Below are 110,986 nucleotides of genomic sequence, written 5' to 3'. Positions count from 1 at the left end.
AGCCGCAGGGCAGCTGGAACCAGATCCTGATGGCCAGCTACGCGGAGTCGGGCCAGAGCGACCAGGCGGCTCAGTTGGCCGAACAGCAGCTTGCAGCCAATCCGAACGACGCCACCGCGCTGAACAACGCCGTCGCGGTCATGATGCAGGCCCAGAAGTATCCCGAAGCCATCGCGCTGATGGAGAAGGCCAAAGCCCAAGGCGCGCTGAAGTCTGACAAGGACTACATCAATCTTGCCAAGTTGTATCTGGTCACCGGTCAGACCGAGACCGACCCGAAGCCGAACGCCGTCAAGGCGGCGCAGACGATCGACGACGGCTTGGCCAAGGGCATCATTCCGGCCACGTACGACAACTACAAATTGCTCGGCGACGCCAATTACATGGCCGGCTCCGAAAGCAAGGCCATTGACGCCTACAAGAAGGCGATCCCGATGGCCACGGATGGTGAAGCGTCGATCCGCGCTGGCCAGCTGCTGTTGAGCCAGAGCAAGTACAGTGAGGCCCGCCCCCTGATCAAGCAGGGCATCGACAAGGGCGTCAAGCACAAAGGCTCGGCCTATATGCTCCTCGCCGAGACCGAGCGTGGCCTCAAGAACAAGGCGGGAGCCATTGCCGCCATGAAGCAGGCAGCGCAGGATCCGGAAACTGCTGCCAAGGCCAAGGACTGGTTGAAGAAGGCTGGAGCCAAGTAACGCCAAGGTCTTGTTCCCGGGCGCAAATGGACGTCCAAACCCGGTGTCCGGGAGCTATACAAAAGCCTTGTGCTGATGTACCGTTGAAATCTTTCCGCGCGCGAAAAACAAGCTGTCATTCGTCGCTTCGATGCACGAATTTCGGCTAACGCGCTGCGGCAAACGCCCACCGATCGACTAGCTTCAAGATAGTGACAGATGGCCTCACGCAACGAAGAATTCGACAACAAGTCGTTCAATTGGAGGCGCACCTGGGCGTTGGCAGCTGCCATCGCGCTGCATTCCTTCGCGTTCCTCATGCTGGTGGCGCCGATGGCTCCGCCCAAGCAGGCGCAGAAAGAGAAGGATCGCGTCGTCCAGGTGAACTTCATCGAGCCGCCGCCGCCGCCGCCGCCGCCGCCGCCGCCGCCGCCGGAGCCGCCCAAGCAGCCGCCGCCGAAAATCATCCAGATGAAGACACCGCCGCCCACCCCGCCGCCGCCGGCTCCGCCGCCGGCCGTGGATGAGGCGACGAACAATCCTGCGCCGCCGGTTCCTCCTGCGCCTCCTGCTCCGCCGGCTCCGCCGTCGGACATCACGGCCAGCCAGGATCTGAGCTACAACAGCCGCATGCAGCCGCGCTACCCGCCACAGGCGATCCGCCAGCGGCATGAGGGTACGGTCACGCTGCTGATCCTCGTGGCTGTCGACGGCTCGGTGAAGGACATCAAGGTGGATGTCTCCAGCGGCTACCGCGAACTCGATCGTGCTGCGATGGACGCAGCCCGTCGTTGGCGCTTCAACCCGACGATCCGCAATGGTCAGAAGGTGGAGGGCTATGCCCGCGTCCCGGTCAATTTCAACCTCAATCAGCTGTAATCCCCATTACAGTTACAGTTCACGCTTGACTTCCCAAGGGTAGCGTTATGTTCCAACAGACCTCTGCACCACTGACCAACTCCGAAGCCATGAAGCAGATGGGCTTCGGCGACCTCATCCACAACCTCGACCCGATCGGCTGGATCGTGCTGGTCACGCTCGTGATCATGTCGGTGTCGTCGTGGTACTTCATCGTGGCCAACGCCATCCGCAATGCGATGGTTCGCTCGCGCGCCGACAAGGTGATCGACGGCTTCTGGAACACCACCTCGACGCAGGAAGCGATCCGCGAGCTCGAAGCGCAGCCCAAGGGCGAACCGTTCTCGAAAATCGCGCTCGATGCCGCTTCGGCAGTGGCCCACCACCAGCAGGCGGGCGCCGCCGGCAACGGTCTGGCCCAGACTCTCAGCCGCTCGGAGTTCATCGACCGCGCACTTCGCCAGGCCGTGGCTCGCGAGAGCCTGCGCCTCGAAGGCGGCCTGACCCTGCTCGCCACGGTCGGCTCGTCCGCACCGTTCGTGGGTCTGCTCGGTACGGTGTGGGGCATCTACAACGCCCTGATCGGCATCGCCGCGGCGGGCAACGCCTCGATGACGGCCGTGGCCGGTCCGGTGGGTGAGGCGCTGATCATGACCGCGATCGGTCTGTTCACCGCGATCCCGGCCGTGCTTGCGTACAACTTCTTCAACCGCGCCAACCGCCTCACCTACGCGCAGTTCGACGAGTTCGCGCACGACCTGCACGACTTCTTCGCCACCGGCGCCCGCGTCGAAGGCAAGTGAGGGCCTGACCCATGGCAATGAGCACCGGTGGAAGTTCCGGCGGTCCGATGTCGGAAATCAACGTCACGCCCCTCGTGGACGTGATGCTGGTGCTGCTGATTATCTTCATGATCACGGCACCGCTGGCCAGCCATAGGATTGACGTGAAGCTACCCACGGCCAATCCGAAGGCGACCGACGACAAGCACATCGAGCCGATGGACCTGGCCGTGACGCCCGACGGCGCAATGTATCTGGACGACCGGGAAGTCGACGAGAACCAGCTGAAGGCGGCCCTGGCCGTGGCGGCTTCCAAGTCGCCGCAGCCTGAGTTGCAGATCCGCGCCGACAAGACGACCGAGTACAGGGTCGTGAAGAAGATCCTCTCCGATGCAAAGGGCCAGGGCATGGTCCACGTCGGCTTCATCACGACGGGCAAGGAGTAACGACCATGGCTTTCAGTACTGGAAGCGGCAAGGGTCCGATGGCCGACATCAACGTCACGCCGCTGGTGGACGTGATGCTGGTGCTGCTGATCATCTTCATGCTGACGGCGCCCATCGTGACGCATGACGTGAAGATCGATCTGCCGCAGCCGACCAACAACCCGCCGCCGGATACCGATCATCTGGATCCGATCAGCTTGAAGATTGACGCGTCCGGTTCGCTCTACTGGAACAACGTGCCGGTCGACGAGAATGGCATGCGGGCCCAGATGGCGGTGATCGCGCAGCAGACCAATCAGCCGGAGATCCAGATCAACGCCGACGATGCAGTGGCCTACGAGTATGTAGCCCGTGCGCTGGCGGATGCGAAGAGCTACGGCCTGACCAAGATCGGATTTACCGAGCAGTAAACCGCTACGGCAGAAGTTCGCAAGCAGCAACGAAAACCCCCGCCTGCGCGGGGGTTTTCTTTTGGGGTCTCGCGGAAGTCGGCCCGCATCGCGATGCGAGGGCCGTCAGTCCAGAGCCGTCAGTCCAGGATCTGCCGGTAGCGCCTGACCGTGGTCGCAAGCCCGTCGTATAGCGCCTCGCCGATCAATGCGTGACCGATGGACACCTCGGCCAGGCCGGGGATCGCTGCCTTGAAGGTGCCCAGATTCGCCTGGCTCAGATCGTGTCCGGCATTCACGGCCAGTCCCGCCTGCTGTGCCCGCCGGGCGGTCTCCACGCAACGGGCCAGCTCGCTGTCCACGTGCCCGCTGGCGAACGCATGCGCGTAAGGGCCGGTATATATCTCGATGCGCTGGGCGCCGATGCGCACCGCCGGCTCGAACTGCACGGTGCCGGCATCGACGAACAGGCTCACGCGACAACCCAGTTCCCGGAATGCGGCCACCAGCGGCGCCAACCGTTCTGCATCACGAACCAGATCGAAGCCGTGATCGGATGTGAGCTGACCGTCACCATCGGGCACCAGGGTGATCTGGGTGGGCCGCACCTCCTGCGCCAGTGCGAGCAGTCCCGGATAGTCGCCGCGTGGCGGCGCAAATGGATTGCCCTCGAGGTTGTATTCGACCCGGCCGCGCAGCAGCTGCGCCAGCACGCGCACGTCGTCGGGCCGGATGTGGCGCTGGTCGGGCCGCGGATGCACGGTGATGCCGCCGCACCCGGCCTCGATGCAGGTATGGGCCGCGCGGGCGAGCGAGGGTTCGTCGCCGCCGCGCGAATTGCGCAGCACGGCGATCTTGTTGAGATTGACGCTGAGCAGAGTCATGGGACGCGAACCATCAGTCACGGAGAAGCCCGCGCGTCGGCAGCGTGGCCGCGGCGGATGCCAAGAGTACGCCAACGCGAGGGCGGTGGATCAGTGCGGCTCGCCGCACCAGCGCACGTGCATGGACGGTCCGCACCAGGCCACGGCCGCCACCCAAGCAGGATCGAGCGACAGCGCTTGCACGTGCCACGGAGTCGTTGGCTCATCGTCGAAACGCACCAGCACCGGTCCGGACTCCCACAAGTCGACCACCACCCGATGCAGGCCGTACGCGAGTCCGCGCCCCTGGGCTTTCAGCACCGCTTCCTTGACGGTCCACAGCTGCAGAAACGCAGACGAACGCTCTTCCGCCGGCAGTGCAGCCAGCGCCTGCACCTCTTGCGGGGCAAAGAATCGCTGCGCCAGTGCCAGGACATCGCGTGCGCCGCGTCGCGCGCGATGTTCGAGGTCGATGCCGGGTTGGACCGAACGCGCGATCGCCACCAGCGCGCGATCGCCGCTGTGCGACCAGTTGAAGCGTAGTCGGCCGCCATGCGTGCCACCGAGTTCGGGGCGACCGTGCGGCGCATCCGTGAGCACGACGTCGTCCACCACGCTATCGAGATAGCCGGCAAGCAGCCGGCGCACCGGGAGGCGTCCTGCGGCGCGGTCGTAGGGCAGCGCCCAGATGTGAATCTCGTCATCGCACAGGCCCTCTGCTAGTTTGAGGACGGTTGGCGGCAGGCAATCGGACATCCCGGCATGGTGCCGTCGCGATGGCTGTCCGCACAAGAACCTGGGTTTCGCGCGATGGAAGCGCACGCATCGGGCGAGGGCTGAACGTGATCTCTGGATGGCTGCTGCTGCTGGTTGCAGCGCTGTATGTGGGCGTGCTGTTCGCGGTCGCCTGGAAGGGTGATCGCCAGCCGCTGTATCCGAGCAAGACGCGCCTGCGCCCGGTGGTCTACAGCCTGGCACTGGCGGTGTATTGCTCGTCGTGGACTTTCTATGGGGCGGTCGGTACCGCCGCGCGCGACGGCCTCGCCTACCTGCCGATCTACCTCGGCCCCGCGCTGCTCTTCATCCTCGGCTTCGGGCTGATGACACGCCTGGTGACGGTGGCCGGCCAGCGCAACATCACCACCATCGCCGACTTCATTGGCGCACGTTTCGGCAAGTCGCACGGTCTGGCCGCACTGGTCGCCTTGATCGCGGTAACCGCGGTGGTTCCGTACCTGGCGTTGCAGTTCAAGGCGATGGCGATGTCGCTGGACGTGCTGTCGGACACCGGCCCCAACGCGATCGTGCCGTCCACGGACAGCGCGCTGTGGTGCGCGCTGCTGCTGGCGGCGTTTGCGATCCTGTTCGGCACGCGCAGCATCGATGCGAGCGAGCATCACCACGGCATGATGCTGGCGATCGCGCTGGAATCGGTCATCAAGCTGCTGGCCTTTCTCGGCCTGGGCGTCTACGCGCTGTGGCGCGGCCCGGGCCTGGAGGAACTGCTCAGGCTTCCGCAGACCCCGCTCACCCACGGCCAGTCGCCGGGCTTCCTGGCGCAGACCCTGCTCGCGTTCTGCGCGATGTTCTGCCTGCCGCGGCAGTTCCAGATCGGCGTGGTGGAATGCGAGGACCCGCGCGACCTGCGCCGTGCCCGCTGGATGTTTCCGCTATACATGCTGCTGATCAGCGTGGGCGTGCTGCCGATCGTGGCGGCCGGCATGAACCTGCCGGCGGTGCGTGGCGGGCTGGCCGATGCCTGGGTGCTCAACCTGCCGCTGGCCCATGGCGATCGCGGCGTTGCGCTGATCGCCTTCCTCGGCGGCTTCTCAGCGGCGACCGGCATGGTGATCGTGTCCACCGTCGCGCTGTCCACCATGATCAGCAACGACCTGGTGATGCCGGCGCTGCTGCGCATCCGGCGCCTGCATCTGGAACAGCGGCAGGATCTGTCGCTGCTGCTGTTGCGCATCCGTCGTGTGGCGATCGTAGTGCTGGTGCTGCTCGCCTACGGCTACTACCGGATCGTCGCCGACAACGCCAACCTCGCGGCGACCGGCCTGCTCGCCTTTGCCGCCGTGGCGCAGTTCGCGCCGGCGATCATCGCCGCGCTGTACTGGCGCGGCGCCAGCCAGGCTGGCGTGGCGATCGGCCTGCTCGCCGGCTTCGCGGTGTGGATCTACACCCTGCTGCTGCCGGCGATCGACCGCAGCGCTGCATGGTTGAAAGACGGGCCGTTCGACATCGAGTGGCTGCGCCCGCAGGCGCTGTTCCACCTCAGCGGCTGGGACCCGGTGATGCACAGCACGTTCTGGTCGCTGCTGGTCAACGTGGCGTGCCTGATCTTCATCTCGTTGCGTTTCCGCCCCACGCTGGCCGAGCGCATCCATGCGGCGATGTTCGTCGACCCGTACATCGCCAGCAGCAGCAACGCGGGCGACTGGCGCGGCCGCGTTGCCGTGGGCGACCTGCTCACCATTGCCGGGCGCATCGTGGGTGAGCGCAGCTCGCAGCGTGCGTTCGCCGAATACGGCCTGCGCCTGGGCAAGGCGCTCGATCCGAGCGAAGCGGCCGACCGCGCCCTGATCCAGTACACCGAGCGCCTGCTCGCCGGCGCGGTGGGCGCGGCCAGTGCGCGGCGCATCCTGATGGGCGCGCTGTCCGGTTCCGGGTTGGACATCGCCGAGGCGATGGCGCTGATGGACGAGGCTTCGCAGGAACTGCGCTTCAACCGCGAACTGCTGTCCACCACGCTGGAGAACGTCTCGCAGGGCATCAGCGTGGTCGACGCGCGCATGCGCCTGGTCACCTGGAACCGGCGCTACCTCGAACTGTTCGACTACCCCGACGGCATGGTCTACATCGGCGTGCCGGTGGCCGACCTGATCCGCTGGAACGCCGAGCACGGCGAATGCGGTCCGGGCGAAGTCGAGGCGCACGTCGCCAAGCGCATCGGCCACCTGCGCGCCGGCACGCCGCACCTGTTCCAGCGCGTGCGCCCCGACGGCACGGTGATCGAGATGCGCGGCCGCCCGCTGCCGGGCGGCGGCTACGTCACCACCTATACCGACGTCACCGCGTACAAGCACGCCGAGCTGGCGCTGCGTGAGGCGAACGAATACCTCGAACAGCGCGTGGAGCAGCGCACCGCCGAACTGAGCGAAGCGCTCGACGCCACCGCCCGTGCGCAGCGCGAGGCCGAGTCGGCGATGGTGTCCAAGACCCGCTTCCTCGCCGCCGCCAGCCACGACCTGCTGCAGCCGCTCAACGCCGCGCGCCTGTTCACCTCGGCGCTGCGCCAGCAGCCGGCGCTCGATGAGGAATCCAGCCGCCTGGCCGAGCGCATCGATGCCTCGTTCCGCGCGGCCGAAGACCTGCTCGACGCGCTGCTCGATGTCTCCCGCCTCGATGCCGGCCGCTACCAGCCCGAGTACAGCGATTTCGCGCTGGCCGATCTGTTCGATTCGTTGAAGGCGCAGTTCGCGGTGGTCGCCGAGCAGCGCGGACTGCGCCTGAGCGTGGTGCCCACCAACCTGTCGATCCGCAGCGATCCGCAGCTGTTGCGGCGCATCCTGCAGAACTTCCTTTCCAACGCGCTGCGCTACACCCGCGCCGGCGGCGTGCTGCTCGGCGCGCGCCGTCACGGCGGCGAAGTGCGCATCCAGGTGTGGGATACCGGCCCCGGCATCGCGCCAGAGCAGCGCGCCAACATCTTCGACGAGTTCCAGCGGCTGCAGCGCCCCTCGCCGTGGGGCGAGAAGGGCCTGGGCCTGGGCCTGTCGATCTGCGACCGCATCTCGGCGATCATGGGCCACCGGCTGGAACTCGCCTCGCGCGTGGCCAAGGGCAGCTGCTTTGCCTGCGTGGTGCCGCGCGTGGCGGCGGTGCCGCGACGTCCGGCAGTGGCGCCGCGGCTGCCGACCGGTGAGCAGCTCGCGCTCACCGTGCTGTGCCTGGACAACGATCCGACCATCCTTGACGGCATGCAGGCCCTGCTCAAGCGCTGGGGCGTGGATTGCCGGCTGGCCGAGGACGTGGCGCAGGCCGAGGCGCAACTGCGCGGCGGCGGCATCGACCTGCTGCTGGCCGACTACCACCTCGCCGACAGCATCGACGGCCTGCAGGCGTTGCAGCACCTGCGCATGCGGCTGGGCACGCTGCCGCCGGTGGCGATGATCACCGCCGACGGCAGCAGCGAGCTGAAGCAGCGCGCGCGCGAGCTGGGCTATCCGCTGCTGCACAAGCCGGTGCGACCCGCCGCCCTGCGCGCGTTGCTGGGCGCGCTGCTGCGCAAGCAGGCGAGCAACGGTTGAAGCGGGCTATTCGGACTCGTCGTCCGGCAGCGGCTGCATCGCACCGGGGTCCACCGCCAGCTGGCTGGCGGCCAGCGCCACCTGGGTGCGATTGTTGACGCCGAGCTTGCGCATGATCGCGGTCATGTGCGCCTTCACCGTCGCCTCGGAGACGCCGAGGTCCCACGCGATCTGCTTGTTGAGCTGGCCCTCGGCAATCATCGTCAGCACGCGGAACTGCTGCGGCGTGAGCGAGGCGACGCGCGCGGCAATGTCCGCTTCGTCGTTCTTCAGCGCGATCTCGCCGCCCACCAACTGGTGCGGCAGCCAGGTGTCGCCTTCGAGCACCGCATGGATCGCCTTGACGATCTCGTCGCCCGGCGTGGACTTGGGGATGTAGCCGGACGCGCCGTGCGCCAGCGCGCGCCGCGCCACCTGCGCCTCCTCGTGGCCGGACACCACGATGGTCGGCAGGCCGGGGTACTGGCCGCGGATGTGCGCCAATGCCGAGTAGCCGCGGGCACCGGGCATGTGCAGGTCCAGCAGCAGCAGATCGGCTTCCGGGTATTGCTCGATCAGGCCGAGCAGGGCGTGCACGCTGTCGGCGCAGTGCGTCTGCGCGTCGGGCAGTGCGGTGATCACCGCGCGGCGCAGGGCATCGCGGAACAGTGGATGATCGTCGGCGATCAGGACGTCGGGCATAAATAATCGGTATAGGAGCGCACCCTGTGCGCGAAGGCTCTTTGCCCAGCTTGCCACGGCAGATCGCGCACGGGGTGCGCTCCCACAGGGGTCATTTGATCAGCCGCTCGTCGACGAGGTTCTTCACCACGCCCGGATCGGCCAGCGTGGAAATGTCGCCGAGCTGGTCGGGTGCGTTCTCGCCGATCTTGCGCAGGATGCGGCGCATGATCTTTCCCGAGCGCGTCTTCGGCAGGCCCGGTGCCCACTGCAGATAGTCCGGCGTGGCGATCGGTCCGATCTCCTTGCGCACCCACGCCACCAGTTCCTTGCGCAACTCGTCCGAGCCGGTCTCGCCGGCCACCAGGGTGACGTAGGCATAAATGCCTTGGCCCTTGATCTCGTGCGGGCAACCGACCACGGCCGCCTCGGCGACCTTCGGGTGCGCCACCAGCGCGCTCTCCACCTCGGCGGTGCCGATGCGGTGGCCGGAGACGTTGATCACGTCGTCGACGCGGCCGGTGATCCAGTAGTAGCCGTCCTCGTCGCGGCGCACGCCGTCGCCGGTGAAATAGTTGCCCGGATACGCACTGAAGTAGGTCTCGATGAAGCGCTGGTGGTCGCCGTACACGGTGCGCATCTGGCCGGGCCACGAGTCGGTGATCAGCAGGTTGCCCTCGCACGCGCCCTGCTGCACCTCGCCGTTGGCATCGACGATGGCCGGCTTCACGCCGAAGAAGGGCAGGGTGGCCGAGCCGGGCTTGGCGTCGATGGCGCCGGGCAGCGGCGTGATCAGGATGCCGCCGGTCTCGGTCTGCCACCAGGTGTCGACGATCGGGCAGCGCTCGTCGCCGACGACGCGGTAGTACCACTCCCACGCCTCCGGATTGATTGGCTCGCCGACCGAACCGAGCACGCGCAGGCTGGCGCGCGAACACGCCTTCACCGGGCCCTCGCCCTCGCGCATCAGGGCGCGGATCGCGGTGGGCGCGGTGTAGAACAGGCTGACCTTGTGCTTGTCGATCACCTGCCAGAAACGGCGGTAGTCGGGGTAGTTCGGCACGCCGTCGAACATCACCGTGGTGGCGCCGTTGGCCAGCGGGCCGTACACCACGTAACTGTGGCCGGTGACCCAGCCCACGTCGGCGGTGCACCAGTACACGTCGTCCTCGCGCAGGTCGAACACCAGCTCGTGGGTGTAGCTGGCGTACACCAGATAGCCGCCGGAGGTGTGCAGCACGCCCTTGGGCTTGCCGGTGGAGCCGGAGGTGTAGAGGATGAACAGCGGATGCTCGGCGTCGACGGGCTCGGGCGCGCAGTCCGTGCTCTGGCCTTCCATCAGGTTGTGCCAGTAGCGGTCGCGGGGCGACTGCATCGGCACCGCGGCGCCGGTGCGACGCACCACCACCACGGTCTCCACGCTGTTGGTGCCGGGACGCTCCAGCGCGGCGTCCACGTTGGCCTTCAGCGCGATTTTCTTGCCGCCGCGCACGCCTTCGTCGGCGGTCACCACCACCTTGCACTCGGAGTCGGCGATGCGCCCGGCCAGCGAGTCGGGCGAGAAACCGCCGAACACCACCGAGTGCACCGCGCCGATGCGCGCGCAGGCGAGCATCGCCATCGCCGCCTCGGGGATCATCGGCAGATAGATCGCCACGCGGTCGCCCTTCTGCACCCCGAGATGCTTGAGCGTGTTGGCGAACTTGCACACTTCGGCATGCAGCTCGCGGTAGCTGATGTGGCGCGAGTCGGCGGGGTCGTCGCCCTCGAAGATGATCGCGGTCTTGTCGCCGCGCTCGGCGAGATGGCGGTCCAGGCAGTTGGCCGAGACGTTCAGCTGGCCGTCCTCGTACCAGCGGATGTGCAGGTCGGCCGGATCGAACGAGGTGTTCTTGATCTGCGTCGGCGCCTTCACCCAGTCCACGCGCCGGCCGATGCGTCCCCAGAACGCCGCCGGATCGCTCACCGACTCGGCGTACAGCCGGTGGTAATCCTCGCGACTCACGCGGGCGCGGGCGGCGAATTCGGGCTTGACCGGATACAGCTTGGACATGGCGGGCTCCTCGGTAACGGATCGCAGCGGCGCGTCCAGCGCAACCGCCTTGTTATGTGCCGTTCGAGTGTAGCCGCGCCGGTGTAAGCGCATCGTGCGCGGCGCGCTTCGACTTTGGTCGATTCTCGACCAAAGCCGTATAGATGCGCGCAACGCAATATCACCATGCTCGGGACGCCATCGTTGCGTCTTGGCGCATGCAGTGGGGTCTGTTGTGCGGCGCGACGGCGATGGCCCGAGTCGTGATCTGTGACGGGCGCGGCGCGCGAGCGTATCGGGCCTGATCGACACCGCGGGATGCCAGGCCGGGGGCGGCCTGCCCGAGGAATCCTGCCGCGGCGACGCGGCACCACCTCCGCTCAGCGCGGAGCGTTCCAACCTTGAGGGGAGTAGAGCATGGCCACCACCGGCATCGATGCGACAAGCGCACTCGACGTCAGCCACAAGCGGGTGATTTTTGCATCCAGCCTGGGCACCGTCTTCGAGTGGTACGACTTTTACCTTTACGGCTCGCTCGCCGTCATCATTGGCAAGCAGTTCTTCTCCGGCCTCAACGAGGCCAGCCAGCTGGTGTTCGCCCTGCTGGCGTTTGCCGCCGGCTTCGCGGTGCGTCCGTTCGGCGCCATCGTGTTCGGCCGCATCGGCGACCTGGTGGGACGCAAGTACACATTCCTCGTCACCATCCTGATCATGGGTCTGTCGACCTTCCTGGTCGGCGTGCTGCCGGGCTACGAGCAGATCGGCGTCGCCGCACCGGTGATCCTGATCGCGTTGCGCCTGCTGCAGGGTCTGGCCCTCGGCGGCGAGTACGGCGGTGCGGCCACCTACGTGGCCGAGCACGCGCCCCACGGCAAGCGCGGCCTGTACACCAGCTTCATCCAGATCACCGCGACCTTCGGCCTGTTCCTGTCGCTGCTGATCATCCTGGGCTGCAAGGTGATGCTGGGTCCCAAGTTCGACACCTGGGGCTGGCGTATTCCGTTCCTGCTGTCCTCGGTGCTGCTGGCCGTGTCGGTGTACATCCGCCTCCAGCTGGCCGAGTCGCCGGTGTTCAAGCAGATGAAGGAAGAGGGCAAGCATTCCACCGCGCCGCTGACCGAATCGTTTGCGCGCTGGGGCAACCTCAAGATCGTGATCCTGGCCCTGCTCGGCGCCACCGCCGGCCAGGCCGTGGTGTGGTACTGCGGCCAGTTCTACGCGATGTACTTCCTCGGCTCGACGCTGAAGATCGACGCCATGACAACGCAGTTGCTGATTGCCGGCGCACTGCTGCTGGGCACGCCGTTCTTCGTGGTGTTCGGTGCGCTGTCGGACAAGGTCGGCCGCAAGCCGATCGTGCTGGCCGGCTGCCTGCTGGCGGCGCTCACCTACTTCCCGATCTTCAAGGCGCTCACCCACTACGGCAATCCGGCGATCGAGGCGGCCAGCGTGTCCGCGCCGATCCGCGTCACCGCTGATCCGAAGGACTGCCACGTGCAGGTCGACCTGATCGGCAAGAAGGTGTTCACCAGTTCCTGCGACGTGGCCAAGAGCTTCCTGACCAAGCGCGGCGTGCCGTACGAGAACATCTCGGCGGCGCCGGGCACGGTGGCGGTGGTGTCGGTCGGAGGCAAGGACTTCAGCTCGTTCGACGGCACCACGCTGGCCAAGGCCGACTTCGCGGCGCAGAACAAGGCGTTCGGCGAGGCTGTAGGTGCGGCAGTAAACGCCGCTGGCTACCCGGTCAAGGCTGATCCGGCGATGATCAACAAGCCGATGGTGTTGCTGTTGCTGTGGCTGCTGGTGATCTACGTGACCATGGTCTATGGCCCGATCGCCGCCTGGCTGGTGGAGATGTTCCCCACCCGCATCCGCTACACCTCGATGAGCCTGCCGTACCACATCGGCAACGGCTGGTTCGGCGGCTTCCTGCCCTCGGTGTCGTTCGGCATCGTGGCGGCCACCGGCGATTTCTATGCTGGCCTGTGGTACCCCATCGTGATCGCCGCGATGACGGTGGTGATCGGCGCGCTGTTCGTGCGCGAAACCAAGGATGTCGACATCCACGCCTGACGCTTGATCGATGCTCCCTTCGCCCCCTGCCGCATTGCGCTGCAGGGGGCGATTCGCCCTGTGCATGGGCGACCAAAGTCTTAGTGCGAAAGCGGAAAAACCGCTATCAACGTGCTTTAACGTTCTTGTAATCTTTTTGCCATATCCGAACGATGGTTTCGGGGTTGTTGCAGACGCTGCGCGGCCTCGCTGTCGACGGTCTTTTCAAACGGGGAAAAAGCCATGAAACGAAACCCTATGTTCTTCGCCGTTGCGGCAGCGCTGGGTCTGGCCATCGCCGGCCCGTCGTTTGCAGCCACCAAGCAGACCGACGTCAAGGCGCTGCAGGCGCTGATCCAGAAGCAGCAGGACCAGCTCGACCAGCAGCAGAAGGAACTGCAGGCCCTGCGCGACAGCCTCCAGCAGATCGCCGGCAACCAGCAGGCGCAGCAGCAGCAGATCGAGAAGGTCGCCGCCGCGCCGGCTCCGGCGCCGGCCGCCGCGCCCGTGTTCAGCAGCGCGCCGGGCGTGACGGTGGCCCTGCACGGCTTCGTCAACGCCACCGCCTTCTCGCAGGACAAGGCCTTCACCTTCGGCAACGGCCAGAACGCCGAATTCCCGAACGTGGGCACGCACGGCCGCAATACGGGCGTCGACATCCGCAACACCCGCTTCTGGCTCGACTTCGCCGGCGCCAAGTTCAACGACAACTGGTCCGGCGGCGGCCGCATCGAGATGGACTTCTTCGGTGGCTTCAACGGCACCGGGGCGTATTCGGTGTCGCAGCCGACCCCGCGCCTGCGTCAGGCCTACATGGACCTGAAGAACGTCTCCTCCGGCAGCACGGTGCGCATCGGTCAGCAGTGGGATCTGTTGTTCCCGCTCGACAACGTGCCGGCCTCGGTCACGCATATCGCATTCCCGCTCGGCTACGGCACCGGCATGATCGGCTGGCGCTTTCCCGGCGTGGTGTGGATGCAGGACCTCAATCACGGTGCCGATGGCCCGAAGTGGCGGCTTGACCTCGGCGGCTTCAACGGCAACTGGAGCGGCCCGGGCGACAACATCAACTACCTGACCGCCGGCAACGCCGGGTTCCGCCCGCAGCTGCAGGCCCGCCTGCACGTGCAGGACAAGGACTGGCTGGCCTACTTCGTGGCGCACTACGCGCAGATCGACCTGCGCGGCGTGGACGGCACCGGTGCCGTGCCGATCGCCACCACCATCAATAGCCAGGGCTTCGAGGTCGGCGGCAACTGGCATCCGGGCAACTGGATGTTCAAGGGCAACATCTACAGCGGCAAGGGCCTGGGCCAGGTGTTCGGCGGCCTGATCCAGTTCGGCGACATCCAGGAAACCGGCGGCTACCTGCAGGCCGGCTACAAGTTCACCCCGAACTGGAGCGCCAACGTGTTCTACGCCTCCAGCAAGCCCAAGCGCAGGGACGTGGTGGAGTGGCTGGGCCGCGGGTCGGTGGGTCGCCTGAAGAACAACCAGGCGGCGGTCAACCTGATCTATACCTCCGGTGCCTACGAGCTCGGTGCGGAATACCTGTATTCCAAGCTCGACACGACTTCGGCGGCGAACACCAGTGCCACCACCAGCACCAAGGGCAGCCAGGTGTCACTCAGCGCGAAGTACAACTTCTGATCGCGATCCGTCGACGGCGGCGGCTGCCGCTGGCGACACCGCATCGGGAGCGTCGCAAACGAAAAAACCACGCCGCGAGGCGTGGTTTTTTCATGCGCGGAACGTGGCGGCCCGGCTCAACGCTCCAGCGGCGGCTTGCCCTCGCGCAGTCGCTTCAGCTCGTAATCGGAGAGTGATTCGTCGCGCGCACCGGAGGCGATCCGCGCCTGCGCAAACGCCAGCCCGGTGGCCAGCAGGCCGAACAACCCGATCAGCAGCCATATCGCCATCGCGCCGCCGCTGTGCCGCGTGAAGCACAGCACGAAAGCCAGCACGGTTCCGGTCAGCATCAGCCAGCGCATGCGTATCTCGCCATGGGATCACCGCTCCGAGCAGCGGCGCGTCCGATCATAAACCGCCGCCGCAACGCGCGGGATGGGCATGCGCGTGATGCGCGTCATGTCCCGTGCCTCCGTGTTTTCCTCTGCCGGCATGTCGCGTCCACTGAGATGGCGGCCCGGTACGCTGATCGGCATGTCCGTACCGTCCGACCCTTTCGCCCCCCGCGCCTTCAAGGGCCGCGGTGCGGCTTCCAACCCCGAGGGGCGCTTCGAGTCGATCCGCCACCACGCCGAGGACGACGGCTGGCAGAGCGCCCTGCTCGACGAAGACGCACCCCGCCCGCGCACCGAAGTCACCGACGAGCGCGCGCGCAGCGTGATCACCCGCAACGATTCGCCGGACATCCATTTCAACCAGGCGATGAACCCCTACCGCGGCTGCGAGCACGGCTGCATCTACTGCTTTGCACGGCCTTCGCACAGTTACCTCAACCTGTCGCCGGGTCTGGATTTCGAGACGAAGCTGCGCGCCAAGGGCAATCTCGTCGAGGTGCTGCGCCACGAGCTCTCGCGCCCCGGCTATCGCGTCGAGCCGATCAACATCGGCAGCAACACCGATCCCTACCAGCCGATCGAGAAGCGCTGGCGCCTGACCCGCGCCGCGCTGGAGCTGCTGGCCGAATGCGGCCACCCGTGCACCCTGGTCACCAAGAACGCGCTGGTGGAGCGCGATCTCGACCTGCTTGCGCCGATGGCCAAGGCCAACCTCGTGCAGGTATTCGTCTCGGTCAACTCGCTGGACAACCGCCTCGCCGCAAAACTCGAGCCGCGAGCCAGCGCGCCGCACCGGCGCATCGAAGCGATCCGCGCGCTGGCCGATGCCGGCGTGCCGGTCGGCGTGCTGGTGGCGCCGATCATCCCCGCACTCAACGACCGCGACATGGAAGCGGTGCTCGAACGCGCTGCCGATGCCGGCGCGCGCTGCGCAGGCTACACCGTGGTGCGCCTGCCGCACGAGCTGAAAGCCCTGTTCCGCGAATGGCTCGCCCTGCACGTACCCGATCGCGCCGCCCACGTGATGAGCCTGATCCAGCAGATGAACGGCGGGCGCGACTACGACAGCGACTTCCGCACCCGCATGCGCGGCCAGGGCGTGTTCGCCGATCTGCTCAAGCGTCGCTTCGAGATCGCCTGCCGCAAACACGGTTTCGGTCGCGCGCGCGATCTGCAGCTGGACACCTCGCGTTTCGTAGCCCCACGCAAGCCGTCGCCGCAGGGTCAGTTGTTCTGAGGCACGGTGTCGCCGAAACGCCGCGTTGCTGAATGCATGCGGAGGGGCTTCACGCGGCGCCGACCGGCACGAAGGTCTGCTTGCGCGCTGGGTGACGGCCTGAGTGCCGCGCGCGGTCCCTTAGGTTCAAGCGGAGGTGCCCGATGTCCTCGTTCGCGATTTATCTGATTGGCATGCTGCTGGTGATCGGCGGTCTGGCTTATGTGGCCTGGATGCTGCACACGCCGCCGCACTGGCTGGCGGCCGGAGTGGTGGTGTTGCTGGGTCTGGGCATCCTGGGCGCGGTGAAGGCCACGCGCCGGCGTGATCCGCCGGAGTCCTGAGCCGCGCCGGCGGGCAGCAAAAAGGGCGAGTCTCACGACTCGCCCTTTTTGTCTGGTCCGGCTTGTTTGTTCCGGCGGCTGGCGTGTATCAGCCGCCCGCGGGGAGGTACTTGCCGAACCACAGCAGCGCACGCTGCAGCACGTCGCGCTGGTGCGCGGGATCGACGAAGTGATGGCCCTCGTTGGGGTAGACCACCAGCGAGGTCGGCACGCCCTGGGCGCGCAGCGCGTGCCACATCTCGAACGACTGCGGCGCCGGACATTCGGCATCGCGGTCGCCGACCACGATCAGCATCGGCGTCTTCACCTGCTTGATGAAGTTGATCGCCGAGCTCTTGGCGTACACCGCCGGGTCGTCGTACACCGAGGCGCCGAAGAACGGCGTCATCCACTGGTCGATCAGGTTCTGGCCGTAGTAGCTCTGCCAGTTGGCGATGCCGGCGCCGGCCACCACGGCGCGGAAGCGCTGGGTCTGCGTGGGCGCGAACATGCTCATGAAGCCGCCATAGCTCCATCCGGTGAGGCCCAGGCGCTGGTCGTCCACCGGCAGGTTCTTCTCGATGGTGTCGACGCCGGCGAGGATGTCGCGCAGGTCGCCATGGCCGAAGTCCTTGCGGTTGGCCTGCACGTAATCCTCGCCCTGGCCGTAGCTGCCGCGCGGGTTGGGCATGAACACGAAATAGCCCAGCGGCGAGAACGGCACGCCGCCGAAGCCCACCGACGGCCAGCGCGGCAGCACGGCACTGGCCGGTCCGCCGTGCACCATCACGATCATCGGGTAGGTGCGGGACTTGTCGTAGTTCGCCGGGTACAGCAGCCAGCCCTGCACGTGGCGGCCTTCGTTGTCCCACTCGACCGATTCGGCCGCACCCCACGAGGGCTTCAGCGCCGCGTTGATCGCGGTGACCGCCGGCGGCGCGGTGGTGCCCAGCGCACCGGCATGCACCTCTGGCGCCTGCGCGTAGGAGCTCTGCGCAAAGGCGACCGTCGAGTGATCGGCCGACAGCGACAGCCCCATCGCCGCACTGCCGTCGCCGAGACTGGCGGCGGCGGTGAACAGCGGCGCTTGCGCGGTGGCGTGCGCGGCATCGATCGCGTAGGGCGCCACCTCGCTGCGGCCGTTGCGGATCTGCGCCACCAGCAGGCGATTGGCGCCGGTCCAGGCGAACCACACCGGGGTGACCTTGATGCCCGGGGTCAGCGCGGTGACTGCGCCGCCTCTGGAGGGCACGGCATAGAGATCGCCGCCGGTGGCGCCCTGGTCGCTCATCAGGCCGCCGATGAAGACGATGCGCGTGCCGTCCGGCGACCAGCGCGGCAGTGCCATCTGCAGGCCGTGCAGCGGGCTGTCGACGGTGCGCGTGTCGACCAGCTCGTGCGGCGTGGCGTCGGCGTTCGCGTCCTGTGCGTAGAGCTTGGCGATCCACCAGTTGTTGTCGCCTGGCGCGGGGGCGGCGACATAGGCGATCTGCCGGCTGTCCGGCGACCAGCTGAACTCGTATACGTAGCTCGGTGCCGGCGTGAGCATCTGCACGGTGCCGCCCGCGGCCGGCACCGTGGCGACGCGCTGCACTTCCAGTCCATCCACGCCGATCTCGCCGGCGGCCGGCTTGGCCGCAGCGACCGCGCTGGCCGCCCGGGTGGCGCCTTCGACATAGAGGAAGGCGAGACGCCGGCCGTCGGCGGACCACGCCAGATCGTGCGCGTAGCCGTGCAGCGCGGCCAGCCGCTTGGGCACCGCCTTGCCGGCGGGATCGGCCAGCACCAGATCCTTCTGGCCCGGCTTGGCGCCGACGCTGGGGCAATCGGTGAGGAAGGCCAGGTGGTGCGAGTCCGGCGCCCAGGCGATATCGGTCTCGCTGCAGCGGCCGGGCTTATCGCGCGTGTTGAGGCGGTGCGCGCCGCGGCCGTCGGCCCCGGCCAGCATGATCGCCGGCTTGCCGGCGGTGTCGACCACCCACGCCAGCTGCACGCCGTCGGGCGAGAGCTGCACGGCGTGGATGTCGCGCACCTTGCCCAGCTCGGTGAGCAGGTGGTCGATGCGCGGATCGACCGGGGCGGTGCCCGCCAGCACGGCCGGGGCAAGCGCGCCAGCGAGCAATGCCAGCGGCAGGCGAAGGAAGGATCGAATCATGGTCACTCTCGGGGTGCGGATCAGCCCGCTGACGCTAGCAGCGTGCGGGCGCACGCTCCAAGTGCTGCAAGCCACCGCGCCGCTCAGCGGGCAGGTGTCGCGATCGTCCGTGCCTGTCGGGCGGCGGCCAGTCGCGCACGGATCGCCGGCAAGGCGGCCAGCGCCGCCTTTTCGCCTTCCAGGATCGCCTGCTGCTTCTGCGCGAAGTCGGTCGCGCCGATGCCGGCGACCTGCGGGCGGATCACCACGTCGGCGCGCGCCAGCTCCTGCGCGCCCAGCGTCTGGCCCATGATGCTGATCGACTGGTTGACGATGTCGACCAGGCCTTCGGGATTGCGCCCGTCGGCCTTGCTGGAGATGTCTACCGCGATCACCACGTCGGCGCCGAGCTGGCGCGCCGCGTCCACCGGCACCGGGCTGGTGACGCCGCCGTCGACGTAGTGCCGCAGGCCGATCGCGGTGGGCTCGAACACGCCGGGAATGCTGCACGAGGCGCGCACCGCCTCTCCGGTATTGCCGCGGGTGAACACGGTGCGCTGACCGTTTTCCAGCTCGGTGGCCACCGCGGCGAAGGGCTTCTTCAGTCGCTCGATCGGCGTGTGGTCCAGCTGGGTGTTGATGTAATCCTGCAGCGCCTGGCCGCGCACCAGACCACCGGAAAACAGCCGCACGTCACGCAGGCTGGACTCGTCCAGTGCGAGCGCGTCCTGCTGCAGCGCAAAGCCGTCCATGCCGCCGGCGTACAGCGCGCCTACCACGCTGCCGGCGCTGGTGCCGGCCACCACGTCGACCCGGATGCCGTTGGCTTCGAGCATCTTGATCACGCCGATGTGCGCGAAGCCCTTCGCCGCACCACCGCCCAGCGCCAGGCCGATGCGCGGCGGCGGCAGCGGAACGTGTGCGGGAGTGGGCGGAGGCCGCACCGCCGGTGCGCACGCGGCGAGCAGCAGCGTGGCAAGCAGCGGGGGCAGCAGTCGGCGAAGGCTCATCGGGGCCGCATCGGTGGCAAAGCGCGCGAGTCTACGGTGCACGCATGGCGCCGTGCGGTGCCGTGCGTGGCGGCCTTCAGTCGCCGTTGGGCGGCGCGCTCAGGCGCGCGCGCCGTCCGCTTCCACGTGGTAATGCGTGGCCGTCTCCACTTCCTTGCGTGAGCCGAGGAACACGGGCACGCGCTGGTGCAGGGCGGTGGGCTGGAGTTCGAGGATGCGCGCGCGCCCGGTAGTGGCCGCGCCGCCGGCCTGCTCCACGATGAAGGCCATCGGGTTGGCCTCGTACATCAGCCGCAGCTTGCCGCCCTTGGCCTGGATCTTGGCGTCCAGCGGATAGAAGAACACCCCGCCGCGGGTGATGATGCGATGCACGTCGGCCACCATCGAGGCGACCCAGCGCATGTTGAAATCCTTGCCGCGCGGGCCTTCGGTGCCGGCCAGCAGCTCGCCCACGTAGCGCTGCATCGGCGCTTCCCAGTGGCGCTGGTTGGACATGTTGATGGCAAACTCGGCGGTTTCCTCGGGGATGCGGATGCCGCGCCGGCTCAGCACGAAGCTGCCGACCTCGCGGTCCAGCGTGAACTCGTGGGTGCCGTGGCCGAAAGTCAGCACCAGCACCGTGGCGGGGCCATACACCACATAACCTGCCGCCACCTGCTCGGTACCCGGCTGGAGGAAGTGCTCCACCTTCGGCTCGGTCACGTGGTCCGGGCAGCGCAGCACCGAGAAGATGGTGCCGACAGAGATGTTGACGTCGATGTTGGAGCTGCCGTCCAGCGGATCGAACAGCAGCAGATGGTTGCCCTTCGGATACATGTCCGGGATCTGCTGCGGGTCTTCCATCTCCTCCGATGCGCACGCTGCCAGGTGGCCGCCCCAGGCGTTGGCTTCGAGCAGGATCTCGTTGGAGATCACGTCCAGCTTCTTCTGCGCCTCGCCCTGGATGTTGATGCTGGCCGCATCGCCTTCGCCCGCGGCCATGCCCAGCACGCCGCCGAGCGCGCCCTTGTTGGTCGCCACGCTGATGCGCTTGCAGGCCCGCGCCACCACTTCGATCAGCAGCGACAGCTCGGCGTTGATGTGGCCGGCGCGACGTTCCTCGATCAGGAACTGGATCAGCGAGACGGGCTTCATGGCATCTCCGTGGCACAAAAGGAGCGGTATTGTCCCGTGCGCGTCCGGGACGCGCCAGCCGCGCGGCCGATCGGGCACGCCGGGGTGCAGGGGGTAACCGGGTCTTTCGGGACATTTGTGGGGAGCGCCCGTCGCGCGCACACTGCCATCAGCGTCCTCAACCCCGGTCGATGCAATGTCCACCAGATACCTTCGCGCCTTATTCTGCAGTGCGATGCTGCTGGCTGCCGCGTCCGCCAGCGCGCAGTCGTACGACCAAGCGGCGGTCCGCATGTTTCACGCGCTCAGCGAGCGCCCGGATCCGCTGGATCGTTACCTGTACCTGCAGAAGCTCAACCCGCAGCTCTCCCCCGCGAACCAGGGCCTCGCCGCGCAGATGAGCGCCTTTGCGCTCGCCGAGCTAGGCCAGTACAGCCGCGCGGTGCTGGTGTTCCCGCTGAAGATGGACCCGGTGCCGGGGCTGGAACTTCCCGATCCGCGCGACTGGCGGGCCGAGTCCGCGCTGGACGTGATCGCCCGGCAGGCCGTGGGCCGGCGCATCGTCATGGTGAACGAGGTGCACCACAACGCGCAGTCCCGTGCGCTCACCCTGCAGCTGCTGCCGCGCCTGCGGGCGCTGGGCTTCACCCACCTGGCGATCGAGGCGCTGGGCGACGATCCGGACCTCACCAAGCGCGGCTATCCGGTGCGCAGCAGCGGCACCGAGTACCTGCAGGAGCCGCTGTACGGCGAGATCGTGCGCGCGGGCCTGCGGCTCGGCTTCGTGCTGGTGTCCTACGACGCCGATGCGGCAGGCGGCAACACAGAGGCGCGCGAAACGGGGCAGGCACGGAACCTCTACGACCGCGTGTTCGCCAAGAACCCCGAGGCCCGCCTCGTGGTGGCGGCAGGCTATGCCCACGTCGACAAGGCGGTCGGCCGGCTCGGTCGAGCGCGGCCGATGGCCATGACCCTGGCGCGGCTGACCGGACTCGACCCGCTGTCGATCGACCAGGCGCAGTTCCTCGAGGCGGAATGGAACGCTGATGACGACTACCACCAGCTGACGGCCCGCTTTCCATCCGACGACCCCGAGGTCCTGGTCGACAAGGCCAGCGGGCGCCCCTGGTCGGCGGCGCCGAAGCTCTACGACATCAGCGTGATCTCGCCGCGCTCGCTCACGCTCAAGGCACTGGGAGCGGAGGAAGTGGACGACCCCGTGCACGGCCGATACCGCGTCCTGAGCAACGGCGTGCAGATGGCCACTCAGGCCTTCGTCGCCTTCAACGACATGCAGCGTCCGGCCTGGCTCAGCCTGGACGGCCAGCGCCGGCCGTACTCGATCGACACCCGGCTGTGCCGCGAGCAGATCCCGTGTGTGGTCGATGCGCACTACATCGGCGAGTCGGACCAGGCCACGCCGGCCGACATCTTCGCCTTCCTGAAGCCGACCAGCAGCACCAAGCTGTATCTGCGGCCGGGCCGCTATCGCCTGCGGGCCCGCACCGACCAGGGGCGGACGCTGTCGCAATCGGTCGTGGAAATACCCGGCGCCTGATCCGGGTTGACGCGGCCCCCGCCGTGCCACCCTGCTGACATCACGTTGGCAGCAGGGCCGAGCGATGCTTGCACTCCATCCACGGAGGGCATCCCCATGCGCGATACGGTTTACGTTCTGGTGTTTGACGGATTCGCCGACTGGCAGGCGGCGCTGGCGCTGTGCGAGGTGCGCCGTCCCGGCGACTGGCAGGTGCGCACGCTCGGCTTCAGCCGCGCGCCGGTGGTCTCGATGGGCGGGCTCACGGTGCAGCCGGACGGCGCGCTGACCGAGCTGGCGCCGGACCGCGCGGTGTTGCTCATCGTGCCCGGCGGCCACCTGTGGTTGCGCGGCGAAGGCGCGATGGCGGTGGAGCGGCTGCGCGAGGCGCATGCCGCCGGCGCCACCGTGGCGGGCATCGACACCGGCGTGGTGCCGCTGGCGCGCGCCGGCCTGCTCGACGGCGTGCGCCATACCGGCAACTGGGCCGGCCAGCTGGACGCCGTGCCCGGCTATGCCGGCGAAGACCAGTACGACGCCGAGGTGCTGGCGGCCAACGACGGCGGCGTGATCACCGCCAGCCACCTGGGCAGCGTGGAGTTCGCCCGCGAGGTGATCCGCACGCTCGACCTTTACAGCCCCGCCGATCGCGAAGACTGGTTCCGCCTGTTCAAGCACGCCCAGTTGCCGTCGTGGTGCGTGGGCGCGCCGCTGGCTGAGGTGGCCGCTTGAGCGCCCGTTTCGATCGTCTCGTGCGCGCCTACCGGCCGCTGTACCTGCGTGGCACCCTGGTCGAGGGCGTCGGTCGGCCGGCCTCCCCGCCGGTTGACAAGGCACGGAAGCCGGCACGGCTGAGCCTGCTGGCCTGGGTGGCGCTGGTGCTGCCGCGGCGCGGCCGGGGCAAACCGTGAGCGCTCCTGCGGCCCAGGTCATCGGTGTGCTCGAACTGCGCCAGTACACATTGCGGCCCGGGCAGCGCGAGCGGCTGGTGAGCCTGTTCGAACGTGCCTTCATCGAGTCGCAAGAAGCGCTGGGCATCGTGCTGCCCGGGCAGTTTGCCGACGCCGACGATGCCGACCGCTTCGTCTGGCTGCGCGGCTTTGCCGACATGGCCGCACGCACCCGCGCGCTGGCCGCGTTCTACGACGGCCCCGTGTGGCGTGCACATCGGGACGAGGCCAACGCCACCATGATCGATTCGGACGACGTACTGCTGCTGCGGCCGCTGCAGCCGTTCGACCTGCGTGGCCTGGTGCGACCGGCATCGGGCGCAGCGGCAGCGCCCGGCCGGGTGGTGGCGATGGTGTGCCCGTTGCGTTCGGGCAGCGCCCGCGCGGTGGCGCAGTCGTTCGAGAGCCGGTTGCGCCCGCGACTGGAGGCCCACGGTGCCCGGTTGCTGGGCAGCTGGGTGACCGAGCCGGCACGCAACGACTTCCCGCGCCTGCCGGTGCGCGAAGGCGAGCCGGTGTTCGTGTGGTTCGCCAGCTTCGAGGATGCGGCGCAGCATCTGCGCTGGCAGCGCGCGATCGAGGCCGATCCGGCCACCGCCGCGGCGATCGCCCGCTGGCAGGACAGCCTGGACGGTCCACCGCAGTATCTGCAGCTCACCCCCACGCCACGCTCGCTGCTGCGCGGTGTCGCGTCCACGGCGGCGCTGAGGGACGTATCGGGCGGCTTCGCCGCCGCGTGAAACCATCTTTTTTCCGCACCATCCAACGAGGGAACGACCGATGATCGCTGCGCCCCGCGTCACCTTCTTCTACGCTCCGCAGACCCGCGCCGGCGGCACGCTCGCCCTGTTCGAGGAGCTGGGCGTCGACTACGACCTGCAGCTGCTCAGCCTGAAGGCCGGCACCCAGCGTGCGCCGGAATACCTGGCGATCAACCCGATGGGCAAGGTGCCGGCGATCGTCCACGACGGCGCGCTGGTCGCCGAGCAGCCGGCGGTGTTCATCTACCTGGCGGACCTGTACGCCGACAAGGGGCTCGCCCCGGCGATCGGCGATCCGCTGCGCGGGCCGTACCTGCGCTGGCTGGTGTTCTACGGCTCGTGCTTCGAGCCGGCCATCGTCGATCGCGCGATGAAGCGCGAGCCGGCGCCGGCCTCGACCTGCCCGTACGGCACCTGGGAGCAGATGCTCGATGCGCTCACCGCGCAGCTCGCGCAAGGCCCGTATTTGTTCGGCGAGCGCTTCACCGCCGCGGACGTGCTGTGGGGTACAGCGCTGAACTGGACCACGAAGTTCCAGCTGGTGCCGGAGCTGCCAGTGATCCGCGGCTACATCGACCGCGTGCTGGCGCGCCCGGCGATGCAGCGCGCGATGGCGAAGGACGCGGCGTTCGCTGCGCAGCAGTCGGCCTGAGCCGATGGGCATCCGGCCGCCGCTGCGCCCGCGGCCGGATGCCCTTCCGAAGGCGCCGGCGCACCGGCATGACCTGTGTCGCAGGCGCCGCGACGGGTCTGCCGGCATCATGCGCGGATGCGCCGAGCCGATCGCCTGTTCCTCATCATCCACGCCCTGCGTGGTCGCCGCACCGCGCTGCAGGCGCGCTCGCTCGCGGCCACGCTGGGCGTCTCGCTACGCACCGTCTACCGCGACGTGGCCGACCTGCAGCTGTCCGGCGTGCCGATCGAGGGCGAGGCTGGCGTCGGCTACGTGCTGCGCAAGGGTGCGGACATCCCGCCGCTGATGTTCACCGCCGACGAGCTCGAATCGCTGGTGGTCGGCACGCGTTTCGTGCGCGCGTTTGCCGGCGACCGGCTAGCCGCCGGGGCGCAGGCCGCGCTGATGAAGATCGAGGCGGTGCTGCCGCCGGAGTTGCGCGAGCGGTCCTCGCGCACGCGCATCTACGCGCCGGTGTGGCGCGACGCGCACCAGGCCGCGTTCGCCGCCCGCATCGACCAGTTGCACGCGGCGATCGAGGACAAGCGCGTGCTGCGCCTCACCTATCGCGACGAGGCCGGCCGCGCCAGCGAGCGGGAAATCGAGCCGCTGTGCCTGGCGTTCTGGGGCGGCGCCTGGACCCTCGGCACCTGGTGCCGGCTGCGCACGGACTTCCGCAATTTCCGCCCGGACCGCATCGACGCCGTCGCCGACACCGGCGAGCATTTCATCGAGCGGCCGGCGAACAACCTCGACGCCTACCTCGCGGCCATGCGCTCTTACTACGCGGGCATGGATTGACGCTGGCATTGCGCGCAATCTCTGCGAAGATCCCCGACTGATCTTGCGGAGGAACCGTGTCGATGAAGCACCTGCTGGGCGGCCTGCTGGCCGTCGTCCTGGGCCTGACCTCCAGCGCTTCCACTGCTGCATCTGCCGCTGACGCCGATGCGCGCTTCCGTGCCATTTACTCGCAGGAGTGGGCCTGGCGCACCGGGCAGAGCGGCATCAGCAGCTCAGGCGAGACGCAGCCGGGCGAGGGCCGTCTCGACACGGTAGACGCCGCCTCGCAGCAGGCGCGGCTGGACAAGTGGAAGCAGGTGCTGCGCCAGCTCGACGATGTCGACGTGTCCGCGCTCTCGCCGGGGGCGCGGGTGAACTACGCGGTGTACCGCGCGCAGATCGCCAACCTGCTAGCTGCCCAGCAGTTCAAGACCTGGCAGATGCCGTTCAACAGCGACTCCTCGTTCTGGGGCGACATCGGCTACGAGTTGCACGGCGACCAGCTGCGCAACGCCGCCGACTACCAGCGCTATCTCGACCGCCTCGGCCAGATCCCCGCGTATTTCGACCAGCAGATCGCCAACATGCGCGAGGGCCTTGAGCGCGGCTTCAGCGTGCCGCGGGCAGTGCTGGACGGGCGCGACGTGTCGATCGCTGCGGTGGCGCAGCTCGTCGATCCCACCGAAAGCAGCTTCTACGCGCCGTTCAAGCACCTGCCCGACAGCTTCAGCCAGGACCAGGTGCAGTCACTGCAGGGCGAGGCGCTGCGGCGCGTGCGCGACGACGTGATTCCGGCCTACCAGCGCCTGCTCGACTTCTTCCGCAACGAATACGTGCCACGGGCGCGCACCACGCTGGCCGCCGAGGCGCTGCCGGACGGCAAGGCGTTCTACCGCCAGCAGATCCGTGAATACACCACGCTCGACCTCGATCCGCAGGCGGTGCACCAGGTGGGCCTGGAGCAGGTGGCGAAGATCCACGCGCAGATGCTGCAGACGATGCAGGAAACCGGCTTCAAGGGCAGCTTCCCCGCGTTCCTGCACTTCCTGCGCACCGACCCGCAGTTCTACGCCAAGACGCCGGACGAACTGCTGATGCGCACGGCGTGGGTGGCCAAGCGGGTGGATGGCCAGCTCGGCAAATTCTTCGGCCGGCTGCCGCGCCAGCGCTTCGCCATCGTGCCGGTGCCGGCGGACATCGCGCCGTACTACACCTCCGGCCGCGGCGGCGCCGACGCCTACCTCGTCAACACCTACGACCTGGCCTCGCGCCCGCTGTACAACATGCCGGCGCTGACCCTGCACGAATCGGCGCCCGGCCACGCGCTGCAGCTGGCGCTGGCCGCCGAGCAGCGCGGACAGCCGGCGTTCCGCCGCGACAGCTACATCTCCGCCTACGGCGAGGGCTGGGGCCTGTATTCCGAATACCTCGGCAACGAGATGGGCATCTACAGCACGCCCTACGAGCGCTTCGGCTACCTCACCTACCAGATGTGGCGCGCGGCACGGCTGGTGGTGGATACCGGCATCCACCACGACGGCTGGACCCGCCAGCAGGCGATCGACTACCTGACGCAGAACACCGCGCTGTCTGATCGCGAGATCGCCAACGAGGTCGACCGCTACATCAGCTGGCCGGGGCAGGCGCTGTCCTACGAGATCGGCTACCTGAAAATCCTCGAATTGCGCCGCAAGGCCGAGCAGGCGCTGGGTGACAAGTTCGACCTGCGCGCCTTCCACGACACCGTGCTGCAGCTCGGCTCGGTGCCGTTGCCGGTGCTGGAGCAGCGCATCGACCGCTTCATCGCCGACGGCGGGCCGGAGCCGGATTTTGGCGACTGCCCGCCATCCAAGGCGCCGAACTGATTGTCCTTTTCGGTGAGGATCGTTTGACGGCGACAGCGCGGCGTGGGACGCGCTTGCCACGCGAGGGTGGGCGCAGTCTCACCCCGGGGCAACTTACTGCGCCTCAGCGCGGCGCCACCGGCACGTACTGGCCGCGCTCGCCATAGCGGCGGCCGGCCGTGTCGACATTGGCGCACAGCCGGCTGTGGTCGCACAGCGTGACGTCCGCGCCGTTGTAGGCACGCAGCAGTTCGGCAGAGAGCTGGTTGTCGCGGATCACGCTGGCGTAGTGCATCGAGAGCCAGGCGCCGCCGGCCAGCAGCAGCGCGAGGGAGGCCGCCACCGCGCCAACCGTTTTCCACAGCAGCAGGCGGTGCAGCCGCTCCAGCCGGCCGATCTGACCGGACAGCCGCAGTGCTGCGCCTTCGATTTCGGTGCCGGCCGTGCGCACGCGCTGCTGGTAATCGTGCACCGGGCGCTCCAGCCCGCTGCCCATCTTGTCCATCACCAGTGCGGGCAGGCTAGCCAGCGAGCCGTCGGCCGACTGCCGCACGATCGCCGGCACCTGCCGGGTGACCCGCTCCAGCTCCGCCGCCAGCGCCTGCAGGCGACCATCTATGTCCCCGCAGCGCCGGTCGAACTGTTCCATCAGCGCGGCGCTCTTGCCGATCAGGGCGGTGAGTTGCTGCTCATCCATGTCGTGTTGCTCCTGGGTCAGTCCGTTCGTCTCAACGCACCGGCCCGCGTGGTTCCATGACGGGCGCAGACGCCTGCTGCATGGACTGACGCATCGCCGACTGCTCCAGCGCATCGACCGTCGCGCCGGCCTGTGTGCGCAGATCGCGTCCCGCGTCCATGGCGGCCAGTGCCTGGGTATCGCGGGTGAAGCTGTCCCAGTCGCCGTTTCGCGCCGCCGCGAGCATGCGGTCGACCTGCATGGATAAGGCGTGCTCGTGGGCATTCCGGCTGGACCTGCCCTCGGCAGGCACCGCGCTTCCGTACAAAGGCTGAAGCTCATAACGTGCTCGCACGGCCTCATCCACCGGCTCGGCGCTGTAGGGGTCGGGGACCCTACCTATGTCGCGCCGAGGCACCAGGAGCTCGTTGTAACCCTCCGGCTCCAGGCGGTTTACCTTGCCGGTGATTCGATAGATGAACATGCCCTCTTCGGAGCGATGCACCACGTTCAGCCTTGGGTCCTCCGGTTCGATGCTCTTCTGCAGAAACGGCTTGTCACTGAGGCGGTTGAGGTAATCGATCACCATGTTGCCCGCGCGCGTCGACAGCCCGTCGCGGTGATAACTTCCACCCACGTCCGAGTGCGCGCCGGGAACGTAGATCCCAGCGAACCGGCCATCGGCACTGATGCCCGGATCGATGATGTGGTCGGATTTGAACAGGCTGCGTTTTTCATCCATCGCCAACAGTTGGATTCCCGAGATCACCGAGGGCGGAAGCCTTCGATCATCGTTCCGGACTTCATTGCCGGTACCCACTGGATCGAACAGCGCCACTGCCTGAGCCACCTGGCCTGGCGCCACCAACGGCGGCCTGGAGTACTCGGCGTGCCTCACTAATCCGTCGGCGGTGTAGGTATAACTCGCTCCGCGTGGGTCTTGAATACCACGCTCATGGACGAGTCGCGCGAAGATCGCGGCTTCGTCGCCGCCTCGGCTGAACCCGATGTCCGCGAGGGAAATCTGAGTCTGCGGATCAGCCTTTCGCCATGCGTAAGCCTGTTCAATGAATTGCTTGTACATCGTTTCAGCGCGCTCCTCCGCGGTATAGCCATCCATACCGTCCAGAGTTCGCTTGATCGGATTGGCTTGAGTGCCGGCCCCGGCGATGTACCCGGCCGCAATACGATGGTCTCCGGCGTCGTTCGCCGCTTCGATCCGATGAGCGATTTTCGCCACGTTGGTCTGGTGTTGCGGATCACTGATCGCGTCGTTACCAGTACCATCAAAACCTGCCACAAAGAGATGTTCGTGGGGATTGTCTGCGTGGTTGAGCACCGGCATCTGGAAAGAAGCCAGAAGCTCACGATCCTGCGAGTAAATGCCTAGGCGATCCTTGTCCGCCGGATAGTGCGTCACGCCATCTGAGAGGATGCCATCTGGCTCCAGATTGTGGTTCTCGGCCATTCCATAGCCCTCCAATCAGTAAGTGTGTGTCCAAGCGAGGATCACATCATCACGAGCGTCGCTGTATTCGTTGTCCGGCACTTGTCGATGCTGAGTGGGTATGAGGGCTCTCATGTAGACACTGATCGTGCGGTCATTGACCTCGAGATAAATACTGGGGTCGAGGAAGAGTCCTTGCGGGTACATGTTCGGAACGAACTCGTCGTCGGGAACTTTGGTGAGTACCCGCTCGTCCTTGAAGATCTGGGCGAGATCGATGGTGGCGGTGTGACTAGTTCCGTCTAGCGAAGTCCAGCTCACCGTTGCTGGTCCGGGAAAGTTGCGTACCCCGAGATAGAACGCATAGTTCCAATCGTCTCGATAGTCGGGGGATGGCGGTCGGTCGGTAGGCGCGTCGGTCGCGAACGGCGTGAATTCATGGTTGTCATACAGCACGCTGCATTTGACCGTGTTGTATGCCTTGGCCTCGAAGCTATGACGAAGGAAGCGCAACGGCAGCAGATTGCCGTTGACCGTGTGCTGTGCGACGGGCGTGCTGGACATGGCGTGGGTGCAACCGGTGAGAGGAAGCATAGAGAGGCACACCGCCAGGGCGCGGTGCAGGCTGGGCGAGGGCCGTTGGCCGTTCATGCCAAGTGCCAGCGGCAGGTCGGCAAGGGAGATGATCCCGCCTTCGCTGTCCCGTGTTGCTGTGGTCGCGGGCGTTTGCGATGGCAGGACGATATGAGTGTGCACCGGCTGGCTCCTTGCATGGCGTGCTCCTTGGCGTTGCGCCAGTTCACTGGCTCCGCGAGAGCCCGATGCTAGACAGGCGCAGCGGCTCAGCACAATCCGAAAATGTCCCGACACGCTGTCAGTCCGTGCATTTCTGTGACGGGATCGGTGGTGCGCGCATTTGCTCTATAAATGAAGTAAGGTTAGCAAAAGCTTCATCTATGGAGTAATGCATGCAGGCTCAGGCGCGAACTGAAACGACGCCCGCCCCCGACCTCGGTGGCCCGGCGCTGCGCAGCTTTTTCCGGCTGGCCGAGGCGTGGCAGCTGCGCGTGGCGGAGCAGCGCAAGCTGCTGGGCGATCCGCCGGAGTCCACGTTCTACAAGTGGAAGCGCGAGCAGGACGGGGCGCCCGGTCGCGACGTGATCGAGCGCATCAGCTACCTGCTGGGCATCTTCAAGGCGTTGCAGATCCTGTTTCCCGATCCGGCGCAGGCCGATGCGTGGTTGCGCAAGCCGAACCAGGCCGCGCTGTTCGGCGGACACTCGGCGTTGGAGCGCATGCTGTCGGGCAACGTGGCGGACCTGTTCGTGGTGCGCCAGTACCTCGACGCGCAGCGCGGCTGAGCCGCGACGTGTCGCCGGTCGCGTTCGACGAGACGCCGCGCACGGACACTGCGATGGCTGATACGCCCTCATTCCATCGGCGCGCGCACCGGGGAGCACGCCGGTTCCGCGGCTGCGCCGCCAAACGCTGACTGTCGACGCCACCGTGTCCAATGCCCCGCCCCCGATCAAGCGCATCCGCTGGAGCCACGCCTACCGCATCGTGCCGAGCCGGTTTCCACCAGTGGGCGTATTCGACCGCATCGCCGATCCGGCGGACCTGGACGCGGTGTTCGCGATCGAGGCGCTGACCAATCCGCGCCTGCGCGAGGAAGCGGATGCGCTGAAGCTGGTGCCGAAGGCGCGTCGCATCAGTGGTCCCGGCACCACGCCGGTGATGGCCGCGTTCACTCATCTCAACCCCGAGGGCAGCCGCTTCTCCGATGGCAGCTGGGGCGTGTTCTACGCGGCGCACAGCGTGACCACAGCGGTGGAGGAAACCGTTTACCACCGCGAGCGCTTTCTTGCCGCCACCGCCGAGCCGCCGTGCGACATCGCCATGCGCTGCTATCGCACCAGCATCAGCGGCCGACTGCACGACCTGCGCGGCGGCTGGCCGACGGCGCACGATCCGCACAGCTATGCGGCCAGCGCGCCGCTGGCGCGACAGCTGCGCGCGGCCGACTCCAACGGCATCGTCTACGACAGCGTGCGGCATGCCGGCGGCGAGTGCGCGGCGGTGTTCTATCCCGATCTGCTGGCGCCGTGCGTGCAGACCGAGCACCTGATCTACCGCTGGGACGGCGCGCGCATCGCGATGGTGTTACGGGTGTCGGAGCTGCCGCGTCCGCGCTAGGGTTCGAGGCTTGTGAACACGGAGACGAGAACGCGATGAATCGCTGGATGCTGCTGACCATGCTCTGGCTTCTGCCCGTGCTGGGCGTGGCCCGTAACCACAATGCCGAGAACGACCATGCGCAGTGGCGCGGCGAGATCGCCGCGTTCGAGGCGGCCGATCGCGCGCAACCGCCGCCGCCGGGCGCGGTGCTGTTCATCGGCAGCTCGTCGATCCGCTTGTGGACCACCCTGGCCGGCGATTTCCCCGAGCTGCGCACGATCAACCGCGGCTTCGGCGGCTCGGAGATCGATGACGCCACGCATTTCGCCGACCGCATCGTGGTGCCCTACCGGCCGCGCGCCATCGTGATGTATGCGGGCGACAACGACATCGCCGACGGCGACAGTCCGCAGCACGTTCTGGAAGATTTCCAGGCCTTCGTGCGCACCGCCCGCGCGGTCGATCCGGACGTGCCGATCGCCTTTCTCGCGATCAAGCCGAGCGTGGCACGGCAGTCGCTGCTGCCGCAGATCCGCGCGGCGAACAGCGAGATCCGGGCGTGGGCCGCGAGGCAGAAAGGCGTGAGCTATCTGGACGTGTTCACGCCGATGCTCGGCCGCGATGGCCAGCCGGACCCGAAGTGGTTCCGCGAGGACGGCCTGCACATGAACCGCCGCGGCTACGCCCTGTGGGTCGGCATCGCGAAGCCGTGGCTGGACGCTCTGAAGAAGTAGATCCCGCGCCGCCGCGGCCACTCACCCTGTGAGCGACAGGCGGCATTGGTGGGAAAAGGCAGGTCGCTCACAGGGTGAGCTCCTGCTTTGCTGCGTGTCAGGTATCGGCGTTGGTCGCCCAGCCCTCGCGGGTGCCGTAGTTGAACACGCGGTCGCTGGCCTCCAGCACGTCGCCCGCGGCGTGCGGCGTCCGCGTCGCGAGGCGCGCGTAGATCGGGGTGAAGTCCGGCGTGGTCGCCTCGAACAGCTGCTTGAAGCTGTCGATCACGAAGTAGGTCTGCTGGTAGGTGTCGATGCGGTAGCGCGTGCTCATCACGCGCTCCAGGTCGAAGCCGATGCGGTTGGGCGCTTCCGAATCCAGGCAATAGATCGACTCGCCCTTGGAGCTGACGATGCCGGCGCCGTAGATGCGCAGGCCGTCCGGCGTATCGATCAGGCCGAACTCCACCGTGTACCAGTACAGCCGCGTGAGGTTCATCAGCGCCTCGGGGCCGATCGCGAACGCCTTCATGCCACCGCGGCCGTAGGCCTGCATGTAGTCGGCGAACACCGGGTTGAGCAGCAGCGGCACGTGGCCGAACAGGTCGTGGAACAGGTCCGGCTCGCTCAGGTAGTCGAGTTGGTCGGGCTTGCGGATCCACCAGCTCACCGGAAAGCGGCGATTGGCCAGATGGTCGAAGAACACCTCGTCCGGCAGCAGCCCTTCCACCGCCACGATCTGCCAACCGGTGGCGGCGGTCAGCACTTCATTGAGTTCGGAAAACTTCGGAATGCCATTTTCGCCCATGCCGAAGCGCGCCAGGCCATCGAGGAATTCCTGGCAGGCGCGGCCGGGCAGCAGCTCGCACTGGCGTGCATACAGCGTGTTCCACACCTCGTGGTCGGTGGCGCTGTAGCTGTCCCACGGCTGCTCGACCACACCGGTGGCATACACCGGCACGTAGCCGCGATCGGTCTGCTGGTGCTCGACTTTGCGGGGTGCGGCATGGTCCATGGCGTAGTCTCCGAAAGCGGCGAGCGTGGCCCATGAGCATACGGCCAAGCGTGCGCACGAAGCTTGTTTTGTTGCTGAATACCGGACTTTCAGTGCAATATTCGGTACATAATCGCAAAAAATACCGAAGGATCGTGCATGCCTTCCCTTGACCGCACCGACCTGCGCTTGCTCGCCGAACTGCAGGCGCACGGCCGCATCACCAACGCCGAGCTGGCCGAGCGGGTCAGCCTGTCGCCGTCGGCCTGCCTGCGCCGGGTGCAGCGACTGGAGGCCGAGGGGGTGATCAGCGGTTACGCCGCGCAGGTCGATCCGCAGGCGGTGGGGCTGGGGCTGCAGGCCTTCGTGCGCGTGCAGCTGGCCAAGCACGAAGCCTCGGCGATCGAGCGCTTCGTGGCGCACGTGGGCGAGTGGGAAGAAGTCGTGGCCTGTCATGCGCTCACCGGCGACATGGATTACCTGATGCACGTCTACGTAGCCGACCTTGAGCACTTCTCCCGCTTCCTGCTCGACCGCCTGCTCAACGCCTCGGGCGTGGCCGACGTCAATTCCAGCTTCGTGCTGCGCACGGTGAAGCGCTCGCCCTCGCTGCCGCTGGGCCAGCTGTCCGGCTGAACCGGTGCGGCCGTCCCTGGCATGCGCCGCATGTCGTTGCGGGAAACTAACGCTAAACTAACCGGCTGATGAGCATGGACACCGTCACCGCCCCCGAACGCGCGCCCTGGCAGCCGATCCGCTACCTGTGGCGCGTGCCGCTGCTGCTGGGGCACATCGTGCTGGGCGTGCTGCTGTGCTCGCTGATCCTCAGCTGGAACCAGCACCGCGTGATGAAGAACGGCCGCGCGCCGTTCGCCCACCGCATGATCAACTGGTGGTCGCGCATGCTGATGCGCATCTTCGGCCTGCGCTCGGTGCTGATCGGCCGGCCGCTGCCCGACCCGGTGCTGTTCGTCGCCAACCACACCTCGTGGATCGACATCGAACTGCTGCACAGCCAGCGCGCGGCCTGCTTCGTGGCCAAGGCCGAGATCGCGCGATGGCCGCTGGTGGGCTGGATGGCCGCCACCGGCGGCACCATCTTCCATCGTCGCGGTTCCAACCACTCGCTGGCCTCGGTGATGGCGGTGATGGTGGAGCGCCTGCGCGGCGGCCGTTCGGTGGCGGTGTTTCCCGAGGGCGGCAGCGGCTACAACGGCGTGCTCAAGGTGTTCCACGCGCGCATTTTCCAGGCTGCGCTCGACGCGAACGTGCCGGTGCAGCCGGTGGCGCTGCGCTTCGCCCGCCACGGGCGTCGCGTGATCGACGCCGGCTTCCGCGAGCACGAGAGCTTCATGGGCAACTTCCTGCGCCTGCTCGGCAGCGCGCCGCTGGATGCCGAGGTGCACTTCCTCGACCCGGTGCCGTCCACGCCCGACGCGCGCCGGCGCATGGCGGAACTGTCGCGCGAGCGCATCGCCGCCGCGCTGGAAGACGCCGTACCGGACCAGGCCACCGCATGACCCTGCCGCAAGGACGCGACTTCCAGCCGCCGTGGCCCCTGCGCAGCGGCCACATCCAGACCATGCTCTCCTCCAGCGGTGTGCGTCGCCTGCTGTTGCCGAAAGCCGCGCGCACCGTGCTCGAGGGCGCCGAACCCGTGATGGTGAGTGGCGGGGCGGACGTGCGGCTCAGCGGCGCGTATACCGCCCAGCGCACCGGTGCCCCCTCGCGCGGGCTGGCGGTGCTGTTCCACGGCTGGGAGGGCAGCCTCGACTCCACCTATGTGCTGCAGACCGGCAGCCGGCTGCTGGCCGAGGGCTGGGACGTGTTCCGGCTCAATTTCCGCGACCACGGCGACAGCCATCACCTCAACGAAGCGCTGTTCCACTCCTGCCGCATCGACGAAGTGGTGCATGCGCTGGCCGAGATCGCCGAGCGCTGGCCGACCCGACCGATGGCGCTCGCCGGATTTTCGCTGGGCGGCAACTTCGCCCTGCGCGCCGGGCTGATGGCGCCGCAGCACGGTATTCCGCTGGCCTACACGCTGGCGATCTGCCCGATCATCGATCCGGCCGAAGGCCTGTTCTCGCTGGAGAAGCAGGCGCCGTGGTTCTACCAGGCCTACTTCATGCAGAAGTGGCGCCACTCGCTGCGGACCAAGCAGGCGGCGTTTCCGCAGCACACCTATTTCGAGCTGGCCGAGCTGAAGCAGAACCTGCGCGGCCTCACCGAGGCGCTGGTGCTGCGGCATACCGATTTCGATTCGCTCGAAGCGTATCTGGACGGCTATTCGGTGGCCGGCGACGCGCTGCGGGCGATGCAGATTCCCGCCACCATCATGACCTCGCGCGACGATCCGGTGATCCCGGTGAACGCGTTCGAGCAGCTGCGCCTGCCGCCCAACATCGAGCTGGACATCGCCCGCTACGGCGGCCACTGCGGCTTCATCCGCGGCTTGGACATGACCAGCTTCACCGACGACTACATCGCCGCGCGTTTCAACGCGATCGCCGACGCGCGCTGATCCTCAGGGAAGCACGCCGAGCTCGCGCCGGCGCATCCAGCAGGCGATGCTCATGCGCTCGCGCGTGGCCGGCAGCACCTCGTGCTCGAAGCGGTCGGACAGGAACAGCACCAGCGTGCCGGCCTGTGGCATCACGTCGTGGGTGCGGCCCTCGTCCAGGAACAGGCGCAGCGCGCCGCCGTCGTCTGGATCCCACGCCTCGTTGAGGTAGTACACCGCAGATACCACCCGCGCATCGCTGTGGCGCAGGCGATCGAGATGGCGCGCATAGCGCGTGCCGGGTGCATACACGGCGTAGTGCGCCTCGCTTTCCACCAGGCCGAGCATGAGGCTGCGGTTGAGCGTGTGCCGCAGCGCCTCGAGCGCCTCGACGAACGGCCGCTGCGCTTCGCTCAGTGCGTTCATCTCGAACCAGCGCGTGTGGTCGCCACGCAGCGGCGTGGCGGTGCGGTCGCCGCCCACGCGAGCCGGTGTCATGCGATGCGCCGCGTGCATCGCGGCGCACTCCTCGGCCAGCGCGGCGGTGGTCTCCTCCGGCAGCAGCCGCGGTAGCACGCACCAGCCGGCCGTGGCGAGCGCATCGGCAGCCGCATCGAATCGCGACGACAGGGAGTCCATGGAATCGTGCACCAGCGGAAGGGATCGGACCGGCCCGCGCGCGGCGGGTCGAGAAGCATACGCGCTGCGCCCTGGCACCGCGCGTGCCGCGTCAGCGCAGCGGATCGAGCAGGCCGCGCAGGCCGTTGTGGTCCAGCTCCAGCGACAGCGCCAGCAGCCGGCCGAGCTGCCCCGGCGGAAAGCCCTTGCGCGCGAACCATGCCAGGTAGGCGCCGGGCAGGTCGCCGATCAGCCGCCCCTCGTACTTGCCGTAGGGCATGCGCACGGTGACCAGCCGCTTGAGATCTTCCGGCTCCATCGCTGCCTACTTCGCGAACAGTCGCGAGGGGTCGGCGAAGGCCTTGAACTCCAGCGCGTTGCCGCACGGGTCGCGCAGGAACATCGTGGCCTGCTCGCCCGGCTGGCCGACGAAGCGTACGTGCGGCTCGATGACGAAACGGACCCCGGCCAAGCGCAGGCGATCGGCCAGCACCTGCCAAGCGTCCATCGGCAGCACCAGGCCGAAGTGGCGCACCGGCACCGCGTCGCCGTCCACGTCGTGCGCGACTGCGGCACGCACTTCCTCCGGCGCGAGGTGGGCGACGATCTGATGGCCGTGGAAATCGAAGTCCACCCAGTCCGCGCTGCTGCGCCCTTCCGGACAGCCCAGCAGTTCGCCGTAGAAGGCGCGCGCGCTGGCCAGCGAGGTGACCGGGAAGGCGAGGTGGAACGGGGGCATCGAGGACACGGGGCAACTCCGGTAGGTAGTGCATTGTGCGTGCGCGGCGCCATCGTTGCATCCGTCGCCGACATGGAGAGAGACGCCGTCCAGACCCGCCGAGGGCGCAGTCGGATCGGCGCCGTGGATCGCTGCGCGTGCCGCCGCACGCGTGTTCGCGCTCGGGTAGTGCGCGGGCCGATGCTGGGTGTCGCCAGACAAAACATGTCTAATCGACGTCCATGCATATCGTCATCGCTACCGTGGGATCGCTCGGCGACCTGTTTCCGTTTCTGGCGGTTGGCCGGGTGCTGGCGCGGCGGGGGCATCGGGTTACCGTGGCTACGCATGAAGTGCACAGCGGCGCGGTGGAGCAGGCGGGGATGCACTTCGCCGACGCCAGTGGCATGCCCGAACCGGACGACCGCGCCGCGTTCACCGCCAAGGCGTTCCACCCGTGGCGTGGACCGGCGTTCGTGGTGCGCGACTTCGCTGCGGCGGACGTGCGCGCCAGCTACCAGAAACTCGCGCCCGTCTGCGCCGGCGCCGACCTGCTGATCACCAGCACGCTGGCTTTCGCCGGGCAGATTCTGGGCGAGACGGGTGAGGCGGCCGGGCGCTTGCGCTGGCTGTCGGCGGTGCTGGCGCCGGCCAGCTTCCTGTCGGCGTACGACATGCCGGTGACCGGCATCGGTATGGTCGATGCGCTGGTGCGCCATTCGCCCACCCGCGGCCGCGTGCTGCAGTGGCTGGCTCGCCGGGTCACGCACGGCTGGACGGCGCCGGTGCGGGCGTTTCGGCGCGAGCTGGGGTTGCCCGCGCAGTCGCCGCTGGGCGATCCGTTCCATCGCGGCCAGCACGCGCCGCGCGGCGTGCTGGCGCTGTTTCCGGCGCTGTTCGGCGCGCCGCAGCCGGACTGGCCGCAGAACGTCCACCTGTGCGGCTTCGCCCGCTATGCGCAGCCGGTGAATCTGCCGCCGGCGCTGGCGGAATTCCTCGACGCCGGAGCGCCGCCGCTGGTGTTCTCGCTCGGCTCCACCGCGGTGCATGCGAACGCGGCGTTCCTGCGCGAAAGCCTGCAGGCCGCGCGCTCGCTGGGCCGGCGAGCGGTGCTGTGCACGGGGTCGGCAGCGATGCGCGCCACCCTGCCGGGTGAGCTGCCGGCCAGCGTCCATTGCGTCGATTACGCGCCGCACGCGCAGCTGTTTCCTCGTGCCTCGGTGGTGGTGCACCACGGCGGCATCGGCACCAGCGCCGAAGCGCTGTGCGCCGGGGTGCCCATGCTGGTGGTGCCGCACGGCTTCGATCAGCCGGACAACGCGGCGCGGCTGGCACGCCTCGGCGTGGCGCAAAGCCTGCCGGCAACGCGTTATCGCGCCGATCGCGCCGCGGGTTTGCTGACGCAGCTGCACGATCCGGCCTGCCGCGCCCGCGCCCGTGCGCTGGCCGCATCGTTGGCAGGCGATGGCGCCGTGGCCGCGGCCGATCGGGTGGAAGCGGCGCTCACCTGATCACCGCGGCATCACCGCCCGTGGGTCATAGCTGGCGACCCGCTCCCGGAGTTCCGCCATGTCCCGTCCGACACGTTTTCCGTCCCTGTTCTGGGGCATGCCGCTTGCACCGTGGATGGGGTTGGCCGGCCGTTCGGCGGATACCTGGCTGGCTTCCGGCGCGGTAATTGCCGAGCGCACGCGTCGCATGGCCGCCATGGGCGCCAGCCCGAGCCGCGCCGACCAGCGCGAGATGCGCCGCATGGTCGACGAGAAAGTCAGCGCCACCGGCGAGTCGGCCCAGGCCGTGACGGCGCAGGCGGTCGCGCTGGCGCAGACGTCGGCGATGCGGTGGATGGCGTTCGTCAACGCGCAGACGATGGCCGTGCTGGGGTTCGGACGCATGCCGTCCTCCGCTCCCACCGCCAGCGCGGCGATGCGCGCGTCGGTGGCCATGGGCGAAGCGGCGCTGGCGCCGTTCCACCGCCGCGCCACCGCCAACGCCCGGCGGCTGCGCAAGCGCTGACTGCGCGCCGGTGCTCGCCTGATCGGCGCCGAGCGACGCAGCCCTAGAGCTGCGATGCGGTCTGCAGCGCGAGCCAGTCCAGCACGCGCTGGCGCCACGGTCGGCGCTGCCACTGCGCGTGGGTCAGCGGCGTGGCCTTGGCGATGTCCGCGTTGATCACGTCGGTCATGTGCGCGGCGAAGGCGCGGTCGTAGACGTTGATGTTGGCTTCGTCGTTGAGCTGGAACGAGCGATTGTCGAAGTTGGCCGAGCCGGCCATCGTGAGATAGCCGTCCACCACCATCAGCTTGTTGTGCAGCAGCGAGGGCTGCCAGCGGTACATGCGCGCGCCGGCCTGCAGCATCGCGCCCCAGCGCGCCTGCGAGGCACCGCTCACCACGTGGCTGTCGACGTGCGGCCCTGGCACCAGCAGCCGGATCGCCACGCCCCGCTCGAGGGCGCCGCGCAGCGCGCGCAGGGTCAGTTCGTCCGGAACGAAGTACGCGGCTTCCAGATCGATGCTCTGCCGCGCGCCGTTGATCGCCAGCAGGTACATCAGCTGCATGTTCTCGCTGCCGCCGTTCGGCGAGCTGGCGAAGGCCTGCACCGCCAGCGTGCCGGCGGCGGCGACCTGCGGGTAGTAGTCCGGTCCCAGCAACACCTCGCCGGTGGCGGTGAGCCAGTTGTCCTCGAAGATCGCCTGCATCTGCTGCGCAGCCGGGCCCTCGACGCGGAACTGCATGTCGCGCCAATGCTCCGGGTCGTCGGCGTGGCCATTCCACGCATCGGCGATGCCCACACCGCCGGTGAACGCCACGCGGCCGTCGACGATCAGCAGTTTGCGGTGCGTGCGGTTGTTGACCCGGTCCAGCGTGTACCAGGCGAGCGGATGGAAATACTCGAACTGCACGCCGCCGGCGCGCAGCGCATCGATCGCCGACTGTTTCATGCGGGTGGAGCCGGCCCAGTCGGCCAGCACCCGCACCTTCACGCCCGCGCGGGCGCGCTCGGTGAGTGCGGCGATGAAGTCCCGCGAAATATCGCCCGACCAGTAGATGTAGGTTTCCAGGTTGACGCTGTGCTGCGCGGCGCGGATTGCCGCCAGCATCGCGGGAAAGATCTCCGCGCCGTTCTGGTAGTCGGCCACCGCGTTGCCGTCCACGATGGCCGGTCCCAGCATGGTTCCCGCCTCGCGGCGGAACTGCGCGCTCTGCACCGGGCTGACCGGGCCGATGCGCCGCTCCAGCTGCTTCTCCTGCGGCCACAGGTTGAGCAGCACCACGCCGAGCGCGGCCGCGCCCACGGCGCCTGCCGCGATCCACCCCGTGCGACGTTTCCAGGTTCGTGCTGCGGCCATGTCGGTGGGTGTCCTAAAGATGGTGCGGGTAGCTGGCGCGGGGCGGATGGCCCCTGCGCACGCAGAGCGTGCAGGGTGTCAGTCGCCAGGTGACGCCCGCGTGCGGACCTCCTCGTGCCGCCACTGGCCGAGTTACCGGGGAGACTCGCACTCGTCCCCGACCGCAGGCATCGGCGGCTGCACGATTGGGCGTTGGCGCGTTATGTTGGGCATCTGTTCCCCTGCCGAGGAGTGCCACGATGCGCATGATCGCCGCCGTTCTGATGTTCGTGGCGCTGCCCTTGGCGGCCGCGCCGCAGCTGGACAAGCTGACCCTGCCCAAAGGCTTCCACATCGCCGTGTATTCGGACCAGGTGCCCAATGCGCGCGAGCTGGCGGTGGGCGCCAAGGGCACCGTGTTCGTCGGCTCCAACGACGCCGACAAGGTCTATGCGCTCACCGACGCCAACGGCGACGGCGTGGCCGAGCGGGTGCGGGTGATCGCCAGCGGCCTGCAGCTGCCGGTCGGCGTGGCCTTCAGAAACGGCGACCTGTACGTGTCGGCGGTGAGCAGGATCCTCGTGCTGCGCGACATCGAGAACCACCTCGACGATCCGCCCGCGCCCGAGGTGGTGAACGGCTCGTTCCCCACCGAGACGCACCACGGCTGGAAGTTCATCGCCTTCGGCCCGGACGGCAAGCTCTACGTGCCGATCGGCGCGCCGTGCAACGTCTGCGACCGCGGCAAGGCGTACGCCAAGATCACCCGCATGAACGCGGACGGCAGCGGCCTGGAAGACGTCGCCTACGGCATCCGCAACTCGGTCGGCTTCGACTGGCAGCCCGGCACCGACCGCTTGTGGTTCACCTCCAACGGCCGTGACCTGATGGGCGACGACATGCCCAGCGACACGCTCAACGAAGTCACCCGCAGCGGCCAGCATTTCGGCTTTCCGTACTGCCACCAGGGCGACACGCTCGATCCGCAGTTCGGCCAGGGCAAGCGCTGTGCCGACTACACGCCACCGGCGCTCAAGCTCGGTCCGCATGTCGCCTCCCTGGGCATGCGCTTCTACACCGGCAAGCAGTTTCCGGCGCCGTACCATGGCGCGGCGATCATCGCCGAACACGGCTCGTGGAACCGCACCAAGAAATCGGGCTACCGCGTGATGACGGTGCGCCTCAAGGGCAGCAAGGTGCTGTCCTACGAGCCGCTGATCACCGGCTTCATGCAGGACGAAAAGGTGTGGGGCCGACCGGCCGACGTGCAGATGCTGCCCGACGGCAGCCTGCTGGTCAGCGACGATCTGGCCGGCGCGGTCTACCGCGTGACCTACAGCGCGCCTTGAAGGCGGTCCGCGTGGCGGCCTGCGGCGGATCATCGCCGGAATCGGCGGCCGCGCGGGCCTTCACGCGGGCAAGGCGCCGGGTGTGGGTGAATGAAAAAGTGTCGGCAAGCCCGCTTGCCGGTTGCACCGTTCCCCACGAGGACACCGCCATGCTGCATTACGCTCTGGTTTTCCTGGTCATCGCCATCATTGCCGCCGTGTTCGGTTTTGGCGGCATCGCCGGTACCGCGGCAGGTATCGCGAAGATCCTGTTCGTGGTTTTCCTGGTGCTCGCGGTCATCGCGTTCTTCCGTCGCGCCGCCAAGTAGCGTCCCGCCGGCCGCTGCGGCCGGTTTCCGTCCCGCCCCGTCTATCAGTGGAGTATCGAGATGAACAACCCCGTCGACATTTCCGGCAACTCGCCGGTTGATCGCACCACCGCCGAGCGCGCCACGGCCGAGCGCGCCGCCGCGGAGCGCAGCGCCGCCGAGCGCATCGAGCAAAGCGCCGAGCGCGTCAAGCAGGCCACCTCGCATGCCGTCGCCGGCACCAAGGAGGTGGTCGATCGCGCCGCCGATCGCGTCGAGGAAGGCCTGCACCGCGCCACCGACAAGGTCGCCGGCGCGGCCACGCGCACCACCGAGAAGGCCAGCGAGTACAGCGAACGCGGCCGCGAGGTCTACGACCAGGCGATCGATCGCGCCGAGAACTGGATGGACCAGGCCCGCGACTACGTGCGCGAGAAGCCGCTGCAGTCGGTGGCCATCGCGCTGGGTGCCGGCTGGCTGCTCGGTCGGCTGCTGCGTCGTTGAGGTCCGCCAGTCTGAGCCTGGACATGCACCATGGATGACACGCCGCGCGAGCAGCCGGCAGACGACGCGGCGGCTCCGGGCGCCGCGTCGTCGCGTCTGCTGGACGAACTGCGCCAGCTCGGTGGGGCGCTCAAGCATTTGTTCGGTGCCCAGTGGCGGCTGTTCCGCGCCGAGCTGTCGCTGGCGCGCGGCGCCGTATCGCTGCTGTTCGCCGTGGCGCTGGCCGCCACCGTGGTCGGCGTGGGCTTCGGGCTCACCGTGCTGGCGCTGATCGGCGTGGCGCTGGCCAAGTGGTTGGGTTCGTGGCTGTGGGCGCTGGCTGTGCTGGCGCTGCTGCAGGGCGTGTTGCTGGTGGTGGCGATCGTGCTGTTCCGGCGCGGATTGCACTGGCTCAGCCTGCCGGCGACGCGCGGCGAGTTCGGTGCGATGATGCGCGATGCCGCCGACACCGCCCGCCTTGCCGACGGCGCGGCCCCCGCCGCGGCGGTCGACCCGACCCGGAACGCCTCGCCATGAAGATCAGCCGCCAGCTTGCCCAGGTTCGTCTCGCCCAGGCCGACGTGCGCGCGGCGCGCGCCGGCGTCGGCGTGCCGGCCGCGGCCTTGATCGAGCGCGTGCGCACCTATCCGCTCACCAGCGTCGGCGTGGCTGCCGGCGCGGGCGTGGCGATGGCGCAGATGGATTTCCATCCGCTGCGCGTGCCGGGGGTCAGCGGCCTGCTCAGCGGCGGTGTGTTGGAGCTGGTCGGCTACGGCGTGCGCCTGTTCGCCGACAGCGGCTTCGGCCCGTTCGGCGGCGAGGCGTCGGCGGAGTCCGCGGACGCTGCATGAGTACGCTCGACCCGCTGCCGGAACAAGCCGTCAAAACTGACGAGACGCCATCGCCATCGGCGCCCGAGTCGGACGTGCTGCCGATCGGTTCCGATGTCTTGCCGCCGCCCGCGCGCAGCGGCTTGCCCACCGCGCGCGGCATGCGGCGAAACATCAAGACGATCCGCTTCGTGCTGAGCACGCTGCTGCTGCTGGCGGTGCTGTACACCATCACCCTGATCAAGGTGATGCTGATCCCGCTGGTGCTGGCGGCGTTCCTGGGCGTGGCACTCAACCCGATCGTGGCGCTGGGCACGCGCCTGCGGCTGCCGCGCTGGTTCAGCGCCAGCGTGCTGATGCTGGGCTTGATGGCTGGCATCGGCGCGGGCGCCGCCGCACTGGCGCAGCCGGCGCTGGGCTGGTTCCACGATGCGCCGGCCGCGCTGCGCAATTTCGTGCCCAAGCTCAAGGGCATCACCCAGCCGCTGGAAGCGGCCAGTCGCGCCACCCAGAGCCTGGTCGCTGGCCAGGCCGCCGTGCGGGTGCAGCCTCCGCGCCAGGCGGCGGTGGCGATCACCGCCTGGGACGTGCTGGCCGCCGCGCCCAAGGTGCTCGCCGCCGTGCTCACCGTGGTGCTGCTGGTGTTCTTCTTCCTGATCTACGGCGACGACCTGTTGCGGCGGCTGGTGGAGATCGTGCCGAACTTCCGCCACAAGAAGCACGCCGTGGCGATCGTGCGCAGCATCCAGACCGAGGTGTCGCACTACATCCTCACCACTGCGCTGATCAACATGACGCTGGGCACGCTGACCGCCGGCATGCTGTGGCTGCTGCACGTGCCCGATCCGCTGCTGTGGGGCAGCATCGCGATGATCGCCAACTTCATTCCCTACGTCGGCGCCATCACCACCACCACCATCCTGCTGCTGGTGGGCCTGATCAACTTCCGCGAGCTCGGCCAGGCAGTGCTGCCGGCGGTGCTGTTCGCCTGCATCACGGTGGTGGAAGGCAACATGATCACGCCGATGATCCTGGGCCGGCGCATGCGGGTGAGCCCGGTGGCGATCCTGATCTGGCTGCTGCTGTGGGGCTTCCTGTGGGGCATCCCCGGCGCATTGCTCGCCGTGCCGATGCTGACCAGCGCCAAGCTGATCGCCGAGCGCGTGCGCGGCTGGCAGTGGTTCGCGCTGATGGTGCAGCGCTAGCCGGGTTGCTTGCTCAAGGCGCCGCAGCGGCCACGCGACGCCGCATCGGTGTCGCATCGAGCAGGATGTATTGGCGCTCCGTACCGTCGATCTGCCTGCCATCGGGCAGAGACACGGTTACCGGTCGCTCGCTCATCAACTCGTCGCTGAGCACGATGCCGTCGCGGAAGGTCGTCACGCCGTACCAGCGCGTGCGGCCAGGGCGATAGTTCACCGTCTCCACCTTGCCGTCGCGGCTCAGTGCGAGCGTCGCCGGCTGGCCGAGCCAGCTGCCGTCGCCGCTGCCTTCACGCTGCAGGGTCACCGTGCGACTGAGCGGGTCGTAAGCGGTGACGGTGACTGTCTGCCGGCCGGCCGGGCCCAGCTCCCACGGGTCGGCGATGTCCACTGTCCAGCGCTGGCCCACCCGCAACGCGGGGGGCGGCTTGCCCCACAGGCGCGGGTTGTAGGTAAGGCCGCTGGCGTCGGTGTTCGGCGTGCAGGCGCCGTTGAAGCAGTTGGTGGCGCCGGCATCGCGCAATTCCACGATGCCGCTGCCTTCGGGCCGGCCGTCGTAGCGGAAGTCGATGCGCAGGCGCGGGCGCGCTGTGGCCACGTCGGTCACGGCATACACGGCCGTGCCGCTGACCCGGCGCACGGCTTCGTCGAAGCCCGGCACGCGCACGTCGGTGGCGCGCGAGAACATCGTGCCGAAGGTGGCGCCGCGGGCGAATGCCGGCGTCAGTGCGGTTGTCGGAGCCGCTGAAGCTGCCGCCGGCAGCGTCAGCGCGAGCAGGGACAGGATGCTCTTCAGGTGCATGGCAGGGTTTCCGTCAGCAGGTGGGAATCAGCGCTCGATGCCGTGCGCGTGCAGCACGCCGGCGATGTCGAAGCGCCACAGGTTGCGCGAGCCGTTGAGCGGACCTTCCAGGCGGCGTTGCAGCGAGGCCATGTCGTCGGCCGGCTTGGGGAAGCTCACCGGATCGCGCCGGTTGCTGGCGACATACAGCTCGCCGAGGTGCGGGCCGAGCGATGGCGCGTTCTCCAGTGCCTCGCTGTTGATCTCGCCCGGCAGTCGCTCGGGCTTGCTCCAGCGACCGTCCGGCTGGCGGAACGCGATGTAAAGATCGGCGCGGCCCAGTGCGTCGCCCTCGTTGCCGGCGTAGACGAGGAAGCGTCCGCGCGGATCGATCGCCGGGTCCATCCGGTTGCGCGCGACGTCGCCGAGCTCGACGCGCTCGGGCACCGAATAACCTTCGCCGCGCGGGTGCACCACGTAGATCTGGTAGGCGGCGCCGGAATCCGGGCGGTGTGCGGAAAAGTAGATATCGCCGCTGGCGGCGACCGAGGGGTTGTAGATCATCGCGCCGTCATTGAGCGCGCCGTCCACGTGCGCCGGCTCGCTCCAGCGGCCATCGGCCCGGCGGGCCACATACCAGAGATTGGTGCCGGCGAAGCTGTGGCCGCCCATCGATGCGGTGACCGGGGCCGCGCCCCCGCGCGGCGGGCGGTTGGAGACGAAGTACAGCCGTTGCCCGTCCGGCGACAGGGTCGGCTCGGAGTCGTGCCAGCGGCCGGAGAACGACGCCACTTCCGGTGCGCTCCAGCGGCCGTCGCGGCGATGCGACACCAAAATGGTGTCGTCAGACTCGCTGAAATCCGAACGCATGAAGTACAGCGTATTGCCGTCCGGCGTCAGCGCGACCGAGGTCTCCTGCAGGCTGGTGGAGATCGTGCCGGGCCCGACCAGTTTGCCGGCATGCACGGTGGCGGTCAGCAGCAGGGGAGCGAGAAAGGTGGCAAGGCGCGAAGGCGTGGCGGACATGGCTGCTCGTGATCGACGGGCGGGATCGCCCGACGCAGAGCCTGTGACGCGCGTGTATCCGCCGCATCGCTTGCGGGACGGACGGCAGTCTTCGTGTGACGAACGGTCGTCGTGGCCGGGCGGGCGCCTCAGCCCAGTCCCAGCGCGGCGGCCGCCGCGGTTCGGAAGCGCCGGCTGAGGCCGAGCCGCGTGCCGTCGCGCAGCACCACTTCGGCGTTGCCCTGGAACAGCGGATGCACTTCGGCGATTCGCTCGACGTTCACTGCCACGCCGCGGTGGATACGCAGGAAGCGTGCCGGATCGAGCCTGCCGAGCAGGTGCTGCAACGGCTCGCGATGTAGATAGCGCGTGCCGCCGGCATGGATCTGCACGTAGTTGCCGTCCGCGCCGATCCAGTCGATGTCCGCGGTGGCGATCACGCACAAGTGCTCGCCACGCCGCACGCTGATGCGCTGCGCGTGCTCTGCGTCGCTTTCGGCGACGGACGCGACGCCCGCCTGCAGGCCCTGCCAGTGATGCCGCACGCGCGCCATGGCCTGGCCGAAGCGGACCTGGTCGAACGGCTTGAGCAGGTAGTCCAGCGCCGCGGCATCGAAAGCCTGCAGCGCGTGCTCGGCGAAGGCGGTGGTGAACACCACCATCGGTGCGTGCTGGCCCGCCAGGTGCTCGAGCAGGCCGAAGCCGTCCAGGCCCGGCATCTGGATGTCCAGGAACAACAGATCCGGCCGCAACGCCTGCACTGCCTGCATCGCTTCAGCGGCGTTGCCGCATTCGCCCACGACCTCCACGTCCTCGTGCGCGGCCAGCGCCTGGCGCACGGCGAGCCGGGCGAGGATCTCGTCGTCGACCAGCAGGGCGCGCAGGCGCACGGCGCTCATGCGGCACCCGCCACGAACGGCAGGCGGACCTCGGCACGGGTGCCGCCATCCGGCCGGGAGCGCAGCTCGAGTCGGGCGCTATCGCCGAACAGCATGCGCAGGCGCGCCCGCGTGTTGCCCAGGCCGATGCCCTCGGTCGCGCCGCCGGGCGGCAGGCCAAGGCCGTCGTCATCCACCGCAAGATGCAGCTCGCCGCCCACGCGCTGCGCGGCGATGCGCAGGCGGCCGAACTCGGCCTTGGCCAGCAGGCCGTGGCGCAGCGCGTTCTCCACCAGCGGTTGCAGGATCAGGTGCGGCACCGCGGCCTCGCGGGTGTCCTCGTGCACGTCCCACTCCACCCCGAGGCGATCCTGGAAGCGCACCTGCTGGATCGCCAGGTAGTACTCCAGGAACTGCAGCTCGCGCGCCAGCGGCACCTGCTGCGCATGCCGCTCCTCCAGGGTCAGGCGCAGGAAGTCGGCCAGCCGCGCGATCATCAGTCGCGCCTGCGCCGGATCGGACAGCGCCAGCGCGGATATCGCGTTGAGCGTGTTGAACAGGAAATGCGGCTGCAGCTGCATGCGCAGCGCCTGCAGCTGCGACTGCACCAGCTGGGTTTCCAGCGCCGCGCTGCGCAGGCGTTCGTCGCGCAGCCGTCGTCGCGACTCCATGCCGCGCAGCACCGCCAGGATCACCCAGTAGCACACCAGTCCCTGCTGGAACTTGTAGGCGAACTCCATCGTGACGAAGCCACCGAGCGTCTGCACCGGCATGTGGCCCGGGCCGAAGACCAACCAGAAAACGGCCAGCTGCAGCAGCGTCTGCCCCAGCGTGACGGCGAGGCTGGCCGGAGCGTGCACGGCGAGCAGGCGCTTCCATCCGCCCGTCGCCGTGGCACGGCCGAGCCGGCCGATCAGCGGCGTGAGCAGCATCCACAGGTAGAAGTCCGTCGCGTTCCAGCCGAAGGCGCGCGACCACGCCGGTGCGTGACCCTCGCTTAGCGAGGACAGCCCGCCGGCCAGCCCGTAGGACAGCGCCAGCAGTGTCCAGAACGCCCACGCCAGCGCCCACGCGCGGGCGGTGCGGGGCGGCGCGACATCGGCGCGCGCAGTGGCAGTCTCGATGGCGGTATTCATCGCGACAGTGTGCCGCCGCTCGCGACCGGATGGATGTGCCGGACGGTCAACGCGCGTGCGCGAGCCGGGCATGGGCATCCAGCCAGGGCGTGAGCGACACCTGCCAGATGTGGTCGTCGCCGTTGTTCCACGTCGCGGCGGCGCGCGGGTCGGACGGCGCGAGCCGGCGGTCGCTGTAGTAGTACAGCGTGCGATGGTCCGGCCCCAGCTGCGCGCCCATGCTGTGCTTGCCGCCGTTGACGGCGTCGCCGAGATCCTGCGGCATGCTCCAGCCGGCCGCGGAGTGGAAGCTGATCGCGAGCCGGAGGGGCTGGTGGCTGCCGACGGGTTTCACGCTGACCACCAGGAAGCTCCGGTCCGGCGCAATGGCGGGATCGCGCACGATCAGCTTGCCGTCGCCAAGCGGGACAGCGAACGGCACCCCGTAATGTCCGTTGCGGTACGGCGCGTGGAGCAGTCGCACTGCGTCCCCGGATGGATCGCAGCCGATGAAGTAGATGCTGCCGTCGGCGGCGATGCTGGGTGCGAAAGTCCGCGCGCAGGTGTTGATCGTGTCGGATAGCCGGATTGGCGTTCCCCACGAGTCGCCGTGGCGGTCGACCCGCCAGAGGTTCATGCCGAGGCCGCGATAGCGCTTGCCGCCGCTTACCGCGTCGATCGGTGGGCCATCGGCTTTGGCGGGGCGGTTGGAGGCAAACACGAGAAAGGACCCGTCCGGCGCCATCGTCGGGTCGAGGTCGCGCCAGCGGCCGGAGAACGCCGCGGGCGTCGGCGTGGTCCAGCGCTCCTGCACGCGATGCGATTCCATCAACGTGAAGCTGTCGGTGCCGCGCATGAAGATCACGGTGTTGCCGTCTGGCGTGAACGCTGCGGCACCGTCGTCGGCGTTTCCGGTGATCACACCGGGGGCGAAGACGGTGGGGGTGCTGTCTGTCGCGGCGGCGACTGCCGCCGCCCACACCACGCCGCTCGACAGGCCAGCGGTCACGAACAGGGCACGCAGGGCGGCATGGCGCATCGGATCGATCCTCGGCATCGCCGGCACGGGGTGCGGCAGGGTGATGGGTCCGATGAAGCTGACGCTGTCCCCAGAGTCTGTCGCCGATTACGTGACGAGCGGTGTGCTGCGGGGGACGAGCGGTGTCCTACTCGATCCCGATGGATGCGGGCGGCCGTGGTCGGCCGCTCATCACGCAGTGGCGGACGTTGGTCACGTCGTTCGTCGTGCTCGTCAGGTCCGCGTAGCGTCCATCGACGACACAGCCGCAGCCTGTTGCGGCGGCGATGGGCCGCGGAACGGGAGTCGGACATGCGGAAATCGCAACGTGTGGTCTGGTGCGCGGCGTGCTTCGTCGCACTTTCGATGTTCGGCAGCGGCACGATGGCGGCCCCGTCGACCATGGACGAAACGACGCACGACGCGGCGGCAGTGATCGCCACCGACGATCACTGGCTGCAGGCGGAGGTGAGCGGCGACACGGCGTATCTGGCACAGCTGCTGCTGCCGAGTTACCGCTCGGTGAGCCCGGACGGCTCGGTGCATCCGCGTGCTGCAATCCTGGCGCACGCGGCGAAGAACCGTGGGTCGGACCAGGCCCGGCGTCAGGTGGAGGCGTGGCGCAAGACGCATCCCTCGCATCCGTCGGTGGTGATCCAGGGCGATACGGCGGTGCTGTCGTTCCAGGCCGGCGATGCCGCCACGCCGGGCGTGGTGCGCTCCTCGGACATTTTCGTCTACGTCGACGGCCACTGGCGCGCGCTGTACTCCCAGCACAGCGCGGTTCCCACGAAGTGACAGACCCGGCGGAGATTTCCGCCCGGTCGCCTCGCGCTCAGCGTGCGGCCACCGCGCTGCACTGCGCGTCGCCGCAGGCCTGCCAGCCGCCGCCGAGCGCCTTGTACAACGCGATCGCCTGCAGGTTGATGCCGGCTTCGGCCTCGGCCAGCTGGTCCTCGGCGGCGAGCTGGGTGCGTTGCGCATCCAGCAGTTCCAGGTAGTCGGTGGCACCGGCGTCGTAACGGATCTTCGCCAGCGTGGCCGCCCGTTCGCTCTGCTGCGCCTGTTCGACCAGCCGTTGCACGCGCTCGCGCTGCTGGTTGAAACCGACCAGCGCGTTGTCGACGTCTTCCAGCGCGCGCAGCACGGTGCGCTGGTAGTTCGCCCGGGCCTCGTCGGCGCGTGCCTCGCTGGCCTTCACGCCCGAGCGCACGCGCTGCACGTTGAGGCCGGACCAGCTGATGCTGGGAGCGATCGACCACGCACGCGTGGCCGGACTGCCGAAGTCGTTGCTGCGTCCGGCGAGGAAGCCGACAAAGCCGCCCAGCGACACGTGCGGAAACCAGTCCGCCTTGGCCACACCGATGCGCGCGTTCGCGGCGGCGAGTTCGCGCTCGGCCACGCGGATGTCCGGCCGGCGTGCCAGCACGTCGTCGGCGTGACCGATCGGCAGCGTCACGTCGATCGGGGTGAAGCCCTGCGCCGAGAGATCGACGTCCAGCGCGCCGGGGCGTTCGCCCAGCAGCACGGCGAGGTGGAACTGGTCCGCGCTGGCCCGGGTGGCCAGCAGCGGCAGCTGCGCCTGCACCGCGGCGAGCCGGGCGCGGGCGCTGGCCACGTCCTGATCCGAACCGGTGCCGATCTCGGCGCGGCTGGCGATCAGCTTCAGCGCGGCCTGCTGGTTGGCGATGTCGCGCGTGGCGATGTCCTGCCGCAGCTGGGTGCCGCGCAGGTCGAAGTAGTAACGGGCGACCTCGGCGAACAGGCTGATCTGCGCGTCCTGCAGCGCCGCCTCGCCGGCCTCGCTGTCGGCGCGCGCGGCCTCCACCGAGCGGCGTACGCCGCCGAACAGGTCCAGCTCCCAGCTGGCATCGAAGCCGGCCTGGTAGCTGGTGACGGTGCTGCGCCGATCGCTGAAGCCGGGCTGCTGCTGCCGGCTGCGGGTGGTGCCGGCCTGCGTCTCGATGTCCGGCCACTGCTGCGACTCGGCGCCGCCGAGCAGGGCGCGTGACTGCTTCAGCCGGGCCAGCGCGATCTGCAGGTCCGGACTGTTCTTCGCCGCCCGGGTGATCAACGTGTCCAGCGTGGGATCGTTGAACTGCTTCCACCACGCGGCCTGGAACGCGGCGTTCGACTGCTGCGTGGCGTCGACGCCCTGCAGCGTCACGGGTTTCTCGGCGGGGCGGTGGTAGTCCGGCCCCACGCTGATGCAGCCGGCCAGCAGCAGGGCGCCGGCGAGCGCGCTCCAATGGATCAGGTGATTCATCTCAATGCTCCTCGAAAGCCGGCGCCGGCAGCTGCGCGGCACGGGTGGCCTTGCGAGCGGCGCGACGCTCGGCGCTGCGCTCGCTCCAGCCGCGGATCAACACGTAGAACAGCGGCGTGAACGCCAGGCCGAAGAAGGTGACGCCGAGCATGCCGGAGAACACCGCCACGCCCATCGCGTGACGCATCTCCGCGCCGGCGCCGTGCGACAGCACCAGCGGCACCACGCCCATGATGAAAGCGAACGAGGTCATCAGGATCGGACGCAGTCGCAGCCGCGCCGCCTCCAGCACCGCCTGCACACGGTCCAGCCCTTCCAGGATCTGCGCTTCGCGGGCGAACTCGACGATCAGGATCGCGTTCTTGCACGCCAGGCCCACCAGCACGATCAGGCCGATCTGGGTGAAGATGTTGTTGTCGCCACCCGACAGCCACACGCCGGCGATCGCGGACAGCAGCACCATCGGCACGATCAGGATCACTGCCAGCGGCAGCGTCACGCTTTCGTACAGCGAGGCCAGCACCAGGAACACCAGCAGCACGCACAGCGGGAACACCAGCCCGGCGGTATTGCCGGCGAGGATCTGCTGGTAGGTCAGCTCGGTCCACTCGAACGTCATGCCGTTGGGCAGGGTCTTGTGGGCCAGCTGCTCGATCGCCGCCTGCGCCTGGCCCGAGCTGTAGCCCGGCGCCGGGCCGCCGTTGATCTCCGCGGTCGGGTAGCCGTTGTAGTGCATCACCCGCTCGGGGCCGACGGTCTGGCTGACGGTGACGAACGAACCCAGCGGCACCATCTGGCCGGCGGCGTTGCGGGTCTTCAACTGGGTGATGTCCTGCGGTTCGCGGCGGAAGCCCGGCTCGGCCGACAGGTTCACCTGGTAGGTGCGCCCGAAGCGGTTGAAGTCGTTGACGTACAGCGAGCCGAGATACGCCTGCATGGTCTGGTAGACGTCGGCCAGGTCCACGCCTTCGGCCTTGGCCTTCTCGCGGTCCACTTCGGCGTCGATCTGCGGCACGCTCACCTGGTAGCTGGAGAACAGCCCGGCCAGCGCCGGTTCCTTCTGGCTCGCCGCGATCAGGTTCTGCGTCTGCTTGTACAGCTCCTGGTAGCCCTGGTCGCTGCGGTCTTCCACCTGCAGGCGGAAGCCGCCGATCGTGCCCAGCCCCTGCACCGGCGGCGGTGGGAAGATCGCGATGTAGGCGTCCTGGATCGCGGCGAATTTCTGGTTCAGCGCGCCGGCAATCGCACCGGCCGACAACGACGGATCACGCCGCTCCTCGAACGGCTTCAGCGTGACGAACACGATGCCGGAGTTGGTCGAGTTGGTGAAGCCGTTGATCGACAGGCCCGGGAACGCCACCGCGTTCTCCACGCCCGGCTGCTTCAGCGCGATGTCGCTCATGCGGCGGATCACGTCCTCGGAGCGATCCAGCGAGGCGGCATCGGGCAGCTGCGCGAACGACACTAGGTACTGCTTGTCCTGCGGCGGCACGAAGCCAGTCGGCACCTTGGCGAAACCGAACAGCCCCAGCAGCACCAAGCCACCGTAGACCACCAGCGCGATCGAGCCCTTGCCCAGCACCCGCTTCACGCCGCCCACGTAGCCGTTGGCGCTGCGCACGAAGAAGCGATTGAACGGGCGGAACAGCCAGCCGAAGCCGCGGTCGATCGCCAGGCTCATGCGGTCCTTCGGCGCATTGCGATCCTGCAGCAGCAGCGCGGACAGCGCCGGGCTCAGGGTCAGCGAGTTGAACGCCGAGATCACCGTGGAGATCGCGATGGTCAGCGCGAACTGGCGATAGAACTCGCCGGTGAGGCCGCTGATGAACGCTGCCGGCACGAACACCGCGCACAGCACCAGCGCCGTGGCCACGATCGGTCCGGTCACTTCCTTCATCGCCTGACGGGTGGCGTCACGCGGCGTCATGCCGTGCTCGATGTGCCGCTCCACGTTCTCCACCACCACGATCGCGTCGTCCACCACGATGCCGATCGCCAGCACCAGGCCGAACAGGCTCAAGGCGTTGAGCGAGAAGCCGGCGATGTGCATCACCGCGAACGTGCCCACCAGCGACACCGGCACCGCCACCAGCGGGATGACCGATGCGCGCCAGGTCTGCAGGAACAGGATCACCACCAGCACCACCAGCGCGATCGCCTCGAACAGCGTGTGCACCACCGCCTCGATCGAGCCGCGCACGAACACGGTGGGGTCGTAGACGATGCGGTAGTCGACGCCCTGCGGGAAGTCCTGCTTGAGCTGCTTCATCAGCGTGCGGACTTCGTTGGAGATCTGGATCGCGTTGGAGCCGGGGCGGGCGAAGATCGGCAGCGCCACCGCCGGCTTGTTGTCCAGCAGGCTGCGCAGCGCGTAGTTGTTGGAGCCGAGCTCGACCCGCGCCACGTCGCGCAGGTGGGTCACCGCACCGTTCTTGTCGGTGCGCACCACGATGTTGAGGAAGTCGTCCTCGCTGATCAGCCGGCCACGCGTGTTGATGTTGAGCTGGAACGCGGCGTTGCCGCGGCCGGGCGGCGCATTCAGCGCGCCGGCGGCCACCTCCACGTTCTGCTCGCGGATCGCGCGGGCGACGTCGCCGGTGGTCAGGCCGCGCTGCGCCATGCGGTCCGGATTCATCCACACCCGCATGCTGTACTCGCCGGCGCCGAACACCTGCACGTCGCCGACGCCGTCCAGGCGGGCCAGCTGATCCTTGATGTGCAATCGCGCGTAGTTCGACAGGTACAGCATGTCGTAGCGCTGATCCGGCGAGATCAGGTGCACCACCATGGTCAGGTCGGGCGAGCTCTTCTGGGTGGTCACGCCGAGCCGCTGCACTTCCTCGGGCAGGCGCGGCAGGGCTTGCGCCACGCGGTTCTGCACCTGCACCTGGGCGTCATCGAGGTTGGTGCCCAGCGCGAAGGTCACGGTCAGCGTCATGGCGCCGTCGCTGGTGGCCTGCGAGGCGGTGTAGAGCATGCCCTCGACACCGTTGATCTGGGTTTCCAGCGGCGTGGCCACCGTCTCGGCGATCACCTTCGGGTTGGCGCCGGGATAGCTGGCGCGCACCACCACGGTGGGCGGCACCACTTCCGGGTACTCGCCGATCGGCAGCTGGAACAGCGAGATCGCACCGGCGATCAGGATCAGCACCGACAGCACGCCGGCGAGGATCGGTCGATCCACGAAATATTGCGCAAGTTTCATGAGCGTTAGTCCTGGGCGCTGGTCAGCGCCTGGCCCTGGCGGGGATTGCCGCCGCCGCGGGCGAGTTGGGTATCCGGGTCGAGGCTGCGGGTTTCCATCGCCACGCGCGTGGGATTGACCTGCATGCCCGGCCGCACATGCTGCAGGCCGTTCACCACCACCACGTCGCCGGCGTCGAGGCCGTCCTCGATCACCCGCAGGCCGTCCAGCAGCGGACCCGTGGTGACCTTGCGGTAGGCGACCTTCTGGTCCTTGTCGAGTACGTAGACGAACTTGTTGCCGAGGTCGGTGCCGACGGCGCGGTCGTCGATCAATGCGCGCGGCGTGGCACTGTCGGTGCGCAGCTGCAGGCGCACGTACAGGCCCGGCGTGTAGCGGCCGTCGGCGTTGTCGAACACCGCGCGCAGGCGGATCGTGCCGCTGCCGGTGCTGAGCTGGTTGTCGACGAAGTCGATGCTGCCGCGGTGCGGGAAGCCCGACTCGTCGGCCAGCGCCATCGTCACCTGGGGTGCCGCATGGTGCTCGCGGCGCAGGCGATCGAGGTTGAGGTAGCTGTGCTCGTCGACGTCGAAATAGGCGTACACGGGATTCACGCTGACGACGCTGGTCAGCACGTCGGTCGGCGTCACCAGGTTGCCGGCGGTGATCAGCGCGTTGCCGACGCGGCCATCGATCGGGGCGCGCACCTCGGTGAATCCGCGGTTGAGCTGCGCCGATTCCAGTGCGGCCGCGGTGGCGGCGATCTGCGAGCGGGCGCTGGCGGCTGCGGTGTCGAGGCGGTCGGCCTCCTCGCGCGAGATCGCGTGCTGGGCGACCAGCCGCGCACCGCGTTCGGCGTTGGCCGTGGCCAGTTTCGCCTCGGCACGGGCCTGCGCCAGGTTCGCCTGCAGCCGGTCGACCTCGGCCTGGTAGGGGCGCGGATCGATGCGGAAAAGCAGCTGGCCCTTGCGCACCAGCGCGCCTTCCTTGAACTGCACCGAGTCGACGTAGCCGCTGACCCGCGGATGGACCTGCACCGTGTCCACTGCCTGCAGGTGTCCGGTGAACTGGGCGGCGTCGCTGACCGGACGCACCAGCGTCTGTGCCACGGTGACAGCGGGCGGTGGCGGCGCGGCCTGCGCCTGGCTGCCGGCGTGATGGTCCAGGACGACCCAGCTACCGGCGGCGAGCGCCACGGCGAGGGCGATGAAAATCCAGCGTTTCTGCATGACAGGCTCCCTAGAGCAACGTGCGCCGAACCGGGGGGTGTTCGGCGAGGCCCGGGAGAATAGGTATACTGACCGGTATAGAAAACCGCCTTTTCGTGCAATGCCATCATGACTGGCAGTCACCAATCGCCCGAGGAACGCCCCTATGGAAGACTTTTCCGCCATTTCCGTCTTCGTTCGCGTGGTGGAGGCGAACAGCTTCGCCGCCGCCGCCGTGCAGCTGGGCATGACCCCGTCAGGGGTCAGTCGGGCCGTTTCACGACTGGAATCCCGGCTCGGGGCGCGCCTGCTGTTCCGTTCCACCCGTTCGCTGCGGCTGACCGAGGACGGCGCCGCCTTCCACGCCCGCTGCAAGGAAATCCTGGCCGATCTCAACGAGGCGACCGAAGCGCTGGGCGAGGCCAGTCGCGAGCCGGTGGGCAAGTTGCGGGTGGGGTTGTCGCTCGGGGTGGGACGCGCCGCGCTGATTCCGCGCCTGGCCGAATTCGAGAAGCGCTATCCGGGTATCCGGCTGGAGCTGCTGATGAGCGACCAGCCCGGCGACCTCAACGGCGAGGGCATCGACTGCGCGATCCGCGTCGGCCAGCTGGAGGATTCCAGCCACATCGCGCACAAGATCGGCTACCTGCGCAACGTGGTGCTCGCCTCGCCGGAATACCTCGAGCGCCACGGCGCACCCACCGGCATCGACGATCTCAAGCGCCATCGCTGCATCAACTACGTCTACCCCAACGGCAAGCCGCGGCAGTGGCAGTTCGACGTGCCCGGCGGGCAGATCGAGGTGGACGTCGACGCGCACCTGCTGATTAACGACGGCGGGTCGGTGATCCAAGCGGTGAGCGAGGGGCTGGGCATCACCCAGGCGCCGCACCTGCTGGCCTCGTGCCTGTTGAGCAAGGGCCTGCTGCAGCTGGTGATGACCGACGTGCGCTCCACCGGCAAGCCGGTGTGGATCGTCTACCCGCAGAAGCGCCACCTGTCGGCGCGCGTGCGCGCCTTCATCGGCTGGGTGCGCGAGTTGTTCGATGCGTTGAACGAACCGGACGTGCTAAAGCGTCCGTCGATACCGGTGGTGGCGCCGATCGAGCCGTCGCGCCACGGGCTTGACGGGCCGGTTGCCGTGGCTCAGCCGCCCGCCGGCATCAGCACCAGCAAGGCGATGCCCAGCGCGATGCGATAGATCGAGAAGGCGGTGAAGCGATGGCTGCGGATGTAGCCGAGCAGCCACTTCACCGCCGCGAAGGCGACCACCGCCGACACCACGAAGCCGACGCCGAGCGCGGTCCAGTCCTCGTGCGCTGCGCCGCCGTTCTTGAGCACCTTCAACAGCTCGTAGCCGGTGGCCGCATACATGGTGGGGATGCCGACCAGGAAGGCGAACTCGGTCGCCGCGGCGCGATCGCCGGTACCGGCGAGCAGGGCGGTGAAGATGGTGGCCGACGAGCGCGAGGTGCCGGGGAAGATGCCGGCCACCATCTGCGCGATGCCGACCAGGATCGCCACCGGCCAGGTGATCGCGGTGCGCGGCGGGCGCAGTGCGGCCAGCTGCTCGGCGCCGAGCATCCACACGCCGCCGATCACCAGCGCCCACGCCACCGGGGTCACCGTCTCGGGCAGCTTGAAGCCCATCTTCACCGCGATCAGCCCCAGCACCGCGGTGATCAGGAAGGCCACCACCAGCTTGGCCAGGTAGTCGCGGCTGGCCGGATCGCGCCACTGGGTAAGCAGCTGCCAGATGCGCTTCCAGTAGATCAGCGTGACGGCGAGGATCGCGCCGGCCTGGATGCCCACATTGAACAGGTCCGAGCGCACACCGAGGCCGAGCTTTTCGGCAATCAACAGGTGGCCGGTGCTGGAGATCGGAAGGAACTCGGTGATGCCCTCGATGATGCCGAGCAGGATGACGCGGAGCAGATCGATCACGTGATGCAGACCCTGGGGTGAGCGCGACCACCGCGGTCGCCGGAAGGGGCGACAGCATACGGGCTGGCGCTGGGGAAAGGCGGCGGGGTCGGGGCGGTGCTGGGACTTTTTGCCGCCACCCTGCGGTCGGCCCGCTCCCCCGCACAGTCATGTTGCGACGCGGTGCACATGTAACGAAATGTGATAAGCACGTGCGCGTCACCATATTGCAACGCAACAATGCATAAGGCAGGATCGAAGTGCGGCAAGGATTTCGATCCGCGCTTCGCGGCAGCGTCCATCTCGCGCCCGTGGCACCGGCGGATCGACTGATCGGGGGATCAGGCCCAGGCAGGCGCGCGGCACCGCGAGCCACCGTGGTTCCTTCCCTCCGTCGCCCGGCCTTGCCATGCGACCCGCCTTGCGCGCGGTCCGCCTCCTCTGCGTCGGTCGCTCGCGGTCGGCTCCACCGCTTCACACCCGCATGTCCATCGCGCGCTCCGGCGCGGCGATGACGGACCCGGCTGCGCCCATGCCGGCGCGGGTGATCGCTTGATTCACGCGTGTCATGAATGGACGTCCAGACGTCCATACGTGGCACGTTCATTCTGGCGCGGGAGGGTTGTGATGAAACGATGCATGCGGGGAATGGTGTGTGGCATGGCCGTGCTGGTGGGCAGTGCGGCTACTCAGGCAATGGCGGACGATGCGCCGGCCAGCGCGGTGGTCGGCAGCGTGGCGGTGGTCAACGACTACCTGTTTCGGGGCCTGTCGCAGACCAACTGGAAACCGGCGGTGCAGCCGGGCATCGAATACGACCACGCCAGCGGCTGGTACGTCGGCGCATGGGGCAGCAACATCAGCTGGCTGTCCGATGCCTCCACCGATGCGGCGCATATCTCCTCCAGCGTGGAGCTGGATTTCTACACCGGCTACCGCGGCAGCTTCGGCAGCGGTGTCAGCTACGACGTCGGCATCTACGAGTACTACTACCCGGGCAGCTATCCGGCGGGCTTCACCCGGCCGTACACCACCGAGGTCTACGGCTCGCTGGGCTACAAGGGGGTGACGCTGAAGTACTCGCATGCGTTCACCAACCTGTTCGGCTTCTACGACAGCAAGCACTCCGGCTACGTCGATCTCTCCTACAACGTGGAGTTCAGCCCGGGCTGGACGCTCAACACCCACGTCGGCCACCAGCACGTCAAGCACGTCGCGGGGGCCTCCTACAGCGACTGGAAGGTGGGTGTGACCAAGGCCTTCGACCACGGCTACTCGGTGTCGCTGGGCTACTACGACACCAATGCCTCGCGCAGCGTCTACACCAACGCCGACGGCCATTACATCGGGCGCGCCACCGGCATTCTCACGCTCAGCAAGGCGTTCTGATGGACATCGCGCGGGGGTGGCCGTGGTGCCACCGCCCGCGTCGAGACAGGCATGACGGGGAAACCAGCATGAAGGGGAGACAGGCATGAAATTGATCAGTTGCATCATCCGGCCGTACAAGCTCGACGAGGTGCGCGATGCGCTCGCCGCAGCGGGCGTCAGCGGCATCACGGTAAGCGAGGTGCGCGGCTTCGGCCGGCAGAAGGGCCACACCGAGCTGTATCGCGGCGCGGAGTACGTGGTGGACTTCCTGCCCAAGCTGAAAGTGGAAGTGGTCGTCACGGATGACCAGCTCGACGGCGTGCTGGAAGCGATCCAGCAGTCCGCCAAGACCGGCAGCGTGGGCGACGGCAAGATCTTCGTCAGCCCGGTCGACCAGGTCATCCGCATCCGCACCGGCGAACTCGACGCCGACGCCCTCTGACTCCGCCCGCGAGGTTTTTCCATGAAAGAGATCGTGCTTTCCCGCTCCGCGCGCGCGCTGCCCGCGTGGGTGCTGACCCTGATGTTGCTGTGCCTGATGGCGCTGTCGCCGGCCTCCCATGCGGCCGACGCCGCGCCAGTGGTGGACAAGGGCGACGTGGCCTGGATGCTCACCTCCACCCTGCTGGTGCTGCTGATGACGGTGCCCGGCCTGGCCCTGTTCTACGGCGGCCTGGTGCGTTCGAAGAACGTGCTGTCGGTGCTGATGCAGGTGATGACGGTGTTCTCGATGATCCTGGTGCTGTGGGTGATCTACGGCTACAGCCTGGCGTTCAACGGCGGCAACGCCTTCATCGGCAACCTGGACAAACTGTTCTTGAAGGGCGTCACCAAGGACAGCCTGGCGGCCACCTTCACCGCCGGCGTGTCACTGCCCGAATACGTGTTCGTGGTGTTCCAGTCCACCTTCGCCGGCATCACCGGTGCGCTGATCGTGGGCTCGTTCGCCGAGCGCATGCGCTTTCGCGCCGTGCTCGCCTTCACTGCCCTGTGGTTCACCTTTGCCTATCTGCCGATCGCGCACATGGTCTGGTATGGGCCGGACGGCTTTTTGTTCGCCAAGGGCGCGCTGGACTTCGCCGGCGGCACGGTGGTGCACATCAACGCAGGTATCGCCGGCCTGGTCGGTGCGTACATGGTCGGCCCGCGCCTGGGCCTGGGCCGCGAGTCGATGAAGCCGCACAACGTCACCTTCACCATGATCGGTGCGGCAATCCTGTGGGTGGGCTGGTTCGGCTTCAACGCCGGCTCCAACCTCGAGGCGAACGCGGGCGCGGGCCTGGCCTTCATCAATACCCTGCTGGCCACCGCTGCGGCGGTGCTGGCGTGGCTGCTGCTGGAGGCGGTGACCAAGGGCAAGCCCTCGATGGTGGGTGGTGCCTCCGGCGCGGTGGCCGGACTGGTGGCGATCACCCCGGCGTGCGGCACGGTGGGTCCGATGGGTTCGCTGGTGATCGGCGCGCTGGCCAGCGTGGCCTGCGTGTGGGGCGTCACCGGGTTGAAGAAGCTGCTGCGCGCGGACGATGCGCTGGACGTGTTCGGCGTGCACGGCATCGGCGGCATCCTCGGCGCCCTGCTTACCGGCGTGTTCAGCGCACCGGCGCTCGGCGGTACCGGATTCGGCAGTGGCAACAGCACCATCGTCCAGCAGCTGGGCGTGCAGGCGCTGGGGGTCGGCATCACGCTGGCGTGGAGCGGCGTGGTCTCGGTGATCGTGTATCTGGTCGTGAAGCTGATCTTCGGGCTGCGGGTGCCGGCCGAGGCCGAGCGCGAGGGCCTGGACATCACCTCGCACGGCGAGAGCGCGTACGAAAGCTGAGCTCGGCATGCCCGTCGCCCCGAGGCGGGCATGCTCTTTTTTGGTGCAACGCGTGCACTTTCTTGCCCATGTATGATGCGGATGGCGCCCGGCAAGGCGCCGTCTGTCCTTGTTCCAGGCCGCTCTAGCGCCGTCCGCCGCCGTGGCATGGCGCTTGCTAAAACCGATCAGCCAATCCCACCCGAGGTTTTTCCATGTCCGTTGCCAAAGTGCTTGACCTGATCCAGGAGCATGACGTCGAGTTCGTCGACCTCCGCTTCGTCGACATGCTGGGCAAGCAGCATCACGTCACCTTCCCCGTCCACGCCATCGACGAGAGCACCTTCGAAGACGGCAAGATGTTCGACGGCTCGTCGATCTCGGGCTGGAAGGGCATCAACGAGTCGGACATGGTGCTGATGCCCGATCCGGATACCGCCTACCTCGACCCGTTCAGCTCGCACACGCAGATGGTGCTCCACTGCGACGTGCTGGAGCCGTCGACGATGCAGGCCTACGGCCGCGACCCGCGCTCGATCGCCAAGCGCGGCGAGGCGTTCCTGAAGTCCACCGGCATCGCCGACACCGCGTTCTTCGGCCCGGAGCCGGAGTTCTTCATCTTCGACTCGGTGCGCTGGCAGAACGACATGGGCCGCGTGTTCTACGAGATCGCCTCCGAAGAGGCGGCCTGGAGCTCGCGCTACAAGTACGACGGTGACAACACCGGCCACCGTCCGGGCGTGAAGGGCGGCTACTTCCCGGTCAGCCCGGTCGACACGCTGGGCGACCTGCGCGCGGACATGTGCAAGGTGCTGGAGTCGCTCGGCCAGGTGGTCGAAGTGCACCACCACGAAGTGGCCAACGCCGGCCAGTGCGAGATCGGCGTCAAGTTCAACACGCTGGTGAAGAAGGCCGACGAGCTGATCACCATGAAGTACGTGGTGAAGAACGTCGCCCACCAGAACGGCAAGACCGTCACCTTCATGCCCAAGCCGATCGTCGGCGACAACGGCAGCGGCATGCACGTGCACCAGTCGCTGTCCAAGGGTGGCGAGAACCTGTTCGCGGGCGATCTCTACGGCGGCCTGAGCCAGACCGCGCTGTGGTACATCGGCGGCATCTTCAAGCACGCCAAGGCGATCAACGCGTTCGCCAACTCCGGCACCAACAGCTACAAGCGCCTGGTGCCGGGCTTCGAGGCGCCGGTGATGCTGGCCTACTCGGCGCGCAACCGCTCGGCGAGCTGCCGCATTCCGTACGTGTCGAGCCCCAAGGGTCGCCGCATCGAGGTGCGCTTCCCCGATCCGCTGCAGTCGGGCTACCTCACCTTCACTGCACTGATGATGGCCGGCCTGGACGGCATCATCAACAAGATCGACCCGGGCGCGCCGTCGGACAAGGACCTGTACGACCTGCCGCCGGAAGAGGAGAAGAACATCCCGCAGGTGTGCTCCAGCCTCGATGGCGCGCTCGAGGCGCTGGACAAGGATCGCGAGTTCCTCAAGGCCGGTGGCGTGTTCACCGACGACTTCATCGATGCCTACATCGAGCTGAAGATGCAGGAAGTTACCCGCTACCGCGCCAGCACCCACCCGCTGGAGTTCCAGATGTACTACGCGATCTGACGTTCGGTCCGATCCGCTGCAAACAAAAAGGGAGCCGCAAGGCTCCCCTTTTTCGTGGACGAGGAGCGCGCGTCACGCACGCCCGCGCTGGAACGTCAGCGACCTCGGGGGATCGCCGTCGCCACGGCTTGCTCCAGCGCCTTGCGCCAGGGCAGGTACAACGCGCCATCGACGGGCAGGGCGCCACGCCAGCCGCAGCTCTGGCTGGCGAAGGCCACCGACTGGCCGACCATGCATGCCAGCGGATGACCCAGCGCGAGTCCGGCCAGCATCATCGCGCTGAAGGCGTCCCCGGCGCCCACCGTGTCGACCAGCTGCGGCAACGGCGGGGCAGCGACCCGCGCCACGCAGCGGCCGTCGGCGCTCCACGCGGCCGCGCCGTCGGCGCCGTGGCTGACCAGCACGTGGCGTGCGCCGGTGCGCGCGCACAGGGCGGCCATCGAGGCGTGCGCATCGTCGAGCGTGGGCACGCCGTGCATCGGTGCGAGGCCGAGCCAGTCGAGCAGCTGCGCCAATTCCGTGTCGCTGAGCTTGAGCACGTGCACGTCGTGCAGCAGCTCGAGGATCACCTCGGGCGAAGGCCCGGCCTCGCGCCAGTTGAGGTCGACGAAGGCGCGATGCGGCGTGGCCTGGCGCACCGCCGTCAGCGCTGCGCGCGACACCGGCGAACGCAGCGCCAACGTGCCGAAGTACAGCCACGGCGTGTCCGCGCCGAGCGCCCGCACGGCGGCGACGGCCTGCACCGCGTCGATGCGGTCGAAGGCCTGATCCGGTGGAATCTCGAACGCGTGGCCGCCATCGCGTTCGTGCACCAGCACGCGGGCGGTCCGCGCGTCCATCTGGGCGTACTGCAGCGACAACCCGCTGCGGCCAGCCGCCGCACGCAGCGCACGGCCGGCATCGTCATCGCCCAGCCGCGTGAGCATCAGCGGAGACAAACCGAGCGCGGCGAGATGGCAGGCCACGTTGAACGGCGCGCCACCGGGCACGGGGCCGTCGGTAAACGCATCCACCAGGGCTTCGCCAAACACGATCACGCGCGCCTCGCTCATCTCGCTCACTCCGTCAGTGGAATCGACACAGTGTCGCAAACGGTGCAAGCGCGCGGGGAGGATTCGTCGCGCTCGCGGTGACGGATCGCGAAGGATGCACGCGGCACTGCTGTTGTCGCGTCGCATCTTGCGGCAGCAGCGCGCCTCGGCAAGCAACGGCAGGATCATGACGCGGCGGTCCGCGGTTGCCATCCCCCTGTCGCCGGCACGCGGAATGCGCGGCACGTCACGCGCTAGGCACTGCGCGTGAACGTCGCCGCATCCCCGCGCCGCCGCAGCCCGTAGCGATCCACGCAGGCAATCGGCCTGTCTGGAAGGAGCACGCAGCATGACGCCCCATCGCTATCTGCCCGGCCTTTGCATGGGCCTCGCCCTGGCATTGGCCAGCCCACTCATGCACGCGCAGTCGGTCCCGGTCGCCGACGCGCAGGGCATCCTGCACGATGCAGCCGGCATGACCTTGTATACCTACGATCCGGATGCGCCTGGCCGCAGCGTATGCAGCGGTCCGTGCGCCAAGGTGTGGCCGCCGGCGATGGCCACCGCCGGCGCAGTGGCCCACGAACCGCTCGATCTGGCCGCGCGCGAGGACGGCAGCCGCCAGTGGGCGGTGCACGGCCATCCGCTGTACGGCTACGTCGCCGACGTCACTCCCGGCCAGGCCAGCGGTGATGGCGTCAACGGCCGCTGGCACGTCGCGCGCATCGCACCCTGATCAAGCTTTTCGGACGTCCGTGCATCCGGACGTCCGAACCCCGCGTACTACTCATGCACTGACGCGCAAGGCGTCACCCAAAGAGGGAGTGTTCCATGTTCAGCCAACGTAGGTTCCGGGCCATGCTGCTCGGAGGGATGAGTGTTGCCCTGGGATTGAGTTCGACCCTGGTGGCCGCGGCCGACGCGCCGACCACCAGCAACCGATTGCTGCTCACCGGCGGCGTGTCGCAGATCGAAGGCGCGGCCGGTGGCGGCCTCACGCCGTGGGCAGTGATCGCCGGCTACGGCACGCGTGACGAGATCGGCGCCACCGCGTTCGCCACCCGCGTCAACGTGCAGGACTACCACCTCAACGACGTCGGCGCGGCGGTCGGTTTCTACGATCGCGTCGAGCTGTCGGTGGCGCAGCAGCGCTTCAACACCGAGGACGTGGGTGCCGCGCTGGGCCTGGGCCGCGGCTTCACCTTCAAGCAGACCGTGGTGGGCGTGAAGGTGCGCCTGTTCGGCGACGCCGTGCTCGAGCAGGACAGCTGGCTGCCGCAGGTGTCGATCGGTGCGCAGTACAAGAAGAACGATCAGGACGCGGTGGTGAAATTCGTCGGCGCCAAGCGCTCGCAGGGCACCGACTACTACATCAGCGCCACCAAGCTGATTCTTTCGCAGAGCGTGCTGCTCAACGCCACGGTACGCCTCACCAAGGCCAACCAGACCGGCATCCTCGGTTTCGGCGGCGACAAGCGCAACAGCTACCAGCCGATGTTCGAGGGCTCGGTGGCCTACCTGCTCAGCCGCAACGTGGCGATCGGCGCGGAGTACCGGCAGAAGCCGAACAACCTCGGCATCGCCAAGGAAGACGACTGGGCCGATCTGTTCATCGCCTGGGCGCCGACCAAGCACGTGTCGCTGACGGTGGCCTACGCCGACCTCGGCAACATCGTCATCAAGGACAAGCAGCGCGGCCTCTACGCCTCGGTGCAGGTCGGCTTCTGATCATCCCTTTCGGATCGAGGATCACACCATGTCGAAAATGACTCACTACCTGCTGGCGCTGGGCCTGGGCCTGATGTCCGCCAGCTCCGCCGCATTCGCCCAGGATGCGATGACCACGCCCACCGGCGCGCCCAACCCGGCCCCGCGCGACGCTTCGCTCAAGCCGGTGTTCGACGACTTCGGCGGCAAGGCCGGGCTGGTCAGCCTGATGGACGACTTCATGACCAACCTGCTGGCCGATGCGCGCACCCGCCCGTACTTCGAGAACGCCGACCAGGCGCACATCAAGGCCGAACTGGTCGACCAGTTCTGCGTGATCCTGGACGGTCCGTGCACCTACACCGGCAAGGACATGGTGCAGGCGCATCGCAACCTCGGCATCGACCGCGCCGGCTTCTACGCGCTGGTGGAAGACCTGCAGCTGGCGATGAACAAGCACAACATTCCGTTCCGCTCGCAGAACAAGCTGCTCGGCAAGCTCGCGCCGATGCATCGCGAAGTGGTCACCAAGTAACGCACTGCGCATCGCGGACGCGGCGTTCGTACCTCGTCCGCGATGCATGGTTTTCAAGGCGCCTGCGGGCGCAGGAACAGGGGACAACTCATGAACTTTCATCGCTCGTGCCTGCTGGGTGCGCTCGCGGCCCTCGCTGCGTGCGCCCCGGTACGCGCGCCGGTCGCGCCGCCGCCGGTTCCAACGGTGCAAACGCCTGAGTCACGGGCGACTACGCCGTCGCCCGCACCGTCCGCTGCGCCTCACGCCGCTCCGACTGCTGCCGCTGCGCCCACCGTGGCGACCGTTCCGGCGGCGGCGGCGCCGTCACTTCCCGAGCCTGCGGCACCGCCCGAGACGCGCAAGCCGGTTGCGGTCGCCGCGCGCGCGCCGTCAAAGACCGCCGTGCTGTCGCCCAACCCCGCTGCCGCCGCGAGCGACGCCGCGCTGGAGTTGCGCGGTCGCCTCACCCTCACTGCGGGCCGCGGCCAGGCGCTGGTGCCGGGCGAGCTGGTCGACAGCGTCGTGTACTACGTGCCCGCGTCCGGTGCGCCGCGTCCGCGCGCGGGGCGCTTCAACATCTACACGCTCAATCGCGACTTCAAACCGGCGGCGATGGCGGTGCCGATCGGCAGCACGGTGCGCTTCGTCAACCAGGACGAGGTGCGCCACAACGTGTTTTCGGTAACGCCGGGCAGCAGCTTCGATCTCGGCTACCAGGCGCCGGGGCAGAGCGCCGACCGGGTGCTCAACCGCGCCGGCGTGGTGCTGGTGAGCTGCAACGTGCACCGCTCGATGGAGACCGACGTGCTGGTGGTGCCCAGCGCCTATGCGGCCAAGGTCGGCGCGGACGGCCGCTTCGTGCTTCGCGGGCTGCCCGCCGGCGCGGGCAAACTCTACTTCTGGAACCCGCGCGGCGCGCTGGGCGTCAAGGCGATCACGCTGCCGGCCAGCGGCGAGGTGAGCGTCAGCGTGCAGGCGGTGCGTCCGCGCGTGCTTACCGAGATCGACGTGGGGAGCGCGCCGTGATCACGCGCATCGTGCGGCCGTTGTTGATCGTGTTACTGGCCGCAGGCGCCGCATACGCCGTGCACTGGCAGGCAGCGCAGACTGCACAGGCGCAGTCCATGGAGCGGATGCAACGGGCCGTGACCGTGGCGCACGATGCGCAGGCCGCGGCGCTGCAGGTGCTCTCGCTGCACGCCGAGGCGCTGGCGCAGGATCCGGCCTTCGTCGACTACGTGGTGCAGTCGCTGCAGCCCAATGCGGCTCTGGGCGGCGGCATCGACCGCGCCTCGATCAGCGACCTGCTCAACGCACGCCGGCACGGTTACGACGTGGCGATGGTGCTCGACGCGCAGGGTATGCCCGCCGCGCTCGACGGCGTGCTGCTGAAGGACAAGGCCTCGATCCAGCGCGATCCGCTGGTCACCACCGCGCTGGCCTCGGGCAAGCCCAGCCAGGGCGCGTGGGTGTTCGACGGCAAGCTGCTGTGGGTCAGCGTGCACCCGCTGCTGCGCGGCGGCATCGTGCAGGGCGCGCTGGTGGCGGTGCAGACGGTCGGCGAGTCGTATCCGGCCCTCGTGGCGCGCCACACCGGCGTGCCCGCCGCCGTGGTGGTGTCCGGCGGCGCCGGCTTCGTGATGGCCACGCAGCACACGCTGCCGGGATGGGCGGTGCAGTCGCTGCCCGAGCTGGCCGGCACGCTGCCGCCGAATGACGCGCTGCCGCCGAACGGCCGCGCGCTCGGCGTGCCGGGCACCGATCGCGAGCAGCCGGGCTGGGTGCTGCCGGTCGACGCGTCGGGCGGTCGGGCGCTGGTTTTCCTGCTGGGCAGCGACCGCCCGGACGGCGCAGCGGCGCGCGGCGAAACGCTGCTCTACGGCGTCATCGCGTTGCTCGCCCTGCTCGCCCTGCTGGCCAGCGTGCTGGGCCGCCGGCACCGTCCCCGGTAAAGGATCAGGCGATCGACTGAGCGCCTGGCAACAATACATTCAACAAGATGAGATCTTTCTAGCGAACAGTCCGCTGCTCTTTTTGCTCGTCATCCCCGCAGCGTTATCGACAGGAGAACGTCTGGTCAAACGGAGAACCATTTCTGCTCGTCATCCCCGCGAAAGCGGGGATCCATTGGCTTCATGAAGCAATGAATGATCTGGCGCTCGCCTGTTGACAGCCGCGGAAATGACGGCCTCAGGATTCCCGGTCCTTGTTCGCCATGGCGCATGAGTCAGCGCCCAGCGCCGACAGCCGCAGCAGCACGCCGGCCAGGCTCTTCAGATCCTGCGCGTTGTGCGCGGCGACGCGGCGCAGGTTGGTCGCCGGGCCGCCGCGCAGGTAGGTGAGCCATGCGGCCGGCGCTTCCGATCCGGGCAGGTCGTCTTCGCGCAGCACGCCCAGCAGCTGGAGTTCGGCCGTGGCGAGGCGGCAGTTTTCCCACTGGCCTTTCCAGTGGCGGCGCACCGGATGCAGCAGGTCCAGGTGGTCGAGCCCGGCCAGCGGATTGGCCAGCCGGGCGAGGCGGTAGCGCGTGGCCAGTAGCGGCGCGTCGTAGCACTTGCCGTTGTAGCTCACGAGCACGCGCTGCGGGTCGAGCCAGTGGGCGAAGGTGCGCAGCATCGCCGGCTCGGCGGCCATCGTGGTGATGGTGAGCTGGCGCAGGCGCAGCCCGCCGCCGTGCCAGTCGGCCGCGCCGATCATGAAGGCGCGGGTGCCGGTGCCGCCGGCCAGGCCGGTGGTCTCGGTGTCGAAGTGCAGCAGGCGCGCCGGGTCGATGGTGTCCTCGCGGCGGGCGAAGCGGGTGTCAATGGGCGCGGGCGGTTCGGGCCACTCGGCGTGCTCTTCGGTGTAGCGCAGGCCCGGCGCGATCTCTTCGCCAAACAGCGCGCGGTCGCGCGCGGGGAAGGGCGCGGATCGCGCTGACGCACGCACGCGCACGCCCAGCAACTGGCGCAGCTCCTCGGCGCTTCGCATCGCCGGCGGCGCCGCGGCAGCGGGCGTAGGCAAGCCGGCCTGCGCGCGTAGCCCGCGCAGGCGGTCGCGCAGCGCGCTCACAGGCTGGCCAGCAGGGCGAGCACGCGCGCCGCCAGCGCCTTGGGCGAGTGGGCGGCCGACTCGTCGGCGGCGAGGATCGGCCCCACGCATGCGGGACAGCCGTGGCTGCAGTCGCAACGCTCCACCAGCGACTGCGCCAGCGCCACCAGATCCTCGCGCCGCTCGAACAGCGGCGCGCTCAGCCCCACGCCGCCGGGGAACGCGTCGTACAGATAGACCGTGGGCGTGAAGGGCGCATCGGGGCTGAGCGCGGTGGGCTGGCCGTCGGCGCCGCGCAGCTGGCCGCGGCCGCTGGCGTCGCTGCTGACGAACCACGCGCCGTCGCCGCTGCCGACGGACTTCTGCAGGTCGCGCGCTTCGGCCATCACCGCCACGGTGGCGACGATGTGCAGCGCGTACGCCGCACCGAGAAAGCCATCCAGCGCCTGCTGGCGCTGGTCGAGCGCCTGCTCCAGCGCGCGCTGGGTGAGCTGCCACCACACCGCAGTGGTGTGCAGCTCCTGGTCGGGCAGGTTCACCGGGCCGTAGCCGATGTTCTCGTGCGTGTAGTAGCGGATCTTCTTGTAGCCGGCCACGCGGCGCACCACGTGCACCTCGCCGTGGTGCGCCTGGCCGCGGCCGGCCGGCGCGCTGCCGAAGGCGTCCAGCACCTTGAGCTTGGTGTAGTCGATGGCGTCGGTGTAGTAGTCGACGTGGGTGCGCGTGACGTAGGCCTTGCGGCCGTCCCAGTCCAGCCGCTCCACCTGGTAGGGCGTGGCCTGGATCATGTGGATCGCGCCTTCGTACAGGGTGAGCGCGGCGGCGGAATAGTCCACCTCGGCGAGGATGGTCTGGCGTCCGCCGGTGCGGTCCACCACCACGAAGTTGCCGTCGGCCACCGAGCGCAGCGACACCGCGTTGGCGGGGTAGCTGTCAGCGATCCATTCCCAGCGATCGCCCTCGCGGTGCAGCACGCCTTCCTCGCCCAGCACCTCCAGCCACGGCGTGGAAACCTCGTTGCCGAACACTTCGTGGCCGACGAACGCCAGCTCGAACGCGGCGCAGCGGATGTGGTCAAGCAGGATCAGCGGCTGGTCCGGCGCGATGCGCGCATGCTCCGGCGGCGCGCCCTGGAAGAATTCCGGATGGCGCACCAGATATTGATCCAGCGGATCGGAACTGGCCACCAGCACGCCCAGCGCGGATTGCTGCCGACGACCGGCGCGGCCGAAGCGCTGCCAGGTCGCCGCCACCGAGCCGGGGTAGCCGTTGAGCACCACGGCATCCAGTGCGCCGATGTCCACGCCCAGCTCCAGCGCGGAGGTGCTGACGATGCCGTCGATGCTGCCCGTGCGCATCGCCCGCTCGGCCTCGCGTCGCTCGGTCGGCAGGTAGCCGCCGCGGTAGGCGCGGATGCGCGGCGGCTTGCGCGGATCGTGGTCGAACACGTCCTTCAGATACTTGGTGAGCACCTCCACCATGCTGCGGCTCTGCGCGAAAACCAGCGTCTTCAGCCCCGCCTTGATCGCCAACCGCGCAATGCGGTTGCTCTGCGAACGCGCCGAGGCGCGCAGGCCCAGATCAGGGTTCACCACCGGCGGATTCCACAGCAGCACGTGGCGGTCGCCCGATGGCGCGCCCGATTCGGTGATCGCATGCACCGGCGCCTCGATCAGCGCCTCGGCGTGCTGCTGCGGGTTGCCGATGGTCGCCGAGCACAGGATGAACTGCGGGCGCACGCCGTAGAACGCGCAGATCCGCTTGAGCCGGCGGATCACGTTGGCCACGTGCGAGCCGAACACGCCGCGGTAGCTGTGCACCTCGTCGATCACCACGTAGCGCAGGTTCTCGAAGAACTGCGCCCATTTGGTGTGATGCGGCAGGATCGCCTGGTGCAGCATGTCCGGATTGCTCACCACGATGTCGCCGTGCAGGCGGATCGCCTGCCGCGCGTCGCCCGGCGTGTCGCCGTCGAAGGTGAACGCCTTCACCCCCAGCTCGCCGGCACGGTTGAGCTCCAGCAGCTCGGCCACCTGGTCCTGCGCTAGCGCCTTGGTGGGAAACAGGTACAGCGCCTTGGCCTGGCCTTGCATCGCCGCGGCCACCACCGGCAGCGTGTAGCACAGCGACTTGCCCGACGCCGTCGGTGTCACCACCGCCACGTGCGCCCCCGCCTGCGCCGCCGCCCACGCCTCGCCCTGGTGCCTGTAGAGCTGGGTGATGCCTCGGGCGCGCAGCGCGTTCGCCAGCGCCGGCGGCAGATCCTTCGGCAGCGGCTCGTAAGTGCCTTCGCGCCCCGGCACCACGAACGAGCCGGTCACCCGGCCCGCGTAGCGTTTGGCCAGGCGCGCCGCCAGCGCGCCGCCGTCGGCGGGACCGCGCAGCACCAGTTCATCGGCGGCAGCCTCGTCGGCGCGGTGGGCCGGATCGATCAGGGCGTTCATGGCGTGGCTCGCATAGGCGGGCATCGCAGTAGAGCGGTGACGAATCTCACCGCGTGAGACGTCTCGCCGGGACGCATCGGAGCGGGAGAACCGTCAGCAAGGAAGCTCCGGCGCTCATTGTTGACAGCTCGGTGGCCCGCGCTCGACATTGCGGGACGAACAGGATCAGCAACAAGCGAGGCCCGCCTCGCGCTCACGAACGCAACCCACCCACCAAGGAAGGCACCCATGAAGAAACTCATGCTCGGCGCACTGCTCGCCCTAACCGCGGCAGCCGTCCATGCCGGCCCCACCAAGAATCTGGAAACCTCGGCCGTGGTCGACGGCACCATCGTGCTGGCCCAGGACGGCGCGGTGCAGCTCGCCACCGTGGAGCATCCGGAAAAGTACGGCCAACCCATCGCCGATCTGGTGCGCAAGGTGGCACTGACGTGGCGCTTCGATCCGGTACTGCGCGACGGTCAGCCGGTCGTCGCCAAGGCGAGCATGCACGTACGGGTGATCCTCACGAAGAACGCGGACGGCAACTTCACCGCGCGCATCAAGGGCGCCACATTCGGCAGCGATAACGCGGATACCCCCGACGATCTGTACAGCGAAAACCAGAAGAAGATCGCTCCGCACTATCCGCCCGCGGCGATCAAGGCCCGCGTGCAGGGGGCGGTTTACCTGGCGCTGCACGTCGACCGCGACGGCCACGTCACCGACGCCATGGCCGAGCAGGTCAATCTGGAGAACACCGGGCCGGACGGTGTGCTCCAGAAATACCGCCAACTGATGGCCAAGGCGTCACTCGACGCCGCCCGCCGCTGGACCTACCGAGTGCCCGCCACCGGCAAGCTCGCTGGTCAGGACAGCTGGACCGTGCACGTGCCCATCGTCTACACCCTCAACGAGTCCGGCGCTGCCCCGGTCGAGCGCGTGTGGCGCACCTATGTGCCCGGTCCGTACACACCGGCACCGTGGGTCGACAAGCCCAGCCTGGCCACGGCCGATGCGCTCGCTGACGATGGCAGCTATACCGAAGGTGCTGGGCCGGTGCTGCGGTCCTCCTTCGATCACGGTTGATCTGTCACTGAAGCTCCCCGCAGTTGGCGTTTGAGAAAACCCGGGTCGGGACGCTTTTTCTATCTGCTAAAGGCGAACCTGACCCCTAGCTTTCTTTCTTGCGAGAAGGCTTCGAAGGCTTCCTTTTGCTGGGATGCTTCACCAAAAAAAAAGCCCCGGCATCACGCCGGGGCTCTTGGTTACGCCGCCTTGGTAGACAGCACGTGGCGTAACACACGGTCGAGCTTTTCTGCCCAGCTGCCATCATGGATCAAGCGGGCAACTGCTAGATCGCTGTTGATGACTTCTGCCTTCGTCAACTGAGAGACAACTTGCCAATCGGCATCCAGCACATATGTGGCGTTGTCTAGCATCCGGCTCTCGAGCACGTATAAGCCGTGGTTGGTGAAGCCGAACACCCAGTACCCATCGAATCCAGCGCGCCCAATCGCCGCAAAGTCCGGTCCGTACTGCTGAACTGCATCTACGCGCGCACGGATTACAGGCTTCACCGATGCGGGCGCCCTTTCAGTCACCCGGTCAACTTCCTTCTTGACCTGGTCCCAAGGCACGCGACCCTGCGGGAAGATTTCCCAATTCAGTCGCTTGACTGGAACACGTAGTGGCGGCAACAGTTCGGCGCGAACGAACTCCACTCCCGCAAAGCCCTCAATGACTAGGTTTGCGGCCATGAGTAGTGAATCCGCATCCTCGGTGGGGTGGTAGGGGGGAGAGGCGATCACCTTGGACCCATCGGGCCTCGCCATGATCGTGAACTCCACTCCTTCGCCGGCAACGTAAGTGCGTGGATAGCGCCGGTAAGTTCGCTGAATGAAGTCTTCAACTTCAATCTTGTCGCGACCATGCCATTCCATGCGCTTCCAAGATTGCAGCCGTGTCATTTCTTGCATCGGCTGATCGCGGTGTACAACTTCATACCCGCTCGCGTTCCGTCGCGCAGCGGGACCCAGATGAACGCTGGGTAGCACTACTTGGCCGACGTCGAACGGCTCAACGAACCCAAACCGCTTGAGCAGCTCGCTGCTTATATCCTCCATGTCCATGACGGCACGAACCAACTCACCGTCCTCGAACTCCGGAAGGTGCCTTTCAAGTTTCAAGATGCGCTTCATGAGATGTTCTCGATGAACGAGCACCTCTATAACCTTTCGCTTGGGGCTGGCGTCCCAGCCCCGATCCCAAGTCCGCTGTGTATACGGTCAACGCCGTGGATATGAACGGAAGTGCTTGCGCACGTGCTCGGTCCGGCCGAAACGGCGACGGACGTATGCACGAACGGGCACTGGCCTGCTCAAGGTCATACGAAGTCCTCGTAAAAGAGGAACGCACCGTTTGTGAGCAAGGTCTTTGACAGCTGACGCAGGATATGAATTAATCCTCGCGTCAGCGCTCGAAGGGGTTGACAAAGCTCTTGCTCGGTGATAGTCGGATGTTCCAGTGTCCGCTACCCGGTATCCCGGCACAGGTTTGGAGCGCGCCAACGCACCTTGCCCAGTCGGGTAAATCGTCTGAGTTGTAAAAGAACAACCCCCGCCCGCAACGGCGGGGGTTTTTCGTTCAGGTCGAGGCTACCAGACACTTTTCCATCGCAGGCCGGCAACCTAAAGCATCTGACAACCACAACCCATTGACCCTGACCTAGCTGTCACACACAACATCTTGGACGAAATGCTCGTTCAGGTTGGAAAGAACCGTACTGCCGGGCGACAGTGTTGTCAATAAAACTTCTCCTTTGACTATCAATTGTTTAGGTAATCTCATGCCATGAGATACAAACCTTGCTCGTAGGTGCGTAAAAAAGGATGTCGCCACCTCCACAGAGCGGGTCGATCAGAGCCAAACAACCTACGCCCCACCTAAGTCAGGTCACGATAAAAACCAGAGAGATGGCAGACCCTCTCGAGCGATGAGCGGGCGACTCTCACTACTATCGCCGAACGGGTACAGCGCCCGTGTGGGGCAAGACCACCAACGAGGACCTGCAGAAGCCAGTGCGGCAATGTCGCGGCTTGCGGGTCCAGCGTGGACATCAAAGGGAGCGGCTACTGGAAGAACTCGCTGGCCAGCTTGGCAAAGCGGTAAGGCCCTCCGACACCACGCATTGCACCAGCCCGATGCGTTCCCCATGATGGTGCAATGAGCAACGCATCCTGGCGCCCGTTGGCGGAGCAGATGGCGACCGGGCTGGCCCTGGTCGACGCCGAGCTGCGCGTGACGTGGCTGAATCCGGCGCTGGCCGAGCGGTTGGCGCTGGGGACGCGCAGCCTGGTCGGGCAGCCGGCGGCGCTGATGTTCGCCGACGAGGCGGCGGTGCTGGCGCAGGCGCGGCGGGCGCTGGACGAGGAGCGGGCGCTGCAGTTGCGCGGTGTGGCGATGACCACCCAGCGCGGCACCGAGTGGCAGGCGGACCTGAGCCTGCAGCCGTTCGACGGGCAACTGCTGCTGGAAGTGCACGCGCTGGCCGAGTCGGCCGCGGCGGCCTCGCCGCTGTCGGCGACGCTGCGCGGCTTCGCGCACGAGGTGAAGAACCCGCTGGCCGGGCTGCGCGGTGCGGCGCAGCTGCTGCAGCGGCGGTTGGACGACGAGGACCTGAAGGCGCTGGCCGGCATGGTGATCGCCGAGGCCGACCGCCTTGCCACCCTGGCCAATCGCCTGCTGCATCACGACGGCGCGCCGCGGTTGGCGCCGGTGAACATCCATCACCTGCTGGAACGGCTGGAAGATCTGCTGGAGGCCGAGCCCGCGCCGCTCGCGCTGCGCCACGACTACGACCCCAGCCTGCCGGACTTCCCCGCCGACGCCGACCGCCTGCTGCAGGTGCTGCTGAACCTGGCGCGCAACGCGCGCGAGGCCGGCGCGCGCACGCTGACTTTGCGCACCCGCGCCGAGCACGGTGTGCGCCTCGGCGAGCGGATGCTGCGCAGCGCGCTTCGGGTGGACGTGATCGACGACGGCGCCGGGGTGCCGCCCGCGCTGCGCGACACGCTGTTCCAGCCGCTGGTGTCCGGGCGGCCGGACGGCACGGGCCTCGGCCTGGCGCTGTCGCGCGAGATCGCCCACGAGCACGGCGGCGAACTGCGCTGGCAGGGACGACCCGGTGAAACCGTGTTTTCGCTCTACCTGCCGCTGCCGCCGCCGCAGCGCGCGCCGACTGATGCAACCACGGGACCGACCGATGACTGATGCCTCCGCCTCCCGCGACGTCTGGGTGATCGACGACGACCGCGGCGTGCGCTTCGTGCTGGCCGAGGCGTTGCGCGATGCCGGCCACGCCGTGCGCGAGTTCGGCGACGTGGCCAGCGTGCGCGCCGCGCTGAAGACCGCGCGCCCCGCGCTGCTGCTCACCGACGTGCGCATGCCCGGCGAGGACGGCCTGGCCCTGCTTGAAGAACTCAAGGCGCAGGGCATCGGTCCGGTGATCGTGATGAGCGCCTACACGGATGTCGCCACCGCGGCGGCGGCGTACCGTCACGGCGCCGCGGATTACCTGGCCAAGCCGTTCGATCTCGATCAGGCGGTGGCCGCGGTGGAACGCGCGCTGGCCGACGTGGCGCCGCCGCCTGCGCCCAAGGCGGTCGCCAGCCATCCCACCCTGTTCGGCGAGAGCAGCGCGATGCGCGAGGTGTTCCGGCTGATCGGCCGCGTCGCCGCCAGCGACCTCAGCGTGCTGATCACCGGCGAGACCGGCACCGGCAAGGAGCTGGTGGCGCGCGCGCTGCATGAGGAAAGCGCGCGGCGCGGCAAGCCGTTCGTGGCGCTCAACACGGCGGCGATCCCGTCGGAGCTGCTGGAGAGCGAGCTGTTCGGCCACGAGGCCGGCGCGTTCACCGGCGCCACCCGCCGTCACGCCGGCCGCTTCGAGCAGGCCGAGGGCGGCACACTGTTCCTCGACGAGATCGGAGACATGCCGCTGGCACTGCAGACGCGCCTGCTGCGCGTGCTGGCCGGCGGCGAGTTCTACCGTGTGGGCGGGCGCGAGCTGATGCGCGGCGATGTGCGCATCGTTGCCGCCACGCACCAGGACCTGGCCGCGCGCGTGGCCAGCGGCCAGTTCCGTGCCGACCTGCTGCATCGCCTGGACGTGGTGCGCATCGAGCTGCCGCCGCTGCGCCAGCGTCGCAGCGATATCCCGAAGCTGGCCGAGCATTTCCTCGCCGCGGCCGCGGTGGAGCTGAAGCTGCCGCCCAAGCGCTTCTCCAAGGCTGCATTGAAGGCGATCGCCCAGCGCGACTTTCCGGGCAACGTGCGCGAGCTGGAGAACCTGTGTCGGCGCCTCGCGGTGATCGCGCCGGGCGCGGAGATCCTGCCCGGTGATCTCGGCACCGCCGCGCCCGGCGCCGGCGGCGACGACTGGACGCATGCCCTGCGCGACTGGGCCGAGCAGGCGCTGGCGCGCGGCGAGGCGGATATCCACGCCCGCGCCCGCGAGGCGCTGGACCACACCCTGATGCAGGCCGCGCTGCGCGCCCACGACAATCACCGCCAGCACGCCGCCGCCGCGCTGGGCGTGGGCCGCAACACGCTCACCCGCAAGCTCGGTGCCTCGCGCACGCGCCGGCCCAACAAGACCTGATCTCTGGAGACTTCCGCATGACCGTGACCGTCCGCGACGCCCGCCGCGAAGACCTGCCACAGCTGGTGCAATGGAACGCCGCCATGGCGTGGGAAACCGAGCACAAGCGGCTCGACATGGACGTGCTCACGCGCGGCATGGCGGCGGTGTTCGACGAACCGCGCCGCGGCTTCTACCTCGTCGCCGAACTGGACGGCAAACCTGCCGGCTGCCTGATGGTGACCTACGAGTGGAGCGACTGGCGCTGCGGCGACTTCTGGTGGATCCAGAGCGTGTACGTGGCCGAGTCCGCGCGCCGCGGCGGCGTGTTTCGCGCGATGTACGCAGACGTGGCGCGTCGCGCCCGCGCGGCCGGTGCGGTAGGCCTTCGCCTGTATGTCGAAACCGAGAACGAGCGCGCCCAGGCCACCTATGCCGGCCTCGGCATGGAGCGCTGTCACTACTTCATGTACGAGCAGGCGCTGGATCGCGGCGGCTGACGCGTGCCGCGGCGAGCGCGGTGACCGCGACGGCGGAAAGGGCGTAAAACGGCGCAATCGTGCAAGACGGCCCGACGCCAGTCGACGAACCTGCATGGCACCGTCCACGTCATTCAAGGAGCCTCGCCATGATCGTGCTGTTCGCCGCCCTGCTCATTGGCATCGTCGCCGGCCTGCGCGCGATGACCGCGCCGGCCGTGGTCAGCTGGGCCGCCCAGCTGGGCGTGTTGCCGCTGCAGGGCACGCCGCTGGCCTTCCTCGGCTGGCGCTTCACGCCGTGGATCGTCTCGCTGCTCGCCGTCGGTGAACTGATCACCGACCAGTTGCCGAACACGCCCAGCCGCACCGTGCCGGTGCAGTTCGGCACGCGCATCGTGGCGGGCGGTTTCTGCGGCGCGGCGGTGGGCCTGAGCGGCGGTCAGCCCTGGACGGGTGCATTGGCCGGCGCGATCGGTGCGGTGCTCGGCACGCTGGGAGGCGCGGCGGCACGGGCGCGGCTGGCTGCGGCGTTCGGGCGTGATCGTCCCGCGGCGCTGCTGGAAGACATCGTCGCCATCGGTGGCGGCATCGCGATCATGGCGCTGCTGCCATGAGTGCGGCCTACGACGCCATCATCGTCGGCGCGGGCCAGGCCGGTCCGGCGCTGGCCGGGCGCCTCACCAAGGCAGGCATGCGGGTGGCGCTGGTCGAGCGGCACCTGTTCGGCGGCACCTGCGTCAACACCGGCTGCATGCCGACCAAGGCGCTGGTGGCCAGCGCCGAGGTGGCACATCTGGCGCGGCGCGGCGCCGACTACGGCGTGCAGGTGGGCGGCGAGGTCACGGTGGATTTCCCCAAGGTGATGGCGCGCGCGCATACGGTGACGATGAACGCGCGGCGCAACGTCGAGCGCTGGCTGCACGGCATGGAGCAGCTCACCGTGCTGCGCGGGCACGCGCGCTTCGTGACGGCGGACACGCTGCAGGTGGGCGAGATGACGATCCGCGCGCCGCGCATCTTCCTCAACGTCGGCGGGCGCGCCGCGGTGCCGGACTTGCCCGGCGTGGACGGCATCGACTACCTCACCAACACCTCGATCCTGCAGCTGGACACGCTGCCGCGCCATCTGGCCGTGGTCGGCGGCAGTTACATCGGGCTGGAGTTCGCGCAGATATTCCGCCGCTTCGGCGCGCAGGTGACGGTGATCGAGCGGCAATCGCGGCTGATCGCCCGCGAGGACGAGGACGTCTCGCAGGCGATTCGCGAGATCCTCGAGGCCGAAGGCATCGCCGTGCGCACCGGCGCCGAGTGCATCGCCTTTGCGCCGCACGCCGACGGCGTGGCGGTGAAGGTGGACTGCACTGACGGCGCGCCCGAGGTGGTGGCCAGCCACGTGCTGCTGGCGATGGGCCGCCGGCCGAACACCGATGACCTGGGCCTGGACCGCGCCGGCGTGGCCACCGATGAGCGTGGCTACATCACCGTCGACGACACCCTCGCCACCAGCGTGCCGGGGATCTGGGCGATGGGCGACTGCAACGGCCGCGGCGCGTTCACCCACACCGCGTACAACGATTTCGAGATCATCGCCGCCAACCTGCTCGACGGCGACCACCGCACGCTGTCGCAGCGGGTGCCGGGCTACGCGCTGTACATCGATCCGCCGCTGGGCCGCGTCGGCCTGACCGAGGCGCAGGCGCGCGCCAGCGGCCGACCGCTGCTGGTGTCTAAGCGACCGATGACGCGGGTCGGCCGCGCCGTGGAGCGCAGCCAGACGCAGGGCTTCATGAAGCTGGTGGCCGATGCCCAAACGCGGCGCGTGCTCGGTGCGGCGATTCTCGGCGTGAGCGGCGACGAGGCGATCCACGGTGTGCTCGACCTGATGAGTGCCGACCAGCCGTTCGACGCGCTGCGCTGGGCGGTGCCGATCCATCCCACGGTGTCGGAGCTGTGGCCCACCGTGGTGGGCGATCTGCAGCCGATCGACTGAGCCTGGCGCGATCGGGTCCGGCGCGCCGACTCAGTGCAGCGGCGTGTCCGGCGCGCCGAGGCGGCCGTCGGCGTCGAGCTGGATGCGGCCGAGTGCGTGCAGGTCGGGCGCGATGCCGAACTGCTCGGCCAGCGCGCTGACCAGCGCACCCAGCGCGCGCGGCTGCAGTGGATAGCCGTGCGCCAGCACGCGGGCGTGACCGCCGTCGCCGCGCTGCGCGGCGGTCACCGCGACCACGCCCAGGCCGGGAGCTTCGTGCGCCACCAGCACCGGCGGTTCGTAGGCGGCATCGGCCGCGCCGAAGGTTTCCAGCAGGTAGCCGTCGCGCGCTTGCGCGCCGACGCCGCCGGCCGTGGCCAGGCGCAGCGGCAGCGCGTGGGCGTCGAGCAGGGCGGCGTACTGGCGCAGCTCGAACACGATGCCGGCGAAGGCGTGCGCGCGATCCGCGTCGTGGCTCTCGGCCAGCCATTGCGCCGGCGACTGCACCAGCACCGCGCCCTCGACGTAGCGCAGTGGCAAGCCACGGGCGCTGAGCGTGGCTTCCTCGCGGTACGGCGTGAGTAGGGCGGTTTCCAGCAGGTTCCACAGTGGCGCGAGATTGACGTGTTCGTACTGCACGCAGGTGAGCGCGAGCAGGTCGTTGCGGCTGAGGTAGCGCACGTGTTCCAGCGGCACGCCGAGTGTGCGAATCAGCCAGTCGGCGGTGCGCTGGCCCGCTTCGCCGCGGCCCACCAGGTCCAGCTCGAGCTGCTCGGTCAGCGTGGTGGCGAGCGGTTCGGGCGCTAGCAGGGTGATCGGCAGCAGGCGCATCGGGCCGTCGGCGTAGGCGGCTTCCGGCTCCAGCGGCTGCGCGGGCATGCGACCTTCGTGGGTGCCGAAGGCCACCACGTTCTCCAGATGGCCGCGCGGCACGCGGCGCGCCAGCTCGTCCAGCGTGGCCCACACCGGGAAGCCCGGGCGCAGCAGCTCCACCGCGTCGAACAGTGCGCCGGCCACGGCGAGGCGCGCGTCGGTGGCGGCTGGTACCAGTGCCTGCAGGTCGGCGGCGATGTGTGCAGCCAACTCGGCCGCTTCGTCGCGGGTGAGCGTGCTGCGACGGGACGCGTCGCCGGCGCCGCTCTCGATCGCGAGCACCACGGGCAGGGCGAGCAGGGGCGAGCTGTCCAAGGGGAATGTCCGGGGTGGAGGGGGATCGCGCAGTTTATCAGCGCGATCGCCGTGGCCCGGGCTCGCGGCGCTGAACCGCACCGCACGGATGGCGGCCTGGCGGGCTTTCCCGGGGCGGCAGCGCGGGTTAGCCTTGCAGGCTCAATACTCGCCCGGATGTTTTGAGCCCATGGAAAACTCGCAGCGGCGCGTCGGCGTGATCGGTGGCGTGCGGATCCCTTTCTGCCGCAACAACACCGCGTACGCCGAGGTCGGCAATTTCGGCATGTCGGTGAAGGTGCTCGGCGCGCTGGTGGAACGCTTCGCGCTGCACGGCGAGGAGCTGGGCGAGGTGGCGCTGGGTGCGGTGATCCGGCACTCGTTCGAGTGGAACCTGGCACGCGAGGCGGTGCTCTCCTCGGGGCTGGCGCCGACCACGCCGGCGATCACCACCGCGCGCGCCTGCGGCACCTCGCTGGACAACGCGATCATCGTCGCCAACAAGATCGCCGCCGGGCAGATCGAGGCGGGCATCGCCGCCGGCTCGGACACCACCAGCGACGTGCCGATCGTCTACGGCGAGCGCCTGCGCAAGCGGCTGCTGGCGGTGAATCGCGCCAAGACGCCGATGGAGAAACTCAAGACCGCGTTCGCCGGCTTCTCACTGGGCGAACTCAAGCCCTCGTTCCCCGGTGTGGCCGAGCCGCGCACCGGCATGTCGATGGGCCAGCACTGCGAGAAGATGGCGAAGGAGTGGCACATCACGCGGCAGGCGCAGGACCAGCTCGCGCTGGAGAGCCACCGCAAGCTCGCCGCCGCCTATGACGCGGGCTTCTTCGACGATCTGATCGTGCCGTTCCGCGGCATCAAGCGCGACGGCTTCCTGCGCCCGGACACCACGCTGGAGAAGCTCGCCGCGCTGAAGCCGGCGTTCGACAAGAGCTCCGGCCAGGGCACGCTCACCGCTGGCAACTCCACCGGGTTGTCCGATGGCGCCGCGGCGGTGCTGCTGGCCAGCGACGGCTGGGCCGCGGCGCGCGGCCTGACCGTGCAGGCGTGGCTGCGCGACGCCGAAGTGGCTGCGGTGGATTTCGTGCGCGGCGAGGGCCTGCTGATGGCGCCCACCGTGGCGGTGCCGCGCATGCTGGCGCGCCAGGGCCTGACCCTGCAGGACTTCGACTACTACGAGATCCACGAGGCCTTCGCCGCGCAGGTGCTGTGCACGCTGCGGGCGTGGGAAAGCGCCGACTACTGCAAGCAGCGGCTTGGGCTGGATGCGCCGCTGGGCAGCATCGACCCGGCCAGGCTCAACGTACACGGCTCCAGTCTCGCCACCGGCCATCCGTTCGCCGCCACCGGCGCGCGCATCCTCGCCACGCTGGCGAAGATGCTCGAACAGAAGGGCTCGGGCCGCGGGCTGATTTCGATCTGCACCGCCGGCGGCATGGGCGTCACCGCGATCCTGGAGCGCTGAGCGGTCTGGACGTCCAGACGGCCGCGCCCAATGCCGCCCCCGTGCGAATCACACCGCGCCTTCGCGTCACCAGCCTGCTGAGCGTGCTGGCGCTGCTGATCGGCGTGCTTGGCACGCAATGGCTGAGCGGTCGCACCAACGAGTGGGCCGGTCCGAAGCATGCGGTGCGCGCCGTGCACGTGGCGCCCGCACCCAATGCCTATCGCGACCCAGCCGGCCGCGCGCATGCGCCACCCCGCGTGATGGGCGTGCAGCGGCCGCAGGCCTCGTCCGATGCGGCGGCAGCCACCCCGCCGTCGCCGCCGGAACTGGTGCCGGTGAGCATGCCGGCGCTGCCCTCCCGCTATGCCGACCTGCAGGGGCATCTCGACGGCAGCGTGGTGCTGGCGGTGCGGGTGGATGGCGCCGGTCGCGTGCTCGACGCGGCGGTGGCGCGCTCCAGCGGCGACGCCGTGCTCGATGCGCACGCGCGGGCGGTGGTGGCCGGCTGGCGCTTCGCCGTGCCGCCGGGTTACCCGCAGGGCTTCAGCGGCGAGCTGCCGATGCGCTTCGGCGCGGCCGATCGTTAGGGGTGCCTGCGCCGGACTGATCGGGGCATGGCTACAGGATGCCGCTGCCGGCCGAGCCGAAGGCGGTGATCAGGCGCGTGTAGATCAGCTTGAACGACAGCGCCACGCCGGGGAAATCGCCCACCGGCTCGTAGCAGCTGAAGAACGCCGGATCGCTGGGCGTCATCGGCGTGCAGCCGGGCTTGATCTCGTAGCTGGTGGCGTAGCGGTACGGCCAGAAGTCGAACAGCGGCAATTTTTCCGAGAGGTCGCCGATCATCTGGTTGACGTCGGTGAGCACCGGCACGACCGGCTTGCGCGGTGCGATCACCCAGGCGTTCTGCGGGCCGGTGAGGCGCAGGATGGACGTGCGCACGGCATTGGCGAAGCCGCGGTCGTGCACGATCACGCCGGCCTCGGTGTTGAAGTGGTCCGAGCGCGGGTCGAAGTTGTGCGAGCCAACCATCGCGAAGCTGTCGTCCACCACGATCGACTTGGCGTGCAGGCCGAAGCGCAGGCCACTCTCGATCAGCGGCGCCGGCCGGTTGCTGCTGCCGCGGCTACCGAACAGGCCGCGCGTCTCGGCGCCGGGAAAGCGTCGGCGCGCGCGCGCCGTGGCGGCTGCGGCGGGCGGCAGGTCGTCGTTGGCCAGCGCGTAGTCTTCCTCGGCGCTGGCCGCGTGCGGTTTCATCTCCTGGATCTCGAAGCCGTACTTGCGTAGGTAGCGCTTGCGGTGCTTGTACGACATCGCATACACCGCGAACGCGTCGGTGGAGGCCAGCGAGTTGGTCGACACGCGGATGCGCGGCGGGTCGGCGCGCCGGTGCATGGACTTGAAGATCTTCTGTGCCCGGTGGCTCATCACCAGGTACGGCGTCTGCAGCAGCACCTCATGCCTTGCGCTGGCCACCAGCTGCATGACGTGATGAGTGAAGTCCAGCGCGTGCTTGCGGGTGGGCGCGTCGGTCTTGGCCGGCAGGTCGCTGAAGAACTCCACCTGGCCGGTGTGGAAGGCCGGATCGAGCAGGTGCTCCTGGATCCACGCCGGATCCTGCGCCTCGCGCTCCAGCTTCGCCACGCGAGCGGGCCGGCGGAACTGCGGGGCCGGCCAGCCGGGCGCCGCGGGGTGGGCCAGGATGTAGCGGTTCACGTCGCGCAGTGCTTCCAGCGGCACCGAGCGCTTGTGGTTCCAGAACAGCGCAAAGCTGGCGGCCATGTCGTGCGCGGCCGGCCCGCCGATCATCACGTCGCGGTCGACGTAGTCGAAGTCGCCGTCCCAGTTGAAGTAGCGGTCCTGGTAGTTGCGCCCGCCGGTGATGCCGACGGTGTCGTCCACCAGCAGCAGCTTGTTGTGCATGCGCTGGTTGAACTTCATGAAGCAGCACACGATGCCGGCGGCGAACTCCGCCGGGCTGGTGTCGGCGTCGTGGAAGGTGGGGTTGTACAGCTTCACCGTGAGGTGGCGATCGGCGCGGGCGAGGCGGTCGAGCAGGGCGACGTCGCCGAAGGAGAACAGCTGGTCGGCCAGGATGCGCACCCGCACGCCGCGCCGCGCCGCCTGCACCAGCTGGTCGAGCACCAGCTGGCCCACGTCGTCCTGGTCCCAGATGTAGGTCTGCACGTCGATCGAGCGACGCGCCGCCTGGATCAGGTGGATGCGCGCGGCCAGCGCGTCCTCGCTGTCGGCCAGCAGGGTGACCACGTGCTGCGGCTTGCCGGCGGCGGAGCCGGCAAGCGCGAGATCCGCCGCCTGCAGCACGGCGGAAGGCGCGGCGCAGTGGTCGGCGCGATCGCAGTCGAGCGAAGGCAACGTGGTGGCGGCAACGATCGCGTCGGCGCGGCGCACCTGCTGGCGCGGCACGGTGCAGCCCTGCAGGGTCAGTGCGAGCAGCAGCAGGATCGGGAAAATGGAGCGGATCGACATGCGCCGATGATACGGCGTGCCGTTCAGTCGGCGGCCTCGTCGAGGGTGATCAGCAGGCCGAGGTTCACCGTGTCGCTGATCGCGGTGTGATGGCCGTCCATGCCGTAATCGCTGCGCTGGATCTGCCCGCGCACCTCGATCTGGCAGAGGGTGTCGCGCTGCAGCGTGCAGCTGGCCGGCTCCAGCCGGAACAGCACCTGGCGCGTCACGCCACGCAGGGTGAGCCAGCCGGGCAGCTCGCCACCGGCGTCGAGCGAGCGCACCGCCAGCGGCGCGGAGACGAAGTGGATCTCGGGAAACCGCCGCACGTCGAAGAATTCCGGATCGAGCACCCAGCGGCGTAGCCGCGCCGAGGGCATCTCCACGCTGTCGACGTTCACCGTGGCCTGCACTACCGCGGTGTCGCGCAGCGCGTTGAGGTCGACCTCGCCGTGGATATCGGTGAAGCGCCCGCTGATCTGGCGCACCCACAGCAGGCGCACGTTGAACTCGGCGTGCGAGCGCGAGGTATCGATGCGGTAGTCCGCGCCCCGCGCGGGGGCGATGGCCAGCAGGGCGACGAACAGCAGCGGCAGCCAGGCCGCCCGCATCACGGCGACCAGAAGGCATCCAGTCGCGCGTTGCCCGGTTCCAGCGCACCGTTGAGGTGCAGCACGGCCAAGCCACCCGGCGGCATGCCGCGGAAGTCGTCCGAGCGCCCTTCCACCAGCAGCGCCACCAGCCGTTCGATGCCCGGGTTGTGGCCCACCAGCATCACTGTGCCGACGTCGTGGTGCTGGTCGAGCAGGGCCAGCAGTTCGCCCGGGGTGGCGTCGTAGATTTCGTCGGCCAGGTTCAGCTCGGGCGTGTCGCCGAGTGCTTCCAACGCGAGGGTGGCAGTGGCGCGGGCGCGCTCGGCGGGGGAGCACAGCACGCGATGCGGCCGCGCGCCGTGGCTGGCCAGCCATTTGCCTGCCGCACGCGCCTCCTGTTCGCCGTGGCCGCTGAGCCGGCGTTGCCGGTCGTCGTCGCCCGCGGTGGCGGGGAGGGCCTCGGCGTGGCGCAAGAGGATCAGTTCAAGCATGCAGGACTCCTGGTGGAACGCGGCGCCCGTGGCGCCTGGGAAGATGTTCAGAGGGCGCGCTTGATCCAGCGCAGCAGGGCCTTCCAGTCGTCCTGATGGCTGCGCACCTGTTCGGACTGGTAATCGAAGATGCCCTTGCCCAGCGCCGCCAGCAGCACGTAGGCCTGGCTGTCGCGCAGCTGGCCGGCGATCGGGAAGGGCGACAGCTCGCCGAGCTGGGCGACCGCGTCCTGGCTGGCGTGGGTCCACGGCTTGAGCCGGTTGGCGACCAGCGCCACCGGCAGCTTGCCGCGCTTGATGCGAGGGATCTGCCCGAGCTCGTCGATGAAGGCCAGCGTGGCGTCCATGTCGAAGCTCGACGGCAGCACCGGCACCAGCAGCACGTCGGCGCTTTCGAGATAGGGCTCGAGGTCGCGTTCGGTTACACCGGCGGGGGTGTCGATCAGGGTGCGCTCGGTATCGGCGGGCAGTTTCTGCAGGGCCTTGCGGCCGCCCTCCAGGGCGAGCACGCCGGGCACGTTGTCGGGTCGGCGCGCGGCCCAGCGGAAGCTGGACTGCTGGCGGTCGGCGTCGACGATGGCCGTGCGCTTGCCGGCCTGGGCCCAGTGCGACGCCATCTGCGTCACCAGCGTGCTCTTGCCGCAGCCGCCTTTGCTGCTTGCCACCAGCACCGTAAGCATCGGCCGATTCCCCGCAGGTAGGTGGGTCACAGCCTACTGTGAGAACCCGGCCCGGGGAACCATGGAGTCGGGGTTTTGCGCACGGGTGCGACGATCGCGGCGCCGCGGTCGGTGCCTATTGCGCCGGCGGGGCGCCTGCGCCGGTGCCGGCCGCGGCGCTGCCGGGGGCATCGGCCGGGATGCCGGCATCGCGCAGCGCCGCCAGCACCAGGCTCATTTCGGTACCGCCGTTGCGGGCTAGCGCCAGCAGGTGCTGGGCCAGCGCCTTGTCCTGCGGCGCACGGTCGGACAGCCGGGCGAAGTTCTGCACCTGCCAGGTCAGGTTGGCGCGCTCGGTGCGCGCGCCGGCCTGCTCGGCCGGATCGTCCGCGAGGGTCTCGCGCAGGTGCAGGCCGAGCGAGCGCGACAGCGGGCTGGAGCCCCACTCGAGCACCTTGGCCAGCTGCAGGCAGTCGGCCTTCACTGCATCGTCGTCCTTGCCCTCGGCGCACATCCGTGCGGCCGCCTGCATGCCCGGCTGCGGCTGCGGCAGCAGGCCGGCCACGCCGTAGACCAGCACCACCTGCACCCCGTACGGGCCGGCGGCCGATGCCGGGTCGATCGCGTCCGCCGGTGCCGGCAGGGTGCCGGCGGTGCTGGCCAGCGCCTTCAGAGCGGTGCCGGTGTAATCGTCGTAAAGCTTGGCGGTGGCGGCGCGGTGCAGGTCATCGCGCGCGGCCTCGTTCTTGTCGTTGGCGGTGTCGGCACCGAGCTTGATCAGCCACACCGCGGCGTTGTCCGCCGCGGTCCCGGTGAGCGCCTGCAGGGCGTCGGCGTTGGGGCAGGTGCCGGCCTTGGCATCGCAATCGGTGAGGCGCGCCCACTGCACGGCCGGGGTGCTGTCGGTGGCCTGCGCGGCGCGCTCGATCAGCGTGTGGAAATCGTTGTACTTGGGCTGCTTCGCCAGTGGGCGGGCCAGCAGCGCGGCGCCGAGCAGCGGCATGGCGTCGGCGCGAGGCGCCAGCACGCTCACCAGATCATGCTGGTAGGCCAGCAGCGCCTTGGTCCGTGCGGCATCCGGGGATGCCTCGGCGGCAGACGCGGACGATGCGGCCAGGGCGAGGCCCAGGCCCAGTGCGGACCAGTGACGTGCTCGCATCGCATGACTCCCTGTGGCAAGCAAAGCGGCAAGCGTAGCGCGTGCGCATTAAGCCCGGCTGATCGAGCGGCGCGATGCGGCGGGACGAGCGGCGCATGCTTGCTACCATCCATGGTCTTTGGCCGCGCTTGCGCGGGCTGCGCAACACGGGAGAGGCATGTGGACATGTTCAACCACCTCGACGGGGCGGTGCCCTGGTTCGCCGGCTGGGGCACGCTGGCGCTGATCAATGCCGGGCTGGCGCAGGGCAAGAATCGCAGCGGCCTGCTCTGGTTTGCGCTGTCGCTGCTGATCGGGCCGCTGGCGACGCTGATCATCGTGCTGCTGCCGAAGGTGCGTCAGAAACTGTTCTGAGCGCTGCGCCCACAAAAAAAGCCACGACGCGGACGCCGTGGCTTTTTTGTGGATTGCGCGGGCGCGGCGGCTTATTCGCCCAGCGCCTCGCGCATGAACTCCGGCTGCGCCAGCGCGGCCTTGTGCGTGTCGGCGTTGTAGTAGCGCGTGGCGAAGCCCTTGCTGATGGCGCCGCGCTCGCGGAAGCCGGCCAGGTCGCCGCCCTTGCGCGCCATGGTGCAGCTCCACCAGCCGGTGGGGTAGCACGGCTGCGGGAACGGCAGCGTCTTCACCGCGGCGAAGCCGGCCGTGCGCATCGCCGAGCGCATCGACTTGATCAGGTCCAGATGCGCGATCGGCGACTCCGACTGCTGCACCAGGATGCCGCCGTGGCGCAGTGCCTTCTGGCAGCTGGCGTAGAAGGCGGCGTTGAACAGGCCTTCGGCCGGGCCGACCGGGTCGGTCGAGTCGACGATGATCAGGTCCAGCGATTCCGGTTCGGCCTCGGCCATGTACTTGATGCCGTCGATGAACAGGAGTTGCGCGCGCGGATCGTGGTTGGCGTCGCACAGCTCGGGGAAGTATTCCTCGGCCAGGCGAGTGACGCGCTCGTCGATCTCCACCTGCACGGCCGATTCCACTTCCTCGTGCTTGAGCACCTCGCGCAGCGTGCCGCAGTCGCCGCCGCCGATGATCACCACGCGCTTGGCGCGCGCGTGGGTGAACAGCGCCGGGTGGGTCATCATCTCGTGATAGAGGAAGTTGTCGCGGCTGGTCAGCATCACGCAACCGTCGATAACCATCAGGTTGCCCCAGTCGGTGGTCTGGTAGATCTCGATGGTCTGGAACGGGGTCTTCTCCGCGTGCAGCAGCTTCTCCACGCGATAACCGATGGAGGAGCCGGACGCCTGGTGGGCTTCGGTGAACCAACTGGGCTGCTGCGACATGACGGGTGTTCCTGAGGGGCGCTTGAAAGGGAAATGGGACGGCAAAGGCCGACAATTGTAGCCAGTTCGACGGTGAACGTCCCGCCGTAGCCTGCGCACTTTGGTCACGTGCCGCCGTTACAATGCGCGTTCGGCTCCCCCGGCCTCGCGGCCGGAGGAGCTCCGACAAGCCCTACCGGCCCCGCGGCGTGCGAGGCTTCCGGCCGGTCAGGCTTCGCGCTCTCGTCGAGCATCTCGTCAAGGCTCGCCGCTGCGACGTCAAGGATGCTCTGATCAACCAGGCGTAGGCGGCATGATGTTCCAAAGGCTGGCAGGGTGTGGCGCGGGGCGCCGGGCAGACTGGCCGTCTGTCCAAGCCGCGCGGCGCAGCCTGCCAGCCTTTGGAACATCACCCCTTCGCTACAAGATTCAACTGGTTGGGGCCGACTCTGTTTGTCCACAGGCCTTCGGTGTGCCGACTCGACAGACGTCCAGTCTGCCTTCGCCGTCACCCCTGTGGCCTGCGAACAAACAGAGCCGGTGACGCCTGCGCCTGGTTGATCAGAGCATCCTCAGGTTCCGTTTGCACAAGGAGATACCGTCCATGGCGAGTTCCTGGAACAGCGCCGCTGCCCGCCACACCTATGCCGTACCGCACTGGAGCGACGGCTACGTCGATGTCAGCGACGCCGGCGAGATCGTGATGCGCCCGCGCGGCGCGGCCGGCCCCGCGTTGTCGTTGCCGCAGATCGTCAAGCAGGCCCGCGCCGAAGGCCTGCGATTGCCGCTGCTGGTGCGCTTTCCCGACATCCTGGCCGATCGTCTGGCCAAGTTGCAGGGCGCGTTCGCCAAGGCGATCGGCGAGTGGCAGTACGCGGGCGGCTATACGGCCATCTACCCGATCAAGGTGAACCAGCAGCACAGCGTGGTCAGCGAGCTGGTGCATGCCGGCACCACGGGGTTTGGCCTGGAGGCCGGTTCCAAGCCCGAGCTGATGGCCGTGCTGGCGATGGCCCGGCCCGGCTCCATCGTGATCTGCAACGGCTACAAGGATCGCGAGTACATCCGCCTGGCGCTGATCGGCAAGAAGCTCGGCCTGCGCGTGCACATCGTGATCGAGAAGCTCTCCGAGCTGGACCACGTGTTCGCCGAGGCCAAGGCGCTGGAGGTGGAGCCGCTGCTCGGCGTGCGCGTGCGCCTCGCCTCGATCGGCGCCGGCAAGTGGCAGAACACCGGCGGCGACAAAGGCAAGTTCGGCCTGTCCCCGAGCCAGGTGCTGACCCTGATCGAGCGGCTCGATGCGGCCGGTCTCAAGCACACGCTGAAGCTGCAGCACTTCCACATGGGCTCGCAGATCTCCAACGTTCGCGACATCGCCAACGGCATGCGCGAGGCCACGCGCTACTTCGTCGAGTTGAGCCGGATGGGTGTGCCGCTGGAGATCGTCGACGTCGGCGGCGGCCTGGGTGTGGATTACGAAGGCTCGCGCTCGCGCAGCCACAACTCGATCAATTATTCGATCGAGCAGTACGCGGCGACCATCGTGCAGTCGCTGGCCGAGGCGGTGGTGGCCGAAGGCCTGAGCGCACCGCACATCCTCACCGAGGCGGGCCGCGCGATGACCGCGCACCACGCGGTGCTGGTGGTCGACGTGAGCGAGGTGGAGAGCGTGCCTGCCGGCATCATCGAGCCGGCGCGCGCGGACGAGCCGACGGTGCTGCGCCACCTGCGCGAAGTGCATGCCGAGCTGGATGCGCGCCCGCCGCTGGAGCTGTACCACGAGGCGCAGCACCATCTGGCTGAAGGCCAGTCGCTGTACGCGCTGGGCCAGCTGGCGCTGGCCGATCGCGCGCGGCTGGACGAGCTCTACTACGCCATCGCCAACGCGGTGCGCGCCCGGCTGCTGCCGGCCGAGCGCGCGCACCGGCAGGCGCTGGACGAGCTGGACGAGAAGCTGGTCGACAAGTACTTCGTCAACTTCTCGGTGTTCGAGTCGGTGCCGGACATCTGGGCTATCGAGCAGATCTTCCCGATCACCCCGATCGCGCGGCTCGATGAAGAGCCGACCCGCCGCGGCGTGATCGTCGACCTCACCTGCGATTCGGACGGCCGCATCGACCACTACGTCGACGCCGAAGGCGTCGACGTGAGCCTGCCGCTGCATGCGCTCAAGCCCGGCGAAACCTATTGCCTGGGCCTGTTCATGGTCGGCGCGTACCAGGAGACGCTGGGCGACATCCACAATCTGTTCGGCGATACCGACGCGGTCAACGTGCGGGCCGAGGGCGATCGCTTCGTGTTCGCGCACAAGCGCCGCGGCGATACCACCGACCTGATGCTGGACTACGTCGGCTACGACCTCGCCGTGCTGCGCGCGCGCTACCGCGAGCGTATCGCCGCCGCGGGCATCGACGGTGCGCAGGCCGACGGGTTGTACGACGCGCTCGACAGCGGCCTTACCGCCTATACCTACCTCGCTCCCGAATCGGACTGACAAGACACGTCAGGAGCCCGCTCGCGGGCGATGCCTTTCGCTCTGGATCTGCATCAAGGCCAAAAGCGATCGCCCGCCAGCGGGCTCCTGCCTGCAACGCCCACCCCCATGCAAAAGGAGCAGTCATGACGAATCTCGACGGCAAGGTTGCGCTGATCACCGGCGCCGCCAGCGGCCTCGGCAAGGCGATCGCCGAGCTGTACGCGAAGCAGGGCGCCGCGGTGGCGATCTGCGACATCAACCAGCAGGCAGCCGACGCCACGGCCGCGGAGATCATCGCCGCGGGCGGCAAGGCGATCGGCATCGCCATGGACGTCACCGACGAGGCGGCGGTGAATGTCGGCACCGACAAGGTGGTGGCCACCTTCGGCGCGCTGGATATCCTCATTTCCAACGCCGGGGTGCAGATCATCAATCCGATCGACCAGTTCGCCTTCGCCGACTGGAAGAAGATGCTGGCGATCCACCTCGACGGTGGCTTCCTCACCACCAAGGCGGCGCTCAAGCACATGTACCAGGGCGACCGCGGCGGCATCGTGATCTACATGGGCTCGGTGCACTCGCACGAGGCTTCGAAGCTCAAGTCCGCCTACGTCACCGCCAAGCACGGCCTGCTCGGCCTGGCCCGCACGCTGGCGAAAGAGGGCGCGCCGCACAACGTGCGTTCGCACGTGATCTGCCCCGGCTTCGTGCGCACGCCGCTGGTGGAAAAGCAGATCCCCGAGCAGGCGAAGGAGCTGGGTATCAGCGAGGCCGAGGTGATCCGCAACGTAATGCTCAAGGACACCGTGGATGCCACCTTCACCACGGTGGAGGACATCGCGCAGACCGCGCTCTATCTGGCGACCTTCCCGTCGGCGGCGCTGACCGGGCAGAGCATCGTGGTCAGCCACGGCTGGTACATGCAGTAAGGCACACGTCGCGGCGCAGGTGCGTGGCCGCGACGGACCCAGGGCGAGGTCACCGATGGATGCACGGGCACAGTCGACGGACGAGACGCTGGCCGCGCGGGTCGAGCGCACCTATCCCACCGTGGCGATGGTGCTGCAGGGCGGCGGCGCGCTGGGCGCCTACCAGGCCGGGGTGGTCGAGGCGCTGGCCGAGTCCGGCGTGCAGCCGCACTGGGTGGCCGGCATCTCGATCGGCGCGCTGAATGCCGCGATTATCGCCGGCAACTCGCCCGAGGAGCGCGTGACGAAGCTGCGGGCATTCTGGGATGCGATCTGCCAGCCACCGTTCCTGCCTGCGCCGCTGGCCATGCCGCCATTTGAAGGCATCAGCTGGCCGCTGGCCGTGCAGAACGGCCTGAGCGGCATGGCTGCGCTGCGCACCATGTTCGAAGGGCAGGCAGGGTTCTTCCTGCCGCGCCTGCCGGCACCGCCGTTCGCACCATGGCGGAGTGGGCCCGGCACGGCGAGCTGGTACGACACCACGCCGCTGCGCGCCACGCTGGAGCGGCTGGTGGATTTCGATCGCATCAACGACGCGCGCGCCATGCGCGTGTCGGTGGGCGCGGTCAACGTGCGCAGCGGCAATTTCGCCTACTTCGACAATACGAAGCAGACGCTGCGCGCCGAGCATTTCATAGCTTCTGGCGCACTGCCGCCGGGCTTTCCCGCGGTGGAGATCGACGGCGAGTACTACTGGGACGGCGGCATGGTCTCCAACACGCCGCTGTACCAGGTGCTGCTGGACCGCCCGTGCCACGATGCGCTGATCTTCCAGGTGGATCTGTGGAGCGCGCAGGGCGAGCTGCCGCATGACCTCGCCCAGGTCGCCGCGCGCAGCAAGGACATCCAGTATTCCAGCCGCACCCGGTTGGTCACCGAGTACATGCGGCGTGATCTGGAACAGCAGCGTCTGCTGCACGACCTGATGGAGCTGGTGCCGCCCGAGCGCCGCAGCGACCCGGCCTATCGACGTGCCGAGGCGCGTGCCTCCGGCGCGCTGACCAACCTGGTGCACCTGATCTACCGCGACAAGCCGTACGAGGGGCATTACAAGGACTACGAGTTCAGCGCCGCCAGCATGCGCCAGCATTGGCGCAGCGGCCTGGACGACATGCGCCACACGCTGGCCCATCCGCATTGGCTGGATGCGCCCGATAGCGAACATCCGTTCGTGACGCACGACGTGCACCGCCTGTAGCAGCGCACCCTTTGCGCGAACGCTCTCCGTCATGCACCAAAGGCATCGCGCACAGGGTGCGCTCCTGCCGACCGGGTCTCGCCCGCGGGGCCGGGATCAGACTTCGCGATGCACCTGCAGCCCGGCGGCGGACTGGTTCACCGGCATCACTTCCAGCCGGTTGACGTTGAGGTGCGGCGGCAGCGTGGCGATCCACCAGATCGATTCGGCGATGTCCTCGGCGGTGATCGGCTGCGCGCCCGCGTAGAGCTGGTCCGAGGCGGCCTGGTTGCCGCCGGTGCGCACCAGGGTGAACTCGGTTTCGGCCATGCCCGGCTCGATCGAGCTCACCCGCACGCCCGTGCCGTGCAGGTCGGTGCGCAGGTTCTGCGAGAACTGGCTGACGAAGGCCTTGCTGCCGCCGTAGACGTTGCCGCCCTTGTACGGGTAGGTGCCGGCGATCGAGCTGATGTTGACGATCGCGCCGCGCCGTTCGATCAGCGTGGGCAGCAGCAGGTGGGTGATCGTCACCAGCGCGGTCACGTTGGTGTCGATCATCTGCTTCCACTGCGCCAGATCCGCCTGCTGCGCGGGGGCGGTGCCCAGCGCCAGGCCGGCGTTGTTGACCAGCAGGTCGATGCCGGCGAACTCGGCCGGCAGGCTGGCGATCGCGGCGCGCATCGCGGCCTCGTCGCGCATGTCGAAGGCCAGCGCGTGTACGCGGTCGGCGCCGTGCTTGTCGACCAGCTTCTGCAGCCGCTCGGCGCGACGGCCGGTGGCGACCACGCGCCAGCCGCCGGCGATGAAACGGTCCACGGTGGCGGCACCGAAGCCGGAGGTGGCGCCGGTGATCAGGGCAGTCTTGGCGTGCATGTCGATGCGGCTCGTGGCGGGGTGGAGATCAGCGGCCTTCTTTCAGCGCGATCGCGTTGATGCCGGCCGAGGCCAGGCGCTGCTTGGTCGATTCCAGCTCGGTGGCGGAGCGGAACGGGCCCAGCCGCACGCGGTGGTAGGTCTGCCCGCTCACGTTCACCGATTGCACATTCGCCACGAAACCCTGCAGCGCCAGCCGGGCCTTCAGGCTTTCGGCGTCGGCGGCGTTGGGGAACGCACCGACCTGCAGCAGATAGCCGCTGCCGGCGGCCGGGGTCGGCAGCGCCGAAGCCGGTGCCGCGGTGACGTTCTCCCTGACTGCGGCCGGCGCGTTCGCCGGTACCTGCGCCTGCTGCTGCGCCTGCTGGGCGGCCAGCGCCTGCTCGCGCGCCTGCTGCTTCTGCTGTTCGGCCTTGGCCTGCGCGCTGATCACCGCGTCGGGAATGCGCACTTCGCGCTCGGACAGCAGCGAGTAGAAGTCGTACTGCGGCTTCTTCGGCGCACTGGCCACGCTGCCCGGCGCCACCGCACCAGGATCGCTGCCGCGCTGGGCGGTGGCCTGCGGGTTGGGCTGGGGACCGGTCGGCGCCATCGGCAGCAGCGACTTGCGCATCAGCACCACCATCAGCAGTACGCCGACCAGGATGCCGATCGCCGCCCATGCCCAGCCGGGCACGCCGCCGCTCTTGTTGCGCACGGCCTGCCGGCCCTTGCCCTTGCGTGCTGCCATTTACATGCTCTCCGGGGCGCCCAGGCCCAGCAGGTTCAAACCGTTCTTCAGCACCTGGCGCGTGGCCACCGACAGCGCCAGCCGCGCGTTGCGCAGGTCGGCATCGTCGACCAGGAACTGGTGCGCGTTGTAGTAGGTGTGGAAGGCGTTCGCCAGCTCGCGCAGCCAGCCGGCGAGCAGGTGCGGCTCGAGGTTGGCGGCGGCCGACTCGACCACCTCCGGATATTTCGCCAGTTCGGTCAGCAGGATCTGCTCGTGCTCGCTGTCCAGCCGTGCCAGCTGCTGCAGGCCGCGGTCGAGATCGACCGTGAGGCCCTTCTCGCCGGCCTGGCGCAGCACGGAGCAGACGCGGGCGTGTGCGTACTGGATGTAGTAGACCGGGTTGTCGTTGGACTGCGAGCGCGCCAGGTCGATGTCGAACACCAGCTGCGAGTCGCTCTTGCGCGCGATCAGGAAGTAGCGGGTGGCGTCGCGGCCCACTTCCTCGATCAGGTCGCGCAGGGTGAGGTAGCTGCCGGCGCGCTTGGACAGCTTCACCTCTTCGCCGCCACGCATCACGGTGACCATCTGGTACAGCACGTAGTTCGGCCAGCCTCGCGGGATACCGGCGTCCAGCGCCTGCAGCCCGGCCTTCACGCGGGCCAGCGAGCCGTGGTGGTCGGAGCCGAGCACGGTCACCGCGTTGACGTAGCCGCGCTGCCATTTGCTCAGGTGGTAGGCCACGTCCGGCACGAAGTAGGTGTAGGTGCCGTCGGACTTGCGCATCACGCGGTCCTTGTCGTCACCGTAGTCGGTCGAGCGCAGCCACAGCGCGCCGCCTTCCTCGTAGGTGTGGCCGTGGGCGATCAGCTCGCGCACGGTCTCCTCCACCTTGCCGTCGGCGTACAGCGAGGATTCCAGGAAGTACACGTCGAAGCCGACGCCGAAGGCCTTCAGGTCCAGGTCCTGCTCGTGGCGCAGGCAGGCCACGGCGAACTGGCGGATGGCGTCCAGGTCGTCCGGGTTCTTCGCGCCGGCCACGGTGTGACCTTCCACCGCGACGCTGTCGCCGGCGAGATAGGCCTTGGCCACGTCGGCGATGTAGTCGCCGCGGTAGCCGTCCTCCGGCCAGCCGGCGTCGTCCGGGGTCAGGCCGCGGGCGCGCGCCTGCACCGAGATCGCCAGGTTGTGGATCTGCACGCCGGCGTCGTTGTAGTAGAACTCGCGCTTGACCTGCCAGCCGGTCGCGGCGAGCAGGCGCGCCAGGCAGTCGCCGAGCACCGCATTGCGGCCGTGGCCCACGTGCAGCGGACCGGTCGGATTGGCCGAGACGAATTCCACGCCAGCGACCTTGCCCGCGCCCGTCTCGCTGCGGCCGTAGCCGTCACCTTCGGCGAAGATGCGCCGCACTTCGGCGTGGTAGCTCGCCGCGGTGAGGAAGAAATTGATGAAGCCGGGACCGGCAATCTCCACCTTCGCCACCAGCGTGTTGGCCGGCAGCGCGGCCACCAGCTTTTCCGCCAGCTCGCGCGGCTTGGCACGCGCTGACTTAGCCAGCAGCATCGCCGCGTTGCTGGCGAAATCGCCGTGCTCGCGGCTGCGCGCATGTTCGATCACCAGAGACGGGATCGCGAGGTCGGCCGGAAGGAGGGAGTCGTTCTGCAGGGTGCGGATAGCCTGCAGCAGCAGTGCGCGCAGCTGGTCTTTCACGGGTGGGTGCGGTCGGGTAAGGCGATGGGACCGGTAATGCTAACAGAGCGTTCCCGCTGCGCGGCCCGCCCGGCCGGCGTGATGCGGCGCACGAACAAGTCTGTGGATAACTCTGTGGGGAAGATTCGTCGAACGCATCGCGTCGTTGCCGGAAACGCCCATTTCACGTTGGTGATGGATTGAAATTACATCTACAGCAATGAGTTACGATCCATCAGTGAGCCGGGCATGAGCTGCTCGCGCCAACCCCATGCAGCGCACCGAATGTGCATAACTTTGAGAAGTCAACCGAGGAGCGCTCAGGGCGGGCTCGCGTCATGGCCCTGTCATGCGGCAGCGCCACACTGCGCCGGTGTCTGGCCGACCTACCTCCCCGGAGAAGGCCAGCGCCCGGAGATACCGTGTTCTCCACCCTCCCCAAAAACGGCCTTGAGCGGCGCAGCGCAAGCTTGCGCCGCTTTTTTTCGTGCGCGTGCCGGGGTCGGATCAGGCCGATCGGATCGGGGCGACCCGATTGGGGCTGATCGAAGCAGGGCGATCGAACCTTGCGGATCGAGCCTTGGCGGGTCAGATCAGACCGCGCGCGGCCATCGACACCGGCTCGCCGCTGCCGATCACCAGGTGATCGAGTACGCGCACGCCCACCAGCTGCAGCGCATTGCGCAGTTCGTGGGTGATGGCGCGGTCAGCCGCGCTGGGCTCGGCCACGCCGCTGGGGTGGTTGTGGGCAAAGATCACCGCGCAGGCGTTGTGCTGCAGGCAGGCCCGCACGACCTCGCGCGGATGCACGCTGGCGCCGTCCACCGTGCCGCGGAACAGCTCCTCGAACGCCAGCACGCGGTGGCGGTTGTCCAGGTACAGACAGCCGAACACCTCGTAGGGCAGGTCGCGCAGGCGGGCGCGCAGGTAGTCGCCGCTGTCGCGCGGGTTGCCCAGCGCGGGACGCTCGCGCAGCTGCTCGCCCAGGCTGCGGCGGGCCAGTTCCAGCGCGGCGGCGATGCGCGCGCGCTTGGCTGGCCCCAGTCCACGCGTGCGGATCGCCTGTTCCGGCCGCGCCAGCAGGGCGCTCAGGCTGCCGGCGTCGCTCAAAAGTTCGCGTCCCATCGCCAGTGCGTCCTTGCCGCGCGCACCGCTGCCCAGCAGCACGGCCAGCAGTTCGGCGTCGGACAGCGCGGCGCTGCCGCGTGCCAGCAGTTTTTCGCGCGGGCGTTCGCCCTCGGGCCAGTCACGGATGCTCATCACCGCAGCGTGGTCGCTGGTGGGCCGCACCGGCAGCGGTGCGCCGGGGCGATTCCGGTAAGCTACGACACCGACCGTTTGTCAGGCCGAACTTACATGTCCCTAGCCCATCGTCGCGTGCTGCTCGGCGTGTCGGGCGGCATCGCCGCCTACAAGTCCTGCGAGCTGGTCCGTCGCCTGCGCGACCTTGGCGCGGAAGTGCGCGTGGTGATGACCGAAGGGGCCACGCATTTCGTCACGCCGACCACCTTCCAGGCGCTGTCCGGTGCATCGGTGCGGGTGTCGCTGTGGGACGAGTCGGCCGAGGCGGCGATGGGCCACATCGAGCTGGCGCGCTGGGCCGAGCGCATCCTGATCGCGCCGGCCAGCGCCGACGTGCTCGCCCGCCTCGCGCATGGCCAGGCCGACGACCTGCTGACCACGCTGTGCCTGGCCAGCGCTGCGCCGCTCTCGGTTGCCCCGGCGATGAACCAGCAGATGTGGGCGCATCCGGCGGTGCAGGCCAACCTGGCCACCTTGCGCGGCCGCGGCGTCACCGTGCTGGGTCCGGCCGCAGGCGAGCAGGCCTGCGGCGACATCGGCTCCGGCCGCATGCTCGAACCGCTGGAATTGCGCGATGCGCTGGTCGCCTCGTTCGGCGGCGGCGCGCTGGCCGGGCGGCGGGTGGTGGTGAGCGCCGGCCCGACCTACGAGGACATCGATCCGGTGCGCTTCATCGGCAACCGCAGCTCGGGCAAGATGGGTTTTGCCGTGGCCGAGGCGGCGGCGCTGGCCGGTGCGCACGTGATCCTGGTGGCCGGCCCGGTGAGTCTGCCCACGCCGGCCGGCGTGGTCGAGCGCGTGGACGTGCGCAGTGCCGCGCAGATGCATGCTGCCGTGATCGAGGCGTCTGCCGATGCCGACATCTACATCGCGGCGGCGGCGGTGGGCGATTACCGTCCGCAGCAGGTGGCCCCGTGCAAGCTCAAGAAGCAGGCCGGCGCCGAGCTCACCCTCACACTTGCGGAAAACCCCGACATCCTCGCCACGCTGTCGGCGCAGCCGACGCACCCGTTCCTGGTCGGCTTCGCGGCCGAGACGCATGACGTGGCCACCTACGCGCAGGACAAGCTGCGCCGCAAGAAGCTGGACATGATCGCGGCCAACCGGGTCGGCGAGGGGCTGGGTTTCGAGACCGCCGAAAACGCGCTCACGCTCTATTGGGAAGGTGGCTCGAAAGAGCTGCCGCGGGCGAGCAAGACCGAGCTGGCGCGCGAGCTGGTGGCCCGCATCGCCGAACGCTTCCAGCGGGCGCGCGCATGATCGACGTGCAGCTGAAGATTCTCGATCCGCGCCTGGGCGACACCATCGCGCTGCCCGAGCCGGCGACCGGCGGCAGCGCCGGCATGGACCTGCGCGCCGCGCTCGATGCGCCGATCACCCTGGCGCCGGGCGAAACCGCGCTGGTGCCCAGCGGCTTCGCCATCCACATCGGCGATTCCGGCTGGTGCGCGCTGATCGTTCCGCGCTCGGGCCTGGGTCACAAGCAGGGGCTGGTGATGGGCAACCTGGTGGGCGTGATCGACGCCGATTACCAGGGGCCACTGATGATTTCGTGCTGGAATCGCGGCAACGCGGACGTCACGATCGGGGTGGGTGATCGCATCGCGCAACTGCTGCTGGTGCCGGTGGGGAAGCCCAGGCTCACGGTAGTGGCGGAATTCGCGCCATCCGAGCGGGGGCAGGGCGGCTTCGGATCGACCGGTATCAACTGAACTGCGGGGGCAGGCATGGGCTTGAGTTGGGGAAGCAGCGGCGCACGCGTCGCGCCGGACTGGCGCCGTTTGCTGCCGCTGGCCGTGGGCACGCTGGCGCTGTTGCTGGGCCTGTTCGCAGGCTGGCAGACCTGGCTGATCGCCGACGAGGGCCACGCCAACGACCGCGTGCACCAGGCGCAGGACGAGACCGTGCGCGCCATCGCTGCCGAGCTCGACCGCCAACGTCAGGCCGTGCGTACGGCGCTGGATGCGATCGATCCCGCCGCGGTGCTGACCGACCCGGTGAGCGCCGCCGCCGCCGTCAAGGCCAGGCTGCCGCAGGTGCTCGACGTGCAGTTCTACAGCCCGGGCATGGACGAGGTGCTGCACGCCAACTATCGCCAGTTCGGCTACGCCAAGGCGGCCCAGTTGATGGCGGCGCAGGGCGAAACCGGTCCGGCCGTGGCGCAGACCGTCTACGTGGGCAGCGACCGGCGGCTGTCTTTCGTGATGCCGATGGGGGCCGGCATCCGGCCGGTGGCCTGGGCGTGGATCGAAATGCCCTTCGCACCGCTGGAGCAGGCTTTCAATGCGATCTCGCCCGCCAGCGGTCGGCTCGACCTGCGCCAGGGCGACGACCGCAGCGCGCTGAGCCTGCTGTCGCACGGCGAGCCGTCGGCCCAGCTGGAAGACACCGCGGCCGCGATTCCGCACAGCGCGTTCAGCGTGGGCGCCGCCCTGCCGGAGGCCTTCATCATCCTGCCGCATGTCTGGCCGCTGGCGGCCTTGCTCAGCCTGCTCGGCGTGGCGGGCGGCGTCTACCTGCTGCGGATGGCGTCGCGGGCCCGGGCACGACCGCCCGCCGAGTCGGAAGTGGATATCCCGCTGCCGGCGGTGGTGCGCCAGCGCGAACGCGCGGCGGCGGGGACGCCGCGGGCGATACCGCCACCGGCGCCCGAGGCGCTGCCGCCGGTGACGGTCGATCCGGGCATCTTCCGCGCCTATGACGTGCGCGGCGTGGTGGGCAAGAACCTGGATCGCCAGGTCGCCCGGCGGCTCGGTCAGGCGATCGGCGCGGCGATGGTCGAAAAGGGCCTGCGCGAGATGGTGGTGGGGCGCGATGGCCGGCAGTCCGGTCCGGAGCTGGCCGGCGCACTGGCCGAGGGCCTGCGCGCGGCCGGCGTCGATGTGATCGACATCGGCGCCGTGCCCACGCCGGTGGTCTATTACGCGACCTATCGCTTCAACACCGGCTGCGGCGTGGCCGTCACCGGCAGCCACAACCCGCCCGACTACAACGGCTTCAAGATCGTGATCGGCGGCGAGACGCTGGCCGAGGACGCCATCCAGGATCTGTACCGCCGCATCACCTCCGGCGGGCTGCGCGACGACGGCCACGGCGCGTTGCGCAGTGTCGACGTGCTGCCGGATTACATCGAACGCATCGCCTCGGACGTGCAGGCCGAGCGCGTGCTGAAGGTGGTGGTCGATTGCGGCAACGGCATTCCCGGCGCGGTGGCGCCGCAGGTGCTGGAAGGCATCGGCTGCCAGGTGATTCCGCTGTACTGCGACGTCGACGGCAGTTTTCCCAACCACCACCCCGATCCGTCCGACCCGGACAACCTGCAGGACCTGATCCTGGCGGTGAAGCAGACCGGTGCCGACCTTGGTCTCGCCTTCGACGGTGACGGCGATCGCCTGGGCGTGGTGACGCGGGAGGGCGAGATCGTCTATCCCGACCGCACGCTGATGCTGTTCGCGCGCGACGTGCTGGCCCGCCAGCCCGGCGCCACGATCATCTACGACGTCAAATGCACCGGCCATCTCAAGGGCCAGATCCTCGACGCCGGCGGCAGCCCGCTGATGTGGCGCACCGGGCATTCGCTGATCAAGGCCAAGATGCGCGAGACCGGCGCCGAGCTGGCCGGCGAGATGAGCGGGCACTTCTTTTTCAAGGAGCGCTGGTACGGTTTCGACGACGGTCTCTACGCGGCCGCGCGCCTGCTGGAGATCCTCGCCGGCGATCTGGAGGGCCGCACGCCGGAGGAGATCTTCGCCACCTGCCCGAGGGGCGTGTCCACGCCGGAGCTGAAGATCGAGCTGGCCGAGGGCGAAAGCCAGCGCTTCATGCAGGCGTTCCGCGAGAAGGCGAGTTTCCCCGACGCCACGCTGGTCACCATCGATGGCGTGCGTGCCGACTGGGTCGACGGCTGGGGTCTGGTGCGCGCGTCCAACACCACGCCGGTGCTGGTGCTGCGCTTCGATGCCGACAATCCCACGGCGCTCAAGCGCATCCAGCAGGTATTCCGTGACCAGCTGTTCATGGTGAATGCGAAGCTGAAGCTGCCGTTCTGATCGGCAGCGTTTACGGCTGGGCGGTGTCGCCGTTGGCTTGCTGGAGCTGCGCCTTGAGCTGGCGGTAGCGCTGCAGCTGGGCTTCGTGCTTCAGCTGCGTGTTGACGTAGGACGCCTGCAGCCGATCGAGCAGGGCGCGCTGCGATCCCACCACGTTGCGCTGGGCGGCGATCTTGTCCGACAGGAACTTCGGCACGGGCTGCTTGGCCCGTTCCAGTTCGCCGGCGCGATCGAGCAGATCGGCCAGCGCCTTTTCCTGTGTGCCTAGGCTGATCCGGGTGGTGGAGACCTGCTGGTCGATGCTGCCGAGTTCGTCGTTCTGCGCGGCCACGAAGCTGGCTTCATCCGGGTAGGCCGCCAGCATCTGCTGGTCGTCGCGCTGGCGCTGTTCCTCCTCACGCTTGCGCACGGCCGCCTCGTCCGCCTGCTTCTTCGCGGCAGCGCGCTCGGCCGGGGTGAGCGGGCGGTCGACATGGCGCATCACCAGGCCCTGGCTGTTCACCACGTCGTAGCCGTTGGCCATGGCGTCGGCCGACAGGCTGTCGCTGTAGTGCGCCAGACCCTGCGCATCGTGCCAGCGGTACTGGACGCTGCTGCCCGTGCTGGCCTGGCGCGCCTGGACGAGCCCGCTGAAGCCGAGGCCGATGGCCGTGATGATGATGATTGCCTTGCGCATGAACTCCCTCCTTGCGGGAGTATAGCCACGGGCGGCGGCGCCCCGTGCGCCGCCGATACCGTATTCGATTCGCGTTGTGACAGGGTCGGCGACCCGGCCTGAACGGCACGTCAGCCGATGACACCGTAGCGCTCGCGATAGGCCAGCAGCCGAGCGTGCTCGGTGGCCAGTGCAGGGCGCTCGCCGGCGTATGCCAGCACGTCGTCCAGCCGGGTGATCGCGATCACCGGGATGCCGTAGTCGGCCGTCACTTCCTGCGCGGCGGAGCGTTCGCCCTGGCCACGCTCCTGCCGGTCCAGCGCGATCAGCACGCCGGCCGGCTCGGCGCCGGCAGCGCGGATCAGCGCGAGCGACTCGCGCACCGCGGTGCCGGCGGTCATCACGTCGTCGACGATCAGCACGCGGCCCTTGAGCGGCGCGCCGACCAGGCTGCCGCCTTCGCCGTGATCCTTGGCCTCCTTGCGGTTGTAGGCCCAGGGCAGGTCGCGGCCGTGATGGTCGGCCAGCGCGATGGCCGTGGCAGCCGCCAGTGCGATGCCCTTGTAGGCGGGGCCGAACAGCATGTCCACGGCGATGCCCGAGGCCTCCACCGCGGCGGCGTAGGCACGCCCGAGCTGGGCCAGCGCGGCGCCGGAATCGATCCGACCCATATTGAAGAAATACGGGCTGATCCGGCCGGACTTGAGGGTGAATTCGCCGAAGCGCAGCACCTCGCGCTGCAGGGTCAATTCGATGAAGTCGCGCTGGTAGTCGTGCACGGGCAATCTCGCAAGAGGTCAGGGAAGGGCGTTACGGATCGAGTCGGCGCAGCAGCAGGAACTGTTGCCGACCGGCCGATCCGCCATGGTAGCGCTGTGCGCCCTCGACGAAGCCGGCCTGTCGATACAGCCTGAGTGCCGCGGCGTTGCCCTCGTCCACGCTGAGCACCAGCCACCGCACGGCCGGATGGCGTTGCTTCAGGGTATCGAGCAGCAATGACAGCGCGCGCCGGCCAAGCCCGCGCCGCTGCCAGCGCGCGTCGATGAAAAATCCGCGCAGCCCGACTGCCGGCGCGTCAAATGCGATCGGCGCGATCGTCCGCGGCTCGCGCTCGATGCAGCACAGGCCGATCACCTGATCGCCCAGCACGAACGCGAGCGGATCGGCGCTCGGCCGGCTCTGCGCATCGGCGAGCAGGTCGACCACCCGACCGACGAAACCCTGCTGCTCCGGCGCCACACGCAGTGCCAGCAGCCCCGGGCGCGGCACGCGGTCGACGGGAACCAGGGTGAGGGCGGAGGCATCGGACACGGTTGGTATGATGGCGCATTGACCCGCGCCCGACCCGCAGGAGATGGCATGCGCATCATCAGCCTCAACGCCAACGGTATCCGATCGGCCGCCAGCAAGGGCGCGTTCGACTGGCTGCGCACCCGGCACGCCGACGTGGTCTGCCTGCAGGAGACCAAGGCGCAGGAGGATCAGCTGACCGACCCGATGTTCCGTCCGGACGGCCATCACTGCTTCTACCGCGACGCCACCAGCAAGAAGGGCTACAGCGGTGTGGCGATCTACGCGAAGCGCGAGCCGGACGCGGTGCTCACCGAGCTGGGCTGGGACGAGTTCGACAACGAGGGGCGCTACATCGAGGCGCGCTTCGGCGAGCTGTCGGTGGTGTCGCTGTACTTCCCGTCCGGCTCGTCGGGCGAGGAGCGCCAGCAGTTCAAGTTCCGCGCGATGGAGTGGATCGAACCGATCTTCGACGGCTGGCTGAAGAGCGACCGCCAGTACGTCATCTGCGGCGACTGGAACATCGTGCGCAGCGAAAAGGACATCAGGAACTGGAAGTCCAACCAGAAGAACTCCGGCTGCCTGCCGGAGGAGCGCGCCTGGCTCAACGGGCTGGTCGAGCGCGGCTGGGTGGACAGCTACCGCACGCTGAAGCCCGAGGGCGAGGACTACACCTGGTGGTCGAACCGAGGCCGTGCCCGCGAGAACGATGTGGGCTGGCGCATCGACTACCAGATCGTCTCGCCGTCGCTGCGTGATCGCCTGCGCGATTGCGCAATCTACCGCGAGCAGCGCTTCTCCGACCACGCGCCCTACACGGTCGACTATGCCGACTGAGCCGGTGGCCGCCGCAGTGCCGCGGCCCTCGATCTGGCAGGCGTTCACCCAGCCGGCCGCATGGACGATGGCGGTGTTCGGCTTTTCCTCCGGCCTGCCGTTCCTGCTGGTGGCTGGCACGCTGGCGTACTGGCTGAAAGAGCACGGCGTGGTGCTGTCGGAGATCACCATGATCGCCAGCGCCGGCATGACCTATGCGCTCAAATTCCTGTGGGCGCCGCTGCTGGATCACTGGCGTCTACCCGGCTTCATGCGTCTGGGACAGCGTCGGGGTTGGCTGCTGTTCGCTCAGCTCGGGGTCACCGCCGGCCTGCTGGCGATGGCCTGGCTGACGCCCGCGCGGCTGCCGCCGTTCGTCGCCGCGACGCTGGCGGTGGCGCTGTTCGGCGCCACCCAGGACATCGCGATCGATGCCTATCGCATCGAAATCGCCCCGATCGAGGCGCAGGGCGCGCTGGTGGCCACCTATTCGCTGGGCTACCGCATCGGCCTTCTCACCGCCGGCGCGCTGGCGCTGATCGCCGCGGACCACCTGCGTTGGCCGTTGATTTACGTCGGCATGGCGGCATGCATGCTGCCGCCGATCGCGATGACGCTGGTCGCGCGCGAGCCGCAGGTGCTGCGCCGCGCGCCCGCGCGCTGGTCCGAGGCCATGCGCCAGGGCGTGATCGACCCGTTCGCCGATTTCTTCCGCCGCTACGGTGTCGCGCTCGCGCTGCTGACGCTGGCCTTCATTCTGCTGTTCAAGATTCCCGAACAGGCCACCATCGGCGGCGTGATGAGTCCGTTCTATCGCGACATGGGCTTCACCAAGACGCAGATCGGCGCGATCACCAAGATCTACGGCATCTGGATCGGCATCGTCGGCGTGTTCATCGGCGGCGCGATGGTGGCGCGCTGGGGGGCGTGGCGCTCGCTGGCGGTGATGATCGTGCTGTGCGGCGCCAGCAACCTGCTCTACCTGCTGCTGATGGGCCATCAGGGCAGCGTGCTGATGTTGACGCTGGTGATCTCCGGCGAGAACTTGACCCTTGGCATGCTGGGGCCGCCAACCGTGGCGTTCCTCTCGTCGCTGGTCAACCGGGAGCACACGGCAACCCAGTACGCCCTGCTCAGTTCGCTGGTGAACCTGCCAGGCAAGGTGCTGGGGTTCTTTGCCGGAGGCATTGCGATGGCCGCCGGCTACGGCGGCTTCTTCGTGATCACCGTGCTCGGCATCGTGCCGGCGGTGCTGCTGTTCGCGATGGTGCGCGCGCGCTTCCGCGCTCGCGGTTTCGACGTGCGCTGAGTCGCAATCGCGCGTGGTGGCGCGTGGTCCACGGCAAGGCCTTTGTGCGACCATTCCACCCACAGGGGCATGCGTGACTTGGAGTGGCGCCCATGCCGGATCTCGTTGTACGCCATATCGACAATGTCATGGCCGAGCGCATCAAGACGCTCGCCAAGGATCGACGCTGGTCGATCAATGACGTCGTGCTGCACGCGCTCAAGCACGGCCTGGGCCTCGCCGAGGGCGCGCAACCGTTTGCCGAGACCATGCTCGATACCGACACCGTGGTGCTCAGCGGGCACTGGGACGCGGCCGAGCGGGCGGCTTTCCATGAGGCGGTGCAGGCGCTTTCGGTGGCGCCATCGAGCCAGCTGCTGGCGCCAGCCGACGATGTCTTCGGCGAGGCTCCGGAACGACCGGCGGATCGTTCCTAGCGCGGAGCGGGATAGATGGCGCCCAGCACGCGCGGACCGCGCGCCCCGGTGACCGCGGGCAGGTTGCCGGGCAGGCCGCGCAGGCGTTGCCGCGCCAGCCAGGCAAAGGCCATGGCCTCGAGATAGTCCGGGTTCACGCCGTAGTCGGCCGTGCTGGCCACGCGCATCGGCGCAAGCAGCGCGGCCAGTCGCGCCATCAGCACCGGATTGTGCACGCCGCCGCCGCAGGCAAGTACCAGGCTCGCGTCCGGCGCGTGGCGCGCGATGGCATCAGCCACGCTGCATGCGGTGAGTTCCAGCAGAGTCGCCTGGATGTCGGCCGGGCGGGTGGTGTCGCCGGCCAGACGCGTTTCCAGCCAGGCCAGGTGGAAGTGTTCGCGACCGGTGCTCTTGGGCGGCGGCAGGGTGAAGTACGCATCGTCGAGCAGGCGCTGCAGCAGTGCCCGATCGACGGTTCCGCTCGCCGCGAATGCACCGCCGCGATCGTAGGCCTCGCCGAGATGGCGTTGGCACCAGGCGTCCATCAGGCCGTTCGCCGGCCCCGTGTCAAAGCCCGTAACCCGGCCATCCGCCGCCAGCACCGTGACATTGGCGATGCCGCCGAGATTGAGCACCACGCGGCTGTGCCCGACCTCCGCCAGCAGCATCGCGTGCATGGCCGGCAGCAGCGGCGCACCCTGTCCGCCGGCGGCGACATCGCCGCGACGGAAGTCGGCCACCACGTCGATGCCGCAGCGTTCGGCGATCACGCTGGGGTCACCCAGTTGCATCGTGAAGGGATGGCTGCCACCGGGGCGGTGGCGCATGGTCTGGCCGTGCGAGCCGATGGCGGCGACCGCCTGCGCGGGAATGCCGGTTTCCAGCAACAGGTGCTGCGCGGCATCAGCGAAACAGGCGGCGAGGGCGACATCGAGGCGGCCGAGCCGGTCCAGATCAATGGCGATTTCACCCTGTGCCACGGCGAGCAGCTCCTGGCGCAGCGAGTCCGGCCACGGGTGGGTCAGGCCGCCGAGCAGACGCGGGGCGTCGTCTTCAAAAGACACCAGCGCGGCATCGATGCCGTCGGCGCTGGTGCCGGAGATCAGGCCGAGATACAGCGATCCGGGTTCATGCACGGGGGATCAGTTGTCGCTGTGCCGGCCGCTTGCGACCTTCGCCAGCTTGACGTTCTCGTCCAGCTGCTTGAGTCGGGCCAGCTGCGGTCTCACCACCTGCGCCTTGAACTGCGCCAGCTGCACGGCGGGAAGCGGTTCGGGCTTGGGCAAGGTCACGGTCTGCGGATTGCGCTGCACGCCGTTCACGCGGAACTCGTAGTGCAGATGGGGGCCGGTAGCCAGGCCGGTCATGCCGACGTAGCCGATGACCTGCCCCTGCCGCACGTGCTGGCCCACGCGCTCGCCCGCGGCATAGCGGGACATGTGGCCATATGCCGTGCTGATGGTGCCGCTGTGTTGGATGATCACGAAGTTGCCGTAGCCGTTCATCCAGCCGCGGTATTTGATCACGCCATCGCCGGCAGCGTGGATCGGCGTGCCGGTGGGGGCGGCGTAGTCCACGCCCTTGTGGGCGCGCATGCGACCGAGGATCGGATGCATGCGGCCGGCGCTGAACTGGGAAGAGATGCGGGTGAAGTCCACCGGGATGCGCAGGAACGACTTCTGGATGGGCCGTCCGTCCTCGCTGAACCAGCCCACGCTGCCGTCGGACTTCTTGAAGCGATAAGCCGTGTAGCGATGCCCCTGGTTGACGAACTCGGCCGCGACGATGTCGCCCTCGGTGTAGTAGCTGCCGTCGCGGTAGATGTCGTCATAGATGACGGTGAAACTGTCGCCCACGCGCAGATCCTGCACGAAGTCGATGTCGTACTTGAACAGGTCGGCCAGCTTGCCGACCATGCCGGCACTCATGCCGGCGCGGGCACCGGCGGCATACAGCGAGCTGTCGATCGTGCCGTGCGCGACATGCTCACGCTTGTCCATGTCGCGCGGCTGCAGCGTGAGCTTCGCCGTGGCGCCATCGAAGCGGATCATGGCCCGGTTGGCCTGATCGCGATCGAAGCGGATCCCGGCCAGGCTGCCGTCGTGTCCCAGCAGGAAGTCGAACTCCTGCCCCGGGCGAATGCTGTGCAGGGCGGATGTCGCGCTGCCGGCCGAATCCATGACGCGCTGCAGATCCGACATGCCCAAACCCAGGCTGGCGAAGATGTCGGACAGTGTCTGCCCCGGTTGCACCTGCACGCGCTGCCAGTCTTCGACCGTGGGTGACTGCGTGGTGACCGGCGAAGCCTTGGGCAAGGCGAGCGGCAGCAGCGTGTGCGCCATCGGCGAGGTTGGCGTGCGCATCGCCGAGGCCCAAGCCGGAAGAATGAAACCGGAGAGCAGGGTGATCAGCAGTGCGGTGCCGGCCAGCACCCAGCGCTCGCGATGCCAGCGGATCGGCTCCGCTTCGCCGTGCCGGCTGAACGACCAGTGCGAGCAGCGTTCGTAAAAGTGGGAGTGCCTGCGCTGCGCCTTGCGGCGGATAGCCTGCTTGCGCGCCGCGTGCGCCATCTGCAACCCCTCACCCATAATGTGTAACTCCGCTGATACACCTACGACCGGCAGGTACCATAACGGCCCCGTGTAAACAGCGTCAACGCCTTTTCCATCAATGATTTGCGTATGGTTTTGCGTTAACTCACAATTAACGCGAGTGTGTGCGTACGGTCACCTGAGTGGCTGTCTAGGCAACTAATTTCGAGGAATACATGAACGAGTTGGAGCAGGTGCTGGCCACCATCGCGCGCGGCGCGGACGAGATCATCAAGCGTGAGGAGCTGGAACAGCGACTCAAGGCGGGTCGTCCGCTGCGGATCAAGGCCGGCTTCGATCCCACCGCCCCGGACCTGCACCTCGGCCATACGGTGCTGCTCAACAAGATGCGCCAGTTCCAGGATCTCGGGCACCAGGTGATCTTTCTGATCGGCGACTTCACCGGAATGATCGGCGATCCCACCGGCAAGAATGTCACCCGCAAGCCGCTCACTCGCGAGGACGTGCTCGCCAACGCCGAGACCTACGCCGCACAGGTGTTCAAGGTGCTCGATCGGGAGCGCACCGAGGTGCGCTTCAACTCCGAGTGGTTCGGTCAGATGGGTGCCGCCGACATGATCAAGCTAGCGGCGCAGCACACGGTGGCCCGCATGCTTGAGCGTGACGATTTTGCCAAGCGCTACGCGGCGCAGCAGCCGATCGCCATCCACGAGTTCCTCTATCCACTGGTGCAGGGCTACGACTCGGTGGCGCTGAAGTGCGATGTCGAGCTCGGCGGCACCGACCAGAAGTTCAACCTGCTGATGGGTCGCGCCTTGCAGGAGCACCACGGCCAGGCGCCTCAGATTGTCCTAACCATGCCGCTGCTGGAGGGACTCGACGGCGTCAACAAGATGTCCAAGTCGCTGGGGAACTACATCGGCATCAACGAGCCGGCCATCGACATCGTCACCAAGACGATGAAGATCGGCGACGACCTGATGTGGCGCTGGTTCGAGTTGCTCAGCTTCGAGGTCTCGCTGCAGGAACTGGAGCGGATGAAGGCGGACATCGCGAGCGGTGCACTCAACCCGCGCGACGCCAAGCTGCGCCTGGCACGCGAGCTGGCAGCACGTTTCCACGATGCGGCCGCGGCCGACCAGGCGATCGCCGGATGGCATGCGGTAGTGCGCGGTGAGGGCGATACCTCGCTGCTGCCGCTGACCGAGATCTCCGTGCCTGCTGAAGGACTGCGACTTGCAGCGTTGCTGACCGCAGCCGGACTGACGCCCAGCAACTCTGAAGCTGGCCGCAAGCTCAAGGAGCGCGCGGTGAAGATCGATGCGGTGGTAGTCGAGGACGCCCAGCGTGTCTTCGAGCCCGGCTTCGAAGGCGTGCTGCAGGTGGGCAAGCGGAGCTTCGCGCGGGTGCTGCTCAAGCACGGCTGAGCCGCTCGGGTTCCGCCGAGCGCGGTGCCCTTTGCGGACAGTGGCTTAGGCGATTTCGCGAAAAAATTTCAGAAATTGCTTGCCAAGGCGGGTGGCGCTGCCTACTATTCGCCCCCCGCCGCAGCCGGTCATCGCTCGGCAACATCGACGAAGCGAAAAAACATTTCGCGGAGGTGTTGACGAGGTAGAAGATCGATGTAGAATGTGCGGCTCACCCGGGGCGAAATGCTTCGGGGCGATTCGAGAAACGGATCGCAAGTGATTGATCTTTGACAGTGTGCGCAGGTGACTTGTGTGGACGCCTTGCAGTG

106 protein-coding genes (1 of these 106 cut by a window edge) are annotated in these 110,986 nt (G+C 68.4%); 61 read left to right on the top strand and 45 right to left on the bottom strand.

Annotated elements, in window-relative coordinates; all coding sequences use genetic code 11:
• From ISP17_RS00530 to ISP17_RS00510, 5 genes are all read left to right on the top strand, one after another.
• Positions 1 to 695, top strand: partial view of a tetratricopeptide repeat protein gene (locus ISP17_RS00530; RefSeq protein WP_404629559.1) — the 3' portion only. Its footprint begins 592 nt before the window's first position; only the last 695 of its 1,287 coding nucleotides appear in the window; its start codon lies off the left edge, out of view; its stop codon occupies positions 693 to 695.
• Between the two features lie 198 nt (positions 696 to 893).
• A complete protein-coding gene (locus ISP17_RS00525; protein WP_404629558.1) occupies positions 894 to 1,553 on the top strand; it encodes an energy transducer TonB in 660 nt (219 codons plus the stop codon).
• Positions 1,554 to 1,600: 47 nt separating this feature from the next.
• Positions 1,601 to 2,335: a MotA/TolQ/ExbB proton channel family protein gene (locus tag ISP17_RS00520; RefSeq protein ID WP_404629557.1), complete on the top strand. Its 735-nt coding sequence runs from the start codon at positions 1,601 to 1,603 to the stop codon at positions 2,333 to 2,335.
• Between the two features lie 11 nt (positions 2,336 to 2,346).
• Positions 2,347 to 2,760, top strand: a complete 414-nt coding sequence (locus tag ISP17_RS00515) for an ExbD/TolR family protein (protein WP_404629556.1) — start codon at positions 2,347 to 2,349, stop codon at positions 2,758 to 2,760.
• 5 nt (positions 2,761 to 2,765) lie between these two features.
• Positions 2,766 to 3,170 carry an ExbD/TolR family protein gene (locus ISP17_RS00510; protein ID WP_404629555.1) on the top strand — a complete coding sequence of 135 codons (405 nt, stop codon included), beginning with the start codon at positions 2,766 to 2,768 and terminating at the stop codon, positions 3,168 to 3,170.
• 119 nt (positions 3,171 to 3,289) lie between these two features.
• On the opposite strand, the gene ISP17_RS00505 is transcribed toward ISP17_RS00510, so the two are convergent.
• A complete protein-coding gene (locus ISP17_RS00505; RefSeq protein ID WP_404629554.1) occupies positions 3,290 to 4,033 on the bottom strand; it encodes a pyridoxine 5'-phosphate synthase in 744 nt (247 codons plus the stop codon).
• Between the two features lie 90 nt (positions 4,034 to 4,123).
• The gene (locus ISP17_RS00500) at positions 4,124 to 4,834 is read right to left on the bottom strand and encodes a 4'-phosphopantetheinyl transferase family protein (RefSeq protein WP_404629553.1); all 711 of its coding nucleotides are present in this window, start codon (positions 4,832 to 4,834) and stop codon (positions 4,124 to 4,126) included.
• A 20-nt stretch (positions 4,835 to 4,854) separates the two neighbouring features.
• Here ISP17_RS00500 and ISP17_RS00495 point away from each other — a divergent pair, with 20 nt between their 5' ends.
• On the top strand, positions 4,855 to 8,325 hold the full coding sequence (locus tag ISP17_RS00495; RefSeq protein WP_404629552.1) for a hybrid sensor histidine kinase/response regulator: 3,471 nt from the start codon (positions 4,855 to 4,857) through the stop codon (positions 8,323 to 8,325).
• Between the two features lie 6 nt (positions 8,326 to 8,331).
• Here the strand turns inward: ISP17_RS00495 and ISP17_RS00490 are convergent, their stop codons facing one another.
• Together ISP17_RS00490 and acs are read right to left on the bottom strand one after the other, a co-directional pair.
• Positions 8,332 to 9,006 carry a response regulator transcription factor gene (locus tag ISP17_RS00490; protein ID WP_404629551.1) on the bottom strand — a complete coding sequence of 225 codons (675 nt, stop codon included), beginning with the start codon at positions 9,004 to 9,006 and terminating at the stop codon, positions 8,332 to 8,334.
• 91 nt (positions 9,007 to 9,097) lie between these two features.
• Entirely contained in the window at positions 9,098 to 11,038 is a 1,941-nt protein-coding gene (gene acs / locus ISP17_RS00485; RefSeq protein WP_404629550.1) for an acetate--CoA ligase, read from the bottom strand.
• A 396-nt stretch (positions 11,039 to 11,434) separates the two neighbouring features.
• Here acs and ISP17_RS00480 point away from each other — a divergent pair, with 396 nt between their 5' ends.
• The gene (locus ISP17_RS00480; protein ID WP_404629549.1) at positions 11,435 to 13,090 is read left to right on the top strand and encodes an MFS transporter; all 1,656 of its coding nucleotides are present in this window, start codon (positions 11,435 to 11,437) and stop codon (positions 13,088 to 13,090) included.
• A 222-nt stretch (positions 13,091 to 13,312) separates the two neighbouring features.
• The gene (locus ISP17_RS00475; RefSeq protein WP_404629548.1) at positions 13,313 to 14,719 is read left to right on the top strand and encodes a hypothetical protein; all 1,407 of its coding nucleotides are present in this window, start codon (positions 13,313 to 13,315) and stop codon (positions 14,717 to 14,719) included.
• Positions 14,720 to 14,835: 116 nt separating this feature from the next.
• Here the strand turns inward: ISP17_RS00475 and ISP17_RS00470 are convergent, their stop codons facing one another.
• A complete protein-coding gene (locus tag ISP17_RS00470; protein ID WP_404629547.1) occupies positions 14,836 to 15,060 on the bottom strand; it encodes a hypothetical protein in 225 nt (74 codons plus the stop codon).
• Between the two features lie 172 nt (positions 15,061 to 15,232).
• Here ISP17_RS00470 and ISP17_RS00465 point away from each other — a divergent pair, with 172 nt between their 5' ends.
• Entirely contained in the window at positions 15,233 to 16,330 is a 1,098-nt protein-coding gene (locus ISP17_RS00465; protein ID WP_404629546.1) for a PA0069 family radical SAM protein, read from the top strand.
• 143 nt (positions 16,331 to 16,473) lie between these two features.
• Positions 16,474 to 16,653 carry a hypothetical protein gene (locus ISP17_RS00460; protein WP_404629545.1) on the top strand — a complete coding sequence of 60 codons (180 nt, stop codon included), beginning with the start codon at positions 16,474 to 16,476 and terminating at the stop codon, positions 16,651 to 16,653.
• Between the two features lie 88 nt (positions 16,654 to 16,741).
• Here ISP17_RS00460 and ISP17_RS00455 read toward each other — a convergent pair whose 3' ends face one another.
• From ISP17_RS00455 to ISP17_RS00445, 3 genes are all read right to left on the bottom strand, one after another.
• Entirely contained in the window at positions 16,742 to 18,787 is a 2,046-nt protein-coding gene (locus ISP17_RS00455) for a S9 family peptidase (RefSeq protein WP_404629544.1), read from the bottom strand.
• A gap of 83 nt (positions 18,788 to 18,870) precedes the next feature.
• A complete protein-coding gene (locus ISP17_RS00450; RefSeq protein ID WP_404629543.1) occupies positions 18,871 to 19,776 on the bottom strand; it encodes a patatin-like phospholipase family protein in 906 nt (301 codons plus the stop codon).
• A gap of 99 nt (positions 19,777 to 19,875) precedes the next feature.
• Positions 19,876 to 20,910: a class 1 fructose-bisphosphatase gene (locus tag ISP17_RS00445; RefSeq protein ID WP_404629542.1), complete on the bottom strand. Its 1,035-nt coding sequence runs from the start codon at positions 20,908 to 20,910 to the stop codon at positions 19,876 to 19,878.
• 214 nt (positions 20,911 to 21,124) lie between these two features.
• On the opposite strand from ISP17_RS00445, the gene ISP17_RS00440 reads away from it, so the two are divergent.
• From ISP17_RS00440 to ISP17_RS00410, 7 genes are all read left to right on the top strand, one after another.
• A complete protein-coding gene (locus tag ISP17_RS00440) occupies positions 21,125 to 22,447 on the top strand; it encodes a hypothetical protein (RefSeq protein WP_404629541.1) in 1,323 nt (440 codons plus the stop codon).
• Between the two features lie 96 nt (positions 22,448 to 22,543).
• Positions 22,544 to 23,158: a DJ-1/PfpI family protein gene (locus tag ISP17_RS00435; protein WP_404629540.1), complete on the top strand. Its 615-nt coding sequence runs from the start codon at positions 22,544 to 22,546 to the stop codon at positions 23,156 to 23,158.
• Positions 23,155 to 23,337 (top strand): hypothetical protein, encoded by a 183-nt coding sequence (locus ISP17_RS00430; RefSeq protein WP_404629539.1) that lies wholly within the window; start codon positions 23,155 to 23,157, stop codon positions 23,335 to 23,337. The genes ISP17_RS00435 and ISP17_RS00430 overlap by 4 nt, the downstream gene beginning before the upstream one ends.
• Positions 23,334 to 24,116, top strand: coding sequence for an NIPSNAP family protein (locus tag ISP17_RS00425; protein ID WP_404629538.1), 783 nt, complete (start codon positions 23,334 to 23,336; stop codon positions 24,114 to 24,116). Before ISP17_RS00430 ends, ISP17_RS00425 begins: the two co-directional genes overlap by 4 nt.
• A 40-nt stretch (positions 24,117 to 24,156) precedes the next feature.
• Positions 24,157 to 24,789, top strand: a complete 633-nt coding sequence (locus tag ISP17_RS00420; protein WP_404629537.1) for a glutathione S-transferase family protein — start codon at positions 24,157 to 24,159, stop codon at positions 24,787 to 24,789.
• 117 nt (positions 24,790 to 24,906) lie between these two features.
• Entirely contained in the window at positions 24,907 to 25,611 is a 705-nt protein-coding gene (locus tag ISP17_RS00415; protein WP_404629536.1) for a helix-turn-helix transcriptional regulator, read from the top strand.
• Between the two features lie 62 nt (positions 25,612 to 25,673).
• Positions 25,674 to 27,458, top strand: coding sequence for a DUF885 domain-containing protein (locus tag ISP17_RS00410; protein WP_404629535.1), 1,785 nt, complete (start codon positions 25,674 to 25,676; stop codon positions 27,456 to 27,458).
• A 103-nt stretch (positions 27,459 to 27,561) separates the two neighbouring features.
• Here ISP17_RS00410 and ISP17_RS00405 read toward each other — a convergent pair whose 3' ends face one another.
• Genes ISP17_RS00405 through ISP17_RS00395 form a run of 3 tightly spaced genes read right to left on the bottom strand, consistent with a single transcriptional unit; the run spans position 27,562 to position 30,316 of the window.
• Positions 27,562 to 28,134, bottom strand: coding sequence for a relaxation protein (locus tag ISP17_RS00405; protein WP_404629534.1), 573 nt, complete (start codon positions 28,132 to 28,134; stop codon positions 27,562 to 27,564).
• A 31-nt stretch (positions 28,135 to 28,165) separates the two neighbouring features.
• Complete coding sequence (locus ISP17_RS00400; protein WP_404629533.1) at positions 28,166 to 29,581, bottom strand: phospholipase effector Tle1 domain-containing protein; 1,416 nt, start codon at positions 29,579 to 29,581, stop codon at positions 28,166 to 28,168.
• Positions 29,582 to 29,596: 15 nt separating this feature from the next.
• Entirely contained in the window at positions 29,597 to 30,316 is a 720-nt protein-coding gene (locus tag ISP17_RS00395) for a hypothetical protein (RefSeq protein WP_404629532.1), read from the bottom strand.
• A 212-nt stretch (positions 30,317 to 30,528) separates the two neighbouring features.
• On the opposite strand from ISP17_RS00395, the gene ISP17_RS00390 reads away from it, so the two are divergent.
• From ISP17_RS00390 to ISP17_RS00380, 3 genes are all read left to right on the top strand, one after another.
• The gene (locus ISP17_RS00390; RefSeq protein ID WP_404629531.1) at positions 30,529 to 30,921 is read left to right on the top strand and encodes an MbcA/ParS/Xre antitoxin family protein; all 393 of its coding nucleotides are present in this window, start codon (positions 30,529 to 30,531) and stop codon (positions 30,919 to 30,921) included.
• 145 nt (positions 30,922 to 31,066) lie between these two features.
• Positions 31,067 to 31,756, top strand: coding sequence for an RES family NAD+ phosphorylase (locus ISP17_RS00385; RefSeq protein ID WP_404629530.1), 690 nt, complete (start codon positions 31,067 to 31,069; stop codon positions 31,754 to 31,756).
• A gap of 35 nt (positions 31,757 to 31,791) precedes the next feature.
• A complete protein-coding gene (locus ISP17_RS00380) occupies positions 31,792 to 32,472 on the top strand; it encodes an SGNH/GDSL hydrolase family protein (protein ID WP_404629529.1) in 681 nt (226 codons plus the stop codon).
• A 97-nt stretch (positions 32,473 to 32,569) separates the two neighbouring features.
• Here ISP17_RS00380 and phhA read toward each other — a convergent pair whose 3' ends face one another.
• Positions 32,570 to 33,466 carry a phenylalanine 4-monooxygenase gene (phhA, locus tag ISP17_RS00375; protein ID WP_404629528.1) on the bottom strand — a complete coding sequence of 299 codons (897 nt, stop codon included), beginning with the start codon at positions 33,464 to 33,466 and terminating at the stop codon, positions 32,570 to 32,572.
• A gap of 138 nt (positions 33,467 to 33,604) precedes the next feature.
• Here phhA and ISP17_RS00370 point away from each other — a divergent pair, with 138 nt between their 5' ends.
• From ISP17_RS00370 to ISP17_RS00360, 3 genes are all read left to right on the top strand, one after another.
• On the top strand, positions 33,605 to 34,081 hold the full coding sequence (locus ISP17_RS00370) for an Lrp/AsnC family transcriptional regulator (RefSeq protein ID WP_404629527.1): 477 nt from the start codon (positions 33,605 to 33,607) through the stop codon (positions 34,079 to 34,081).
• A 68-nt stretch (positions 34,082 to 34,149) separates the two neighbouring features.
• Positions 34,150 to 34,965: a lysophospholipid acyltransferase family protein gene (locus ISP17_RS00365; protein ID WP_404629526.1), complete on the top strand. Its 816-nt coding sequence runs from the start codon at positions 34,150 to 34,152 to the stop codon at positions 34,963 to 34,965.
• Positions 34,962 to 35,969, top strand: a complete 1,008-nt coding sequence (locus tag ISP17_RS00360) for a YheT family hydrolase (protein ID WP_404629525.1) — start codon at positions 34,962 to 34,964, stop codon at positions 35,967 to 35,969. The genes ISP17_RS00365 and ISP17_RS00360 overlap by 4 nt, the downstream gene beginning before the upstream one ends.
• Positions 35,970 to 35,972: 3 nt before the next feature.
• Here the strand turns inward: ISP17_RS00360 and ISP17_RS00355 are convergent, their stop codons facing one another.
• From ISP17_RS00355 to ISP17_RS00345, 3 genes are all read right to left on the bottom strand, one after another.
• Entirely contained in the window at positions 35,973 to 36,587 is a 615-nt protein-coding gene (locus ISP17_RS00355) for a 2OG-Fe(II) oxygenase (protein WP_404629524.1), read from the bottom strand.
• Between the two features lie 91 nt (positions 36,588 to 36,678).
• The gene (locus ISP17_RS00350; RefSeq protein WP_404629523.1) at positions 36,679 to 36,885 is read right to left on the bottom strand and encodes a DUF3820 family protein; all 207 of its coding nucleotides are present in this window, start codon (positions 36,883 to 36,885) and stop codon (positions 36,679 to 36,681) included.
• A gap of 6 nt (positions 36,886 to 36,891) precedes the next feature.
• Positions 36,892 to 37,305, bottom strand: a complete 414-nt coding sequence (locus tag ISP17_RS00345; RefSeq protein WP_404631375.1) for a VOC family protein — start codon at positions 37,303 to 37,305, stop codon at positions 36,892 to 36,894.
• 221 nt (positions 37,306 to 37,526) lie between these two features.
• On the opposite strand from ISP17_RS00345, the gene ISP17_RS00340 reads away from it, so the two are divergent.
• Positions 37,527 to 38,795, top strand: a complete 1,269-nt coding sequence (locus ISP17_RS00340; protein ID WP_404629522.1) for a glycosyltransferase — start codon at positions 37,527 to 37,529, stop codon at positions 38,793 to 38,795.
• Between the two features lie 58 nt (positions 38,796 to 38,853).
• A complete protein-coding gene (locus tag ISP17_RS00335; RefSeq protein WP_404629521.1) occupies positions 38,854 to 39,300 on the top strand; it encodes a hypothetical protein in 447 nt (148 codons plus the stop codon).
• 43 nt (positions 39,301 to 39,343) lie between these two features.
• Here ISP17_RS00335 and ISP17_RS00330 read toward each other — a convergent pair whose 3' ends face one another.
• The gene (locus ISP17_RS00330; protein ID WP_404629520.1) at positions 39,344 to 40,636 is read right to left on the bottom strand and encodes a phospholipase D-like domain-containing protein; all 1,293 of its coding nucleotides are present in this window, start codon (positions 40,634 to 40,636) and stop codon (positions 39,344 to 39,346) included.
• 239 nt (positions 40,637 to 40,875) lie between these two features.
• On the opposite strand from ISP17_RS00330, the gene ISP17_RS00325 reads away from it, so the two are divergent.
• The 6 genes from ISP17_RS00325 to ISP17_RS00300 all read left to right on the top strand — a co-directional run bounded on the left by ISP17_RS00325 (position 40,876) and on the right by ISP17_RS00300 (position 44,769).
• Positions 40,876 to 41,964 (top strand): PQQ-dependent sugar dehydrogenase, encoded by a 1,089-nt coding sequence (locus ISP17_RS00325; RefSeq protein WP_404629519.1) that lies wholly within the window; start codon positions 40,876 to 40,878, stop codon positions 41,962 to 41,964.
• Positions 41,965 to 42,113: 149 nt separating this feature from the next.
• Positions 42,114 to 42,272 (top strand): DUF1328 domain-containing protein, encoded by a 159-nt coding sequence (locus ISP17_RS00320; protein ID WP_404631373.1) that lies wholly within the window; start codon positions 42,114 to 42,116, stop codon positions 42,270 to 42,272.
• Positions 42,273 to 42,332: 60 nt separating this feature from the next.
• Positions 42,333 to 42,755, top strand: a complete 423-nt coding sequence (locus ISP17_RS00315) for a DUF883 family protein (protein WP_404629518.1) — start codon at positions 42,333 to 42,335, stop codon at positions 42,753 to 42,755.
• 30 nt (positions 42,756 to 42,785) lie between these two features.
• Complete coding sequence (locus ISP17_RS00310; protein ID WP_404629517.1) at positions 42,786 to 43,271, top strand: ABC transporter ATP-binding protein; 486 nt, start codon at positions 42,786 to 42,788, stop codon at positions 43,269 to 43,271.
• Complete coding sequence (locus tag ISP17_RS00305; protein ID WP_404629516.1) at positions 43,268 to 43,585, top strand: hypothetical protein; 318 nt, start codon at positions 43,268 to 43,270, stop codon at positions 43,583 to 43,585. The genes ISP17_RS00310 and ISP17_RS00305 overlap by 4 nt, the downstream gene beginning before the upstream one ends.
• A complete protein-coding gene (locus ISP17_RS00300; RefSeq protein ID WP_404629515.1) occupies positions 43,582 to 44,769 on the top strand; it encodes an AI-2E family transporter in 1,188 nt (395 codons plus the stop codon). Before ISP17_RS00305 ends, ISP17_RS00300 begins: the two co-directional genes overlap by 4 nt.
• A gap of 13 nt (positions 44,770 to 44,782) precedes the next feature.
• On the opposite strand, the gene ISP17_RS00295 is transcribed toward ISP17_RS00300, so the two are convergent.
• The 5 genes from ISP17_RS00295 to ISP17_RS00275 form a co-directional block, all read right to left on the bottom strand.
• Entirely contained in the window at positions 44,783 to 45,568 is a 786-nt protein-coding gene (locus ISP17_RS00295; protein WP_404629514.1) for a hypothetical protein, read from the bottom strand.
• 27 nt (positions 45,569 to 45,595) lie between these two features.
• Positions 45,596 to 46,573, bottom strand: a complete 978-nt coding sequence (locus ISP17_RS00290) for a TolB family protein (RefSeq protein ID WP_404629513.1) — start codon at positions 46,571 to 46,573, stop codon at positions 45,596 to 45,598.
• A 128-nt stretch (positions 46,574 to 46,701) separates the two neighbouring features.
• Positions 46,702 to 47,451, bottom strand: coding sequence for a LytR/AlgR family response regulator transcription factor (locus ISP17_RS00285; RefSeq protein ID WP_404629512.1), 750 nt, complete (start codon positions 47,449 to 47,451; stop codon positions 46,702 to 46,704).
• On the bottom strand, positions 47,448 to 48,566 hold the full coding sequence (locus ISP17_RS00280; RefSeq protein WP_404629511.1) for a sensor histidine kinase: 1,119 nt from the start codon (positions 48,564 to 48,566) through the stop codon (positions 47,448 to 47,450). The genes ISP17_RS00285 and ISP17_RS00280 overlap by 4 nt, the downstream gene beginning before the upstream one ends.
• Positions 48,567 to 48,612: 46 nt before the next feature.
• Positions 48,613 to 49,584: a TolB-like translocation protein gene (locus tag ISP17_RS00275; protein ID WP_404629510.1), complete on the bottom strand. Its 972-nt coding sequence runs from the start codon at positions 49,582 to 49,584 to the stop codon at positions 48,613 to 48,615.
• A 291-nt stretch (positions 49,585 to 49,875) separates the two neighbouring features.
• On the opposite strand from ISP17_RS00275, the gene ISP17_RS00270 reads away from it, so the two are divergent.
• Entirely contained in the window at positions 49,876 to 50,361 is a 486-nt protein-coding gene (locus ISP17_RS00270; protein WP_404629509.1) for a nuclear transport factor 2 family protein, read from the top strand.
• 37 nt (positions 50,362 to 50,398) lie between these two features.
• Here ISP17_RS00270 and ISP17_RS00265 read toward each other — a convergent pair whose 3' ends face one another.
• From ISP17_RS00265 to ISP17_RS00255, 3 genes are read right to left on the bottom strand one after another with little or no spacing between them, the layout of a single operon-like run.
• On the bottom strand, positions 50,399 to 51,829 hold the full coding sequence (locus tag ISP17_RS00265) for an efflux transporter outer membrane subunit (RefSeq protein WP_404629508.1): 1,431 nt from the start codon (positions 51,827 to 51,829) through the stop codon (positions 50,399 to 50,401).
• 1 nt (position 51,830) lies between these two features.
• Entirely contained in the window at positions 51,831 to 55,034 is a 3,204-nt protein-coding gene (locus tag ISP17_RS00260) for an efflux RND transporter permease subunit (protein WP_404629507.1), read from the bottom strand.
• 5 nt (positions 55,035 to 55,039) lie between these two features.
• Positions 55,040 to 56,242, bottom strand: a complete 1,203-nt coding sequence (locus ISP17_RS00255; protein WP_404629506.1) for an efflux RND transporter periplasmic adaptor subunit — start codon at positions 56,240 to 56,242, stop codon at positions 55,040 to 55,042.
• Between the two features lie 145 nt (positions 56,243 to 56,387).
• Here ISP17_RS00255 and ISP17_RS00250 point away from each other — a divergent pair, with 145 nt between their 5' ends.
• Entirely contained in the window at positions 56,388 to 57,422 is a 1,035-nt protein-coding gene (locus ISP17_RS00250; RefSeq protein ID WP_404629505.1) for a LysR family transcriptional regulator, read from the top strand.
• Here the strand turns inward: ISP17_RS00250 and ISP17_RS00245 are convergent.
• Entirely contained in the window at positions 57,368 to 58,165 is a 798-nt protein-coding gene (locus ISP17_RS00245) for an undecaprenyl-diphosphate phosphatase (RefSeq protein ID WP_404629504.1), read from the bottom strand. The two genes, ISP17_RS00250 and ISP17_RS00245, sit on opposite strands and share 55 nt — an antisense overlap.
• Positions 58,166 to 58,804: 639 nt before the next feature.
• On the opposite strand from ISP17_RS00245, the gene ISP17_RS00240 reads away from it, so the two are divergent.
• From ISP17_RS00240 to glnA, 4 genes are all read left to right on the top strand, one after another.
• Positions 58,805 to 59,533 (top strand): TorF family putative porin, encoded by a 729-nt coding sequence (locus tag ISP17_RS00240; RefSeq protein ID WP_404629503.1) that lies wholly within the window; start codon positions 58,805 to 58,807, stop codon positions 59,531 to 59,533.
• An 85-nt stretch (positions 59,534 to 59,618) separates the two neighbouring features.
• The gene (locus ISP17_RS00235; RefSeq protein ID WP_404629502.1) at positions 59,619 to 59,957 is read left to right on the top strand and encodes a P-II family nitrogen regulator; all 339 of its coding nucleotides are present in this window, start codon (positions 59,619 to 59,621) and stop codon (positions 59,955 to 59,957) included.
• 81 nt (positions 59,958 to 60,038) lie between these two features.
• Positions 60,039 to 61,334 carry an ammonium transporter gene (locus ISP17_RS00230; RefSeq protein ID WP_404631371.1) on the top strand — a complete coding sequence of 432 codons (1,296 nt, stop codon included), beginning with the start codon at positions 60,039 to 60,041 and terminating at the stop codon, positions 61,332 to 61,334.
• A gap of 194 nt (positions 61,335 to 61,528) precedes the next feature.
• Positions 61,529 to 62,938 (top strand): type I glutamate--ammonia ligase, encoded by a 1,410-nt coding sequence (glnA, locus tag ISP17_RS00225; RefSeq protein ID WP_404629501.1) that lies wholly within the window; start codon positions 61,529 to 61,531, stop codon positions 62,936 to 62,938.
• Between the two features lie 95 nt (positions 62,939 to 63,033).
• On the opposite strand, the gene ISP17_RS00220 is transcribed toward glnA, so the two are convergent.
• Positions 63,034 to 63,990: a PfkB family carbohydrate kinase gene (locus tag ISP17_RS00220; RefSeq protein WP_404629500.1), complete on the bottom strand. Its 957-nt coding sequence runs from the start codon at positions 63,988 to 63,990 to the stop codon at positions 63,034 to 63,036.
• Positions 63,991 to 64,318: 328 nt separating this feature from the next.
• Here ISP17_RS00220 and ISP17_RS00215 point away from each other — a divergent pair, with 328 nt between their 5' ends.
• The 5 genes from ISP17_RS00215 (at position 64,319) to ISP17_RS00195 (ending at position 68,145) form a co-directional block, all read left to right on the top strand.
• Positions 64,319 to 64,705 (top strand): COG4315 family predicted lipoprotein, encoded by a 387-nt coding sequence (locus ISP17_RS00215; protein WP_404629499.1) that lies wholly within the window; start codon positions 64,319 to 64,321, stop codon positions 64,703 to 64,705.
• A gap of 137 nt (positions 64,706 to 64,842) precedes the next feature.
• Positions 64,843 to 65,697: a DUF3034 family protein gene (locus ISP17_RS00210; RefSeq protein WP_404629498.1), complete on the top strand. Its 855-nt coding sequence runs from the start codon at positions 64,843 to 64,845 to the stop codon at positions 65,695 to 65,697.
• 28 nt (positions 65,698 to 65,725) lie between these two features.
• Complete coding sequence (locus tag ISP17_RS00205; protein ID WP_404629497.1) at positions 65,726 to 66,211, top strand: group I truncated hemoglobin; 486 nt, start codon at positions 65,726 to 65,728, stop codon at positions 66,209 to 66,211.
• Positions 66,212 to 66,487: 276 nt separating this feature from the next.
• Positions 66,488 to 67,219 carry a cupredoxin domain-containing protein gene (locus ISP17_RS00200; protein WP_404629496.1) on the top strand — a complete coding sequence of 244 codons (732 nt, stop codon included), beginning with the start codon at positions 66,488 to 66,490 and terminating at the stop codon, positions 67,217 to 67,219.
• Complete coding sequence (locus tag ISP17_RS00195) at positions 67,216 to 68,145, top strand: hypothetical protein (RefSeq protein ID WP_404629495.1); 930 nt, start codon at positions 67,216 to 67,218, stop codon at positions 68,143 to 68,145. Before ISP17_RS00200 ends, ISP17_RS00195 begins: the two co-directional genes overlap by 4 nt.
• Before the next feature lie 238 nt (positions 68,146 to 68,383).
• Here ISP17_RS00195 and ISP17_RS00190 read toward each other — a convergent pair whose 3' ends face one another.
• Together ISP17_RS00190 and ISP17_RS00185 are read right to left on the bottom strand one after the other, a co-directional pair.
• The gene (locus ISP17_RS00190; RefSeq protein WP_404629494.1) at positions 68,384 to 69,244 is read right to left on the bottom strand and encodes a ribonuclease H-like domain-containing protein; all 861 of its coding nucleotides are present in this window, start codon (positions 69,242 to 69,244) and stop codon (positions 68,384 to 68,386) included.
• A complete protein-coding gene (locus ISP17_RS00185) occupies positions 69,241 to 71,691 on the bottom strand; it encodes a DEAD/DEAH box helicase (protein ID WP_404629493.1) in 2,451 nt (816 codons plus the stop codon). Before ISP17_RS00185 ends, ISP17_RS00190 begins: the two co-directional genes overlap by 4 nt.
• Before the next feature lie 204 nt (positions 71,692 to 71,895).
• On the opposite strand from ISP17_RS00185, the gene ISP17_RS00180 reads away from it, so the two are divergent.
• Positions 71,896 to 72,735 carry an energy transducer TonB gene (locus ISP17_RS00180; protein WP_404629492.1) on the top strand — a complete coding sequence of 280 codons (840 nt, stop codon included), beginning with the start codon at positions 71,896 to 71,898 and terminating at the stop codon, positions 72,733 to 72,735.
• Positions 72,736 to 72,914: 179 nt separating this feature from the next.
• Here the strand turns inward: ISP17_RS00180 and ISP17_RS00175 are convergent, their stop codons facing one another.
• On the bottom strand, positions 72,915 to 73,847 hold the full coding sequence (locus tag ISP17_RS00175) for a hypothetical protein (protein ID WP_404629491.1): 933 nt from the start codon (positions 73,845 to 73,847) through the stop codon (positions 72,915 to 72,917).
• Between the two features lie 1,024 nt (positions 73,848 to 74,871).
• Between ISP17_RS00175 and ISP17_RS00170 the strand changes: the two genes are divergently transcribed.
• The 5 genes from ISP17_RS00170 (at position 74,872) to ISP17_RS00150 (ending at position 79,756) form a co-directional block, all read left to right on the top strand.
• Positions 74,872 to 75,918: a two-component system sensor histidine kinase NtrB gene (locus ISP17_RS00170; RefSeq protein WP_404629490.1), complete on the top strand. Its 1,047-nt coding sequence runs from the start codon at positions 74,872 to 74,874 to the stop codon at positions 75,916 to 75,918.
• Complete coding sequence (ntrC, locus tag ISP17_RS00165; protein ID WP_404629489.1) at positions 75,911 to 77,308, top strand: nitrogen regulation protein NR(I); 1,398 nt, start codon at positions 75,911 to 75,913, stop codon at positions 77,306 to 77,308. Before ISP17_RS00170 ends, ntrC begins: the two co-directional genes overlap by 8 nt.
• A gap of 17 nt (positions 77,309 to 77,325) precedes the next feature.
• A complete protein-coding gene (locus ISP17_RS00160) occupies positions 77,326 to 77,787 on the top strand; it encodes a GNAT family N-acetyltransferase (RefSeq protein WP_404629488.1) in 462 nt (153 codons plus the stop codon).
• Between the two features lie 128 nt (positions 77,788 to 77,915).
• On the top strand, positions 77,916 to 78,380 hold the full coding sequence (locus ISP17_RS00155; RefSeq protein WP_404629487.1) for a DUF4126 domain-containing protein: 465 nt from the start codon (positions 77,916 to 77,918) through the stop codon (positions 78,378 to 78,380).
• On the top strand, positions 78,377 to 79,756 hold the full coding sequence (locus tag ISP17_RS00150) for an FAD-containing oxidoreductase (RefSeq protein ID WP_404629486.1): 1,380 nt from the start codon (positions 78,377 to 78,379) through the stop codon (positions 79,754 to 79,756). The genes ISP17_RS00155 and ISP17_RS00150 overlap by 4 nt, the downstream gene beginning before the upstream one ends.
• Positions 79,757 to 79,786: 30 nt before the next feature.
• On the opposite strand, the gene ISP17_RS00145 is transcribed toward ISP17_RS00150, so the two are convergent.
• Positions 79,787 to 80,923, bottom strand: a complete 1,137-nt coding sequence (locus tag ISP17_RS00145) for a hypothetical protein (RefSeq protein WP_404629485.1) — start codon at positions 80,921 to 80,923, stop codon at positions 79,787 to 79,789.
• Positions 80,924 to 81,092: 169 nt separating this feature from the next.
• Between ISP17_RS00145 and ISP17_RS00140 the strand changes: the two genes are divergently transcribed.
• Together ISP17_RS00140 and ISP17_RS00135 are read left to right on the top strand one after the other, a co-directional pair.
• Positions 81,093 to 82,376: an acetyl-CoA C-acetyltransferase gene (locus ISP17_RS00140; RefSeq protein ID WP_404629484.1), complete on the top strand. Its 1,284-nt coding sequence runs from the start codon at positions 81,093 to 81,095 to the stop codon at positions 82,374 to 82,376.
• A gap of 41 nt (positions 82,377 to 82,417) precedes the next feature.
• Positions 82,418 to 82,945: an energy transducer TonB family protein gene (locus ISP17_RS00135; protein ID WP_404629483.1), complete on the top strand. Its 528-nt coding sequence runs from the start codon at positions 82,418 to 82,420 to the stop codon at positions 82,943 to 82,945.
• A gap of 31 nt (positions 82,946 to 82,976) precedes the next feature.
• On the opposite strand, the gene ISP17_RS00130 is transcribed toward ISP17_RS00135, so the two are convergent.
• From ISP17_RS00130 to ISP17_RS00110, 5 genes are all read right to left on the bottom strand, one after another.
• Positions 82,977 to 84,848, bottom strand: coding sequence for a phospholipase D-like domain-containing protein (locus ISP17_RS00130; protein WP_404629482.1), 1,872 nt, complete (start codon positions 84,846 to 84,848; stop codon positions 82,977 to 82,979).
• A gap of 23 nt (positions 84,849 to 84,871) precedes the next feature.
• Positions 84,872 to 85,438, bottom strand: a complete 567-nt coding sequence (locus ISP17_RS00125; RefSeq protein ID WP_404629481.1) for a YceI family protein — start codon at positions 85,436 to 85,438, stop codon at positions 84,872 to 84,874.
• A complete protein-coding gene (locus ISP17_RS00120; RefSeq protein ID WP_404629480.1) occupies positions 85,438 to 85,911 on the bottom strand; it encodes a SixA phosphatase family protein in 474 nt (157 codons plus the stop codon). The genes ISP17_RS00125 and ISP17_RS00120 overlap by 1 nt, the downstream gene beginning before the upstream one ends.
• A 47-nt stretch (positions 85,912 to 85,958) precedes the next feature.
• The gene (locus ISP17_RS00115; protein ID WP_404629479.1) at positions 85,959 to 86,591 is read right to left on the bottom strand and encodes a nucleotide-binding protein; all 633 of its coding nucleotides are present in this window, start codon (positions 86,589 to 86,591) and stop codon (positions 85,959 to 85,961) included.
• Positions 86,592 to 86,706: 115 nt separating this feature from the next.
• Positions 86,707 to 87,729, bottom strand: a complete 1,023-nt coding sequence (locus tag ISP17_RS00110) for a hypothetical protein (RefSeq protein WP_404629478.1) — start codon at positions 87,727 to 87,729, stop codon at positions 86,707 to 86,709.
• Between the two features lie 165 nt (positions 87,730 to 87,894).
• Between ISP17_RS00110 and ISP17_RS00105 the strand changes: the two genes are divergently transcribed.
• On the top strand, positions 87,895 to 88,083 hold the full coding sequence (locus tag ISP17_RS00105; protein WP_404629477.1) for an antitermination protein NusB: 189 nt from the start codon (positions 87,895 to 87,897) through the stop codon (positions 88,081 to 88,083).
• A 71-nt stretch (positions 88,084 to 88,154) separates the two neighbouring features.
• On the opposite strand, the gene speE is transcribed toward ISP17_RS00105, so the two are convergent.
• A complete protein-coding gene (speE, locus tag ISP17_RS00100; protein ID WP_404629476.1) occupies positions 88,155 to 89,009 on the bottom strand; it encodes a polyamine aminopropyltransferase in 855 nt (284 codons plus the stop codon).
• 583 nt (positions 89,010 to 89,592) lie between these two features.
• Between speE and speA the strand changes: the two genes are divergently transcribed.
• From speA to ISP17_RS00085, 3 genes are all read left to right on the top strand, one after another.
• On the top strand, positions 89,593 to 91,482 hold the full coding sequence (gene speA, locus ISP17_RS00095; RefSeq protein WP_404629475.1) for a biosynthetic arginine decarboxylase: 1,890 nt from the start codon (positions 89,593 to 89,595) through the stop codon (positions 91,480 to 91,482).
• Between the two features lie 125 nt (positions 91,483 to 91,607).
• Positions 91,608 to 92,393: a 3-hydroxybutyrate dehydrogenase gene (locus tag ISP17_RS00090; protein ID WP_404629474.1), complete on the top strand. Its 786-nt coding sequence runs from the start codon at positions 91,608 to 91,610 to the stop codon at positions 92,391 to 92,393.
• Positions 92,394 to 92,448: 55 nt separating this feature from the next.
• Positions 92,449 to 93,630, top strand: a complete 1,182-nt coding sequence (locus ISP17_RS00085; protein ID WP_404629473.1) for a DUF3734 domain-containing protein — start codon at positions 92,449 to 92,451, stop codon at positions 93,628 to 93,630.
• A gap of 96 nt (positions 93,631 to 93,726) precedes the next feature.
• Here the strand turns inward: ISP17_RS00085 and ISP17_RS00080 are convergent, their stop codons facing one another.
• From ISP17_RS00080 to radC, 4 genes are all read right to left on the bottom strand, one after another.
• Positions 93,727 to 94,482, bottom strand: coding sequence for an SDR family NAD(P)-dependent oxidoreductase (locus ISP17_RS00080; protein WP_404629472.1), 756 nt, complete (start codon positions 94,480 to 94,482; stop codon positions 93,727 to 93,729).
• A 28-nt stretch (positions 94,483 to 94,510) separates the two neighbouring features.
• A complete protein-coding gene (locus ISP17_RS00075) occupies positions 94,511 to 95,212 on the bottom strand; it encodes an SPOR domain-containing protein (protein ID WP_404629471.1) in 702 nt (233 codons plus the stop codon).
• On the bottom strand, positions 95,213 to 96,901 hold the full coding sequence (gene argS / locus ISP17_RS00070) for an arginine--tRNA ligase (protein ID WP_404629470.1): 1,689 nt from the start codon (positions 96,899 to 96,901) through the stop codon (positions 95,213 to 95,215). It lies immediately after the preceding gene.
• Between the two features lie 567 nt (positions 96,902 to 97,468).
• Positions 97,469 to 98,140: a RadC family protein gene (gene radC, locus ISP17_RS00065; protein ID WP_404629469.1), complete on the bottom strand. Its 672-nt coding sequence runs from the start codon at positions 98,138 to 98,140 to the stop codon at positions 97,469 to 97,471.
• A 96-nt stretch (positions 98,141 to 98,236) separates the two neighbouring features.
• Here radC and coaBC point away from each other — a divergent pair, with 96 nt between their 5' ends.
• Genes coaBC through ISP17_RS00050 form a run of 3 tightly spaced genes read left to right on the top strand, consistent with a single transcriptional unit; the run spans position 98,237 to position 102,231 of the window.
• Positions 98,237 to 99,442, top strand: coding sequence for a bifunctional phosphopantothenoylcysteine decarboxylase/phosphopantothenate--cysteine ligase CoaBC (gene coaBC / locus ISP17_RS00060; RefSeq protein WP_404629468.1), 1,206 nt, complete (start codon positions 98,237 to 98,239; stop codon positions 99,440 to 99,442).
• Positions 99,439 to 99,894: a dUTP diphosphatase gene (gene dut / locus ISP17_RS00055; RefSeq protein WP_404629467.1), complete on the top strand. Its 456-nt coding sequence runs from the start codon at positions 99,439 to 99,441 to the stop codon at positions 99,892 to 99,894. The genes coaBC and dut overlap by 4 nt, the downstream gene beginning before the upstream one ends.
• 15 nt (positions 99,895 to 99,909) lie before the next feature.
• Positions 99,910 to 102,231, top strand: coding sequence for a phosphomannomutase/phosphoglucomutase (locus tag ISP17_RS00050; protein ID WP_404629466.1), 2,322 nt, complete (start codon positions 99,910 to 99,912; stop codon positions 102,229 to 102,231).
• A gap of 10 nt (positions 102,232 to 102,241) precedes the next feature.
• Here the strand turns inward: ISP17_RS00050 and ISP17_RS00045 are convergent, their stop codons facing one another.
• The 3 genes from ISP17_RS00045 to ISP17_RS00035 all read right to left on the bottom strand — a co-directional run bounded on the left by ISP17_RS00045 (position 102,242) and on the right by ISP17_RS00035 (position 104,197).
• On the bottom strand, positions 102,242 to 102,907 hold the full coding sequence (locus ISP17_RS00045; RefSeq protein ID WP_404629465.1) for a DUF4124 domain-containing protein: 666 nt from the start codon (positions 102,905 to 102,907) through the stop codon (positions 102,242 to 102,244).
• A gap of 110 nt (positions 102,908 to 103,017) precedes the next feature.
• Complete coding sequence (gene pyrE / locus ISP17_RS00040; protein ID WP_404629464.1) at positions 103,018 to 103,665, bottom strand: orotate phosphoribosyltransferase; 648 nt, start codon at positions 103,663 to 103,665, stop codon at positions 103,018 to 103,020.
• A 31-nt stretch (positions 103,666 to 103,696) separates the two neighbouring features.
• Positions 103,697 to 104,197 (bottom strand): GNAT family N-acetyltransferase, encoded by a 501-nt coding sequence (locus ISP17_RS00035; protein WP_404629463.1) that lies wholly within the window; start codon positions 104,195 to 104,197, stop codon positions 103,697 to 103,699.
• Between the two features lie 48 nt (positions 104,198 to 104,245).
• Here ISP17_RS00035 and ISP17_RS00030 point away from each other — a divergent pair, with 48 nt between their 5' ends.
• From ISP17_RS00030 to ISP17_RS00020, 3 genes are all read left to right on the top strand, one after another.
• Entirely contained in the window at positions 104,246 to 105,013 is a 768-nt protein-coding gene (locus tag ISP17_RS00030; RefSeq protein WP_404629462.1) for an exodeoxyribonuclease III, read from the top strand.
• Positions 105,003 to 106,301, top strand: coding sequence for an AmpG family muropeptide MFS transporter (locus ISP17_RS00025; RefSeq protein ID WP_404629461.1), 1,299 nt, complete (start codon positions 105,003 to 105,005; stop codon positions 106,299 to 106,301). The genes ISP17_RS00030 and ISP17_RS00025 overlap by 11 nt, the downstream gene beginning before the upstream one ends.
• 92 nt (positions 106,302 to 106,393) lie before the next feature.
• A complete protein-coding gene (locus ISP17_RS00020) occupies positions 106,394 to 106,717 on the top strand; it encodes a hypothetical protein (RefSeq protein WP_404629460.1) in 324 nt (107 codons plus the stop codon).
• On the opposite strand, the gene ISP17_RS00015 is transcribed toward ISP17_RS00020, so the two are convergent.
• A complete protein-coding gene (locus tag ISP17_RS00015) occupies positions 106,714 to 107,832 on the bottom strand; it encodes an anhydro-N-acetylmuramic acid kinase (protein ID WP_404629459.1) in 1,119 nt (372 codons plus the stop codon). The two genes, ISP17_RS00020 and ISP17_RS00015, sit on opposite strands and share 4 nt — an antisense overlap.
• Positions 107,833 to 107,838: 6 nt before the next feature.
• Positions 107,839 to 109,284 (bottom strand): OapA family protein, encoded by a 1,446-nt coding sequence (locus ISP17_RS00010; RefSeq protein WP_404629457.1) that lies wholly within the window; start codon positions 109,282 to 109,284, stop codon positions 107,839 to 107,841.
• A 179-nt stretch (positions 109,285 to 109,463) separates the two neighbouring features.
• Between ISP17_RS00010 and tyrS the strand changes: the two genes are divergently transcribed.
• Positions 109,464 to 110,675, top strand: coding sequence for a tyrosine--tRNA ligase (gene tyrS, locus ISP17_RS00005; protein WP_404629455.1), 1,212 nt, complete (start codon positions 109,464 to 109,466; stop codon positions 110,673 to 110,675).
• Positions 110,676 to 110,986: the final 311 nt, after the last annotated feature.

Origin of the sequence: Dyella ginsengisoli, assembly GCF_044904665.1 — a bacterium.
GTDB lineage: Bacteria > Pseudomonadota > Gammaproteobacteria > Xanthomonadales > Rhodanobacteraceae > Dyella_A > Dyella_A ginsengisoli.
The sequence above is the reverse complement of the archived record's forward strand: the minus strand, read 5'-3'. Positions and strand labels throughout refer to the sequence as shown.

What these genes read in the sequence shown, in the direction of transcription:
- ISP17_RS00525 (WP_404629558.1), top strand. Translation starts at nt 894, where the DNA reads ATGGCCTCACGCAACGAAGAATTCGACAACAAGTCGTTCAATTGGAGG.
- ISP17_RS00520 (WP_404629557.1), top strand. Translation starts at nt 1,601, where the DNA reads ATGTTCCAACAGACCTCTGCACCACTGACCAACTCCGAAGCCATGAAG.
- ISP17_RS00515 (WP_404629556.1), top strand. Translation starts at nt 2,347, where the DNA reads ATGGCAATGAGCACCGGTGGAAGTTCCGGCGGTCCGATGTCGGAAATC.
- ISP17_RS00510 (WP_404629555.1), top strand. Translation starts at nt 2,766, where the DNA reads ATGGCTTTCAGTACTGGAAGCGGCAAGGGTCCGATGGCCGACATCAAC.
- ISP17_RS00505 (WP_404629554.1), bottom strand. Translation starts at nt 4,033, where the DNA reads ATGACTCTGCTCAGCGTCAATCTCAACAAGATCGCCGTGCTGCGCAAT.
- ISP17_RS00490 (WP_404629551.1), bottom strand. Translation starts at nt 9,006, where the DNA reads ATGCCCGACGTCCTGATCGCCGACGATCATCCACTGTTCCGCGATGCC.
- acs (WP_404629550.1), bottom strand. Translation starts at nt 11,038, where the DNA reads ATGTCCAAGCTGTATCCGGTCAAGCCCGAATTCGCCGCCCGCGCCCGC.
- ISP17_RS00480 (WP_404629549.1), top strand. Translation starts at nt 11,435, where the DNA reads ATGGCCACCACCGGCATCGATGCGACAAGCGCACTCGACGTCAGCCAC.
- ISP17_RS00475 (WP_404629548.1), top strand. Translation starts at nt 13,313, where the DNA reads ATGAAACGAAACCCTATGTTCTTCGCCGTTGCGGCAGCGCTGGGTCTG.
- ISP17_RS00470 (WP_404629547.1), bottom strand. Translation starts at nt 15,060, where the DNA reads ATGCGCTGGCTGATGCTGACCGGAACCGTGCTGGCTTTCGTGCTGTGC.
- ISP17_RS00465 (WP_404629546.1), top strand. Translation starts at nt 15,233, where the DNA reads ATGTCCGTACCGTCCGACCCTTTCGCCCCCCGCGCCTTCAAGGGCCGC.
- ISP17_RS00460 (WP_404629545.1), top strand. Translation starts at nt 16,474, where the DNA reads ATGTCCTCGTTCGCGATTTATCTGATTGGCATGCTGCTGGTGATCGGC.
- ISP17_RS00455 (WP_404629544.1), bottom strand. Translation starts at nt 18,787, where the DNA reads ATGATTCGATCCTTCCTTCGCCTGCCGCTGGCATTGCTCGCTGGCGCG.
- ISP17_RS00450 (WP_404629543.1), bottom strand. Translation starts at nt 19,776, where the DNA reads ATGAGCCTTCGCCGACTGCTGCCCCCGCTGCTTGCCACGCTGCTGCTC.
- ISP17_RS00445 (WP_404629542.1), bottom strand. Translation starts at nt 20,910, where the DNA reads ATGAAGCCCGTCTCGCTGATCCAGTTCCTGATCGAGGAACGTCGCGCC.
- ISP17_RS00440 (WP_404629541.1), top strand. Translation starts at nt 21,125, where the DNA reads ATGCTGCTGGCTGCCGCGTCCGCCAGCGCGCAGTCGTACGACCAAGCG.
- ISP17_RS00435 (WP_404629540.1), top strand. Translation starts at nt 22,544, where the DNA reads ATGCGCGATACGGTTTACGTTCTGGTGTTTGACGGATTCGCCGACTGG.
- ISP17_RS00420 (WP_404629537.1), top strand. Translation starts at nt 24,157, where the DNA reads ATGATCGCTGCGCCCCGCGTCACCTTCTTCTACGCTCCGCAGACCCGC.
- ISP17_RS00415 (WP_404629536.1), top strand. Translation starts at nt 24,907, where the DNA reads ATGCGCCGAGCCGATCGCCTGTTCCTCATCATCCACGCCCTGCGTGGT.
- ISP17_RS00410 (WP_404629535.1), top strand. Translation starts at nt 25,674, where the DNA reads ATGAAGCACCTGCTGGGCGGCCTGCTGGCCGTCGTCCTGGGCCTGACC.
- ISP17_RS00405 (WP_404629534.1), bottom strand. Translation starts at nt 28,134, where the DNA reads ATGGATGAGCAGCAACTCACCGCCCTGATCGGCAAGAGCGCCGCGCTG.
- ISP17_RS00400 (WP_404629533.1), bottom strand. Translation starts at nt 29,581, where the DNA reads ATGGCCGAGAACCACAATCTGGAGCCAGATGGCATCCTCTCAGATGGC.
- ISP17_RS00390 (WP_404629531.1), top strand. Translation starts at nt 30,529, where the DNA reads ATGCAGGCTCAGGCGCGAACTGAAACGACGCCCGCCCCCGACCTCGGT.
- ISP17_RS00380 (WP_404629529.1), top strand. Translation starts at nt 31,792, where the DNA reads ATGAATCGCTGGATGCTGCTGACCATGCTCTGGCTTCTGCCCGTGCTG.
- phhA (WP_404629528.1), bottom strand. Translation starts at nt 33,466, where the DNA reads ATGGACCATGCCGCACCCCGCAAAGTCGAGCACCAGCAGACCGATCGC.
- ISP17_RS00370 (WP_404629527.1), top strand. Translation starts at nt 33,605, where the DNA reads ATGCCTTCCCTTGACCGCACCGACCTGCGCTTGCTCGCCGAACTGCAG.
- ISP17_RS00365 (WP_404629526.1), top strand. Translation starts at nt 34,150, where the DNA reads ATGAGCATGGACACCGTCACCGCCCCCGAACGCGCGCCCTGGCAGCCG.
- ISP17_RS00360 (WP_404629525.1), top strand. Translation starts at nt 34,962, where the DNA reads ATGACCCTGCCGCAAGGACGCGACTTCCAGCCGCCGTGGCCCCTGCGC.
- ISP17_RS00355 (WP_404629524.1), bottom strand. Translation starts at nt 36,587, where the DNA reads ATGGACTCCCTGTCGTCGCGATTCGATGCGGCTGCCGATGCGCTCGCC.
- ISP17_RS00350 (WP_404629523.1), bottom strand. Translation starts at nt 36,885, where the DNA reads ATGGAGCCGGAAGATCTCAAGCGGCTGGTCACCGTGCGCATGCCCTAC.
- ISP17_RS00345 (WP_404631375.1), bottom strand. Translation starts at nt 37,305, where the DNA reads ATGCCCCCGTTCCACCTCGCCTTCCCGGTCACCTCGCTGGCCAGCGCG.
- ISP17_RS00340 (WP_404629522.1), top strand. Translation starts at nt 37,527, where the DNA reads ATGCATATCGTCATCGCTACCGTGGGATCGCTCGGCGACCTGTTTCCG.
- ISP17_RS00335 (WP_404629521.1), top strand. Translation starts at nt 38,854, where the DNA reads ATGTCCCGTCCGACACGTTTTCCGTCCCTGTTCTGGGGCATGCCGCTT.
- ISP17_RS00330 (WP_404629520.1), bottom strand. Translation starts at nt 40,636, where the DNA reads ATGGCCGCAGCACGAACCTGGAAACGTCGCACGGGGTGGATCGCGGCA.
- ISP17_RS00325 (WP_404629519.1), top strand. Translation starts at nt 40,876, where the DNA reads ATGCGCATGATCGCCGCCGTTCTGATGTTCGTGGCGCTGCCCTTGGCG.
- ISP17_RS00320 (WP_404631373.1), top strand. Translation starts at nt 42,114, where the DNA reads ATGCTGCATTACGCTCTGGTTTTCCTGGTCATCGCCATCATTGCCGCC.
- ISP17_RS00315 (WP_404629518.1), top strand. Translation starts at nt 42,333, where the DNA reads ATGAACAACCCCGTCGACATTTCCGGCAACTCGCCGGTTGATCGCACC.
- ISP17_RS00310 (WP_404629517.1), top strand. Translation starts at nt 42,786, where the DNA reads ATGGATGACACGCCGCGCGAGCAGCCGGCAGACGACGCGGCGGCTCCG.
- ISP17_RS00305 (WP_404629516.1), top strand. Translation starts at nt 43,268, where the DNA reads ATGAAGATCAGCCGCCAGCTTGCCCAGGTTCGTCTCGCCCAGGCCGAC.
- ISP17_RS00300 (WP_404629515.1), top strand. Translation starts at nt 43,582, where the DNA reads ATGAGTACGCTCGACCCGCTGCCGGAACAAGCCGTCAAAACTGACGAG.
- ISP17_RS00295 (WP_404629514.1), bottom strand. Translation starts at nt 45,568, where the DNA reads ATGCACCTGAAGAGCATCCTGTCCCTGCTCGCGCTGACGCTGCCGGCG.
- ISP17_RS00290 (WP_404629513.1), bottom strand. Translation starts at nt 46,573, where the DNA reads ATGTCCGCCACGCCTTCGCGCCTTGCCACCTTTCTCGCTCCCCTGCTG.
- ISP17_RS00285 (WP_404629512.1), bottom strand. Translation starts at nt 47,451, where the DNA reads ATGAGCGCCGTGCGCCTGCGCGCCCTGCTGGTCGACGACGAGATCCTC.
- ISP17_RS00280 (WP_404629511.1), bottom strand. Translation starts at nt 48,566, where the DNA reads ATGAATACCGCCATCGAGACTGCCACTGCGCGCGCCGATGTCGCGCCG.
- ISP17_RS00275 (WP_404629510.1), bottom strand. Translation starts at nt 49,584, where the DNA reads ATGCGCCATGCCGCCCTGCGTGCCCTGTTCGTGACCGCTGGCCTGTCG.
- ISP17_RS00270 (WP_404629509.1), top strand. Translation starts at nt 49,876, where the DNA reads ATGCGGAAATCGCAACGTGTGGTCTGGTGCGCGGCGTGCTTCGTCGCA.
- ISP17_RS00265 (WP_404629508.1), bottom strand. Translation starts at nt 51,829, where the DNA reads ATGAATCACCTGATCCATTGGAGCGCGCTCGCCGGCGCCCTGCTGCTG.
- ISP17_RS00260 (WP_404629507.1), bottom strand. Translation starts at nt 55,034, where the DNA reads ATGAAACTTGCGCAATATTTCGTGGATCGACCGATCCTCGCCGGCGTG.
- ISP17_RS00255 (WP_404629506.1), bottom strand. Translation starts at nt 56,242, where the DNA reads ATGCAGAAACGCTGGATTTTCATCGCCCTCGCCGTGGCGCTCGCCGCC.
- ISP17_RS00250 (WP_404629505.1), top strand. Translation starts at nt 56,388, where the DNA reads ATGGAAGACTTTTCCGCCATTTCCGTCTTCGTTCGCGTGGTGGAGGCG.
- ISP17_RS00240 (WP_404629503.1), top strand. Translation starts at nt 58,805, where the DNA reads ATGGCCGTGCTGGTGGGCAGTGCGGCTACTCAGGCAATGGCGGACGAT.
- ISP17_RS00235 (WP_404629502.1), top strand. Translation starts at nt 59,619, where the DNA reads ATGAAATTGATCAGTTGCATCATCCGGCCGTACAAGCTCGACGAGGTG.
- ISP17_RS00230 (WP_404631371.1), top strand. Translation starts at nt 60,039, where the DNA reads ATGTTGCTGTGCCTGATGGCGCTGTCGCCGGCCTCCCATGCGGCCGAC.
- glnA (WP_404629501.1), top strand. Translation starts at nt 61,529, where the DNA reads ATGTCCGTTGCCAAAGTGCTTGACCTGATCCAGGAGCATGACGTCGAG.
- ISP17_RS00220 (WP_404629500.1), bottom strand. Translation starts at nt 63,990, where the DNA reads ATGAGCGAGGCGCGCGTGATCGTGTTTGGCGAAGCCCTGGTGGATGCG.
- ISP17_RS00215 (WP_404629499.1), top strand. Translation starts at nt 64,319, where the DNA reads ATGACGCCCCATCGCTATCTGCCCGGCCTTTGCATGGGCCTCGCCCTG.
- ISP17_RS00210 (WP_404629498.1), top strand. Translation starts at nt 64,843, where the DNA reads ATGAGTGTTGCCCTGGGATTGAGTTCGACCCTGGTGGCCGCGGCCGAC.
- ISP17_RS00205 (WP_404629497.1), top strand. Translation starts at nt 65,726, where the DNA reads ATGTCGAAAATGACTCACTACCTGCTGGCGCTGGGCCTGGGCCTGATG.
- ISP17_RS00185 (WP_404629493.1), bottom strand. Translation starts at nt 71,691, where the DNA reads ATGCCCGCCTATGCGAGCCACGCCATGAACGCCCTGATCGATCCGGCC.
- ISP17_RS00180 (WP_404629492.1), top strand. Translation starts at nt 71,896, where the DNA reads ATGAAGAAACTCATGCTCGGCGCACTGCTCGCCCTAACCGCGGCAGCC.
- ISP17_RS00175 (WP_404629491.1), bottom strand. Translation starts at nt 73,847, where the DNA reads ATGAAGCGCATCTTGAAACTTGAAAGGCACCTTCCGGAGTTCGAGGAC.
- ISP17_RS00170 (WP_404629490.1), top strand. Translation starts at nt 74,872, where the DNA reads ATGAGCAACGCATCCTGGCGCCCGTTGGCGGAGCAGATGGCGACCGGG.
- ntrC (WP_404629489.1), top strand. Translation starts at nt 75,911, where the DNA reads ATGACTGATGCCTCCGCCTCCCGCGACGTCTGGGTGATCGACGACGAC.
- ISP17_RS00160 (WP_404629488.1), top strand. Translation starts at nt 77,326, where the DNA reads ATGACCGTGACCGTCCGCGACGCCCGCCGCGAAGACCTGCCACAGCTG.
- ISP17_RS00155 (WP_404629487.1), top strand. Translation starts at nt 77,916, where the DNA reads ATGATCGTGCTGTTCGCCGCCCTGCTCATTGGCATCGTCGCCGGCCTG.
- ISP17_RS00150 (WP_404629486.1), top strand. Translation starts at nt 78,377, where the DNA reads ATGAGTGCGGCCTACGACGCCATCATCGTCGGCGCGGGCCAGGCCGGT.
- ISP17_RS00140 (WP_404629484.1), top strand. Translation starts at nt 81,093, where the DNA reads ATGGAAAACTCGCAGCGGCGCGTCGGCGTGATCGGTGGCGTGCGGATC.
- ISP17_RS00130 (WP_404629482.1), bottom strand. Translation starts at nt 84,848, where the DNA reads ATGTCGATCCGCTCCATTTTCCCGATCCTGCTGCTGCTCGCACTGACC.
- ISP17_RS00125 (WP_404629481.1), bottom strand. Translation starts at nt 85,438, where the DNA reads ATGCGGGCGGCCTGGCTGCCGCTGCTGTTCGTCGCCCTGCTGGCCATC.
- ISP17_RS00120 (WP_404629480.1), bottom strand. Translation starts at nt 85,911, where the DNA reads ATGCTTGAACTGATCCTCTTGCGCCACGCCGAGGCCCTCCCCGCCACC.
- ISP17_RS00115 (WP_404629479.1), bottom strand. Translation starts at nt 86,591, where the DNA reads ATGCTTACGGTGCTGGTGGCAAGCAGCAAAGGCGGCTGCGGCAAGAGC.
- ISP17_RS00110 (WP_404629478.1), bottom strand. Translation starts at nt 87,729, where the DNA reads ATGCGAGCACGTCACTGGTCCGCACTGGGCCTGGGCCTCGCCCTGGCC.
- ISP17_RS00105 (WP_404629477.1), top strand. Translation starts at nt 87,895, where the DNA reads ATGTTCAACCACCTCGACGGGGCGGTGCCCTGGTTCGCCGGCTGGGGC.
- speE (WP_404629476.1), bottom strand. Translation starts at nt 89,009, where the DNA reads ATGTCGCAGCAGCCCAGTTGGTTCACCGAAGCCCACCAGGCGTCCGGC.
- speA (WP_404629475.1), top strand. Translation starts at nt 89,593, where the DNA reads ATGGCGAGTTCCTGGAACAGCGCCGCTGCCCGCCACACCTATGCCGTA.
- ISP17_RS00090 (WP_404629474.1), top strand. Translation starts at nt 91,608, where the DNA reads ATGACGAATCTCGACGGCAAGGTTGCGCTGATCACCGGCGCCGCCAGC.
- ISP17_RS00085 (WP_404629473.1), top strand. Translation starts at nt 92,449, where the DNA reads ATGGATGCACGGGCACAGTCGACGGACGAGACGCTGGCCGCGCGGGTC.
- ISP17_RS00080 (WP_404629472.1), bottom strand. Translation starts at nt 94,482, where the DNA reads ATGCACGCCAAGACTGCCCTGATCACCGGCGCCACCTCCGGCTTCGGT.
- ISP17_RS00075 (WP_404629471.1), bottom strand. Translation starts at nt 95,212, where the DNA reads ATGGCAGCACGCAAGGGCAAGGGCCGGCAGGCCGTGCGCAACAAGAGC.
- radC (WP_404629469.1), bottom strand. Translation starts at nt 98,140, where the DNA reads ATGAGCATCCGTGACTGGCCCGAGGGCGAACGCCCGCGCGAAAAACTG.
- coaBC (WP_404629468.1), top strand. Translation starts at nt 98,237, where the DNA reads ATGTCCCTAGCCCATCGTCGCGTGCTGCTCGGCGTGTCGGGCGGCATC.
- dut (WP_404629467.1), top strand. Translation starts at nt 99,439, where the DNA reads ATGATCGACGTGCAGCTGAAGATTCTCGATCCGCGCCTGGGCGACACC.
- ISP17_RS00050 (WP_404629466.1), top strand. Translation starts at nt 99,910, where the DNA reads ATGGGCTTGAGTTGGGGAAGCAGCGGCGCACGCGTCGCGCCGGACTGG.
- ISP17_RS00045 (WP_404629465.1), bottom strand. Translation starts at nt 102,907, where the DNA reads ATGCGCAAGGCAATCATCATCATCACGGCCATCGGCCTCGGCTTCAGC.
- ISP17_RS00030 (WP_404629462.1), top strand. Translation starts at nt 104,246, where the DNA reads ATGCGCATCATCAGCCTCAACGCCAACGGTATCCGATCGGCCGCCAGC.
- ISP17_RS00025 (WP_404629461.1), top strand. Translation starts at nt 105,003, where the DNA reads ATGCCGACTGAGCCGGTGGCCGCCGCAGTGCCGCGGCCCTCGATCTGG.
- ISP17_RS00020 (WP_404629460.1), top strand. Translation starts at nt 106,394, where the DNA reads ATGCCGGATCTCGTTGTACGCCATATCGACAATGTCATGGCCGAGCGC.
- ISP17_RS00010 (WP_404629457.1), bottom strand. Translation starts at nt 109,284, where the DNA reads ATGGGTGAGGGGTTGCAGATGGCGCACGCGGCGCGCAAGCAGGCTATC.
- tyrS (WP_404629455.1), top strand. Translation starts at nt 109,464, where the DNA reads ATGAACGAGTTGGAGCAGGTGCTGGCCACCATCGCGCGCGGCGCGGAC.